The organism is Candidatus Gastranaerophilales bacterium (assembly GCA_028693235.1).
GTDB lineage: Bacteria > Cyanobacteriota > Vampirovibrionia > Gastranaerophilales > Gastranaerophilaceae > JAQUVW01.
Genome location: JAQUVW010000001.1, coordinates 115,343 through 230,685, shown reverse-complemented (window position 1 = coordinate 230,685; position 115,343 = coordinate 115,343). Strand labels below are relative to the sequence as shown.

The window sequence follows — 115,343 nt, the reverse complement described above, 5'->3', positions numbered from 1 at the left end:
AAGAAAATTTTGAAGCGAAAAGAATAACATTGTTAAGCGACAATACCTCTCTAGCCAATAACCACCCGAGATAATAAGAAATCACATAACTGGGGAGCATTGAAGCAACGAATTTAAAAAATTGAACAATATAATGTGTATCTTTATTTTTAAACGTAAAAATTTTATTCAAACTAAAAGAAACCATTATCCCCACAATATAAGCAACAGTAGTTGCAAGAAGATAGGAGGTCTTTACCACATTTAAACAAAAATAAGCACTTCCTATACCGGCAATAGTATTAACAACGCCAACCAAACAATATCTTATAAATTCTTTTGAAATAAACATACAAAAAGGATAGTAAAAACCAAGCAAAATGTAAATATTAGAGGTACAATAATATCTATGATTGAAAAATATATCAAGTACTTAGCTGAATTAGAGCCTCATATTAAAAAAAGCTTTGACTCGCAAAAAGCATACATTCATTGTAAAGCAGGATGTTCAATTTGTTGTGAGACCGGACATTACCCCATGTCAAAACTTGAATTTGATTATATGAAAATAGGACTCGCAAAACTTGATAAAGTAAAAAGGGATATAATAATTCAAAATATATCTGACGTAAAACACAAACTCGCACGACCTGACACCGAAAACCCAAAAGGCTATTATTGTTGCCCGTTTTTAATTAACAAGCAATGTGCGATTTACAATTATCGAGGAATTATTTGCAGAACCTACGGGCTCTTATGTTTCACTGATAACGGAGGATACACGGCACCATGTTGTGTTTCTGACAGGCTAAATTACAGCGAAGTTTATGACATTAAAAGACAAACCATTTCAAAAGAAATGTTCAAAAAATCAGGCATAAAAACAGAGCCGTTATCTTTCAATTTCAGCTTGAAATATCTTTTGGACAATGAATTAACAAAAGATATCGACTTCGGAGAATCAAAAAAGTTAATAGAATGGTTTTAAAAAAGAGAGTCTAAAGAAGACTCTCTTTTATTTTTTATTGACACCAAGAAGAATCATCAAAACAAGACTCAAAAGAAGGTCTACTTGTAACTTTTGCACCTGTCAAAACACTTGCGGTCATAGTTGATTGAATGACAGAGTGTCTATCTGCATATTTTTCATTGGGCCAATTACCGCTGGTTTTTTTACCAAAATTAACAGAATAACCATCTTTAGGATTTTTATAATCAGTTGTTACTTTATTTGGACCTCTTTCACCATTAGTATCAATATAAGCTGAACCATAAGAAAGGGTTATGGTTGAGCCGTCATTCATTCTCATAACCAAACCACCACTAGCGTCAGCACCATAAGCATTTGAAGTTGATGCAGATGACAACTCGGTTTTCGCAACATTCATATATTTTTTAAAAGCATTGTTATTATTGTACATATTTTCGCCACCGTTAGCACCGGAGCTTACAGTTATATCAACACCATCTAGGGCATATTGCATATCTATAGCTTGTTGCAACGTAGACAATGCTTTTTTTAATGACGCTTTGTTCTCTTCATTATTTGTATTATTCATCAACGTTGGAATTGTCATAGCAGCGACTAATCCTATGACTACAAGGGTCATCAATACTTCCGCTAAAGTAAATGCTTTTTTCATTTTTATATTCCTTAATTAATAACCTAAACTTAGATAAAAAAAACTAATCTTATTCCAAAAAACATAAAATCCAACTACTTTCTATATGCCCACAATCAATAGGTTTGTATCGTGATTTCAACACATAATTTACCGCAAATCGTGAAATCTGCCACCTGTAAACATCTTAAACTTACTACATTCTTAACAAAAAAAAATATATCCACTTAACATCTAGACATTTTTTCAAATTCATGTTTGAATAATAGATGTAAAAATTTAAGGATAAACTTTAATGAGAATAAGAACATACCAAAAACGCTGTTTCCGTACTAACTAACAGGCTTTGCATAAATTTGCAAAACACTTTTTGGTGTTCCGTATTTTTATTAAAGCCTTCTAAATATTTTTTGGAAGGTTTTTTGTTTCAAAAAATTACAATATAAAGAAAATCGAACAAATTTTGTCAAAAAAAAATGTTCACGAATGTTTTAAATACTATAACATAGGAGAATAAACATGTATCATATCCGACGACACACACAAATAAAGGCAAATACCCCAATTGTCGAACTAATGAACTTGGTTTGGGGCTTGTAATACCCAATTTGTGTAAAGAAGGAAAAAAATGTCAATATCAGCAATTTCATCTAAAGTAGTTTCTACTTTAGGTAACCCTAACTCCCTAGTACCTTTAATGGTAAAAGACGGCGTAGATAGTGCCAGTCTTACATATTATTCATACAAAGCAGGCGGAAAAGTCGAAGGCACAGACAGAGCTCTTGATGAGTTCGGAACTCAAGCCATTTGGATTGGTGGAATACCTTTCTTTAAAAAATTAATTGATAAAACCGCTTACAAAGCTGCAAAGCTTAATCCTGCTGTCGACCCGAGAATTATCGCAGACAAGGATTATTCCGCTTGGGCTGTAAAAAATGCAAAAGGACTTATGTCCAATGCTAAACAAACCGTAAAAGATGCTTTGCAAGATTCTTTGGTTAATGTTAAAAAAACTAAAGGATTATATATGGCAAAAGTAGCTGCTGCTACTGCTTTAACATTAATCTCTTATTTCACTTTGACAAAGGCTAAACAAAAAATAACAAAAAATAGAGTTGAAAAAGAAGTTATAGCCGAACAACCTGCTATCAACGTAAAAGCGACTCATTCAAAAGAAAACCAAAAGTTTTTAAATGAACATTACAAAAATAACGTTGCATTTAACGCTATTGAAAATTTCTCACCTAATCAACAAAAAACTGCTCAGCCAAAAACAAATCCTGCATTTAAAGGTCTTGGCAAAAGTGTTCTTGAAGGAATTATGTTCAACCCTGTTCACAATATGAAACTAATCGATGCAGGAATTACTACCGAAAGATTGGCTCAATCAAGAAATAAAACCGAATTCACTGAACATGCTATTAAAGAAGGTATTTTCTTGTTCTTTATGTATGGACTGGGCAATGTGCTACAAAAAGGCATCAATGCAGCCTCTAAAAAATTCTTGAAAAAGCCTATTGACCTTGATATACAAGTATTAATGTCTAAAGAACTTAAAAACTCACTACCTAACGGTAAATTGGCTCAAGATTTAGCCAAAGTTCCCGGTAAAGAATCTAAGATTACAGATGTTCTTGATTTTGTTGTGAAAAACCCAGACAATATAGTTGTCCAATCTGCAAAAAAAGCAGGTATTGTTTCTACTGTTGGAAAAACTCTTGATGTAGATACTTCTAAATATATCTCAAAAGACGCTATCCATGGTTTAACTGACAATTTGAAAAACATTGGCGACAGCTTTAAAAATTCAGGCGAAACAGTTGAAAAATTCTTAAAAAAGACAAAAGGACTTAAAGTAGCTTCTGTTATGACAAATCTGGTTGCTTGCTGTTTTGTTCTCGGTTATGTTGTACCAAATGTAGTTTATAAATACAGAAAAGATAAAACCGGCACCACTGATTTCCACGTAGCTAATGACATTAAAAAAGCTGAAGAAGAAAAACTTAAAAAAGCATAATTAAATATGTTAATTCACTAAAAGAGAGTCTTTTTAGACTCTCTTTTGATTTTGAAATAATATCAGAAAAAACTATATGATACCTTGAGATTTCATAGCTTTTGCGACTCGTCTAAATGCTGCAATATTTGCACCTGCGACATAATTAGTCCCTAAATCATATTCATCAGCTGCTTTTTTACAACTATCGAAAATATTAGTCATAATATCATCAAGTTTTTGATTAACTTCGTCAAACGACCAGAAATATCTCATGCTGTTTTGGCTCATTTCCAAGGCAGAAGTAGCTACGCCGCCAGCATTTGCCGCTTTCGCAGGAGCCAATAAGACACCTTTTTCTAATAAATAATCAATTGCGTCTTTATCAGTCGGCATATTTGCACCTTCCCCGATAGCCATTACACCATTGTTAACCAATATTTTCGCAAATTCTAAATCAATATCATTTTGAGTTGCACAAGGAAGTGCAATATCACATTTGACATTGTAAACGCCTGAACGTCCGTCTTTATTTTCAATGTATTCAGCATCAGAATGATAAGTCAAATACTCTTTAATTCTCAATCTTTTTTCTTCTTTGATTTCTTTAACTGCATTTAAATCAATACCGTTTTTATCAATAATATAGCCTGTAGAATCACTCATAGCAATAACTTTAGCACCAGCTTCTTGAGCTTTTTCGCAAGCATAAATAGCAACATTTCCAGAACCTGAAATAATTACTATCTTGTCTTTAAAGTCAGAATTGTTTGCTTTCAACATTTCACGCATATAATAAATCAAGCCATAGCCTGTTGCTTCTTTTCTAGCCAAAGAGCCACCGTAATCCAAACCTTTACCAGTCAAGACACCTGCTTCATAGTTGTTTCTAATTTTTCTGAATTGCCCGAACAAATAGCCAATTTCTCTACCACCTACACCGATATCACCTGCAGGGACATCACAATCTTGTCCAATATGTCTTTGTAATTCATTCATAAAGCTTTGGCAAAATCTCATTATTTCATTGTCAGATTTTTCTTTAGGGTCAAAGTCGCTTCCGCCCTTACCACCACCAATCGGTAAACCGGTTAAAGCATTTTTAAAAACTTGTTCAAATCCTAAAAACTTCATAATACTTTGATTTACAGTAGGATGGAAACGCAAGCCACCTTTATAAGGTCCGAGGACTCCGTTAAATTGGACTCTATATCCTCTGTTTACAACTACATCACCTGCATCATTAACCCAAGGAACTCTAAAAGATATAATTCTTTCCGGCTCAACCAATCTTTCCAATAATGCCATTTTTTGATATTCAGGATGCTTATCAATAACTGGTTCTAATGTATCGAGAACCTCTCTCATAGCTTGTAAAAACTCTTTTTCATTTGAATTTTTTTTTGCGGTATCACTGATTACCTTTGCCAAATATTCATTTTCCAATTCTCTTAGCTCCTTTTAATTAAATGTAATTTGAACACTTATTATATCATTTTTTTTATGTTCTGTCATTTATTTCACAATATTTTTAACACAATCGTGAATAATATGCAAAAACATTTTTAAGACTACAAAAAAGCTTAAAATAATGCTATTATGTAGATAACAATAAGTATTTATAAGGATTTGCAGAGTGGCATTTAAGACAGCACTAAAAAAATTCACAGAAGAAGCAATTTTTGAAGGTCATCCGAAATGGGAAATTTGTATTAAAAGACCTGCTAAACTTTCAAAAAAAGAATTTGATATCCGTTCTGAGTTTGAACGTGACAACAACAGAATAATGCACTCAACTGCATATAGAAGACTTAAAGATAAAACTCAAGTATTTTTTGCTACGAATAAAGACGTAATTTGCACAAGGATTGAGCATGTAAACCATGTTGCGTCAATTTCTCGTGCAATATGCAAAACAATGGGGCTCAACAGCGATTTAGCTGAAGCTGCTGCATTGGGGCATGATTTAGGTCATACACCTTTTGGGCACCAAGGTGAAAGAATAATTGAAGAATTAGTTTTAAAACATGGGCTCGCTAAAAGTTTTTGGCACGAAAAAAATTCTTTGCGATTTATTGATCTTATTGAAACTCTACCAAATTATATGGGAAAACAAGATAATTTAAATTTAACATACGCAGTTCGTGATGCAATAATTTCTCACTGCGGCGAAGTTGATGAAAACTATCTAAAGCCTCGTAGTGAAGTTATACAACTAGACTCTATGGAAAAAGGTATATATGCTCCTTTCACTTACGAAGGATGCGTAGTTAAAGTATCAGACAAAATCGCTTACTTGGGAAGGGACATAGAAGATGCTTTTACCTATGGGATTTTGGGTCCAAAACAAGCTCGAGAACTAAAACAAATTGCAGAAAATCTTTTAAAGAAAAAATTTCCGCTAGGAGAAGTGAATACAACTGTTTTAATGTATGAATTTATTCAAGATTTATGTTGGAACTCTACACCTCAAGATGGCTTAAGTTTCACAAAAGAACGCTTTGAGATGATGAATCAAATCAAAGAATTCAACTATATCCATATTTGCGAGCACAAACGCTTACAACCATTTAAAGCATATTCAAAATTAATTTTGAACACAATTTTTGACTTTTTACTCTCTTATTATAAAAGAGAAGAAACCATAAAAGCGATGCAAAAGGATTATCAATATTTTCCTGTCGTTATGAAAGAGTTTGAAGATTGGCTAATAAAATACTCCGACATTGATTTAAAGAAAAAGCAATATCGCAAATGTTGCAATGAAACTATTTATCAAATAATTAATGAAAAAGACTACAAACAGGCTATTATCGATTTTTTATCCAGCTTGACCGACCATTTTGCAATTGAAATATTTGAAGAAATTATTACTTTTTAAAATCTGTTTTTTTAATATAAAAAGATTAGCAAGTATAAGTAGTCCATCATACTAAGCATAATTTTTATACTTTTGTATAAAATCTGATGTATGAAAAAACTTATTATTTGTATGATAATTTTTTTTATAACAATAACTTCGCCTGCCTTTGCTTTTGGTTATAAAAAAGATTACAAAACACTCCTTTTAAAAAATGCAATAAATGCTGAAACAAGAAAAGATTTCAAATCAGCATTTTTCAACTATGAAAAAATTCTGTTTTATTATCCTCAAGATGAAACGGCTTTGACTAAATATGCACTATTTTGCGAAAGACACGATTTTTACGACAAAGCAATTGAAATTTATACAATTTTATACCAAAAAACTCATAACAAACAATATTTAGCCAAAATCAAAGATATTGCCCCAAAGACCGAAACAGAGAAAGCGAATAAAGCTAAACGTGAAAAAAACAAAATAGTCCACACGACGCAATCATCAGAAACTCATCAAAAACATTCCGAGGCACAAAATATCAAGCAACTAAAAAAATCTGTTGAACGAATTGGAAAGAAAAACAATTATCAAAAAGACAAACTAAAAGCCAAAGAAGATTTGATGTATAAAGCATTGAGGGAAAAGAATTTCCCACTTGCTGAAAGATATTTATCTGAATTGCTAGACAAATCACCGTCCAACAAAAAATACATAAACCTAATATCTGGAGTTGCACTAGCACAAGAAAATTATCCGCTGGCAATAAAATATCTCGAAAAGCAGGATAAAGCCATTGAAAACCAAAAGATATTAGCTTTTTCTTATTTTAAAAATTCTCAACTAAAAAAATCGTTAAATATAATCGATAGCCTAATCTTTAAAGACCCTACTAATCTTGAATTTGTTGACTCAGGAATTACATATTCAATGGGCGAAAAGGATTGGGAAAACGCTCTAAAATACTTAAATATCGGACTTGAGAAAAAGCCAAACTATGAAAAATATCTGCTGCAAAAAGCAGATATTTTGACTATTCAAAAGCAATATGAACCAGCTATTATAATATTTACAACTCTCACGACGATAAGTCCTAAAGAAGAATATAAACTCAAGCTTATTGATTTATATCTTGCAACCGGGCAATACGACAAAGCGGAATTGCTTATTATTCCTCTATATAAAGAACAAGCTAATAAAGAAATTGCTCAAAAATATTTACACATATTAAATACAAATGAAAAACACCAAGAAGCCTACAAACTAGCCCTGGATAACGATTTACTCGAAAGCGTTGACGGGCATTTGGCTTCTGCAAATATTGCAAGAGAAAATAATGATTTTTCAAAGGCAAAAGCATATTATTCAAAAATTTTAAATCAAGAACCCAACAACTTATCCGCACAACTCGGAAATGCCTATGCTTCCTTGGAGAAAAAAGAATTTGTCGAATCAAGAAATCTTTTTGAAAAAATGTTAGAAGTTAACCCCTCATTTGTACCGGCAAGACTTGGAATAATCGACAGTTATATGGCTAACACTGAAGATTTAAAGACTTTATCTGAATTGAATAAAATGCAACCTAACGAAAAAGTTCAAATTTTAAAAGCAAAGACGTACTACGAAATGAAAATGTACGAAAATGCAAAAAATTCAATAAAAGGCATCAATACCCCTGAAGGTATCAACCTAAACAACGACGTTCTGCGAGCTCAAGCTTATATTTTCAATCCCAATTATGACTTATTCACACAAAAATTAAGCGAAGAATTCAAATTAAATTACGACAAGATAGGATTTCGCAACTCCAAATATATAGACAATCTAAACTGTTATACCGACTACAACATAATCATTTACAGTTCTGGAGTTTACCCCTCAACAAACGAAAAATACAACAATGTAACCAATGAAATCAGAGGCGGTATCGAAGGAAGAATTGACCCCAACAAAGAAATCAAGCTAGATGTCGGAGCGAAAATATTTCAAGATGCAGGTGCAATGTTAAACACAGACAGTTGGATAAAATTTTACCCAAACGACAAATACAATCTCAAACTGGGGTTTTCCAGAGATAACGTACAACAATCTTATCTATCCGCAGTTGGTATGTATTTGAACGGCATTTACACGGGGCAAGTCGCAAACAACAAAGTTTACCTTGAATACGAAGCAAAAATGCCAAAAAGATATTACTCCTTCGGGCGTGGCGGATTTGGGTCTATGAATGGGCAAAACTTAAGAACCAATCCTTATTGGGAAGGAATGGTCGGATTTGGCAATTTATTATATTACACGCCTAAAAAAGAAAAAATAAAAAAAATATCAACAGATATAGTCACTTACAACGCAGGCTATAGATATAACTTGTTAGATATTTTTGATAATGAAGGCAATTTGTATGGCGGATATTGGAGCCCCACATGGTTCAGTGCCAACACGGTAAACATTACAGCCCTTGGGGAATACAAAAAATTCAACTACGGAGCAGCGGGATACGTCGGTTGGCAATACGCAATAAATCCCAAACAATCACTGTTTATCTGGGGTGCAAATGCCTTTATAAATTACAAAATTAACGACCACGTTGACGTTAATGTGGCATATAGATACTTTAATTACGCAGACGTCCAACGTAATCAATTTATTGCTAATGTAATAATAAGAGGATTTAGAAATGTTAAAATTCATTAATTGGTTATTTATAATAACAATTTGTTCTTTTGGTATTGCAATGGCTCAAAACGACTTACCTAACTTTAATGCAAGAAAAGCATATATTGCATACAAAGCTGCTTACATGAGCAAAGACGGCAGAATTATTGACAGTGAAATCAAAGCTTTAACAACAACAGAGGGGCAACTTTATCAGCCCTGTACACTTAACAAAAAAAGACAAGGAAACCATTGGAAAAATTGATGAATTTATTAAATTTGCCTATGAAAAAAAATCAATTAGATAAAAACGCATCAATATTTTCAAACGAATTTTCGACATTTTTTGAAGAATTATAATAATCAATAAACTTTTTCGGAACGAAATCTACCCCGTATTTTTCAGGATTCATCGTCCAAGGTGCAGCAGGCTCATATATTATGGGGATAATATAATATTTATCAATATATTTATATTTTTCTTTGAGTTTTTTTGCATAAGTTTCAGATTTTACATTTTCAACCTCATCAACACAAGGTAAAATAGCAAAATACAACTCGGATTTTATCTTTAATTCTTCCATATAAACAAGAATATTTTCTAATTCCTTGTTTGTATAAAAGAAAGATTTGTGAAATTTTCTTAAATCTTCACTCGCAAACTCAGGGCTGATTGCTAATATTGAATCGGGAGAAAAAGCTTTAGAATAAGCATCTAAAAACACCTTGTCTGGAAGCCCGTTTAAAGTAAATGAAGTTTTCAAAGTACCGGAGAACTCCTCTGCAATTCTATTTAACAATCTAATTAAAAATTCTCTTTTTTTAGGCTGTGGGTCAAAAGCAAAACGAAAAACCTCGATTCCACAATCTTTTTTGAGCATTTTTATCTCGTCTAAAATATTTTCTACATTTCTATAAGAAACGAAATCTCGACCGGTTACGCATTTCATAGCATCAGCACCACCGCCACACCATGTACAATTGCCCTCACAGCCTCTGCCGATACAAACGCCCTGACTTGACATAGGAAGTCGTTCAAGTGCATTTTCAAAGGCGTAATCCAAAAAGAAGGGCACTTTAGCATAGCTTTGATAATTTCTCATTTTTTTTATATCAAAAAACTCAAAAGAATCCAAATCCTCATTGCTTGCAACGAACTTTTTATCATTCAAAACCACACTACCATTTTTACGCCAAAACAGATTTGGGATATCTGAAAAATCCACCTCTTTCAAACAAACTTTTTTCGCCAGCATTTTAATTGGGGCTTCACCTTCTCCTTTGAGAACAGTATCCACAAATGGAAACAAATCAAGAATTTCTCTCCCGAAATAAGAAGCGGTAAATCCACCAATCATAACAAACACATTCGGATTTTGCTCTTTTAATATACGAATACTTTCAATGACATCAAAAGATTGCGGATGCCAATGCAAAGAAAAAGCAACGAATTTTATATCGTTATCACGCACATACTTGCTCAATTTAAACTTTTTATCCAAATATTTTTCAATACCCAGATGAATTATTTCAGCATTAAAGCCCTCTTTTTCCAGTTCATTTGCTAATGAATAAAGCCCCATCGCACAGTAATTAACATTTGAAGCGATATGTCCATCTTGAATATTTTTAACTAATTGTGGCGTATGAACCAAAATACATTTAAACTTTGACATAAAATCTCCCAGTCTCGTAAGCAAATGGATAAGAGCATTCCGACTGTAACGGCTGCGGACCAGTGAGTGATTTTCGCACTTCTTTCCTCTGTTTCCAATATTATTATATTATAAAATCTGTTGTATTTTTCTATTTGCTTAATAAAACTGTACATACTTGCCATTTTGTTAGGCTTGCCTTACAATAAATTTGAGGTAACCATGCAAGAAAAATATAAATTGACATCTAGTCTTGAAGATTATTTGGAAGCTATGTATCAAATAATTCTCGAAAAACAAGGCGTAAAAGCAATTGACGTATCAAAAAGATTGAATGTAAAGCGATCTTCTGTAACAGAAGCACTCAAAAACTTGTCCTCAAAAGGACTGGTGAATTATGGAAGATATGAGGTCATATCATTAACAGATGAAGGCAAAAAAGCAGCCCGAAGAATTATAAAAAAGCACAACACACTTTATGATTTTTTTAATCACGTGCTGGGTCTGTCACCCGAAGAATCTACAGATAATGCCTGCAAAATGGAACACTCAATCTCTGATAAAGCCTTATCAAGGTTAATCGACTTTATGGAATTTTGCAAGAATAAAGAAACCCAAAATCCAAACTTTTTATCCGATTTTCTTAAAAAAAGCAAATAAGACCAAGGAAAAATTTTTAGCCATACTGTTAGGCTAACTTAACATTGTAGCACATACAAAACAAAGGGATTAAAATGCACACTCTATCAACTCTCGGAAAATACCTAGATCAACCAAGACTCGTAGGTCAATTTACAAAAAAAGTCCCATATATTTTGATTGGGGGAGGAGTGGTTGAAACATTTTTACATACGAAAAAAGCTCCCGATAAAGAAAAAAAAGACGAATTCATAAGAACCGCAGCGGTAATGACAGGAAGCATAGGTTCAGCCCTGCTCGCAACGAGAGGAATTAAAAAATTAGGAATAAAAGGGCTATCCGCACAAATTGACCTTGAAAAACTTAAGGCAAACAATAATAAATTAACAAATAATTTTCTTGAAAAGAACAAAACATCACCAACGACAGAAGCAATTTTGAACAAAGCAAAAAATAAAATTATTAAATTTAAAGAAATAAATCACATTTATAATGAATTGCAACCGACAAAAAAGGGCAAAGATTTGTTGTCAAAACTCATTCCCGAACCGGCAAACGTAACCTCAAAAGAGATTTTTAAAGAAATAAAACGGCTTTCTTTAATGGGGTTAATCCCTGTTATAGGAGGTATCGCAGGAGGAATTGCCGGCGATAAAATAACAGACAAAAACTGGAAAGAAAAAGTCCCCAACAAAATAAAAGAAGGTGCATATCAATACCTCGCAAATATTTTCTTGTGCAATGTTGGTGCAGGAATAGCTTTGGAAATTATGGAAAAAGCAAAAATTACATCAAAAAAAGCTCGTGCCATCGGAATGATTATCGGAATCGGAACGGTCGGAGTATTAGGTGGAAGTGCAATTGCAAATTGCATAGGCAAAAATCTTATAAATCCTATTTTAAATAAAAATAAAAAAGAAAAAACGACTTCAAACTTAATAGATATAGCCATACAAAATAAGTCTAACGAAAAAGAAGAAGCTCAAAATTTGTATGCAGAAAGGAAACCCGAAGCACTGGATATCGGCTTACACCTTGATGACATTGCAACAGTTGCAGTCTTGTCAGGCTTAAAATGGATTGAGCCATCCCTCCCAATGCTTTATTCAATCTCCGGTTATAGAGCAGGTATCGGCTATAGAAACGGAAAAGAAACAAACAATAATAAATAATTTTTGTATCATTTACATGATAAGGAATTTGTTGACAATCATTCCAATGCAAACAAGCTAAATAAACATTAATAATGAAAAGAAAATAAGCTTAGATTTAAAGAATTAACCCCAGAAACGACAACAAAAAGAATTGGAAACCAAGGATTTTGAATTTCATTCATTTTAAATTTTGATTTTTTACAAGGTAAAAGCTCAACATAAACAAATAAGGAACAAGCAACATTCCTCTCATAAGTTTCACAATAATATCTATATCCACAGTTTCAAGAGATATAGCCCCTACAGCAGGAACGACTTGAGCTACTTCTCGAATAGCAGAACCTATTATGTATAATTATAGAATCGACTTAGATATAAATAACCAAATTGTAGAAATATCCCACGAAAACAAAAGTTATAAACATAAAAAGGATAAATCGAATAATGAGTTCTTTTTTCATAACCCTTGAAATTATTATCATTTCGGGTAAAGAAAGCCCTGTTGTAGCCATCATAAATACAAGAACAGTACCAATTGCAGCACCTTTTTGAATTAAGACTTGAGCAATCGGGATAATTGTTGTCGCATCAGCATAAAGAGGAATTCCGGCTAAAACAGCAATGGGAACTGCAAAAAGATTGTCTGCACCTAAATATTTAATGAAAAACTCGCTCGGAACGTACCCATGAAGCCCTGCACCTACGCCAACACCAAGTAAAACAAAAAGCCAAATCTTTGACATCAAATCTTTGGCGTATGTCATAGAAGCAAAAATTCTCTCTTTTAATGATAATTTTTCAGTATCTTCACCAGAACAAGTGCACCCACAAGGTTTTAGTTTAAACAAATAATCTTGAAGATATTTTTTAAAACCTAATTTTTCCATTAAATATCCACCGGCAATACCAACAGAAAGTCCGGTAATAAGATATAATGCAGTTAGTTTAATGCCTATAATACCTGCCAAAACTAAAATTGCAATTTCATTAATCATAGGAGACGTTATCAAAAAAGTCATTGCAACTCCAAAAGGAAGCCCTGCTTCAATAAAACCTATAAAAACAGGAATTGAAGAACACGAGCAAAATGGAGTTATTGCACCAAATACTGCAGCAAAAAAATGTGCTATAAATTTCGGTTGTTTTTCAATATAGTTTCTAAATTTAACATTATCAATTTGTCCACGCAAAAATGCTATAATCGTGATTATCGTAAATAATAAAAACAAAATCTTTAAAACATCATAAACGAAAAAATGCAAGGCTGAACCGAATTTTGTATTGGCATTAAAACCACAAACCCCATATACAAACCAATCAGCGAATTTTAAAAACATTAAACACCTCCATTTTTTGTTTTTTGTAAAATTAGTCTTTTATTAAAAAATCCACGACCATACCTTTAAGTCCTAAACTTGGCGGTAAAACATTTATAACTACCACACACAGACATCGATAAACATAGATAAACATATCCAAACTGTCAGATATCTACCTAAAAAACTCAACTTTTGTGATAATTTTTCTTTCATATATGCTCCATATTGACAACCATAAGCAAATATGCCATTATCGACATATAGACAACTGATAGTTTATTCCATTTTTGAAATATCGTCAAGAGGTAAGATGGATAATAATGTATATCTAAAAAAAGCAGAAATTTTTAAAGCACTTTCAAATCCTGTACGAATAGAAATTATTGATACGTTACTAGACGGAGAAAAATGCGTCTGCGAAATTGTCAAGAAATTAAAAAAATATGAACAACCACATATTTCAAAAAGTTTAGCAAAATTAAAATCCGTAGGCATAATTAAAATGAGAAAAGATGGACTAAATGTTTACTATTCTCTAAAATTAGGTTGCATAAGTGAATTTATTGGATGTTTGAATTCTTTATTTAATAAATAAAAGAGCATAATGCAGAAAGATAACAATATTTTTTGTTTAATTATCATTCAAAAGCCTCAGGAGGAATTTTTGGAGCTTCAGCTTCAGCAATAACCTCATAAATACTCTCAACTTCTTTTAACGACATACCTTTATCACAAACAGCAGAATAATACCCGGAAGAAGCAGCCATGTTCATGACATATATTTTATATTTATCGCCTCTAATTTTTATAAGGACGCCATTTTTTAGTGAAATTTCTTTATTAATCGGATAATTATTATAATCGCCCGATATATCTCCACCATTGTCATTTGAACTTTTTCTGACAGTTACATTTCTAAACGCATCTAATGGATATGTGATTTCAATCATATCTTTCATTGCTTTGACTTGATAATTAGACAAGCTCAATGGAAATTCAAAACCCGCAACTTTCGCTGCTTTTGCAAGATTTTCGTGACAGTCAAACCAAGGATTGGGGAGTAACACAACGCCCTTGTCCGTACAACCTGTAAAAAAAGTTGTAATAAAAAACAAACTGGAAATTAAAATAAAATATTTAACAAAATACCTCATTTACTAATCATATGCTAAAAATAACATTTTAAAACAAGCAAAAGATATTAAAGTGATAATTTATGAAAAAATGATATTTTGTTATTATAAATTACTTCATATTTAAATTTAAGTCCGGCTTTTTTTATATCGCTTGCTATTCCATCAGCATATTTCAATGACATAAAAACAACATCAAATTTTTCTTTTTCTAATAACTCAACAGGAATTGCACGCAAATTATTAACAGTAGTTTCTTCTTTAAATTTTTTATCACAAACTGCTACTATATCAAGATTGCTTAAATCATAACGTTCAACAAGGCATTGAAAGACAAGTCCGGCACCATAAATTAAAAGCTTTTTACCTTTATATTTTTTTGCCAATTTATCAATGTATTTTTGCTGCTTTACATACCTAAAAAAAGCACCCCACTTAGATTTTTCAGATAATTTTAATAAACGAGTATCCAAACCCCACAAACGCCCGATGGTTGCCATATAAGCATAAATAAATATTATTTTTTGTTTAAACGACAACATTCTGAAAATTTTATAGTAATTGTTAAAGTAATTATTATAAAATATTTTATTTACATATATTTTTGCTTTAAAGAAGTCGAACAAACTATTAGCACCATGACGCAAACCATCAATAATTTCAATTTGTTTTTTTCTGTTTTTTATCAAAGAAATAGCTGAAAAATAAGCCGGCGTCCAATAAAGATAAATCCTGTCAACAGGTATATATTTTTCATCTAACCCACGCAAATATCTTTTATAATTACTTGTGAAATCCTTACCTGCGGAAACGAGTTGAGCTTTTTGAGGAAGAAATATTTTGCCATCTTCATTAATTATTTTTGCAATAATAGGAGAATGAGAAAACAGAATGGAGCACGATTCATACATATTAAAAACCGTGGTATAAGTTAAATGAGAAGTTTTATATATACAAGCGGGAACAAAAGTTGAAGCATAAAAGACATCAGCAAGACTATTATGAAGTTGAACACCCAAATTTGATTTATGTTGAGTAAAAACAGCATCATACCCATCATAAATAGCATTTTCGATTTCGTCCCAATGATTCCAATTGAAATCATCATCATCACAAATCACCCAAACATAAGGCATTTTTGCTATTTCATAAGCATAAGCAATATTGGCACACCCCCCAATATTTCTTGGTTGAATTACATGATGAATATTATTATATTTAGCAGAAAAAGTATCAATTACCTTATCAGTACCATCTGTTGAACAATTGTTTAAGACAGTAATTTTAAGGGATTTTACAGGAGAAGATTCAGCTAAAAGTTGTTGTAAGGTAGAAAATATTTTTTCTTTTCGATTATATGTAACAATAATAATTTCTAACATGTCGTTTAGTTGCATGTACCACTCTCCTAATATATTTTTTATTATATCACACAAAAATAAAAACCCAATTTAGGGCTTTTAAGTGGTGCCGCGTCTCGGAATCGAACCAAGGACACAGGGATTTTCAGCTCATCCATAGTTAAATCCCTTTATTTATAATTATTTCCAGATTGTTACTCTTAGTTCTTCTTTGATATGTTGAGTATCTATAACTTTGTACATTTGATTCTCAATATATACTTTGTTTTCTAGATAAAGTGTCACGTAATTGACACAATGACCCTAATTTGGTAATTAAAATAATTTTTAAGAACGCCCCCGGGGGGGCCTTTTGAGTTGGAAATTTTACATAAGCGAACCCATTTACCCCACAGGGTCCCGAAACATAAATACAAAATTAGCTTATTTTGGTTATAATTATTAATTTTTTGTTTATTTTGAGGTGTTTTTTAAAATTACTATTATAATTTAAATAAGCACTAGAATTTAGTAACTAAAATTGCCCTCGACAATTGGTCGATGTGTCAATCTAGGCTCAGGGGGAATTAATAAACGAAGAGTATGGTAATGGGTAAAACAACAAAACAATACAGAGATGCTGACACCGGTCAATACGTAACTAAGTCTTATGCTGACAAAAATCCAAAGACTACTGTTTCTGAAACCTCTAAGCATTCTAAGCCAAACACAAAAAAGAATTAATAGATTAGCAATAAGTGCTCTAAACAGCTATGAAATAGGAGAGAGATTTTGTCTCTCTCCTATCGTATTAAATTATGCATTAATACTGAAACTAGTTCTGATTATTATTATCATCTCTACTTCTTATTATAGGTTGAGTTCCTTCTTTAGGCTCGCTTGCATTAATTCGTTCTTCAAAAAGTTTTCTTGATTCACTAAAATCAATCGTAGATGATTGTTCAATAGATGATGATTGCTTTTGATTTTTGTTCTTATCTTCTGTCACTTTAACCTCTATCTAAAATTACTTTTTATTTTTTCTCACAATACCTTTTGTTCCATCTTTAGGACCACTACTATTAGACGTTTTATCTTTTAATACACTTTCAGAAATTGTTGTTTTTGGATTTTTGTCAGCATAAGACTTGGTTACATATTGTCCTGTGGCTGCATCTCTATATCTTTTTCCAGAGTCTTTTGCCATAAAAAGTCTCACCCCAAAATTATAAATAGTAAACTTATTGTTATAATTATAACATATGTTATAAAGTTATCATGTTTACCTAACAGCTTTGAAGATTGCTCGTCTAACAATTTATTGTTTTCTTTTATAATTAGGTAATAATTATAAACCATTTGTACAAGAAACTCTTTTTCTCTTTTACCTTTAAATAGTTTATTTTCGTACGCCTGTAATACTGGAAATGTTGTATCTATCCTACGGTAGCCTGATTTGAATCGTTGCAGTATAAATATTTTACAGGTAAAGCTAAATAATAAAACTAAACCTACTTCCAAAGTAAAAACACTAAATATTTGTAAATAAGATAGATTAGTAAAATATTTCTGTTCTGATAAAAAAACAATAATGGTTATAAAATACCCAAGAAAAATTGCAGACATATTAAAAAGGCTAGATAACTTCTGATTATTATTGTTAAAATCGGCAATAAAATTACTACTTTCACATTCATAAAATTGTTTGATGTTTTGTAGAATTGAAATGTCTTTTATGTTATCAATTTCTTTGAAGAAATCTTTATTACTTATACTTTGTTCTTCCATTACTTATTCTCTTTTAATAATTCGTTAACCCAACGTATTATTTCATTATCTGAAAAAATATGCATTTGAAATCTAACAAACAATTCTCTACAAAATTCTACGATAATATCTTTGTATGATGCCCTTAACTCAACCTCATTAAATTGTTTTTTTATCTCAATAACATTAATTTTTGAAATATAATCTCCACGAACCAGAACGTAAGGAGAAAAACTCGTTAGTAATCGATCTTTCGTTTTGTGTAATTTTAGAATAATTGATATATTTTCATTAGGACAAATAACTTCATATAAGCGTTTTAAGAATAATATATATTCAGTTATTGTGTATATTACGTCAATGTAGTCAATAGTGTGAGTTCCTTGCATCGCCTGTTCATCTTTTTCATATGTTCTAATGACTTCTTGTGAAAGCATTAATCCATTTTGAGCAAAATAATACCTAGTATAATAACCATAACTATCTGAATTAAAGTAACTACAACCACCATTGTTTGTTATGTAAAAATTAGCTAATGTTGGAAATGTACGACCTCGAAGATGAACAAGAGAATTGTTAATTATTTTTTCTAATTCATTTATCTTAAATCTTTCTCTTTTATTTTCCAACGGGTATGAAATCAACTCATAATATCCCAAGGAGTCAAATTTATCTTGGTAATGATTTTTTAGATAGTCATTTGCATCTTCTCTATCTTTATCATAACTTTCTATCTCCTTATCAATAGGTTTCCCTTTGATTAACGTATGTATGCTTGATAGTAGGTTGTCACCTTTTTTAGTAATCGCTCTGCCGATTAATTCCCTCATTTCATGATTTGAGGGAACCATTTCACTTGAAGCTGCATCTGTTCTTATGTAAATCCTACCTCTTTGAATGCAAGAAGAATCCTTTTTTGTGATAATGATATCTTCTGTAAATTCGGGAACTTCAATAACAATTAGTTCTTTATCTTCTATTTGTACTTGTTTTATAGTGCAAGAATGTTTAGGATCAGTATACTCATGTAATAAATTATTTATTTGTGTTACATCATAAGATTTTAACTGTTCTTTAGATAACCCCTTAATAATCCAAGTTCTATCCTCAATACCTATTACAATCTGTCCACCATCCTTAGTATTAGCCATTGCAATAATATCTTTTATTATCTCGCATTGATGGTTTCTGTCTAAATCAGTCCATGAAAAACTATCTTTAAAATCACAATTTTTTGTTTCTTGTTTGTTTGAAATTAATTCAATTATTTCTTCCATAATAACTATTCTAATAATTTAACGAGTCAAAACATACTAATTTTACATCGTTTATGCAAATAAGGCAAAAATTTTTTCTGTAATAAGTTTATGTGATTTCTGAATCTTGAACAGTCGTCAATTTTTCAAGAGAATTTTTGAGTATGGGCTATGTCAAAAACATATAATCATAGCAATCTTATTTTTATTCTTTATTACGAGATTAATATTGTTTAATTTTGATAAAAGAATCAAAAAAGAGACTAATAATTAATTTTTAATGTCATTTTTAATGAAATAACCTGTTTTTTACTATGTGTGATTTAAGTTTTTTATTCAAAAAATTTTTTCTTATTAACTTACTAATCTCAATGAGAAAATTTTCAGTAATTTGACCTCAAAAATTTGTCATATTGTCATGTTGTCATGTGTTAGTGAAAACTTTTGATCTAGAAAAAATACATAAATATATGTGTATATTCCTTTATTAAAAAGGTTTTAGAGTGTCTTGACAATATGACAAATTCATAATAATTGAGTTGAGATTAGTCTTACAGTTTTTATAATTAGTATATGGATAAAGATATTTTAAAATTATCATTAGAACATATTTGGGAAGATTCTTCTTATGAAGAAGCAATGGGGTATGATCCTTCAATTTATGATTTATTCGTAAATGTTGAAGAAGGTATTTGTATCTACAAAGAAAAACAAATCAATCTTCGAAAATCTCACTTGGAGTATTTAAAGCTTGTTATAAAAAATAGTCGCAATAATAAATATACTTTTTCAGAAAAAATCAAGGATGAACTCAATATTGAAACAAAATCCGTAGACAAAATGAAAGAACTTATTAATAAAACTTTTAAGGAAAAATTTGACATAGAACTCATTGTTAATTTTAAAGGGTATGGTAATAAAATTAATTCAGAAATACTTCAAATATACGCAATATAATTTTTAAACACATAATTTAAAAAAAGAGCCTATCTTGCAGGCTCTTTTTTGTGCGTAAAATAAAAGTCGATTTCAAGTCGTTTTAGGGTCGAAAAACAAGCGGTATACCAATACTAGTGGGTGATATATAAGTATTATTGAGAAAAGATTTTCACCTAATATTACATAACAAAAGGAGAACTCAAAATGATCAAAGAGTTATTTATTTACCCAGACGGAAGAATGGATACGGAAAATGCAGCACGGTATCTAGGATTATCAAAGAAAACTTTAGCACAACACCGCAGTGATGGAGGAAAAGGTCCTCCATATATCAAAAGAGGTCGGGTGTTTTATTTCAAAGATGATTTAGATGCGTGGCTATTAGAACAAGGTAAATTCACAAGTACATCTCAAGCAAATTACATAAAAAGAAAGGGAATCTAAAATGACACAAGAAAAAACAGAAAGAGGTACAGAAATGTCAGAAGAAATTAAAGGAGAACAAAAAATGACAAGGATTATCAAGGCTAGCATCAACAGAAAGTACGTAAATAAAGAGGAAGTTACATTACACAAGAACAGGTCTTTTACTAAATTTGAAGGCACAATAAAAGAATTAGCGGATGTAATTAATCAAGGCCATACATTTTGCACAAGATTAAAAGATGGAAGCAGATGCGAAAAGAACTTTGAATCGGCAGACTTTATAGTATTGGACTTTGATGGAGGAATTTCTCTTGAAGAAATAAGAAATAATGAATTCATTAAAGAACATGCAGGAATGATTTATACAACACCAAACCACAAAAAAGATGGTAAAGATAGATTTAGATTAATTTTGCCTCTTGAAGGAACCATCAAAGATATAAAAGAATACAAAAAACTAATAAAAATTATTCTTAATATGTTTACAGCAGCAGATCAGACATGTAGCGATGGTACTCGTTTCTATTTTGGTTCTAAAAATTCTAACCCCGAAATCTTGAATGGATATTTAAGCAAAGAAGTTGTAAAAGAATTAATCGATAGCTATATTGAGCCAGTTCCAATCGCAACAATCTTAAATGATGACTATAAATTTTCAAAAGAAGATATTAGAGAAATGCTAACCTATATCCATAAAGAAGCAGGATATCAAATATGGCGTAATATATCTTGGGCGGTTCAAGAGGTCTTGGGCGAAGATGCTAAAGAAGGAATAGAGGAATGGAGTCCTGATTTCAAGCATGAAGGAAAACATCTAAAAGACCTACTTAGAAAAGGGTTGTCAGGTAATGATGACAAAAGAATAACTGTTAGAACCCTACTATGGTATGCCTCTAAGAATGGATACAAAATGACAAAGAATGAGTTCAGCCCAACTAATGCAGGCCATGTAGTATTAAAGCATTTATTTAATGACGGTGTCGGTTATATTACAATTGCGGGTGAATTATATGAATATGTAGAAGATTAGATACAGAACTGTTAAAATTGGCAAAAACTCATAAATGTAATTATACTGGATACGCTGATGATATTACTTTTTCTACAACATTAAATGTTTTTCCAAAAGAACTAGCTATCATTGACCACCTTTCTAATGATTACAAAATAGAAATAGGCAACTTGTTAAAAAATATTTTGTTAGAGAATGGATTTGAATTAAATGAAAAAAAGGTTCGTTTGCAAACTAAGCAACAACGGCAGGAAGTAACAGGTTTAATCGTAAATAAAAAAAGAAATGTAAAAAGGAGTCTAATCAAACAAATAAGGGCAATGTTACATGCTTGGGGAAAATATGGTTTGCAAAATGCGGAAAAAGAGTATTTTTTAAAGTATGATAAAAAACAGAGAAATCCTGACTTTGAGCCGCCTATGTTTAATAATGTTGTTGTTGGCAAAATACATTTTATAAAAATGATAAGAGGAGATAGAGATCCAATATATCGGAAGTTATTAAATAAATACAATACATTAATAATGAGAGATGGTATTACAAAAAAAAGGTATAATCTTTTACCTATTGATTCTATTGAAGAAATACAAGAAAAAATATGGATAATAGAAAGTGAAGACGAATATGGCACAAAAATAATTCAAGGCACAGCCTTTTCATTGGTTGGATATGGCTTAATTACTTGTGACCATTGCATTATAGATGAAAACGAAACTGTAATATACAAGTGGTATGAAGTTAATAAAAGACATAAAATTAAAGTATTAAAAAGGAATAAAGATATTGATATTGCTATATTTACTTTATTAGAGGAATCAATATATGAAATTCCATCATTTACTCAAAAAGACAATCCGTCGTATAGTCATGGCACCAAACTTACAATAGCCGACTTCACTCAATATGGAGGAAATGATACACCTAACATTCGCGATGCTAGAATTAGTGGTCATAAAGAAACCTCAGTAACAATCTGTATGGGAGATAATTTAGAAGATATTACAGTAAAAAGGTGCAAGCTTGATACTCCTATAATTGCTGGGGATAGTTGTGGTCCTATTCTTGATAAAAACAATGAAGTTGTAGGAGTTGCCGTAACAGGAGCTGACTGTTGGGAAAACACGAAAGAAACAGAAAATTATGGGGTTATACCTATTCAAACAATTAATTATTTAATTAACAATGGTTTAAAAACTCAAAATAATTAAATTTAACTTTCATGCACTGTTTATAAAGTGAAATTAAAATTTATTTTTAATTTTATTTTCAATATTTATAATATCATTACATTCTGTACTTAATGTATTTTGGTCTAGATTTAAAAGTTCTTCAATTTCATTTTTGGACAAACAGACATTATATTTTTGAGAAAAAGTTCTTACAAAACTTTCTCCATCCCATTTTTTACCTTCTAAGATCTTTTTTGTTGCACTTTTGAGGACGGTAGGATTTGAAGGCAGTAAATCATTGTCATATGGTTCTCCATTTCGCCATCCTCTATAAGAATATTTTCGTACCATATTTTGATATTGAGAGGGAGTTATTATTTCTAAATCTTTAGCTCTCATCATCATTGCAGCTATTGATGTGTGCCATTTGAGTTTCAGTTTTATATAAGTATTCAGGGATAAAGGTGATTTGGATATGTCCTTAATAAAAGCCTCTTTTGGAAGTAAAAAAGCCGCAGCAAATTTATTAGCTTGATTTTCGATGTTTGAAAATTCGGATTTTGGCATAGATTCCAGATCCTCATTCCAGTTATGTAAAATAATATGGGCCAATTCATGTGCACAACTAAACTGTCTTCTAGCTTTTGTTTCTTTATTTGTTGTAAGAACAATTAAATATTTTTCTCCAGTACTTGTTTTTAATTTTTGACTATAAGCATCAATACTTTTACTTGTTGACGTTAAACTAGTTATAATAATACCAGACTTTTCAAGTTCATAAACCAAATCTTGTATAGGGTCTTGACTTAACCCCCAATGCATTCTTATCTCAAGTGTCAAAGCATCATAATCTATTGACTCATTGGTTTCTTTGATTTCCAAGTTTGGAATATTGAATTTGGGAAACTTGATACTTTCTGCTAGAAAATCATACAAGATTGCAATATATTCACCTTTTTTAATTTGCGCTATACGATCTTTTTTATTTGTACCTAATAATGACCTAAAATAAGTTGCTTTAGTTTCTGTTATCATTTTGTCTTCTTGTAAAAAATAATCTTTAGGGAAGCCTAAAACAGTCATTATTTTAAAAATTTTGCTAGGTTCTGGTATTATTTCACAATTTTCATATTGTGATATTGCTTGTTTGGATACGTCAATCTGCTTAGACAATTCATCAAGAGTCATGGCACGATATAATCTAGCGGCTTTTAGTCTATTGCCGTTAAATTTTTCTTTTAACATGTTTATTTCCTATTTAATCTTATATACTCTTTTGTTCTTCATCTTCCTCGTCATTAATATTATCATCGATAAACTCTGTTAATTCATCTTTGGAAGTTTCAAGTTCTATTGCCTTATTATTAATTTGATCAATTAATTCTCTGCTCGAATCATTATTTAATGGATCAAATGAACTTGTGTCTATATACTCACTCCAATCTTCTACATATATTTGGTGTAATTTATTGTCATAGAATCCCGCTGAGAGTTTTGATATATCATCACCTTGTGAATTAAAAGTCACAATGACAATCCTTAAATCTTTAGGTACCTCATGTTCCTGAATTCCAGGACATACTTCTTGTAAAACTTGAAATGGCGTTCTAATTTCTCCCAAACATAAAAATAGTTGTTTTGATATCCATTTGTTTATATCACATAAACGTTGGGCGTAATGAGGTGGTCTCACTTTTGGTACTGAGGTAACATTAATTTTTTTTGAATTATTAATTTCTTTTCTTTTACGTGTTAGATTATTTTCTTTCATAAAAATAAAAGCAATATTGCTTTTATGATCAATTAAAAGAGGTATATTCCAAATGCCGCTGAGTAACTTATAAGCATTAACATTTTCAATAATATCACTAATTTTGTGTAGTTTTTCATATCTCAACATCCACTCAAACATTGATGCACCATTGTTATAATGCTCAATATCATATTCTCCTTTTATGTTTCTAATAAAACCTTTGACATTGATACATTTTCCGATTTCTTTTTTTAAATTTTCTGATACTAACCCCAATTCTAAAGACGTACTCATTAAATCCTGCTTTCACTTTATTTCGTAAACATTTCGGCTTTTACTGTACATATATTCGCATATTTACGAAAATTTGTCAAGGGCGTAATTATTCCTGACACGCAAATGACACATAGTTGAAAAATTTATATTAAAAAACGGACCTTTAAAAGTGTCCGTAATTCAATTATATTCTGTTTTTAGAATGGTGCCGCGTCTCGGAATCGAACCAAAGACACAGGGGGTTTCAGAATACCTTATGAATTTACCTTACACTACGTTTTGCGCCTATCTTGTTCTCTGTAGTTCTATTTAGATTGTTTTTTAAAACTTTAAATTTTCTATAAAAATCTATGAAATTCGCCACTTTTCTCTGCAAATTTTCACAACTTTTACACACGACCACCTTATAAGCAAAAAACTTGTGTAATTTCAAAGCACCACATAGGGCCAATTTTTGCGATAATTTTTACAGGTGCAAAGCCATATTCCCCAGAGAGAAACGAGGGATTAGGGCTTTGAAACATTAATTGTCATTTGAATGAGGTCTTTCTGTTGGCGTGTTATCGGGTTCAGGATTTGAGCCACCTCTTTCTGTTATCCACTGACTATCATGAATTCTAGTTTGTCGCTGCCCCTCGTTACCATTTTCGACTATTTGTCTATCGTTATTTCGTGGATGATTACTGTTGTTTCTTTCTTCGTTTGCCATTTTTTCTCCTTTAATATTTTTGTATCTATCATAATGTTTTGTTTTGGTCAATTTGAAAAATTCAATTGTAATATTATCTATTTTTCTCGTCATGTACAGCCCCGGAGTTCTATAAAGTTCCTTATCATTCAAATCGTAAACAATAACATCTAGTATAAACAATTCATTCTCTTTGACATTATCCGAGAATTTGCTTACCCAGCCTTCATATCTTTGTTTTATTTCAAAATCAGTAATTAAAACCCAATGATAGTCAGAATCGGGCATATCAAAAATTTCATTCCATACGTCAATTCGGCTAAATTTTTTTGTTATAATTAACCTTTTATATAGATTTAGAAAAGTTGGAAATATTTTTTCTATAAAATTGCTATTTTGTATTTTTAAATTTAGATTATATGCAATTTTATGATTGACAAAATAAGAATATAGAACGACTGTAATAATCGCAACTAACGAAACCATAAATATTTCTTTGTAGTGAAATATTTTACTGGTATTAAATAAGTCATTAAAAAAGTATATATCTGATGATTTTGTAAACATATATTTTAGAAACGCATATATTGAATAGACCATAATTGAAAAAATAAAGGAATAAACAATAAAAAAACTAAATTCCTTTTTTGGTCTAAAAGTAAATTTATGTAATAAAATGTAATATAAAATTCCTGGAAAAAATAAAAATAATAATTTTATGGTTAATTCTGTTATGTTGCCTATATATTTATTTCAACCTCTCAATAATCCTCAAATATTCTTTTTGAGATTCAAGAACCATTTCTGAAATGAAATTTATAAAAGGTTTAACGTTTTGAGTTGTATGTGCTTCTTCGAGATTACCAATATAGTCGTTTTTCACAATCGGAGGAATAACAACTATATTATACCCTGCTTGAAGCAAAGCCAAATTCATCAAAAGCCTTGCACATCTGCCATTTCCATCCATAAAAGGATGAATTGCAACAAATTTTTCATGAATTCTTGCTGCAAATTCAACAGGGTGATATTGCTTTTTTGCTTTAGGAATATTTTCGCAAAACTCTTGCATTAAGCTTTTAACTTTGTCGTGTTTTGGAAGCTCGAATTCGCTACCGGTAATCATTACATTGCAATCCCTGTACACTCCGGCTTTTTGCTCATCAATATTTTTATAAAAAAGTTTGTGCAATTGCAAAATGTCATCTTCTGTAATTATATTTTCCGTACTCAACTTAAATAAAAGGTCGTACGCTTGAGCGTGCCCGATAACTTCTAAATGTTCTTTTACAGATTTCCCCCCTATTGTTAAACCGTCTTCAATAATTATTTTTGTTTCAACAAGGGTTAAAGTGTTGCCTTCTATGGCATTTGAAGAATAAGTTAAACCAATTTTATAGTATGCCTTTAATTGCGATAAAACTTGTTCGGATAAAGGTCTGAAACTATCTATTTTTGCTTTATATTCGTCATTATCTTTAAATCTGTTTTGATACATTGGAACACCTCTTGCTTATTGTACCATAAAAGTTATCGAATTTTAAATATAATCCGAGTGTCTTGAACCTAGCCCTAGCCTCAAAATTGCAATGTGTAATTTTGATTTTTTGTAAATTTTTTCAAAGTTTAAAATCATTGAAACAAAAAATATTAATAAAAATAAGAGTTTTATGAGACATATGGACATGCAGACAGGCATTAGTTAAAAAATTTAAAAATAAAATAAAAAATATATATTTTTTTTTAAAATTAAAATTTATTTTTTATTTATATATGTCTGTATGTCCGCATGTTATAATGTTTGAATGGAAAATAATTCTAAAAATAAAATAAATTTTATAAGCACAATCCCTCAAGATTATGAAGAGTTTATGGGGTGGGAACCTGATATTTATGATTTTTATCTTAATGAAGAAAATGAAACTTGTAGATATAAAGAAACAATAATTAATTTTACAAAACACGAAATTAATTATTTAAAAATTGTTATTAAAAATTCGAAAAAAAATAAATATACAAAAAGTTCTGATATTGCAGAAGTTGTAGGCATAGCCGCTAAAAGTGTTGATAAAATTAAAGAACGGATAAATAAAAAGTTTAGGCAATTTGCTGATTTTGATTTAATTGTAAATAAAAGTGGCTATGGAAATAAGATAAATAATGATATAGGCCTTTTTTCATAAAATATGGAAAATTCACATTCAATTTAAAGCGACTAATAAAATTAGTCGCTTTTTTGCCGAAAATATGTCGAAAAACTTACGGTATGTGGATTTTAGGTTTTGTTGTCAAATAATATTTGGAGGTAACAAGACATGCAAAACTTACAAATTTATCCTGACAACAGATTAGATGTAAAAAATACGGCATTGTATTTAGGAGTTAAGGAAAAAGCTCTTGCTCAATGGCGATATTTTGGAAAAGGTCCGCCTTATATCAAAAGAGGGCGCATATTCTATTTTAAGGAGGATTTAGACTCTTGGCTCTTGGAATATGGCAAGCAGACTTCAACGAGTCAGAATGTAATACAAAAAATGAAAAAAATTGAATATTCAATTAACAAAAAAATGATTAACAAGACACCCATTACCGGAAACAATAACAAATGTTTTGTTAATCAAAATGGCACCGCTCAAAAGTTGGCAAATGCAATTAATGAAGGTTTTGCTTTTTGGGCAAAATGCCAACAAAACAAAACAAGAAATAAGAAAATTTTTATTTCGTCTGAGGTACTCGTTCTGGATTTTGACAATGGCTATTCATTAAAAGAGGCATACGAAAATAATTTTATTAAAAAATATGCAACAATAATTTATAAAACGCCCAGCCACACAGAAGAAAATAACCGTTTTAGAGTTATTTTTGAAATTGAACTGCCAATAAAAAATCAAGAAGCCTACGAAAACGCAATAAGAGGATTATTGAAAATATTTCCTCAAGCTGATTCTGCTTGTTCTGATTGCAGTCGTCTTTTTTATGACTCAAAGGGTTCAAACCCGGAAGTTTTTGAAAAATTTATTCCTAAAGAAATTATCTCAGAACTTATAGAAAGCGGAAGACAAAGTTATATTAACAAAGATAGCAAAAATGATAGCGACAAAGAAAATGATTTTGACAAAAACATTTATACGAAAGAAAAAATAGAAGAAATGTTATCCTATATCGAACAAGACCCGGGCTATGAATATTGGCGAAATATCGTTTGGGCTATTGCTTCTGTAATTAAAGATGATGAAGAAGTTTACAATATCATTGATAAATGGTCGCCCGATATAAAAAATAAAGGTAAACATTTAAGGGCATTAATAAAAAACGCAAGAAAACAAAATTCTACAATACGACTCATCACTTTTAAAACTTTACTTTGGGAAGCAAGCAAAAGAGGTTATAAAATCAAGATAAAAAAATCTGAAAAAATTGCAGGACATATTGCCTTAAAAGAATTTTTAAATAGCGGTCTTGGTTATATAACGGTCGGAAATACATTGTACAAATATAATGGAAATTATTATAAAGAACTTGAAGAAAATTATGTAATAACGCAATTAACGCATTTTTTTGATAAATGGCAAGATAATAAGGGTGAATTTAAATTTGCAAAACCAAATTATGTAAATGAAGCACATTCCTATATTTTAAGAAAAACTCGAATAAGCGAAGAGCTTATAAATCCGCCTGGCATAAATACTAAAAACGGGTATTTGAAAATTTCCTATAATGAAAATAAAGAGGCTGTATTTGAATTAATGCCCCATAGTCCTGAATTGTATTTTACATATTACTCTAATTTTGAATACAATCCGCAGGTTTCAAGTAAATATTTTGATGAAGTTATGAACAAAATGTTGAGCAAAGAAAAACAAGCGATTTTGTTCAGGGTTCTCGCTTCATCATTTGATTTAAGTGAAGTCCGCAAAAGATTTTCAAGGATGGTAAGAATTCTTTTACTCTTGGGTGATGGTAGTAACGGAAAAGACACCGTCAATGAATGGATTAGGCAATTATATGCAGGTAACGGAATAACATCAATCCCTTTGCAAGCATTTAAAAGTGCAGATAAAAGCAGAGAGTTTACACTTGCTGGGCTTGCTGTAAGTAAAGTTAATTGGGCTTCGGAAAGTTCTGTTATTGCATTAGATGAATGTAAAAATTTAATTAATTTTGCAACAGGCGATTCAATGAAAGTTGAAGAAAAATATCAAAAACCTTTTTATATAAAGCCTAAGGCAATAGGCATTTTCAACTTAAATACAATACCCTACCTCTCATCTAATATTGAAGCTGTTTTAAGCAGATTTGCACTCATTAAGTTCGAAACGATATTTTCATCAAATCCAAAACCAGGTCAAGAAAAAGCAGATCCGAGATTAAAAGAAGATGAAGAATTTATATGCAAGGAAATTTTGCCTTCATTTTTAAATCGCTTAATAAAAGAATTCAATAATTTACTAAAAGAAGGCATTAATTATTCGCCTGTTGAAGACGGTTTATCTGCTATGCAATACGCAAGCTCGCACATTCAAAGATATATTGAAGATAGTGAAATTGAAGAATGCGAACTTGAAGAAGGTATAACCGAAACAGAACTTATGCTTGATTATTGTGCTTTTTCTAAAAATCAAGACATTATGGAACTTGGTGTTGACGACACTTGTGCAAGGGTTATTAGCCAAAATAAATTCGATAAACCGATAACGGATAAAACTGCAATTACAGAAAGATTCAAAAAGTTTTTCCCTAATTTAAAATATGGAAAACTAAAAAACGGTCAAAGAAAAATCGGGCTTAAAATCGGCATAAAAAACATTGTAGAACCTAATTATTAAAAATCATATTAAATGGGGTGGTTTACTCTGCCCCTTTTAAAAAAATAGTGTACAAAATCCCCCTTGTACTTTATTATAGGCGAGTTTAAGGGTAAAAAGGAAGAAGGCAAAAATGAGCATAAAATATGAAAAACTTACAAAAGCAAATTGTTCAAAACTTGAATACGGCAAAATGATTGTTGAAAACGGAATTGTTTATGAAAAAACAAAAAATAATGACGGCAAATTTTCAGTTAATATTTGTGTAAACGGAAAAAGAATTCACAGAGTCGCGGGCTTTTAATCAGACGGAACAACAAAAAGCAAGGTTGAAGAAATAATTTCTCAACTTAAAAATGATGCAAAATGCGACAGGTTAAATCTTCCGCACGCAAGAAAAGTGCCGTTAAAGTTTAAAGAGGCAAGCGAAAAATACATTAAAGGCTTAAAAGAAACAGGCGGTAAATCAATTACAAAGAAAGAACAACAATTAAGAATGTACCTTGTGCCGTTTTTCAAAAATTATATTGTGAGCAAAATCTCAACTTTTGACATTGAAAAATACAAAAGCGAAAGGTCAAAAACAGATATTTCAAAATCAACAATAAACAGAGAAATTCAAACGCTTTCACATATGTTAAATTCGCTTGAGGACTGGGGCTTGATTCCTCATAAAAATTGTAAAATTAAAAAATTCAGAGAAGATAACGCAAGAAATTTTGCCCTCTCGCCGGAAGAATGCAATAGAATTTTGGATATAGCTTCCAGATATTCCAATCAATATATTTACCCATTTATTTTAATTGCACTTGGAACATCAATGCGAAGAAGCGAAATTTTATCAAGCGAGCTTAAAAACATTAATATTGCAGAAAGAGTGATATACATTCCACACGCAAAAGCAGGAGCAAGAACGCAAATGATGACAAAAGAGGTTGCAAATTTTTTAAGAGATTATATTCCTATGGTTGACAGTTCGCAGCCGTATTTATTCCCATCAAAAAATGCAAAATCAGGGCATTTAAAATGGATTGATAAAGCCTTTAGAGCAGTTGTTGAAGAAGCAGGGCTTGACTCAAAAGTTGTTGTAAGACATACTTTAAGGCATACCGCAATAACAAGGCTTGCAGAAGCGGGAGTTGATTTAAGAACTATACAGAGAATTTCAGGACATAAAACAATTCAAATGGTTATAAGATACTCTCATCAAAGCGGAGCCCATGTAAAACAAGCTATGGATGTGCTTGAAAATTCTTATAAAACAGGTTGCGAGAGTAATTTAAAGGCCATATAAACTATTGCATTTTAAAATTAAATAATTTTATCCGAGAGTGTAAATTTAATAAATTCTAAAAAAGTATGCGCAAATTATCAAAATTAAAACGAAAATCATACCTATTAAAACTGTTAATAATTTTTCAACCCTACTTAAAGAACAATAATACATTTTTAATTTTAAAAATAATTTTTCAAAAAAATGTTGTATTTTATCTCTATGATTATAAACAAAAATACATAGCACGATTAACAATATAAAGCATATTACCGTTATAAAACTTTCAATTTTTTCTTGTCGTGATTGTTCTTCTAAAAGTTGTGGCAACTTTTGTATTAAAATTAAATTGTCAGGATTTTTATCTCCAAAATAATAGGGTGTGAAGCCTTTTGTCATTCTTAATATCTCCTGTAATTTTGCTTCATATTCATATTTTTAATGACTTCTAAATTATGATTTACATTGTTCAAATTGTTGTTTAAGTTATAAAGTTGCATTTGGCTTGCACTTGATGCATTTGGCGGTTGATATGTTGAGTAATTTGCAGTTGGGGTGTAATTAGATTGAGGATATGGCACAGGATAATATGGAGCTGGAAGTATAACAGATGGCGCCACAGCCTTTCTTCCTGTATCTAAACAAGTTTCGCAATTATATGCAAAGGTCGTTTGCCCTTGCATTAAAAGTAATACTATCAAACATTTTAGGAACTTTTGCACAATCTTACTTGTCATATTTTATATCTCCTATTTAATTCGATACAAAAATACTTTTAAGATATTTTGACTAATCTCACTTGGTAGAAAAATTATAACTTAAAAAAGAAAATATGTACAATGAGCAAACGAGATTTAAAAAAGTTAGGTTTGAATATTAAATTTTTGAGAAAGTCAAAAGGGCTTTCGCAAGAAAAGTTTGCTGAAAAAATAGGGAAATGCAGAAATTATGTTGGCATGATTGAAAGAGCAGAGGTAAACACCCCTGCCGGTACATTGTTTGATATTGCCAAAGCTCTTGAAATAGATATAAAAGAACTTTTTAATTAATCTTTGATGTCATCTTCCGTATAAAGATTCAGCTTGACTTTAATTTTGTGAATTCCTTTAAAATGTCATCAATCGAATCTTTCAAATCTTCACAAGTCGCTTCAATAAATTCATTCATAGTTTTTCCCTTTCAACTGTAACGATTTAATCGTATAGCGAAGGGGATGGGATATAAGTATTTTTTTAGATTATAATTAAAATTGTTAAATTATGTTGGAGAGTTTAAATGCAAAAATATTTTAAACAAGCTTTAGACAATATCGCAAGATATGGAGATACGGACATTTTTCCATACACAATCGAAAAAAATATTTTTTTCGATTTAAAAGAGGAATCATTGAAATTATTGGAAGAAATACATACTAATTTCGATTCTAAACTAGCTGAAATTCCACCTATTAACGAAAATACATTAGCACCATCAAGCTATACCGGTTTTAGAATTGCAACGCAGATCGATCCAATATGGAATGCTTATTTATTGGGATTAGTATTATCATTGAGTAAAGATATTGAAAAAGCCAGATTAGATAAAAAATTAAATAAGGTTTTTTCGTATAGAATCAAATACAATAAAAATACTAATAAAATTTTTGATGAAAAATATGGATATAATTCATTTTTAAAAGAAGCTATTAAAAAAGCTAAAAAATATAAATTCGTTTTGAGCACAGATATTGCTGATTTTTATTCTAGAGTATATCATCACAAATTGGAAAATGCGCTAGACTACGCAACAGAACATAAGGATATAAAAAATAATATAATAAAACTATTAAGCGTGTTCTCAAATAGTAAATCGTACGGATTGCCAATAGGTGGACAAGCTTCAAGAATACTTGCAGAAATTTGTTTAAATAATACAGATCAAATTTTAAATGATAACGACATTGATTTTTGTCGTTTTGTAGATGATTATTATTTATTTGGTAATTCTGAAGAGGAAATATATGAAAAATTAATATTGTTGTCAGATTGTTTAATAACAAATGAAGGGTTACCTTTGCAAAAATCAAAAACAAAAATTATTTCTGCTGCTGACTTTATTTCTTCTTATCAACATTTTTATATAACAGATGACGAAGAAGAATCAAAACGGATTAAAGATCAGAAAAAAGTATTATTAACAGCAAATCTCAGATATGATCCATATTCTCAAACGGCAGAAGAGGATTATGAAAAATTAAAAAAAGAAATATCTAAAATTGATATTATGGGTATTTTGTTAAATGAGTTAAGTAAAACTCGCATACATTCGGCACTTATGAAAAAAACATTAAGATCCATAAAAGTACTTAGTCCTTCAATAAAAAATGATGCAATTCTTACATTAATAAATCCTATAAATTTCAAAGTTTTATATCCGGTAATGCCTCATGTATTAATATTAATGTCTGATTTATATAATGAATTAACTGATGATACAAAAGAAAAAGTTATTAATGCGTTAAAAAATAATATAAAACATAGTTACATATTTAAAATCCCATTAAATATGTGTTTTTCACTTAAAATAATCGCTCAAAATAAAACTTCTGCAAATCAACAATTTCTAACGGAGTTATATAAAAAAGTGGAATCAATGATTGTAAAAAAAGAAATTATATTAATTATGGCTAAATGGGAAGCTCGGCATTGGCTCATTAATATAAAGAATAACTATGCATACTTAACGGTATGGGAAAAAAGGACTTTTATAATTGCAAGTTTTTTTATAGGTGATGAGGGAAAACACTGGCGAGAACATAATAAAAATAATTTTAATTCCATAGAGACATTGTGGAAAAAATGGGGAGCTAAGAAAAAAAGTGATAACAAAAATTGGGAAATAAATTTATGATAAATGAAAAACAATTTGCAAAATATCATACTTCTTTATGGAAAGCAATTTTACCTTTATCAAATAATGCAGTTAAAAACATAAATTGCATTTATAGCAAGACATTTACGCCCATTGTCATCAGCGAATATGCACCAGAAAGAAGATCACTGATAAATCATTGTGCTTTTAATATTTCAAAATGTGCTCAAAAAAACAAAATATCTATAAAGGATTTAAAGAAAAATATATCAACGTACACTAAAGCAATAGATTTAACACAAAATCAACTCAAATTATTTGTTAAAAGAGATAGAACAAGTATCGAAACTCCATCTAATATTGAACTTGAAGAAATATTTTCACTAAGCGAAAATATTGAAAAAATGCTAATAATAAAGCATAGAAACGACACAAAGATATTTAATCCAAAATTTAAAGGTTGTGGTATATTGGATGATTGTTATGGTGATATTTTAATTAAAAATGTTTTATACGAAATTAAATCAACAATTTCTTCAACACAAAAATGTCCGAATAAAAATTTAAGAGCTATTGATTTAAGGCAACTATTAATATATTGTGCATTAAATTACAAGTCAAAACAATATACAATAAAACAAGTTGCTTATTATAATCCCAAAATAGGCCAATATTTTTTAATGGATGTACAAGATTTATGTTTGCTTGTTAGTGGTAAAAATGATATTGAATTATTTGAAGAAATAATTAATTATGTTTCCGATTACGATAAATCAAAATAATTAACATAATTACACCAAATTTACACACGCTTAAAAAGCAAGCAAATTCTTTGCACACAAAATTGCCCCTAGCACGTCAAACGTAAATCGTTAAGAATCAACAATTCCAACAAAAAAGACTCCATCAAGGAGTCTTTTTAAATGGTGCCGCGTCTCGGAATCGAACCAAGGACACAGGGATTTTCAGTCCCTTGCTCTACCAACTGAGCTAACGCGGCTTGCGTATTTGAGTGTATAAATATCATATCTTATAAAAACTTTTAGTCAATATTTTTTTATTCTATTTGCATCTTTTATCCATAAACTCACTAATAGTAACTACTTTCCAGTTTTTTTCAGAAAACAAATTTGCTTGAGATAGTCCCAAAACACATGCCGGACAAGAGGTCACAACTATGTCTGCATTAGAATTATCAATATCTATGGCTTTTGTTTTGGCTATTTCTCTAGATATAGACATATGTTTAAGCCCAAAATCACCTGCAAAACCGCAACACATATCTTCAATTGGGACAAATTTTGAGCCAAGTATTTGTTTTAATAAACTTTTTGTATCGCTTAAGCTGTGACAAGGTTTGTGATAGGTAACTTTTTCAGAAGTTAAAAAGTTTATACTTTGTCCAATATTTTCCATACGGATAAAGTCTGTTATAGATATAATTTTTTTTGAAAAACCATTAATTTCGTCAATATTATTTTCATAATCTTTTAGAGCCGCTATACAACTGTCGCAATCACTCACAATAAAATCTATATTTTCGGGAATTGAATTAACAATTTTAATCGCATTTTTTTTATATTCATCATAATTTCCTGCATAAAAAAGCGAAATTGAACAACATTCAGATTTTATAACCGAAACCTCATAGCCCGCTTTTTGTAAAATATTTATCGTCGAATTTTCTGTAGATTTATTTATATATTTTGCAAAACAGCCCTCGAAATATGCTATTTTTTTTGAGTCGCTTTGAAATGATTTGTTTTTTTGACATTTATTTGAAAAAATACAATTTGCAATAGAAAAATATTTATTAAAAGGAAATTTAATACTTTTTGATAATAACAAATCAACCAATTTATCAAAACGCAAAAGCCTGTATATATTAGCTAAAAAGCTGAAGAACATCATTTTAAGCTTAAAATAAAAATAGGAGGTTAAAAATTTTTCTTTGTAGAAATCAGTTTTTGCAGCAACAAATATTTTCCTTGCATCAATATCACTTGGGCAGTATTTTTGACAAGCATCGCAATTCAAACACAAATCTAAATCTTTTGCAGTTTGTTCATTAAAATTGAGTTTACAATCCGCAATCCCATTTAGTATTGTAAACTTACCTCGAGTCAAAAGATTTTCTTTTTTTGTTTGCTGATATATAGGACATACAGCCTGACAAAGTCCGCATTTCGAACATTTTATAAGGTCGTCTTTATAATCAATTAATTTTTTCATAATATAATTATCCATCAAAAATAGTAATAATTTATCAAAAGCAAATTTTATGATAAAATTCTTATAAGAGTGAGAACTTATGAAAAAAAGAAATATCGGCTACATCATAACATTTTTGGTAATTTTTATTGCGTGCCTTTGGGCATTTATTTCAGCAGGAATTATCACAAAAAATTTCAAAGCTAAAATGCTCAAAGACGATTTTGCTCAAAAAGAAGTCAATATTGATAATTTATTGGTAACTGAAACAAAAGACGGGCAAAAATTATGGGAACTATATGCCGATACAGGTCATTATGACAATAAAAACAATGTTGCATACCTAAACAATATTATTGGAAATTTTTACAAAGAGAATAAAGTTGTAGCAAGTTTCAAGTCTTCACAAGGAACCTACAACGCAACAAACAAACACATAGTTCTTTATAGCGATACATTAATTGTGTATAAAGACGGTTCAAATGTAAAAGCGAACCAGATTGTTTGGGAAGGTAAAGATTCAGACATTAAAGCCACCGGAAAAATCAGGCTCGAAAAGCCTTCTCAAGCTGTGCTTTATGGAAACGAAGCCGTATTATCAAATGATTTATCAAATTTTAAAATATTAGGTAAAACAAGAACTGAAATATATTCTAAAGGAAAATTAGAACTATGAAAAAAATAATAATATTACTATGCATTTTATTTTCAACAATAGGATTTGCATTTGCTACAGATTTGACGATTGAATCTGAAAAACAAAACTTTAGCGAACAAGCCCACAAAATATTTTTAGAAGGTGGCGTAAAAGTAAAATTTGGCGATATTCATTTGTTCAGCCCTAGAGCAGAAGTTGATATTGACTCAGAAACCAAAAAAGCAAAAACTGTCAACTTTTTAGACAACGCTTACTCTTATCAGGTAAAGGGCAAAAAGAAACAAGAAGTTAAAGCTCAAATTATTGAAATGTCATTATTAAATAAAACTATAACAGCAAAAGGCAACGCTCAATCAACTATTACAGAAAATCAAAAGCCAACAATTATCGTTACAGCTGATATACAAGAATATAATGATAAAACTAATTCTGTAAAAGCAACCGGCGGCGTAATAGTTTACTATAAAGACACACAAGCTTTTGGCGAAACAGGAATTGTCGACGTTACAAAAAACAACGACATTAAACGAATACAATTAATAGGAAATGCTTCTGTAAAACAAAAAGATAACAAGATTACAGCTCATAGAATTAACTATGATGCCGTAAGAGAAGAAGCTACCGCAACAGGTAATGTATTCACGGACATAAATAACGATGAAAAGTCAAAAATAAAAGTTTGGTCAAATTTTCAAATGTATAACAAAAAATCAAATATCATGGTTGCAAGCGGTCATACAATAATAAAATATAAAGAATACACTGCAACTGGCCCAAAAGCTTCTGTATTCCCTGATAAAAAGACAAATAAACTTAACGAAGTAGTCTTTGTCGGACGTTCAAAAATAGAGCAAGAAGGAAGAACAATTGAAGCAGACAGAATTCAATTGACTATGGAGCCTAAAAACTTTTCAGCAGAAGGGAATGTAAGAACCTACATTCCAAATGTTCAAAGTGCTGAAGAATAGCATCTGAATAAAACCTTTTTATTTAACTTTTTCTATAATTTCTATCTCATTGCCATCAGGATCTTTTAAAAAGGCGATTTGAGATTTAATCACACCCAACATAAAAGGTTTGCAGGTATATTTTAAGCCATATTTTTGAAGCCTTTTAGAAAATTCGTCCATAGACTCTGTTTCAAAAGCAAAATGTCCAAAGGCATTTCCGTTTTGATATCCTTTTTCGGGAATAGTATCGTTATGAGTAAGCTCTAACTGAACTTGCCCTTCTTCATTTTGCAAATAATATAACGTGCAATCATCTAGCCTCAACTCGCTAACAGGCTTTAATCCTAAAACTTTCATATAAAAATCAAGTGATTTTTTAATATCATTAACTCTAATCATGGCGTGTAAAAATTTCATAATAACCTCATTTCAATATTTTTTTTATTATAACAAAAAAGGAGACTCAGTATAGAATCTCCCTTAAGTTAATAAATTTATATTACTCAATATCAGTTAATTTTGTCTGTTGTGAATTGTCCTCAAGCACTACATCTTCTTCAGCAGTTGCAACAGAAGGGTCTTCCTCCGGCATAACTATTTTATTAACAGCCATAACAGTATCGCCATCCATTAGATTTTGAATTTTTACGCCTGTAGCAGGTCTGCCTTGGAGGGAAATATCGCCAGCCTTGATACGAGAAACAATGCCATTTGAAGAAACAACCATAATTTCGTGAGCTTCATCAACGATTGTAAGAGCCACAAGTCTTGAAGCCGTTGTTTTAAACTTAGTAGCAATTAACCCGATACCGCCTCTGTTTTGAGCTCTAAATTCAGAAAGTTTAGAACGTTTACCGAAGCCATCAGAAGTAATAACCAGCAAGTCAGCGTCGTAATCTTTAGGAACAATATCAGCACCGATTATAGTATCGCCGCTTCTAAGTTTCATAGAGTTTACGCCTCTTGCACTACGTCCTAAAGGTCGCAAATCATTGACAGGGAACCTGATAGCCATACCGCAGCTTGTACCGATAATAACCTCATCATCATTGCTGGCTTGTTTTACCCAACCCAAAGTGTCACCGTCTTCTAATCCGATAGCAATAATTCCGTTTCTTCTTATATTTTCGAAATTTTCTCTGGCGATACGTTTTATATAGCCTTTTCTAGTCAACATAATCAAGTGAGAATCTTTAGAAGCAGAATTGACAGGAATAACAGCCGTAATTTGCTCATCTTGTTCAAGTGGCAAAACATTTATAATAGGCAATCCTTTAGCCTGACGAGACCCTTCAGGGAAGTCGTAAACATTCAAGCTGTAGACTGTACCTTTGCTTGAGAAGAATAGAACTTTATCATGCATCATTGCAGTAAAGAAGTGTCCGACATCATCGTCTTCTTTTGTTTTAATTCCGCCTTTTCCTCTTGTAGCACGGTTTTGACGTTCAAATGTATCAAGAGCAATACGTTTAATATAACCTTGGCTGGTAATAAATACAGCCATCGGAACATTTGGAGTCAAATCCTCAATAGTCATTTCGTCCATTTCAGGAAGAATTTGAGTTTTTCTTTCATCACCGTATTTTTCTTTATCTTCAAGCAATTCAGTTTTAATAATATTAAGAACTTTTTGTCTATCAGCCAAAATAGATTCATATTCAGCAATTTTCTTTTTCAACTCATCATATTCAGCCTTGATTTTATCTTGTTCTAAACCAGTTAACCGTCTTAATTGCATTTCAAGAATTGCATTAGCTTGATCAGTATCAAGTCCAAATCTTTGCATCAAACCGTTACGAGCGATTTCAGTCGTCTTAGATTTTTTAATCAAATCGATAACTTCATCTAAAGAACCTAAAGCGATTAATAAACCTGCCAAAATATGGGCACGCATTTTAGCTTTTTTAAGGAAGAAAACAGTTCTTCTTGTAATGATTTCAACTCTGTGTTCAACAAATTCGCTCAATACTTCGACCAAATTCATCAATCGAGGTTGTTGCCCGACAAGAGCAAGCATATTAACACCAAATGTTGTAACGAGCTGAGTATGTTTAAACAAATTATTTTTAACGACTTCAGGTTTTGCATCACGTTTCAATTCGATAACGATACGCATACCGTCACGGTCAGATTCATCACGAATATCAGAAATGCCCTCAATACGTTTATCTCTAACCAATTCAGCGACTTTCTCGATTAAGACCGCTTTATTTACTTGGTAAGGGATTTCCGTAATGACAATAGCCGTTCTTGCTTGTCTACCGTTACCTCCCGGGATTTCTTCAAATTGAGAAACCGCAGACATTTTAATTGACCCACGACCTGTAGAATAAGCTTGTCTGATTCCGGAAAGCCCAATTATACTTGCAGCTGTCGGAAAATCAGGACCTTTGACATAATGAATCATTTCATCAACCGTCATATCAGGTTTGTCGATTAAAGCAATAGTACCGTCAACGATTTCGCATAAATTATGAGGAGGAATATTAGTCGCCATACCAACCGCAATACCAGAAACTCCGTTTAATAATAACATAGGAAGTCTAACCGGCAAAACAAGTGGTTCTTCCAAAGAGCCATCAAAGTTAGGACCGAAATTGACAGTTTCGCAATCAATATCAGCAAGCATAGATTGAGTAATTTTATGCATTCTGGCTTCAGTGTACCTCATGGCAGCTGCTGAATCGCCATCAACAGACCCGAAATTACCATGCCCGTCAACTACTAAGTATCGAGTATTAAAATCTTGGGCCAATCTAACCAAAGCTTCGTAAACAGAGGAGTCACCATGAGGATGATATTTACCCAAAACTTCACCGACGATTCTGGCACATTTTCTGAAAGGCTTATCAGGCGTCATGCCAAGTTCATTCATAGCGAAAAGAATCCTTCTATGAACAGGTTTCAAGCCATCTCTCACATCAGGAAGAGCACGTCCAACGATAACAGACATAGCATAATCGATGTAAGAGCGTTTCATTTCTTCTCTTATATTTATAGGAACGATTTTACCGTCCCCGAATTCTAAACCTTGTTGAGTCAAAATCCTACCCCTTTTAAATAATCTCTTTACTAATAATTGTACCATAACAAGGAGTGAGGGCAAGTAAAGTATTGTTATTATTAAATAAATGGGTATAACAAAAGTTAATATTAACAAATGTAACAGATTAAGACATGATTGAAATTAGATACTTTGTATATACTTTATATATATGTAAGCAGAATGTAAGGACGGTACAGATGGCAGCACAAGCAGTTAGCGATTTAGATAAAAAACTTGCCGAACTTTACTCTGAAAAAGTCACCGTAAACCTAGACAATGTCGGTGAATCCAAATCTTCATTATCACCGGAAGATTTTTGGAAATCAATGCAACTTGTAGCGGTAACAAATAAAGCTTTTATAAACATCGTACGCAGATAACGCGGAAGATGACGGAGTCACAGGAGTATTAATTTTAGATTTCCCCAAAACTATCCCCCTATTTAGTCTAAAGTGCCCGAGCAAAAAACTTGGGTTTTTTCTTGCGTAAAAAAAGCTCCTCGGCTTATCGAGGAGCAAAGAGTTGTTTTGAAAGTTGCTGAGAGCACCTCAGCTATGTTTTACGAACTACTTTAGCAAAACACCTGATTGCTGTTTCGTTCAGAGTCTATCAATTGCGTTCAAGCTTGAGTAGACGCTTGTTAAAATTATTCATTTGGATTTTAGATTCTTTATCATTTTTTGCAAGAATTGCATTTTCTTTTTTGAGTTCAAGTATTTGTTTTTGCATATCTTGATTTTTTTGAAGCAAAAGTTTATTTTCTTTTTCAAGAGCCTCTATCCTAGAGGCAGCGTTGCAAATTTTGACGTGTAATTGTTGAACTGCTTTGACTAGAGTAAATAATATTTCATTAGATTCCACATATAGCAAATCTTTGTATTTATTATTTCCAGGTCCGATTATAACTGCATTTGGCATAACTTTTTTAAGCTCTTGAGCGATAACGCCTGTGTGAAGCCTACGATTTTTGCCTGTTTCATTTTTTAAATAAAATTCTTTGATATTTAGCTTTAATATTTGTTCTAACCCGATTTTTTTATCGCCTTTGATATCTTTGAGCCTACTGTCAGAGGAAGAACTTACGCCACCTGTTGGCGTATATAAGGTACCATTGATTTTTACCATTCTGTTATTTTTTGCAAAATCGCCATAGATGAGGGCACCTTTACCCGTATAATCACTTTCGCCATATCCGGCACCACAATATTGACCATAATTTGCTTCTATATATAATTTCAAATCAGTATCAGCTAAAGATGAATCATTTCCTGCGTTATAACCAATAGCAATATTTCTTGAGCCTGTTTTATTTGCACCTAAAGCCAATTGCCCAATAGCGACATTTCCTCCACCTGTCGTATTATCTGATAAAGCAGCTGTTCCAAATGCAGAATTATAGTAACCGGTTGTATTATCAAACATTGCTTTTTCGCCAACGGCAACATTATCACAAGCAGGATTACTAAAACCTGAAGTATTATCATTGTTATATAAAGCCCCAGGACCTATTGCTACATTACCGGTACCAGATATATTTTTATACAAAGAATAATCGCCTATAGAAATATTTGCAACACTTGGATTTGAATTTCCGATAATTAATTTTGTATTATATTGAGAGGCATACCCTATAGCTATACTATAATTGCCGGTTTCATTTGAATATAATGCTTTATCACCTAACGCCACATTATATGAACCTTTTGTGTTATTGAAACAAGATTGATAACCTGACGCAACATTATTTTTACCCTCAGTATTTTTATACAAGGATTGATAACCTGATGCAACATTATAACCACCCGTAGTATTGCCATACAGAGATTGATAACCTAATGCCGTGTTACCGTTACCATTGCTATTTACGCCATCTATACATTGTCCAAATAAAGATTTATATCCCAATGCAACGTTATATAAACCTGTTTGATAATAAGCAGCAGAATCACCGATTGCCACATTATAATCATTAGAGGTATTAGTAAACAATGCTAAATAGCCAAGGGCAGTATTATGATAGCCATTGTTATTGTTATACATTGTTCCATAGCCGACAGCAGTATTATGAGTGCTTGTATTTTTATACAAAGAATAGGCACCAACGGCGATATTACCGTAACCTGTTTTATTACTATACAAAGTATAAGTCCCTAAAGATGTGTTGGATACATTAATTGAATTTGTATCATCAATAGCAAAAGTTGAATTACTTGTTCTTGCATAATTAGATTGGGAATATGCACCTATAGCAGTATTGTCACCACACACTGTGTTTGATTTTAAAGCAACGTAGCCCAAAGATGTATTATAACCGCCATTTGTATTAGCACCTAAAGAAGCAAAACCAATACCAGTGTTTCCATGTGATTTATTAGAGTATAAAGTATAAGCTCCTACGCCAACATTTCCAAGGCCTATATAGTTGTTTAATAATGAATTTGTACCTATAGCAGTATTAGAAATAGGTATTTCAGCACTTGTAATAAATGGAACTGCGAGTGTTAAGACATTGTCATCAGTTGTATAGTAACTAGTCCCTTGATTTAACATAGCTTTATAGCCAATTGCTGTATTTTCACTAAACAACTTATTCCTTGGCATTACTGTAAAGCCAATAGCAGTATTCTTGTTTGAAAGATTACAAGATAAACTCATTGTACCAATAGCAACATTTCCTATTCCGGAAACATTATTTGCCAGAGCTTCAGTACCTATAGCCAAATTCCCTTCATTACGAGGAAATGAGCCATTCCAAGGATACCCTGGAGCTGTAGTAATAGTATCAAGTTTGAAATTTCTTAACGCATATGTACCGATAGCGATATTATCAGAAATAAGTTGATTTTGAGCTAATGAACCAGCCCCAATTGCAATATTTCTTTCACCGGTTGTATTTCCCAATCCGGCACAAACACCCACTGCGGTATTATCACTACCACCGTCAATACCAGTCGAACCATCTTTTTTTACACCTGTTGTGTTTCTTAAAGCATATTCACCAATAGCAGTATTAGCATACCCATTTTTATTTGCATATAAGGCATAACTTCCAATAGCTGTATTTCCACTATAATAGCCACCTGCCCCCCCTGTTGATTCTGAATATCCGTAGCCCAAAGACCAATCAAAATTATATAGAGCATTATAACCGATAGCAGTGTTATAGCTGTACGAATTTCCACTACCTCCAGTCCCGTGTGTATATAACGCACGATAGCCAATGGCAGTAGAGTGCGGTGCACCTTTATACATAGATTGATATCCAACAGCTGTAGATCCTTGAGGAGAATCACCTCCTCCATATAAAGATTGAGAACCTATAGCAACATTGTATTGTCCGTCAACATTAGAGTATAATGATTGGTAGCCAATTGCTGTATTTTCAAGTCCATTTTGATTGGAATATAATGAACAACTCCCCATTGCAGTGTTTTTTTGAGCATAAGTTGTTGAGCCTGATGTTCTATTATTTGAATACAAAGAATTATAGCCGACTGCCGTATTATCAGATTGACTTGAACTGGTACTATACAAGGCTCCACTACCAATTGCTGTATTTCTATAACCATACAAAGGCTGTTTTAACGAGTTTTTACCAACTGCAGTGTTATCATTTTTATCAAAGGAAATTTTACCGATATTAACGAGGGAATTTGATGTGGTTTTTTCATAAAAATCAACCAAATTTCTATGAATTGTATAGTTAGAAGTAGTTGAAACAGGCGTAACGATAACAAGTCTTGAACCGGTAGCTTTATTTGAAGTAGTTGAAGTTGTTTCTCCCGTATCAGGGTCTGTTGTTGTAGTTGTTATAGATTCTTGAGGAACTTTATTATATCCAATTACAGCAGATTGCGAATCACTATTACCATAATATATATCAGAGTTATTTTCTGTATATTTCCATATCTCTTTATCCGTTGTTGTGTGTTTTTTCGTTACAACAGGAACTATTGCAGACAACATCAAGCTCACTATCATTAAGGTGACCAATGCTTCTGCAATAGAAAATGCTTTTTTATAAATTTTTTCCGAATTCTTCTTTTCTATCAAACAATTTTTTTTGAAAAGAAAAAAGAATAAGAGTACATATATACTTATAAAGTATAACATATTAATTCTCGCAAACTTTCAAACTAAATAACAGTTGTGTAAAAGATAAAAACTACCTTTTAGGTATTATAAAGCATTCTATACGTAAAGTCAATACGTAAAGCCAATATAAAACTAAAGGATTATTAACTAATACTTACTAATGGTAGATAACTAAAAGTTTGAAAAAATAATAATTTTTACAACCATAATATTTTGATATAGGATTAAAGAAGGTATTTAGAATAACTAAAATATAGATAATAGAGGGATAAATGAAAAGATTACCGGATTTTTTAAGACGAGGAATAATAAACACAGATGCGACAAAAAATGTCCGAATGATTTTAAAAAACAAATGCCTCAATACGGTTTGCGAATCGGCGAGATGCCCTAATAAAAACGAATGTTATACGAAAAACACAGCTACTTTTTTGATAATGGGAACGATTTGCACTCGTAATTGCAGATTTTGTAACATTCAAGGAGGTGTCCCGACGGCACTTGACATATCCGAACCACATCATATAGCAGAAGCTGTAAAAGAATTAAATCTAAAATATGTAGTAATCACCTCCGTCACAAGAGATGACCTAAAAGACCAAGGGGCTGAACACTTTGCAAATGTCATCAATGAAACAAGAAAACTTTCTCCAAATGTAAAAATAGAAGTTTTGACACCTGATTTTCAAGGCTACACCGACTCCATTGATACAGTCTTAAAAGCAAATCCTGATGTGTTTAATCACAATATTGAAACGGTTCCTGAATTGTACAAAAAAGCCAGACCTATGGCAGATTATAAACGCTCCTTAGATTTTTTGAAATACATAAAAGAAAAATCCACTACAACATTAACCAAAACAGGCTTAATGGTTGGTTTAGGTGAAAATATTGAGCAGATTGAATCAGTTTTTACAGACTTAAAAGATATACACTGCGACATTGTTACAATCGGGCAATATATCCAACCTTCAAAAAACCATCTTGAAGTCGAAAAATATTATACGATTGAAGAATACGAAATGTTAACAAAAATCGCAAAAAAAATCGGCATAAAACACACCTCATTTAGTCCGCTCACACGCAGTTCCTACAATGCTTTAGAAATATATAATTCTAATACAATAAAATAACTTGTTAACCACTTCTTATTTTGAGATAAATCGAGTATAATCTTCACTATGAGAAAATTTTTGCTCACAATTTTTGCGATATATACTGCAATTTTTATTGCGGGCAACTCTGCTGTACATGCCCAAAGCATTTACGACAACATAAACACAAACGGCACTATAACAAATTCTGACTCACATTTAAAAATAGATGTTACCTATTTAAAAACTGATGTAAACAAAATAAGCCGACTAACCTCGCAATTAGGCAATTCCGACGAACAAGAATTTGCTCCTCCACTATTAGGCGAATATGATATATCAGAGATTGACACCTATGGCAACGAATTAAAAAATGCTGTAACTCAAACAAGAAATAGCTTAAAATACAAAATCGCCCCACGGGCTCCTTAATTTTGCACGAAAATACTTTGAGTAAACACACGTAAGTGTGCTGATTTTACATTGCAAAATAAAAGGAGAAAAAAATGCAAGAAATTAATAAAAATAATGAAGAGAACAAAGTACTACATACACATCACGACCACTCAGATGTTATATCAGCAATTAGTTTTACCGTTATATTATTTGTAGGAATGTACCTGCTATCAAAATTTGTAGCATAAACCATAACAAATATACAAAAACAGGGAGGAGAAATCCTCCTATTTTTTATATTTCTTTTTCTCTTCTGTAGTTTTTAAAATACAATTTTAAACGATTATGAAAAACTGCACCGAAAATACCGACACAAATCAATAGTAATGAATTCAAAATCACAAACTGAACCATTTTGTCCGTAGCTATTATATTAATAAAATTCAATTGAGAAGTTTCATATACGACTACGGCCACGGGTAACAACAAGATTACCGCAAATACCGTTGCACACATTCTCATGCAAAACCTGCCTTTTCTTTTATAACTATAAATCAAACACCGAGTAATCTGACCGAAAAAAGTCAGACAAAGAAACACTCACTTCAGGTGTCAGATGAAAAAGAATTTATGCAAGCTAATAATATTTTTATCATAGGCATATTATAGCAGAATTATGATAAAATTGGAATAGGTAAAACAGAAAGTGAGTAATATATGAAACAATTGTTAAAAATACTAACATTAGGAGTAATTTTAGCCAGTATTCAACTAAATTCTCTGGCGAACACGAAGCCAAATATCTCTGCTGAAGAGGCAATGCAAAAATTAATAAATGGAAACGATAGATTTGTTGGACAGAAGTTTAAACATCCCGACCAAACAAAAGAACGCCGTCAAGAACTTTTAAAAGGGCAAATGCCTTTTGTGGCTATACTTTCTTGTTCTGATTCAAGAGTCCCACCTGAAATTATATTTGACCAAGGATTGGGAGATATTTTCGAAATAAGAAACGCAGGAAATGTCAAAGATGACCAAGTTATCGGAAGCATTGAATATGCAGTTGTGCACTGTGGCGTAAGACTCATCGTCATAATGGGTCACCAAGATTGCGGTGCAGTAAAGGCGACATTGTCCCACAATAAAGAATCAAAATATATAGAAAGCCTTACGAAAGATATTGAACCTGCAATTGATATGGCAAAATGTCAAAAAGGTGACTTCACAGCAAATGTCGAAAAAGACCATGCAATTCTAACTGTTAAAAGAATTTTAGCCGAAGACAAAACTTTAAAAGAATACATAAAAGATGAGGGGCTAAAAATAGTTCCAGCGTATTACCATCTTGATTCGGGGAAAGTTGAATTTTTAAAATAGACATAAAAAGAGAGAAGCAAAACTTCTCTCTTTTATTTTTGATTATAGACTACTTAGAAACTTCAGCAGATTCTTCTTTTTTAGAAGCTTGACTTTCAAAAATAATCTTTTTATCTTTAAGCTTCAATGTAATAGTTTGACCCGAAACATATTGACCCGACAAAATTTCTTCCGCCAAACCATCTTCGACTTTCTTTTGGATAAGACGTCTTAAAGGTCTTGCACCATAAGCTTCTGAGTAACCATCTTCTGCAAGATAATCTTTAACTTCATCGTTGACTTCAATTTTCAAATCTTGAGATTCTAATCTCTTGAACAAATCTTTGAACATCAAATCAACGATTTGTCTAATTTCAGGCTTAGATAGATGAGCAAATACGATAATATCATCAATTCTGTTCAAGAACTCAGGACGGAAAGATTTTTTCATTTCATCCATAACTGTTTCTTTTAATTTTTCATATTTATCTTTTTGGTCATCATCGCCAGTAGCGAAGCCCAATTTTGAAGTAGAAGTAATCATACTTGCACCGACGTTACTTGTCATAATAATGATAGTATTTTTGAAATTAATATGACGACCTTTAGAATCTGTCAAACGACCATCATCTAAAATTTGCAACATGATGTTAAATACATCAGGGTGGGCTTTTTCAATTTCATCAAAAAGGATAACGGAATAAGGTTTTTTTCTGATAATTTCAGTCAAATGACCTCCGTCATCATAGCCGACATATCCCGGAGGAGAACCAATCAATTTTGAAGTTGAATGTTTTTCCATAAATTCTGACATATCAACACGAATCATACTATCTTCAGAGCCAAACACAGCTTCAGCTAAAGCTTTAGCAAGTTCAGTTTTACCTACACCGGTAGGACCGGAGAAAATAAAACTTCCGATAGGTCTGTTTGGACTTTTCAAACCGACTCTTGCACGTCTGATAGCTTTTGAAATTGCAACTACAGCTAAATCTTGACCGATAACTCTTGAGTGAAGGGTTTCTTCAAGCTTTAACAATCTTGTACTTTCGCCTTCTGTAATTTTTGTAGTAGGAATTCCGGTCATAGTGCTCACGACTTGAGCTACTTGTTCAGCAGTAACCACGGGCTTATTAGCATCATTTTCATCACGCCATTTTTGAGACATTTCTCTAATTTTTTCTTTCAAATCTGCCTCATCATCACGCAAATTTGAAGCCAATTCAAATTCTTGATTTCTGATAGCGTCTTCTTTTTGTTTGATGATGGTTTTCAAGTCTTTTTCAAGCTCTTTCCCTTCTGGAGGCAAAGCACTCGTTTGAATTCTGACTTTAGAACTTGCTTCATCAACAATATCAATAGCTTTGTCAGGCAAGAAACGGTCTGTAATATATTTGTAAGACAATTCCGTAGCCGCAACGATTGCATCATCAGAAATTTTCAACTTGTGGTGGTCTTCATATTTTGGTCTTAAACCTTTGATGATTTCTATAGTATCTTCAATAGAAGGTTCTTCGATGATAATAGGTTGAAATCTTCTTTCCAAAGCAGAATCTTTTTCGACATATTTTCTATATTCTTCAAGGGTTGTAGCACCGATAACCTGAATTTCGCCTCTTGATAAAGCGGGTTTCAAAATATTAGCGGCATCAATAGCACCTTCAGCAGCTCCGGCACCGATTAAAGTGTGCATTTCATCAATAATAAGAATTATGTTACCGGCTTGACGAATTTCGTCCATAATTTTTTTCAAACGTTCTTCAAATTCACCACGATACTTGGTACCGGCAACCAGCAAGCCCATATCAAGTTGAACGACTTTTTTGCCTTCAAGCAAATCAGGAACTTCAGAATTAACAATTCTAATGGCTAATCCTTCTGCTACAGCAGTTTTACCAACACCCGGTTCCCCGATAAGAACAGGATTATTTTTAGTTCTTCTTGCCAAAATTTGAATAACACGTTCAATTTCTTTTTCTCTGCCTACGACAGGGTCAAGGCGTTGTTCTTGAGCAGCAAGTGTCAAATCAGTACCGAACTCATCTAAACTCGGAGTTTTTGTTTTGCCACCAGAGGCAGTTGAGGCAGTAGCAGTAGCTTGAGCAGGCTTTGTTTCACCCAACATCTTGATAACATTGCTACGGACTTTATTCAAATCCACGCCGAGATTTTCAAGAACTCTAGCAGCAACCCCTTCGCCCTCGCGAATAAGACCGAGAAGAAGGTGTTCTGTACCGATGTAATTATGACCGAGTTGTCTTGCTTCATCCCAAGACAATTCTAAAACTCTTTTAGCTCTAGGGGTAAAAGGTATTTCGACGGCAACAAAACCGGAGCCACGTCCGATAATTTTTTCGACTTCAGCCCTGGCATCTTTAAGCGTAACCCCCATAGATTTAAGGGTTTTTGCAGCGACGCCGGTACCTTCACCAATCAAGCCCAAAAGGACTTGCTCTGTGCCGACGAAGTTATGCCCGAGTCTACGAGCTTCTTCCTGAGCCAACATTATTACCTTAATTGCTTTTTCTGTAAAACGTTCGAACATTATCGAATTACTCCTAATATACTTTTCATATAAATATTCTACAACATAATTGCTGATTATACCAATATTATTTTATTTTTTCCAGTAAATTTTTAGCGGGAAAATAATCCTGATTAACTTCGACAGCACGATTTAGAGCGACTCTAGCCCCAATCGTGTCACCTTTTGCAAGATTAATTTTACCTATTAGAAAGTGAGTTTCAGGGTCTTTATAATATATATCTTTGCTTCTATTCAAGAAATTTTTAGCAATATCAAGGTAATTATGATTATACAAAACTCTCGCCATGTACTTGTAAGATTCAGAATTTGCCTGAACTAAAATATCAACTGAGTTGATTAGATTTTCAGCATAACTAATCAAATTTGCACGTAAAAGGGCATCTAAATCCTGTTCTAAGAAATTTCTGACTTGAAAATATGTTGGAGGCTGAGTTTGTTTTTTTTCAATCAATTTCAAAAGTATTTTGCCCCATTCTACAATTGGAGCCTCATCATCGAGAGAATTCCACAGACGTTTTGCGTTGTATAAATCACCCTGCATAAGCAGGCAATATCCCGATTCATAAAACATTTTTTGTAAATAATAAATTCTTGCAGCGGACTTGTAATCTTCTTCAAAGAAGAAAACTTTTGCGAGGATATTTTTATACCAACTTTCCTCGTGCCTGTTGCAAATTCGTTTCAAACGGGGGTAGTCTTTAGTTAAATATAATAGTTTTAGGATTTCATTCTTTTTCATTATTGTGTTTTTTAATGGTAAACTGAATTTTTGCACTTCCGTCCTTAACTTTTGGGAGCTCTATTTCAAGAGCTTTTAATGCGTCAAGTTGAGTATTGGTACTGTTTTTGTTAGTAGATTGAATTTCTTTATACAATTCTTCTCTATAAACAGAAACATCTTTTGGAGCGTTAATACCAATTTTTGCAATATTATTATCCGCTTCAATGACAACGATTTCGATATTATCATTAATGATTAGCTTTTGCCCTTTTTTTCGAGAAAGGATTAGCATAAATTAACCTTCTTTCATGGGCTCTTTAGGAGCAATTTTTTTAAATATAGGATATTTAAATTGTAAAGACTCGTCAGGCAAAATTAATTGCATAGCTTTGAAATTGGCTAAATTGATAATAACCGGAGCTCTCAAGTTAATGGTTGTATTTTTAGGATTATTAGAAGGAATAGCGGCAATATTCAACACAAGCAAATCCTCAACTTTTTCAAGCCCGATTTTTGAAGCTGAATCTTCTTGAATTTCAAAATTATATTCAATATCAAAAAAGGTAGTGCTAGTAACAGGAAACGCCAAATCAGGCTCATCAAGTGATTGAAGCCATTTAAAGCAAGAATTTTTGTCATGTTCCATCAATAAATATTTTTGATATTGGTCATAGCCGATAATTGGATTAACAAAACAGAATATATGATTTTCGTCAACCTCAACCTCTCCAAATCTAGTGGTGTTAATTTTCATAAGTCTATTCCTATTTTAGTAATTATTAGAATTTTGCGAATAATTAAAATCAGGCAACATTTGAGACATCATCATAGTTTGCATCATTTCTGCCGTAACTTTTTTATCAGCACCTTGAGAGCCTTGTTGTTGCATCAAAAAGGGTAGCATATTCATAAAATTATTACCGTTATTTTGTCCGTTACCGAACATTGACGCCAAATTGGCATACTCATTATTATATTGATTTGCTTGGTATGGATTCATTTGTTGTTGCAAAGGATTGTAGCCTGCTTTTGCAAGAGTTCTGACTGCATCAGCTATTTCTTTATCAGAGGGTGCTTCAGAGCGATTTGGCATAGAATTTATATCTTGCATTTCACGTTTCAATTTAGCATCATTGATAACCTTGCTTGCCTCAGGGTGAATATTATTTTTATATTGACCGTTGATTAATTTATTAATTTCAACATTTTCCTGATTTGTTTCAGCAGCTACGGGAGCTTTTGGCGTATGCAAAGCCTTCAAAAACTCTGTCGGATTTCTTTTCATCTCATTTATTTGAGCAACTGTTAATTTTTTATAAGCACAACTGCCGCCATCCATACAATACTTAGCTTGTATAGAATAAGAAACTAAAGCAGGTGATGAGTTTATTGAAATAACCTTATCAAAGGCGACTCTGGCTTTTGCGGCATCACCAATTTTCATATAAGAGCTACCCAAATAATAATAAGCAACTGAATTTGAAGGGTCTTTTACGGTTACATATTTCATATCTTGAATACACCCGACGTAATTTTTGGTTTCAAATTTAGAAATAGCTCTTCTTACAACACCGTTATACGCACTGGAAGCTTCAGCTGCCAATGCTGAAAAGATTATAAATCCTGTTAAAAATACTGATAAAATAGTTTTTTTCATATTAATCTACCCACTTATCCGCCTACATTAATTATTTATAACTCTGATATTAAAAAAATCAATATCATCTCTAGTTTATTATAACCCCGAATATTTAAAATTACTCTATACCAAATATATTATTTTCATAAAAAAGGAGTAATGTTTTTGATTTATTCTTACAAAAAATAGTCCACCAAAAGAATGAAAAATTTATGCAAATAGTATATTAATTTATATTACACATGTATAATAGTATATGTAAATGTAGAGTAATTTACACCAAAACGAGGAATAAAGAGATTATGAAGGTTAAAATCAAAGAAATTGCGAAAAAAAACCGTGGGTGGAGTACATACAAACTTGCCCAAGAATTGCAATTGCCTCAACAAACAGTTTACTCTTGGGCAAAAGGCAGAACTCAACCCTCATACGAAAACATGGATATGCTCTGTGAAGTTTTAAACTGCACGATGGGTGAACTTTTTGAATCAGAACCGGTTCAAAAAAAATTAAACTTGTTAGTTAATCAATAGAAAAGCATTAAGGAAATAGAAATGAAAATCAAACAAGGTTTCACTTTAGCAGAAGTGCTGATAACGTTGGTTATCATTGGAGTTATTGCAGCGTTAACAATACCTGCACTGTTAAATAACACAAATAAAGAAGAATACAAAATCGCACTGAAAAAAGCTGCGGCAATCCTGCAGCAGGCATCGGATTTACAATATGCACAAACCCATGAAAATGCATTATCTTATGACTCTGCTGATGATTGGTATAACAAATTTTTCAGTAAAAGACTAAACATTGTCAGCTCAATGCCATCTTCCTCAAGTCCGGCAGTTCATGCAAATAAATGGGAAAGTGGAGCTATAACTTTTTATACAGCAGATGGAATGGCATACTCTATACCTAGTGAAGGTTCAAGATATTATGCAATTATAATTGATGTAAACGGCGACAAAAAGCCTAATGAACTAACTCTTGATATAAATAATCCTAAAGATGGCTATGTTATTTACCTTCAAAATTATAATGACGCCACTGATTCAGATACAACCGGGGCAGCTGTTATAAGCCCTGATGGACCTGCGGCATGCCTTATGGGTGGAGAATTTGCCACTTATTGCGATAGTTATAGCAGTGGCAGTGGCAGTGGTAGTGGTAGTGGCGAGGACAGCTACGACGGCTTATAGACAGAAAAGGTTGGGATTATTCCCAACTCTTTCAATATTTTAGGTTATTAAAGCTCTTGCAACACTGATTACTATTCTAAGACAAAAGAAAACTTCTTTACGACTATCATAGCCTATACAGTCTATTGCAACACTGCAAATCAAAGAGAAATTTTTACTGCTAGCCAAGCTATATTCGGAGCTGCTTTCGTATATTCAGCTCCACTATAACACTGTAAAAACTATTTCAAATCGTAGCTGTCTTCTTCTCTCAAATCTCTGTTCATTAGTTTTTCCAAAACTTCCCTCGGGGTAATATCAGTATAAACAGCCTCATAAATCGCAGAAGCAACAGGAACTTCCAGACCGAGCTTTTTAGCAAGTTCACAAACTGCTTTTGAAGTCTTAACCCCTTCTGCAACAGAGCCCAAGGCAGACAAAATATCATCGATTTTTTTGCCATGACCTAGCATTGAACCGACCGTGTAGTTTCTACTCATAGGACTTGAACAAGTAGCAATCAAATCGCCCATGCCTGATAAACCGTATAAAGTAGAGGGATTAGCCCCCATTTTGATACTTATTCTTACAATTTCCGCCATTCCACGTGTTAAGAGTGCACCTCTACAATTGTCACCGAGTTTCATAGCGTCAGCAAAACCTGACGCAATAGCGATTACGTTTTTCAAACTTCCGCCAAGTTCAACACCGACAACGTCAGGATTAGTATAGAGCCTGAATTTAGCAGGAACAGTTAATTGTTTTTGTGCAAATTTTGCAGCTTCCATATCATCAGAAGCAACACAAGCTGCCGTTGGCAAGCCGTTTAAGACTTCTCGAGCCAAAGTGGGACCGGATAAAATAACCAATTTTTGAGTCGGCAATTCTTCTTTTATAACCTCACTCATTCTCATCAATGATGGCAATTCTAATCCTTTAGATGTGTTGACCAAAACTTGAGAATCTTTTATGCCTGCTTCCTTTAATTTTTTGCAAACATCTCTTATACCCGAAGTTGCAACAACCATAAGTATTATATCGGATTTATCAATCGCCTTTTTCAAGTCAGAAGTAATTTCAACGTGCTCTTGAAGTTGTACAGGAACAGGTTTTGAAGCTCTTTTCTGATTTTTAAGTTCGTCAGACAAATCAACAGCTCGTCCCCAAACTGAAACCTCATCAAAATTATCCGTAAGCATCCAAGCGAGAGTCAACCCCCAGCAACCAGCACCTAAAACCGTTAATTTCATATAAAAACTCCTTTATTTCCCGAAAACTTTTCTGGCTTCTTCTCTATCGTCGAAATGAATTGTTTTGTCATTCAATATTTGATAATCTTCATGACCTTTGCCTGCTAAAACGACAACATCAGAGGATTTTGAGATATTTTTTAAATACTTTATAGCCTCACGTCTGTCTGATTCTACAAATATTCTGCTTGTATTTACAGACTTTATTCCAGCCATAATATCAGATATTATAAGTTGAGGGTCTTCTGAACGTGGATTGTCAGAAGTTACAACTATTTTATCAGCAAGTTCATCAGCGATTTTACCCATTTTAGGTCTTTTGGTTGCATCTCTATCACCGCCACAGCCAAACAAGCAAATCAAATTGCTGTCTTTTGGAGTCAATTCTCTTGCTGCTTTAAGAACATTTTGCAATCCGTCAGGAGTATGTGCATAGTCAACAATAACAAGAGGTTCTTTGTTTACTATTTCAAATCTTCCTGCAACGCTTTTTGTATGTTCAAGTGCTTTTTTGCAAATTTCCGGCTTAATTCCCATCGCAACGCAAGCGGCAAAAGCAGCCAAAGCATTGTAAATACTAAACATACCGTTCAAATGCAAATCCAAATGTATCGATTTATTTTCAAAAACGAAATCACATTTTGCACCATGGATTGAAAAATCAATATTTTTCGCAACGACATCAGCATCAGACTTAACAGCATAAGTCAAAATTCTAACGCCATCGGGAACTATTGAAATAAATTGTTCGCCGTATTCGTCGTCTTTATTGATAACAGCAAAGGCACCTTTTTTTAAACCTTTAAAAAGAATGGCTTTTGCATCAAAATAATTCCCCATTGTAATGTGGTAATCAAGATGGTCTTGGGTTAAATTAGTCAAAACCGCTCCGTTAAACTCACAGCCACCCACTCTGTTTTGCTCTAAGGAGTGAGAACTTACCTCCATAGCAACATTTTTTATTCCGTCATTTTTCATTGTATGCAAAGTTCTTTGGAGTTCAGGGGCCTGCGGAGTTGTGTGTTTAGCCTCTTTGTATTCATCATCTGATGATAATTTAAACCCTAAAGTCCCAATTAATGCACATTTTTCATCATTTTCTTCAACTATTCTTTGAATTAGATGAGTAACTGTTGTTTTTCCGTTAGTTCCTGTAATACCGATTAAATTCAAGTCTTTAGAAGGAACTTCGTAAAAAGCAGTTGCGACCTCGGCAATCTGTTGTCTGGTGGAGGTTACGACGATTTGTGGCAGATTGAACGGAAGTTCTTTTTCGCACATTAGTGCTGTAGCCCCATTGTTTACAGCCATTTCAGCATAATCATGACCGTCAGAATGTTCACCATTTAAGCAGACAAAAATATCGCCGGACTTTGTCGTCTTTGAGTTATAGGAGATTCCTGTAATATCTGCTTGACTCTCATTTATAAGCTTATAGCCTTTAATCCCTTTTAATATCTCACTTAGTAGCATTGTGCAATCCTTCTATTATTTCTTTTTTGTAGTTCTTTTATCAGGCGGAATATTTAAAATTCTCGCTGTTTGCAAAGCGACCTCTCTGAATACAGGAGCAGCAACCGTGCTTCCCCATACATCATACCCTGACGCTGAATCCACAACAACATATATTATAACTTGCGGATTATTAGCCGGTAAAAAGCCTACAACGGACGTATATAACTTGTTTGTATAGCCTCTGCCGTTTTCCATCGGCTTACGAGAGGTACCTGTTTTGGCTGCAACAGTATAGTTATCAAGCTTTACCGGAGAATGTCCGCCTTCAATACTTGAATACATTATCTGCGTTAATTGACGGGCATGTTCAGGTGTCATAACCTGTGTTCTTTTGATTTTTGTTTCAGCTTCTTCTTCTGTATATTGCAATACATGAGGCGTAACTCTAACTCCACCGTTTCCAATTGCGGAAACCGCTGAAATCATTTGAATTGCCGTAACTGAAGCCCCGTAGCCATAACCCATTGAAGCTAATCTTGATTTATCCCAATCTTTATAATCAGGAAGCAATCCGCTTGACTCCCCCGGAAGGTCAATTCCTGTTTGCTGACCGATTCCGAATCTTTTCAACGTAGTATAAAATTGCATCGGGGTCATTGTCATTGCTGCTTTTACGCTACCAACATTACTTGAGTGCTCCAGCAAATAAACCAAATCAATCCAGCCCGGATTTGGTCTTTTTCCATAGTCATAATTTGAAATAGTCCAACCTGAAAGCTCAATTCTTCCCGTATCTAATATTTTTGAATTTGCATTTAAAGTACCGTTCTCAAAAGCAGAAGCCAATGTCAAAACTTTAAAAGTAGACCCCGGAGGATAAACATCAGTCAAAGACCAATTTTTCAATTGTAACTGAGAAGCCCTTTTATAATTATTCGGGTCATAAGTAGGGTACACCGCATAAGCCAATATTTCACCGTTTTTTGGATTCATAACAATTGCGGTACCTCGAAGTGCCTTTTTCTCTCTTATTATTTTGAACAACTCGGATTCGCAGGCATGTTGAATAGCTGAATCCAAAGTCAATTTAACAGTTTTCCCTTTTAAAGGAGATGTTGTCATCGCCGGGTCAGTCATTACGTCATAAATAATGTCGCCACTGGGTGTTTTTTCAAAATTTATATCTTTCTCAACTTTTTCGAGCTTATTTTTTGCCATCAACTCTACGCCTACTGCGACATCAGCGTCAGGATTGTAATACCCTAAAACATGTGCCGCAAGAAATCCCTGGGGGTAGATACGCTCATTTTTCTTGTCTAAACTTATTTCCCTGAGTTCCAAGCCTTGAATTTTTTCGGCTGTAATTCTATCTACATCTTTTTTTAAAAGTATTATGCTTTGACTTTTAGAAATTTCTTTTTCCAGCTTACTCTCAGGCATTCCTAAATAAGGAGCCAAAAGTTTTGCCAACTCTTTCGGACTATGGTCAAAATACTCTTTGTGGGCATATATATTATAAGAAGTTTGGTCAGACGCAAGCTTTATGCCGTTTCTATCCAAGATTGCACCTCGCATAATAAAGCCTTTTGCACTTCTTTGGCGTTTTGCCTTTACTCTGTAATGTTTCAAGTCGATTATCTGAACAGATAAGAGCCAAATTATCAGCCCGATAACAAAAAGTAAAAGCAGAGAAGTCCACCCTCTCAACCTTCTATCAAATAATCTGAACCGTGCTTTTTCTTCATCATTTATCATAATCTGAATAAGCTTCCCCAAAGCTAAAATTACGTTTGAACCTCATTGCACAAACTTTGCAAAAACAGTCTACCACAAGAAAAAAACGAAATAAATTATGTTAAAATAATTAATAACCTATAGACCATTTATAGGCATTTTCGTCGACCGGAACTTTTGCAACAGCAGCAGCGGCGGCTCCGTTATTTGCTGCAGGAACTTCGATAACTTGTTTAGCTGTATTCAACATATTTTTGCTTCTTACAAGTTGGTCAACGTGGTTAAAAGAATATAAATTATCGAGTTTATTTTGCAACTCAACATTTTCATTGTTCAATTTAGTGGTTTCTCTACCTAATTTATTAAGATAGACCTCACTTGAGGTAACTGAATAGTAGCTTATTAAAGAAAACAGAATAAATATGCCCAAAACCCAACATAATCTTTGGTTTATACGAGCAATAGCCATTTCTTTATATGTTTTTCGAGGGAAATAACCATAGACAATCGGATTTGTTTGTCTTGATTTTCTTACACTTTTTCGGATTGCATTTCTATCTGTAGTGGTGATACCCAATGATGATCTCCTTGATGATGACTCTAAATCCTCTTTGCTACACGCAATTTTGCAGACCTTGACGGAGGATTTACGGCGACTTCTTGTTCTGTCGCAATAAGTGGTTTCTTGTTTATAATCTCTAATTTTGGTAGTGGGCAATTACATATCGCCTGATTCGGCTCACAATTACACTTGTTAGAATGGTATTTAAAGAAACGTTTTACGATTCGGTCTTCTAGAGAGTGAAACGTAACTACAGATATTATAGCACCAACAGAACAGAAAGTAAGCACTTCATTTAAAGTATTTTTTATATTTCTTAACTCATTGTTTACTTCTATGCGAACCGCTTGAAACACACGAGTTGCAGGGTGTATATTGCTCTTAACTCTTGGGGTAGCGGCTATTATGAGGTCTGCCAATTCTTTGGTGGTTGATATTGGATTTGTTTTTCTGACTTCGATTATTCTTCTTGCAATCCTTTTGGAAAAGCGTTCTTCGCCATATTCACTGAATATTTTTACGAGCTCATCTTCTTTATATCCATTCACGACATCATAAGCCGTAAAATCAGCAGATTGATTAAATCTCATATCGAGTTTTGCATCTTTTGAAAAGCTGAACCCCCTTGTGTCAGAAGTCAATTGAGGATACGAAGCCCCCAAATCGAAAACAATTCCTCCATCTATTTTTTCAATGCCGTTTTGTAACAAATATTTCTTAATATTGCAATAAGAATCATTAACTATTGTTAAATTTTTATATTCTGAAAGTTTTTCAGAAGCAGCCTCAATCGCCGCAATATCAACGTCAAAAGAGAATAATCGCCCGTTTGGTTGTATTCTTTTCAATATCAATTCGCTGTATGAGCCGCCACCTAAAGTAGCATCAACATATATTTTACCGTTTTCACACTGTAATGCGTCGACCGCCTCATTTAGCATTACGGGATAGTGCTTAAATTCACTCATAGCAACAACCTATGAATTTATTTCTGCTAATTTTTCAAGTTTCAACTTTTGGTCATGTGCTATCAATAAATCCAAAAGATCGTCTAAATCTCCGTCAATCACTGTCCATACATTCAAATTTTGCCCGATTCTATGGTCAGTTAATCTTCCTTGAGGGAAATTATAAGTTCTTATTCTTTCGGAGCGGTCACCGGTACCTACTTGAGAACGACGTAAATCAGTAATCTCTTGCATTTGTTTTTGGACTTCCAAATCATAAAGTTTTGTCTTCAAGATTTGCATAGCTCTTTCTTTGTTTTGCAATTGAGAACGTTCTTCTGTACAGAAAATCATAATCCCTGTCGGTTTATGGAACAATCTTGCCGCAGTTTCAACCTTATTTACATTTTGACCGCCGGCACCGCCTGAACGGGCTGTAGACATTTCAATATCATCAGGTCTGATTTCGACTTCAACATCATCAACCTCTGGCATAACGGCAACCGTAGCTGTAGAAGTGTGAACTCTGCCTTGAGACTCTGTTGCAGGAACTCTTTGAACTCTGTGAACACCTGATTCGTACTTCAATTTTGAATAAACAGCGTCACCTTTCATTGAAACAACAACTTCCGAATATCCTCCCGCTTCACATTCTGTTTTACTCAAAATTTGAGCGTTCCAGCCTTGTTTATCGGCGTATTTCATATACATTCTAAGCAAATCACCTGCAAAAATATTTGCCTCATCACCACCGGCTCCGCCACGGATTTCAATCATAATATCCTTGTCATCCATAGGGTCACGAGGAAGTAAAAGAACCTTCATTTTTTCTTCAAGTTCTTCACATTTTTGCACGTTGGTATCAATCTCTGAATGCAAAAAATCCTTCATGGATTGTTCACTTTCACCTTTCAAAAGTTCTTTTGCGTCAGCAGCCGCTTCATCAGCCTCTTTCCAAGAATGATAGACATCTACAGTTTCTTCCATTGATTTTCTTTGTTTTGAAAGGTCTCTGAATTTGTTATAATCCTGAATAATAGCAGGGTCGCTCAATATTTCACCTAATTCAATATATTTTTTTTCAATTTGAATAATTTTTTCTAACATGTCTTTCATAATATAAAATCCTTAAACAGTTAATGCAGCCGGTTTTTGAGGAACACGCCCACAAGTTTTATCTTCATCACAATAGCCGAGTCTTTCGCATTTCGGAACCAAATATTCCTTTAGCCACGGCTCTTCTTTTGTTAATTCATCACACATTTTTTTGACGAGAATTCTGATTTCGGCTTGAGCTCTTGAACATAATCTGATATTTGCAAGGTGAATAAGTTCTCTCAAATTAAGGCTCGCAACCATTGACGTAACAGTTGAATTTGGAAGCACAAAACGAGCGTCTTCTGCTGGAATTCCTGCCTCTGTCATCTCTAAATAACATTGTGATATTTGTTTCATCAAAGCATTGTATTTAGCAGTCATTTCCTCGTTTTTTTCAATAGTAGGGGGGATAATATAGTCAAATTGTCCTTTTTCTTTGACATATCTTTGAGATTTCTGAGAAAATGACATATGACGATGTCTTACAAGTTGATGAGTACAAACTCTTGAAATATTATTCAACGCAAAACTTACCTGAACATGCTCTATCGTACTGAAATGACCTGAAGAAATAACTCTTTTTATTAATTTAAGTATTTTTTCTTCATCATGGGCATTATCGCACTCATAGATATTTATAGGAGAATCCGCACTATAACAAGTTCTACATGCGGTATAAACCGTTCTCAACATATCTTGCGGTTTGGATATAAGTTTTACTTCAATATCTTTATGCGTTGGCATAATAAAATCCTCTGGTAAATTAACACAAAACCCGCCATTTGTTCATTAAGCGGGTTATTCTAAAAGGCGTTATGCAAATGCATAACGCCGTAAAGTTACTTTTTGTCTTGTTGTTGATAACGTTTGTTGAATCTTTCGATACGTCCTTCTGTATCCATAATCTTTTGTGTTCCTGTATAGAAAGGATGGCACTTGTTGCAAATTTCAACTGTGATGTTATCCACTACAGAACCTGTTTCTATTTCGTTACCGCAAACACATTTGATTGTGGTTTTTTTATAATCCGGATGAATGTCTTTCTTCATTGATATAACCTCTATTTCTTTTGACTATGAAATATTATAGTCAGCTAAAATTTTTATATCAAGTAATTTTTTCATGAGGTTAATATTTTTTAAGCTTTTCAAGTGTTAGAGGAGTTTATTTTCGGAAAGCAATTAAAATATTACTATTCTGAAACAACCAATCTACAGATAAATAGCGTCCAAGAATTTTTGATTTACTCTGTGTTGGAACCACCTTGCGGTTTCAGATGTATCAAAAACGTTGTGGATATGACTTTCTGCTGATCCGTCGGAACTTTTTGTTCGACTTTCGAGCATTTCATTATGAGTACTTGTATAAGGCGTCAACGGGAAAATATCTGTCATTTGCATAAATGTAGGAAGTTTAGTATCCATTGAATCGTGCCCGAACAAGCAGTTTGTCAATCTATTCAATCTTTCGTCAAATGTATAATAATTATCATCATTGTCATTTGAGACCTCTGGACCTGCTGCATAGTTCATATTGTTTTGTTGTGCTCTGCTTTCGTGAAGCACGCTGCTTCTTTCATCAGAAACGCCTCTATCAGTCCCTGCAGTATAGCCCATTTCTTCATATCTGGGGTTCAAGTCGCATTTTTCACCGACAATCGAAATATCATTTCTTCCTGTTCTGTTTCTTATTTCGTATGAAATTTTTTGCATTTGGTCATAATGAGGAAGTCTACCTACTCCGAAATAATGTTCTTGGTCATAACCGTCAATGTGTTTTGCACTATCAAAATATATTGCGTCAAACCCCATATTAATACCATTTACGCAGGTATTAATAAAAGCTTCTTGATGCTTAGGATTATCCCAGTTAAAACCTTCGCCACCAACCCACATTTGACCTTCTGACAAAAGCATTCTAAAACCTGTTTTTAGCCCACGCATATGAGCCAAGTCGTTAAATGCCTTAACTTGCTCCTCATTGGAAACCTTAACGCCATCACGTTCAAGATTTTCTGAGGCGATATTTTGGCTTATTCCTGCGTTCAAATTCATAGTATAAAGACTAGTCCCATCTCCTGTATAGCTTTCACCCCATATTGACGGGAACAATTGCGACAAAACAACACAATTTGCAAATTTGTTGCCTGATGGAGGTATTGCAGGCAAAAGTTTGATTGTATTCAACAATCCATCATGAACTCTGTCATAATTGTGATTGCCGACCGTTCTCGGATTAAGCTCAATATAATTTGCTTTTCTTCCCCAATTATCGCCGTAATTCGGAGTTTTTATATTATCGGGAATCGTTGGATATGAATTGTCTGGCTTCACGATTGTACATAACGATTGAATTGCTTGTTCAGGTGTCCTATCTAACAATTCATAAGCAGGTGCATCTACCCATTTTCTCCAGCCTGTATTGCCGTTTTTATAATAATGTTCTTTTGTATAATTGTCTTCGTATATTGAATTTCTGCCTGTCAAAACCCAAAACAACTTTTTAGCAGCACTTCCTTCAAAATTTCTTTTAGCGGCAATTTCTGCCTTATTTACACCTGCAACATAAGCTGCATATTGGTTCTGTGACCTTGAGGAAGAAACATTCTTAGGTAATTTATCTTGCTTCTCAATAGGATTTGTGTTCTTTGCAGGCTTCGTTTTATCTGCTTTATTTATCCCATAAAATGAAATTGGATTTACTAGCATTTGGCTTCCTCATTGACTACACAATTTTTCAAGAACCCTGAATTATTAATATTGCTATTTGGTTTAAATTTGTTTCTAAAATGATACAAACGGAGTAGAAAAAGCTATTGTTACATATAATTAATGTGATATACTGATACCAAAATATGTTAAAAGGATATATATGAAAAAAGGGTTTACATTAGCTGAAGTTCTAATCACATTAACTATCATTGGCGTAGTTTTTTCCCTTTTAATTCCTTCTCTCAACAATGTAAAGCCTGATAAAGAAAAGCTAATGTATAAAAAAGCTATTTTCACTCTGCAAAGTGCACTTGTTCTGGGGTCTGACGAGATAATTTCAAAAGCCGCAAATTCATCTGCTTATTGGGCTGACACTGAAGTTGGAACTGACGAATTTTGCACAATTATTGCAGCTAATTTGAATACGACAGGCGAAATAAATTGCTCTATAACTGGAGATGCCGACACACCTAATTTTATTACAATTAACGGCACTAAATGGTGGGGACTCGGTGCCTTTAAATTCACAACCATCGGTGAAACTCACGATATCTACGTCGATGTTAACGGCGATAAAGGCAAAAATACAATCGGGCAAGACCGTCTCAGAATGAGAGTTCGCTCTGATGGCAAAGTTACTACGGATTCTTCGTGGACAACAGAAAATAAATTTATTAAAGATATGGCTAAAGTTACTGAATAAATATCTTCTCTTTGGCTTTGTACTTGTCTTTACCAATATAAATGTGCTATTATTGACATCTGATTATACATAATAACGGTGATAAAATTATGACAGAAAAAGAACAAGCATCTATTGGTATTATTGGCGGTACTGGCTTTTACAGCTTCTTCGAAGGCTCTGAAGTGAAGAAAGTCGAAATTGATACCCCCTATGGAAAACCAAGCGACACAATTACTATCGGTACTGTCAGAGGCAAGAAAGTTGCTTTCCTTCCTCGTCACGGCAACGACCATAGATTTTTGCCACACACTATAAACTACAGAGCTAATGTTTGGGCACTTCATTCCTTAGGCGTAAAAAGAGTAATCTCTCCTTGTGCCGCAGGAAGTTTACAAAAAAATGTAAAACCCGGCGAATTCGTGGTTTGTGACCAATATGTTGATTGGACTGACGCAAGAAAATCAACCTTCTTTGAAGGTCCTGTTTGCGTGCACCCCAGTGCTGCTGACCCTTATTGCCCCGAACTCAGAAAAATCGCAATCGAAGCAGCTAAAAAAGATGGGATTTCTGTTCACGAAACCGGTACCGTAGTTATTATAAACGGTCCTAGATTTACTACAAAATCAGAATCTAAATTCTTTACAAATCAAGGCTGGGAAGTTATCAACATGAGCCAATTCCCTGAAGTTCACTTGGTTAAAGAACTCGATATGTGTCCTGTTACTATTGCCTTGATTACAGACTATGATGCAGGACTCGTCGGCGATGTACCTCCTGTAACTCATCAAGAAGTTACAAAGGTGTTCAAAGACAATATAGAAAACTTGAAGAAAATGCTTCTTACTATGATTGAAGCTATTCCTGATGATAGAAATACGTGTGATTGCCAAAATACTTCACACACTTCATAATTAATAATGCTTATATTAAAGAGTGGGGTTAAGAAAAATCTCACTCTTTATAAAAATTTTCGCTTTTGGAGGAGAAATGAGTTTAGCACAAATAGTAAACAACCTATTTAACATTTATTGGTGGCTGTTAATTGTTAGAATATTTTTAACCTGGGTTCCCAGCATAAACTGGGAAAATCAACCTTTCAAATTTTTAAGAATAGTTGTTGACCCCGTTTTAGCACCTTTTAGAGCCATTATTCCACCTCTTGGTGGTTTGGATTTTTCACCGATAATTGCAATTCTATTCTTGCAATTTGCACAAGTTGCCATAGTTAGATTATTGGTTTACGTAGGGGTATAATTAACCCATAATTATCCATAAGAATTTTTTTGTTATTCTAGCTAAAATTATCGCTATAAAACAGAATATCAAATCATATATAAACTTGAATAAGCTTTGTATTGCAATCCATTCTAATATAAATTGGTATGGCTCTCTTTTTATAAGAGCCATAATTATTGTATAAAATATGCCTATTATATGAATTGTCAAAACACCCCAAAAACTGGCTTTAAAAGCATCTTTATAAGAAAAATGCTTTCTTAAACATCTTGCCATAATAACAACTGCGGGAATATAAGCCAAAATATAGCCAAAGCTGTATTGTAGCACGTATTTTATCCCTCCCCCTAAAGCAAAGACAGGAAAAAACGAAAGTCCCAAAATCAAATACAAGACGACGGAAATCAGTCCGTAGATTGGACCCAACAAAGCCGCAATATAAGCTATTACCGGCAATTGCGGGATATACTCATAGTATTTTAACTGAACCAATGGTCCACCTGAATCAGAGAATCTAATCGGATGGAAAAACGCTTCCAGCGGAATACAATAGTGATTAAAAGAAAATTGTGTAAAAGTAGAAATTATAATCAAAAAAGTACACAAAGCAACAAGGGTCAATGTGCCAAGCGTAAATCTGACTTTCTCGTTCGAATGCCGAATTTCTTTAAATTGAGATTTAATTCTTTTTGTCATTCGTATATCAAACTTTCATTATTGTTTTTTTAAGTTCTTCATATAGATTTTTGAATTTTTCGTGCCAAATGTTTTCCGTAAACATAATGATAGCATTTTCGCCATTATCTTGGTAGTAGTTTTTTCTTTGACCTATAGATTTAAAACCGAATTTTTCATATAAAGATATGGCTGCAATATTGCTCTCTCTAACTTCTAGGGTTATATATTTAATCATTTGTTTATAACAATCATCTATTAATGTTTTTAACAATATTTGTGCAAGTTGCTGTTTTCTAAAATCAGGATGCACCGCCAAGGTTGTGATATGTGCCTCTTCTAAAATTTGCCAATATCCGACATAAGCTAGCACTCTATCGGCATTTTTGTCCTTTACGCAATAATAATGAGCAAGCTTATTAGACAATTCGTTGAAAAAAGAATCTTTTGACCAATGGTGATTCGGATACGATATCGTCTCAATCTCCATAACTTCATCAAGATTTTCTTTCTTCATTTTTTCTATCTTTACGGATAATTTTTTATTTTTCATTCCTAAATATTATCAAAGACAGTCTAAAGATTCAAACCTAAATTTCTCTCATACAAAAAAATGATTTATTTTTTTAAAATAAACTAATCGATGTATTTTTCAAAAAAAATACAAAAAATAGAGGATATAAAACACCTCCTACATATATTATTCTGTATGCGTGAGGAGAGGCACAAATATGTGCCGATTTACAGACTTTATACTCTTGAGGTAGGTTTGAAAAAATTTGAATTTAAACTGCAAACAGTCTTGAAGCTGCGACAAAAGGCTCTTGATGACGCTATGCTTGAATTGGCTAGAATCAGCAAAGTCTTGCAAGATACACAAAATGAAAAACAACTTATATTAGACACAAAAAGTAATTTGAGCCTTAAACTTACTACGGTCGTCGAAGGCGAAATACTAGATATCGAACAAATTCAAACCGGTAAAAACTACATTATGCAACTAGATACCAAAATCAAACAAAAAAACCAACTCATTGAACAAATAAAAATCGCTGTAAACTCTCAACAAAAAAAAGTTCAAGAAGCTCTAAAAGAAAGAGATATCCTCACTAAACTCGAAGAAAAACAAAAACAAAATTTCTATAAAGAATTCCTTCATAAAGAAATGACAGAACTTGATGACATTTCAATCAGCAGATACAAAGTAGGTTAATCGGAGATAAAATGACAAACTATTTAACAGATATTTTGACCAACAAACTAAATCAAAAATCAAATGTTTCTAATACCAGAAACTCATCTTATCAATCTAAAAACACCAACAATGACTTTGAAAATGTTTTGAACAAGATAAACTCTAATTCTGAAAAAATTGAAAAATCTAAACAAAACAATCCCACAAATGATGTCTTGATGAATAAAGCACAAAAAAGCAACAAAGATATTCATTCAACAGAAAAAAACAAAACCTCCGATTCAAACACAAAAACAAAAGACCTAAACGAAAAAAATAAAAATTTAGACAATAAAACAGATGGACAAAACCAAGTCAACAACAAAGATAAAGACGACATTAAAAAGAGCAATATGACAACTGATGAAGCTCAAAGCACATGCAAAAAAGATAATGATACAAACCACAAAATCACAGAAAACAACAACTCAAATAAAGATTTAGCAGACGACAGAAGTGATAAAAATTCAGACTCAGATTCTGATAACGAAGCTAAAAATGAGACTACCACAAGTAGCTCAAATGAAGCCACAAAAGACAATTCCTTATCTTTAATTGACGCTTTAAACAAAATATTTGCAGACACAACACAAGATACTACGTTGACAAATTCAGAAACTAATACAGCAACTGATACTACTGCGATAGGTAATTCTGAAACTACTCAAAATTCAGACATTACCACGATTGAAAACAACGACAATTCATATCAAAATATCGACACCAATATAAAAATTAACGCTGTCACCACTTCTAACACCTCAAGTAGTACATCAACAACAACTGTTTCAACAAATACAGCAAGTGAAAAAGACGAAGCTATCAACATAAATACATCAAGTAGCAACAAACAAGTTGATACAAATCTACAAAGTCAATCTGAAAGTAACTCGATTTCAGAATTTGAAGCTACTACTCAAAATAAAGCCGGCGTTGAAGACAACAAAATAGCCACAACCCTTGAAAGTCTTAACAATATTGAAGAAAGTGACATAGATTCTGTAAAAATTAAAGTTACAACAGAAACAGAAATAAAACCGCAAGACAAATCTGCACCAAAACAAGCCAACACTCTTAACCAAATTATGATTGATGACATGAAAGCCGAGCTTTCAACATCTAACAATTCGGCTTCAACAGGAAGCAACTTCTCTAGCCAACAAGATGCAACAGAACAAGCTGTAAAATTAACAATAGAAAATGTTGACTCAACCGAAGATGGTGCAACCTCAAAAACTGATTTCTCTAATTTGCTGAACAAAGAAACATCTCAACTACAAACACAAACCAAAACAAATGTTTCAGCAATAGCTGAACCCAAAGAATTAAGCAAAAGCGATATTCTTAACCAAATAAACGATAAATTAACAAACATAAAAACTACTACAACTGAAAAAGTTGAAATAATACTAAAACCTGAAAACTTAGGAAAAGTAAATGTCGAAATCCTAAGCACAAAAGGTGAAATTACGGCAACCCTTATAGCCGAAAACAAACAAGTCAAAGAAATATTAGAAAAAAGTCTTGATAGTTTAAAAAATAGTTTGAATAATCAAGGGTTAAACGTCAACAATGTAAACGTTAAAATTGAAGAAACCAACAAGTCAGCATTTGCGGATTTGAACTTCCAACAAGAACAGTTCAATGCAAATACTGAAAGCAACAACAAAAACCCAAATCAAGCAAATGAAACTTATCAAAAAGATGCTGATATTACTCAATCAGCAAAGGGATTATCTGAGGAAGGAATGTTGGAAACAGACAATGGATTGATAGATAAAAATTCATTGCACGCAGGCTTGGTAGACTATAAGGTTTAAAAGGAGGAAAAATGACCAGTATCGGAGATCAAATAACGGCTATGCAAAATGCCACAACTCAAGCTCAAGCTGATGAAATTAAAAGAAACGGCTATTCAGGTTCATCTGACCTTGATGGTGACGCATTCTTAAAGCTAATGCTAGAACAATTAAAACAACAAGACCCGCTTGCCCCTATCGATAACAAGGAATTCTTGGCTCAACAAGCTCAATTTACTCAAGTAACTGCCTTGCAAGAGCTAAACAGCAACATAAGCGTCAACAACCAAGTAACTCAGGCATGTATGCTAATCGGAAAAGAAGTTACACTGGTCGACCCTGAAGATAATACAAAAAGAATAACAGGTGTCGTTGACTCAGCCAGCTTCTCCGGTTCAAGTGCAACTGTCAATGTTGGGGGCAAAGACTACTCTCTTGGCTATGTCGTTGGAGTAAAAACACCTACTACAACAGCTGGTGGGGAGTCCTCCGGTGATACATCAACCGGAACAGATTCTGACAAAACTGAAAAATCATAATTAAAAATAAAAAGTAATACTTATAAATACGGGAGGAAAAATGGGACAAGCTTTTTACACATCCATAAGCGGAATTAAAGCCGGTCAAAACAGCATCAATGTTGTAGCTGACAATTTGGCAAACATGAATACTATCGGCTTTAAACAATCATCTGTTACTTTTTCAGATGTTTACTACAATACACTATCGGCAGGCTCTGGTGCAACCACCAATCTTGGCGGTACTAACCCTAAACAAATCGGCGTAGGTACTCAAACTGGTGCTATTGCAAGAAACTTTACAACAGGTTCCAGTTTATCAACAGGCGTATCAACCGATATGATGCTACAAGGTAATGGCTTCTTTACGGTTATGAACCAAGACAATCAGATACTTTACACAAAAGCTGGCAACTTTACACTTGACGAAGAAGGTCACTTAACCCTTCCAAGCGGATATAAATTAATGGGTGCATCAAGCTCTTTCAGCACTCAAAGTGGTAACACTCCCGTTAAAATCCCTACTATGATTGAAACAAAAACCATTCCAAACACTGCGGACATAGGCACAAAAGATTTATCAAAATTGAATAATGTATCTATTTCAACCGGTACTTTTAAAATAAATGTTGTTGATGGTGGTGGAACAACTACACCTGTAGAAATTACAATTGCAGATGGTGACAATTTAGCAACTATCGCAAATAAAATCCAAACAGGCTTAAACGGCGTTGCTGCAGGTCATACCGTAAGCTTGAGCGGTGGTAAATTGCAAATTACTCCACCGGCTGGTGAAACATTAAAATTCGAATCAGGTACTTCAAATTTTGTTTCAGCTACTCAATTAAATGACTCCAATCCAACTGCAGGGCAACCTTATTCATCTAAGGTCCTCGACTACAAACAAGAAATAAAAGTCGCTGACAACAAAGAAACTGCTCAAAAATATGCCGGAATGACCGTCTATCAAGATGGTAGCCTTGAAGTTAAATACTCGAACGGTGACAAACTTAAAGTCGTTCAAGATGATAATAACAACTCCGTATTCCAATACACTACCGCTGAGGGAGTTGTAATCACAGGCAATGACGTCACGGTTCCACCTCAAGTTGCAACTCCTGCTAATTTACAATTGCAAGTTGCAAGCTTTATCAACCAAAATGGTTTAGTAGGCGTTGGAAATAACTGTTTTTCACAAGGTGCAAACTGCGGAGATGCTTTCTATGGAACACCTAACGGAAACGGTTTTGGAGCACTTGCTTCCGGAACTTTAGAAGGTTCAAACGTTGATATGACGGCTCAATTTGCTGATATGATTGTGGCTCAAAGAGGGATTGAAGCTAACAGCCGTGTATTTGATACACAAAACCAAATAATGAAATCATTAGCTTATCTCGGTCAATAATAATTAATATGTGTTAATAACGATATAGCGGATTAGTTTTTCTAATCCGTTTTTTTTGTATAATAAATCTATGATAAAAAATGCCTACATACATATTCCTTTTTGCAGAAGAAAATGCAATTATTGCACTTTTGTGTCTTATGACACACTTACGTTAAAAAATGTATATATTGATTCGCTGCTAGAAGAAATAAAAACAAATTACAAAGGCGAAAAGCTTAACACTATATATTTTGGAGGGGGAACTCCCTCTATTCTTTCAACCAGTGACTTCGGATTAATTCTCTCCGAGCTCAATTTTGATAAAAATACAGAAATTACAGTAGAGATAAATCCTGAAACAGTAGATAGAGAATATTTAGATAATTTAAAAGCTCAAAATATCAACAGGTTAAGCATCGGAACTCAGGTGTTCGATAACAATATCTTACAACTTATCGGAAGAAACCACACCAAAGAAACGGCGATAAAAACAGTACAAAATGCCCAAAATGCAGGATTCTCCAACATAAGTATTGACCTCATCTACGGGCTCCCGACCCAAAATACAGAAAACTTTTTAACTTCGCTAAAAATCGCAACCGACCTTAATATTCAACATATCTCGCTTTATGGTTTAAAAATTGAAGAAGGCTGTGCGTTTTTCAACCACAAGCCCCATTTTTTACCCGAAAATGATGACCAAGCGGAAATGTATATTGAAGCAATTGACTACCTTGAAAAAAGTGGATTTTTTCAATACGAAATCAGCAATTTTTCAAAACCGAATTTTGAATCAAAGCACAATTTAAACTACTGGAACAATGGACTCTATTATGGTTTTGGGGTTGCAGCTAGCGGTTACGAAGACGACATAAGATACACAAATGTATCGACTATTGAAGAATACATAAAACTTCCCAACAAAAAAATCTATATCGAAAAAGTTACGCCTCAACATGAGCTCGAAGAAGAAATTTTCTTAGGACTTAGGGAAACAAAAGGTCTAAACATTCCAAATATAAATAAAAAATTCGGAATAGATTTTGACAAAAAATATTCTGAAATAATTAAGAAATATTCAGAAACAAACCACATCAAAAAAACTCAATACGGTTACGCTCTAACTCGACAAGGCATATTATTGAGCAACAACATCCTATCTGAATTTATTGAAATCTAAATCTATTTCTTTTCAGGTAAGCCCTTTGTACCTGTTTCCATGCCTGCAATCAAGAAAGTAGCAGGTAAAACTTTAGAAATTACGGATTGTATTTTAGGGTTTTTAAACATAAAAGTTGAAGCGAAACACAAGTCATCAGCGTGTTGGCTATAGTCAGTGGCTTTAGTTTCTTTACCAGCTTTTTCTTTGAACAATTTATCATTTACCTTGCTCATGATTTTATTACCGACAGCCATTCCGCCAACCAAGCCTGTTACAGTAATTGCAGCCCTAGGCAAGCCTTTTAGTGCAAGATTTATTTTGTCAGCAAATTTAACAGTTTCTTTCAACTGAGGCATTTTTAAGCCTGATTTCTCTAATAATGTGGTGCCTAACGCAACGCAGCCGACAGGAGCCAACAAATTGGCTGTGAACTGTCTTATTCCTTCTCTTAGTTTGTGCTTAGCGTTGTTTTTATCAGCAATTGAACCAGCAATCATGCCGCCTGCGATAGAAGCTCCGCCAAGTGCTAAAACTTCTTTTTCTCCATATCTCAAATCTGCAAATTTAGTAGGGTTTCCACCTTTTTTCAATGCCATTAATATGCCACCGATAGCAGCACTGATAGCAACAGCACTACCTGCCAATGATGCGATTTTTACATTTGTAGGATTAACAGCCTTCTGAGGAGCTTTCTTTTTGGCTTCTACCGGCTTATTTACAGGGTTTTTAGAATAATTATAGCTGTTTGTAACTTTCATCAAAGTGCCCTCATTCATTTGCACATATTTATAATAGATGAACAAAAATTTAATTGCTAATAATAGTTTAGTATTTTACAAAAAGAAACAATTAAAAACCTCATTTCTCTTTTTTTTCAGCTACTCTTGTAATACACTTAATAATAACTAAAAGGTGAAAAAATGATTGACACACACGCACACATTGATATGGACTGCTATAAAGAAGATTTTGAAAAAGTTTTGGCTCGTGCTAAGGCAAATGGGATTGAAAAAATAATAATTCCGGCTGCTGCTGAAAAAGACTTCGACAAAATCATCAATTTAGCTGAAAAATATGACAACATATATGCTGCAATCGGTGTTCACCCGGAAGATGCCAAACTTTACACCGAAAAATCTCACGATAAAATAATTCAACTTGCAAAACACAAAAAAGTTATCGCAATTGGTGAAATAGGGCTCGACTATTATTGGGACAAGACAACAATCGATATTCAACAAAAAATCTTTAAAGACCAGATTGAAATAGCAAAAGCCGTCAATAAACCAATCCTTGTACATGACAGAGATGCCCATGAAGATAGTTTCAACATAATCAAAAACACAAACGCTGGTGCAATTGATGTTGTTATGCACTGCTTTTCCGGAAGCGTTGAATTCGCCAAACAATGTATCAATGAAGGCTGGTATATAGCACTCGGTGGGGTCACAACTTTTAAAAATGCCAAAAAAGCAAAAGAAGTCGCAAAAATAGTTCCTCTCGATAAACTTTTGCTTGAAACAGATTCCCCCTATATGACACCAACTCCTCATAGGGGAGAACAGAATGAACCTGCATTTGTTAAATTTGTCGCTATTGAAATAGCAAATCTTCGAAATGTAACATTGGAAGAAATTGACAACACAACCACGGATAATGCGTGCAGAATTTTTGATTTCGGAGGCTATAATGAATAAAAAAGACAGGCTCGACAAAATTCTATTTGAAAAAGGATACTTCGATACAAAATCTAAAGCCCAAGCTGCAATTATGGCAGGTGATGTAAAAATTAACGATGAAACAATTACCAAAGCTGGCTTTCAAATTGAAATTAAAGACAACACAAAAATCGAAATAAAAACTATGCCCTTCGTCTCAAGAGGCGGTTTCAAGTTGGACAAAGCAATTAAAACATTTAATATCAACTTAAAAGATAAAACATGCCTCGACGCAGGTGCCTCAACTGGTGGATTTACTGACTGCATGCTCCAAAACGGAGCAAACAAAGTCTACGCAGTTGACGTCGGATACGGGCAAATTGCTTGGAAACTAAGAAACGACCAGAGGGTCAAAGTTGTCGAAAGAGTAAATGTGAAAAATTGCGTTTCATCTGACATATATAGCGAAAATGACATTCTACCAACTTTTTGTGCTATGGATTTGTCTTTTATTTCAATAACCAAAGTGCTTGAAAATATCTTAAAACTCATGAGCCCCTATGAAAATCAAATCATGGCATTAATAAAACCTCAATTTGAAGCAGGCAAAGACCAAGTAGGCAAAAATGGCGTAGTCAGAGAAGAAAGCACGCACATTGAAGTCATTAAAAATGTGCTTGATTTCGCTGAAAAAATCGGGCTAAAAGCTATTAATCTCGATTTTTCACCTATAAAAGGACCCGCAGGTAACATAGAATATATTGTATTATTCACGACAAAAATAAGTTTGACCAATGATATTGACATTGCAAGTATAGTCAAAAGCTCACACTTGCTGGCTGAATAACGAGCATAATTTGAAAAATATCATAGTGCTGTATATAATGAAAACACAACCGAGTCTTTTGGAGCAAATATGAGATTTTTTATAATTATTCTTACCTTTTTAACTTTTGGATTTTCAGCTGTAGCTTTTGCTGAAAGCAACCAGCCAATAGTTCCACAACTTCAGATGGGAAAAAAACCCTATCAACTTCATACCTTTAAAAACACAGACAAAATATCTGTAATGAAAGCTATGATTGATATTTTGCAATCTGACGGATATATGATTAATACAGCAAATCCTCAACTCGGCTTTATTGCAGGTGCCCTTGACTTTGATTCAGAAGACACAACAGTGGATATCGCAGAAGAATTTGGAGCAAGCAAAGCCGGGCTTTTCTGGAAAGGGATAAGGACGGCAAGTATTGAAATATCTGCAAACATAACGGATTTCGGTCCCGATACAAAAGTCAGAATGATTTACAAAAGAAAATTGCTAAACACATACGGAAACCCTCAATATATCAATGAGGTGACAATCCAAAGAAGATATGAATATTTCTACGATAGAGTTGAGCAAGAAATCAAAACACAAAAAAATACTCAAAAAACAATTATCGAGGCTCAAAAAAAAGCTAAAGAACTAGCACTTCAAGAAGAAGCTAAAAAACAATCTATGGAAAAAGAAGCTCAAGCTCAAGCACAAACACAAATTACAAATGAAAAAAAAGAAGAAAATGTCAACGAGAAAAACAAAAAGTCTGAAACAAAATGAAAAAATCAATATCAATATTTCTAATTTTCATACTCGGGAGTCCTGCTTTTTGCCGCCAAACACAAAAAGCTCAAATTAAATACAACGAAATAAGAACCTACACAATTCCTTTCACCAACCAAGAAAAAATAGAAAAAGCTGTCATCTACACCTTTCAAAACAGCGGTTTTACAATAACAAATTATGAACCGGAACTCGGTTTTATCTCCGCCCGAAAAACATTCGACACCAAATCTACCGACAAATTGAGAGTAAGCAGGCACCTTATAGAAATGGGCATATTCGGTACAGCCACAATCTTCTCTTGGGGTATAATGAGCCCATCTTTAATCGAACCATCTTGCCGTTTAAAAAAAGAACTCGAAAAAAAGCCTGTCGTCATCGACTCTTTTGTATCACTAACTAAACTAGGTGATAAATCCATCATAAAGCTATCTTTAATCGAAAAAATATACGAAAACAAAGACGGATATTGCTACAGAAAAGATTCACCCCGAAAAATAATAAAAATTAAAAACCCGAAAATTTACGAAGAATTTTTCACTCAAGTAGATTCCAACATATACTAAAAAGCGGCTCTGAACTTCAGAAACCGCTTTTATTATTAGTTTTTATATCTGCTATGAAGCAGTACCTGTTGACCAGCTATTCAAATATTGTTCCTGTTCAGCTGTCAAGGTATCAATTTCAATACCCATTGCTTTTAGTTTCAAATTAGCAATTTCAATATCTGTTTGATGAGGCAATGTATATAATTTATTTTCAAGATTTTGTCTGTTCTTGATGATAAATTCTGCACCCAAAGCTTGATTTGCAAAGCTCATATCCATAACTGAAGCAGGATGTCCTTCTGCTGCTACAAGATTAACAAGTCTACCTTCAGCTAAAACATAAACTGATTTGCCGTTATTTAATTTATATTCATCCAAGAACGGTCTGATACGTTTAATTTCAGTTGTATATTCTTTCAATCCGTTCACATTGACTTCAACATCAAAGTGACCTGCGTTACATACCATTGCACCATCTTTCATGTTCATAAGATGAGGAATGTCTACAACATTTTTATCACCGGTAATAGATAAGAATATGTCACCAATTTTTGCAGCTTCTGCAATAGGCATAACTCTATAGCCTTCCATTGCTGCTTCTAAAGCTTTCAACGGGTCAACTTCTGTTACAATAACATTAGCACCGTGTCCTTTTGCTCTCATTGCAGCACCTTTTCCGCACCAGCCATAGCCACACATTACAAAAGTTTTACCTGCCAGCAAAATATTACTGGCTCTAATGATACCGTCTATAGCACTTTGTCCCGTACCATATCTGTTATCATAAAGATATTTCGTCATACTGCTATTAACAGCCAATGCAGGCCATTGCAAGCTTCCATCTTTTTCCATAGCTTTTAATCTGATAATACCAGTTGTTGTTTCTTCACAAGAGCCAACAATATCAGCTATCAATTCAGGTCTTTTTGAGTGAATAGTAGCAACTATATCGCAACCGTCATCAATTATAAAATTAGGTTTATGGTCTAGTAATATATCAACATGCTTTGCATAAGTTACTTTATCTTCACCTGCGTATCCATAAACAGGAACACCCCAATATTTAACCAAAGCTGCAGCAACATCATCTTGGGTTGAAAGTGGATTTGATGCTGTCAAAATACCATCAGCTCCCCCTTCTTTTAGTGCGATTACCAAATTAGCTGTTTCCTTCGTAATATGAACGCAACTTGAAAATCTCATTCCCTTAAAAGGTTGCTCTCTTTTAAATCTTTCTTTGATTTGAGCCAAAACAGGCATATCTTTCATTGCCCATTCAATATTATTTTTTCCTTGTTCTGCAAGGGCGATATCTTTAATATCACATTTTACTAATGTAGAATCCATGGTTTCTCCTTAAGTTTTACAACAAAATTCTAACATGAATACACAAAACTATGTATAATTATTCTATGGACATTTACGAAAAATTAAACAAGAGAAATTTATTCAAACTTATACTCGGACTCGGAAACAAAAACGAAGACGAGATAAAAGCAATTTCGCAAATATACTCAAAAGCCGGAGTCGATATATTTGATATTACACCGGACGTTGAAATTTTTAAGCTCGTAAAAGACACCATTGAAAGACAAGGATTCTCTCTAAAAGAATTGCCCATCTGCGTAAGCTACCCGATTGGCGATGACAAACACGGGAAAAAAGCTTTTGTCGACAAAACAAAATGCCTCAGGTGCAGACATTGCATAAAAAAATGCTCATATGGTGCAATCTCCTTTGAACAAGAAGTCATTATTGACACAAAAAAATGTATCGGTTGCGAAGCTTGTAAGTGCTCGGCTATCACTTATAAAAAAGAAGAAATTGCTCTCTTTGAATCAATTGAAACTTTTCAAAATTATGGCGTAAAATTTATTGAGCTTCATATCTCAACTCCTGATATCAAAGTAATTAAAGACACTTTTATAAAATTAATCACGAAATTTCCTGATTTAAATTTTGGAGTATGCGTTTCTCGTGAAAAATTTGCGGATATTCAACTTATAAATCTATTAAAAGATTTAATCACTCTTTATGACAAAAAATTAATTATCCAAGCAGACGGTTTGTCAATGAACGGCGGCAAAGACACAACAGCTTCAACGCTTCAGGCTGTAGCTATTGCTCAATTACTACAAGAACTTGACGCTTACATAATAATCTCCGGCGGAACCAACGACAAATCAAAACACCTGCTCGACTTATGCAACGTTAAAGCCAACGGCATTGCAATTGGGTCGTTTGGACGACTTTTAATAAAAGATGAAGTATCAAACAATGAATTTTGGTATAATAATAATACATTCAATTCGACTTTAGCAAAAGCAGTAAACTTAGTGAAATCGGTGAAAGACAATGAAAGAAACAATTAACGGCATTTTGAGAAAATATGTGGAACTAACTCCTGATACGACTTTCATAGTCGGATTTTCTGGGGGCTGGGACTCTATGTGCATGCTCCACATTTTAAGACAACTTTCTATCGAACACGGATTTAAAGTCATTGCAGCCCACCTTAACCACAACTGGCGTGGTGATGAGGCCGATAAAGAAGAACTTATTTGCAAAAAGTTTTGCGAACAATATGAAATTCCTTTCGTCGCAAAAAAATTGCCCGATGGCTTAAAAGCCTCAGAACTCATCGCTAGAGAGATGAGGTATGCCTTTTTTAAAGATTGTGCTGCAAAATTCGCCGCTGATGCCATATTGACCGCCCACACAAGAAGTGACAACGCTGAAACTATTCTATACAGAATAATCAAAGGAACCGGACTCAACGGCTTAGAAGGCATTAAAGAATGCCGTGACGTCGACTCTTTTAAAGTCATAAGACCAATTTTGAATTTTTCAAGAAAATCAATCGAAGCATATTGCATTAAAAATGAACTATTCCCAAACAGCGATTCAAGTAATTTGAATACAAAATATGCACGTAACAACATCAGACACAACATCATGCCTGCATTGAAAAATATCAATCAAAATATTGAAGGTGCATTAATAAATCTTTCAGAAATGGCTATCGGGAACAATAAAATTATCCAAGAATTAATCCAAAACATCGAAAAACAGATTACCGTCGGAGAAAAATGGCTAACTAAAAATTTTATGCTACTAAATCCTACAATGAAGCAACATTTCATATATAATTTATTAATCAGAAATGATATTGAGCCGAGTTTTTCAAAAGTACAAGAAATTTTAAATTTTATAATCGAAAATCAATCTTCTAAATCAGGCAAAACCCTCTCTCTTACAGAAGATATCTGGCTTTTCACATCCTCTGTTTACACCTACACAGTCGACAAAGCCGATGATGTAAAATGTAATGAAGAAATACAAATCAAAGATGATGGACTTTACACCTTTGGCTCGGTTTGCGAATTTTCTATACATAAATTCAACGAAACTGTCCACAATTACCCCAAAGCTGATGAGCCCGTGGCTTTTGTTGACCTGTCTGATTTCAAAGAACCTTTAACCCTTAGAACAAGACGTAACGGCGATATTATCCAACCTTTCGGCATGGATGGAAAAATGAAACTTAAAAAATATTTCATTAATAAAAATATACCAAGCCATGACCGTGATAAAATAATTCTATTATGTTGCGGAAAAGAAGTTCTTTGGGCTATAGGAGTAGGATTAAGCGAAAAATTGAGAACAAAAAACAACCCGTCACATAAATTAGAATTGGTAGGTGAATAATGAACGCATTGCTGGATAAACCCATTACGGATTTAAAAGTTTTAATATCTGAAGAAACACTTCAAACTCGATTAAAAGAACTCGGAAAATACGTCGATAACGAATTTAAAGACGCTCAAGAATTAATTGTAATCTGCGTTTTAAAAGGTGCCGTTATGTTTTGTTGCGATTTTGCAAAACATATCTCTATTCCTTTACAAATGGAATTTATCAGAATTTCAAGCTACGGCAATGACTCTCACTCAAGTAACCACTTGAAAGCAATTGACTTGACATTGCCAATGATGAAAGATAAAAACGTATTGATAGTCGAAGACATTGTAGATACAGGGCTCACTGCTAAATTTTTAATTGATTTAATACAAATGGAACACGCACCGAAAAAACTCCGCTTCGTTTCACTATTAAACAAAACTTGTGCAAGGAAAATAGACATAAATCCAGATATAGCCGGCTTTGAAATAGACAACAAATTTGTCGTAGGTTATGGACTCGACTACAAAGGCTACTACAGGAATTTGCCATATATAGGCTACTTTCCTCAATAAGATAAAAAAGGAACTTTCACTAGTTCCTTTTTATTTTTATATTCCTGAGCCTTTTATTTCAACTTTTTTGAGTTTTTTCTCAATTTTTTTATACCAAGGCAACTTTTGCTTAAACAAATACTCATATCCATCCACGCTTCCGTGAGTAATTTCTGCAAGTTGGCTATCGCAAAGCGAGGTAAAACTTTCCTCTAATGCTTTTGTAAAAGCGTGTCTATCTATTTTTTCGTTTGTTTTTTCTAGCAAAACAGGTTCACCGATTTCGACCATTACTTCTGGTCTGTCTTCTCTCAAAAAGACATAATTAACAGCAACCGGAACCAAATTTATTCCACCAAGCCGTTTTGCAACCTTTTCTGCAACAAAAGTCATGCCTGTTTGAAAATTGATAGGTCTGTAATTCGGAGGTTTAATTATACCTTGAGGAAAAATCCAAAGCCCCATGCCTGCTTCCAAATCTTCGGATATATATTTCAAAGATTTCATTGCATCTTGAGGAGATTTTTTATTAACAGGAAAAGCACCTGCCTTTGCAAACAAAGGAAATCTGTTCATTTCTTCAATCATCATTCGTAATTTTACGTTAAAAAATCTACGAACCATATTATACCCTACGATTCCGTCCCACCAGTTCATATGCGGAGCATAAAAAATCATTGGATACTTTTTATTTGTCTTATCATAGTTGCTACCGTTTTTTATTTTCAAGGAATAGAAACGATGTTGTATCATATTATAAAAGAATCTATCAGCAACCCAAGTCCAAAAAGGGTCATTTGAAGCTTTTCTAAATTTTTCTTCCCGATTTCGAAGTTTAGTAGGTGGAACGTCTGAATACAAAACTTCATTACTAGCCATTATAAGTCTCCCTAATAAAACTCGTGAAAGAGCCTCCCATAAACAAAAACTCTAATATATCAAGGATATTATACCACCATAATTCGTTTTATGGAAGCCCCCCAACCTTGGTAATATATATATTTTCAAGGAATACCGGAGGAATATCTATACTTTTTTTCGCTGAAACAGACAACATAATATCTTTTGTCATAACTTTTGTTTCATGCTTTTTACAAATTGCATTTATATGTAAGTTTTTTGATGTTTCTCCCGGTTTTATAGGTTCAGCTTGTGTTGCAATTCTTTGAACAATCGTCTCACACAAATGATTATTATCATAAACCTTTATTATTAGATAAAGTTTATGAATAGTTTTTTCTGTATTGTTTTGAACAGAGATATCTGCATTCACTGAAGACGCTATTCCGAATGGTAATGCCTTATAGGCACCACTTTCTACTTTAACTGTTAAATCATTAGCATCTAAAATATTATATAAAATAAATCTATTTAATTTTTTATATTTTTCGAGATACATATTTGTATAAACTAAATCTCCAGCCGCACGAGAAGATGATACCAGTGCCAACAATGTTTTTTTATAGACCGAATAATTTATTATATATGGATTTTTTTTGGCAGTTTTTTCAAACCAAATCAACGCCTCTTCCGGATTATCACTAGAATACAATTTTGCTAAATGATACATCAAAACCGGAGAATCAGTAATGCTTATACCTGATAACAAAGTGTTTATCGCTCTGTTTTTTTTATTTGCCTTTAACTGGACGGTTACAATATTCATGTAAACCTGTGGCAATTCATCTTTTACGTTAAAATTAACAGTATCTGTTTTATTTTGATAATACAATGCATTTAAAAAATAAGCTTTGGCTAATTCATAATTTTCTCTTTCGCAATAAGCCCGAGCTGCTTTTGCATAAAAAATCGCTTTTGACCTTATCAAAGAATCATTTGCATATTCTTTAACTTTTGCAATCATGTCAATAGCTTTTTCCAATTTGCCTTGTTTTAGATACAGAGTAGCCAATTGAAAAGTAGGTTCAAAAACGCTATACGGTGCCTTATTAATAGCAACGAGATATTGAGATTCGGCTAATTTATACTCCCCAATGGTTTCATAGGCTAAACCTAGCTTCAAGTTGACTTCATAATTTCCGGGGTTTTGGCTTTCTTGAAACTTGTAACTGTCTATGAGCATCGATATTTGTGTTGTTTTAAACTCTGTAATTTGTTTTTTCGTTGGTGGTTTTTTTGCCGAAAAATTTGCACTGATAATCAACAGACCAACGATTATTGACAAGATTAAACACGTTATTGCAAAAGTCTTTATGTAAGATAAAATTTCATTTTTATTCATAGATTTCCTGAACCGAAATTGAGTCGATATGTTTTACATCTTCTAGTTTTTCATGGATACATTGAATAGGATTTTTACAGCACATTGATATTTTAGCGACAAGCAATCGCTTTTCATCAGCATGTTCTACCTTCTTTTTGGTGAATTCCATAATCTCGTCAAAAGTACCATAAATATCATTTTCCACCAATTTAGAATTTTCTATATCACAAATTATAGACAATTTTACTTGTTTCATATTTTTCAAATTTTTGGGCATAACTTCTGTCTCAAAAATTCTTATGAGCACCAAAATCGCAACAGAAATAACAGCCACATATAATGCCAAATTTATCTTCCCGCAACCACAAGCCATACCAATGCTGGCAACCATCCACAAAGAAGCTGCTGTCGTTAGTCCATAGACGTTTGAGCCATGTCTTAGCACCGTACCGCCACCGATAAAACCGATACCTGTTAATATTTGGGCTGCAACTCTACCGGGATCACCCATTGGATAAATGCTTATAGCTGTTGAAAAACCATATATTGACAAAATAGTAAATAAGCATGAACCCAAACAGACCAAAATATGAGTCCTCAATCCCGCCCATTTGTTTGTCAATTCACGTTCTAAGCCTATCCCAAAGCCTAAAATTATTGAAAGAACTATTCGCATTAAAATATTAATATCAGGAACTTGAAAATTATTAACAAGATTTTCCATTAATTATCTCACTTTGCTTTTAGGGTCCAACACATCTCTTATTGTATCACCAATTAAATTAAATGATAAGACCGCTAAAAAAATCAAAAAACCGGGCATTAAAAGCCAAGGTCTTGAGATAATATTTGTAAATTCTTGTGCTTCTTTGAGCATATTTCCCCAGCTTGCGTCAGGTTGCTGTATCCCAAGCCCCAAAAAGCTTAATCCTGATTCTGCCAATATATATGACGGGACAGACAACGTCATAGCAACTATAACGTAACTTATCGTTTGAGGTAGAATATGCCTTATTATTATTCGCAATCTCGATGCACCTAAAGATTCTGTTGCTTGAACAAATTCCTGTTTTTTTATGGAAAGAACCATTCCTCGCACAACTCTTGAAAAACCCGCCCAACCTATTAGTGCCAATATTAATATTATCAATGTAAATCGTTGCACGCTGGTCATATTTGCAGGCAAAATGGAAGCTAAAATTATCAACAAGTAAAAACTCGGAATTGACATTATGGCCTCTGCTACACGCATCATAATAAAATCAGTTTTTCCGCCAAAGTAACCGGATATTCCACCATACAACATGCCTAAAGGAAACGACACAAACAAAGCCAAAAAGCCTATTGTTAATGATATTCGCCCACCATACAATAGTCTTGAAAAATTATCTCTGCCGTTTATATCTGTGCCCAAAAGGTAGATATTACCTCCCTTTTCAACATTATAAAAATGTCTGTCAAAGGGTATAAATCCAAACAATTTATATGGCTCACCTTTTGCAAAATATTTTACATAATATTTTTTTGAACGGTCAGGTTTAAAATTCACCTTGAAATTTTGAGCATCAAACTCTCGCTTATAATTGTAGGTATAAGGTAATGACAAATGTCCGTTTTCATCAATAATATATATCTTTGAGGGGGGAGAATATGCCATGTGACGATTGGAATAATCTTTTGAATATGGGGAAATAAAATCAGCTAAAAATATTCCCAAATACAAAATTGCCAATATTACAAACGCAACTCTTGCGAATTTGTCTTTTAAAACAGATTTAACAAGGCTGTCTTGCACGTTTTTATCGAATTTAACAGTAAGAGTATCAGTCACTATGAAACCTCCACTCTCGGGTCAACAAATTTAAGCAATATATCCGCTAATAAATTGCCGACAACAAGCATAATCGTACCAATCATCAAAGACGCCATTACAAGATTTATATCAGATTTCAAAACGGCTTCCAAAATCAAACGACCTAACCCGGGGTATTGAAACACATACTCAGTTAATGCCGCCCCACTCAACAATGACGCAAACTCAAAGCCCAAAAGCGTAATCATGGGATTTATAGCATTTCTCAACGCATGTTTATAAACAACTTTTGTCTCAGACAAACCTTTCGCACGTGCAAATTTTACATAATCAGAGCCCAAAACATCTAACAAGTTACCTCGCATTTGCCTTTGCAGACCGGATAATGAAATCGTAAACAAAACAACAACGGGCAAAACCAAATGATGAATTATATCGAAAAATTTGCCAAACGGAGTCATCGAAGAATGATTAAAACTCGTCAACCCACCCGTAGGAAACCAGCCTGTTTTCACGGCAAATATCAACAATAATAACGCAAAAAAGAACGATGGTATTGCCATTCCAATACTTGTTAAAATAGTTAAAACCCTATCTATAGGCTTTTTCCAATGCAAAGCAGCAACAATCCCCAGAGGAAGCCCGACTGTCCATGTAAAGAAAATAACAAATCCGGTCAACAAAAGAGTATTAGGTATTCTCTCTTTGAGTTTGTCTGAAACCTTTTCTCCTGTGGTGCAAACGCCCAAATCACCTTTTAGAAAGCTCTTTAACCACAATCCATATTGAACAATTATCGGTTTATCAAGTCCCAGCCTTTGAACTTCTGCATTCAAGGTTTCTTGGGTTATCGCAGGGTTAAGTTTCAACTCTGCTAATGGGTCAACTGGTGATAACCTTATCAAAAAGAAACTTATCAACGATACCAACAACAATAAAGGTATCGTTTGCAATAATCGTTTAATTATATATGTTAAAATATTCATAAGACAAGTTTAGTCTATTTCTTGAATTTTGCCAATTATACATTTTATCAATTGTTATCTATTTTTTATTAAAGATGTAAACTTCAACTCGTTTAGCTCTGTTTGAGTAAATACTAAACCATCTTTTCTAGCTTTTTTATAAAATTCTTTTTGGGGAATATATACAAATTTGTTCACTTTACACCCTGAGTATTCTGATATTTTTTTAAAAAAGCCTATGTCTGTATAGTCATAAAGTATAAAGTTATTTTCAGGAATATAAGTTGTACCCGTTTTAGAATTTGCGTAAAAAAGAGCACTTTTTTCTATTACATACATTATTCTTCTGTCCAGATAATAAAAATCATGAGTTGAAAAGAACAACGGCGTATAATTTATAATTACGAAATTTGATAATAAGAAAATCAAAGTAAGCGGAATCGGTTTGATAAATTTTTCGGATATCGTAGAAATAAAAATGACATCAGCTATAGATAGAAATAACGATACCAGCAAATGAATTTCAGGACTCGTAAGCCAAAATGACTTTGAATCATAATACGTTCTACCACAAGAATATAAGGACAACAAAAAAATTATAATACCTAAATATATACCCAACCCGAGTTGAAGCGTTTTTATAATTTTTTCATCCTTGTTTTTAATGGTTATAAAGCCAACTATCAAGAATATTAACAGCCCGATGATTATGAGAAACAGATTAACCCGATTACAAAATAAAACCTTTAATACCTCTAACAAAAACAGACAAGCCTCACTGAAAGCATCTTGAAAGCCATTGTAATGAGCCAATCTATCAGCACCAATAGCCAGAAATGAGGGGTTGAAAAACGCAACAAAACAACTTATTAAAAAAGCATACAATGGGAATAATATACCTTTTTCTACCTTTTGATTTAATATTTCTTTTTTGAATTTGTTTTTACAGAAGAAAGCAACAAAGACTACACTTAAAATTCCTATAGAAAGAATAATATTAAAATGAGCCGACAAGCCCATTAAAAACGCCAATAATGTACAAGAGATTATTTCCCGACCTTTTGGGATTTTGTCATTAATATAATAATTCGCAAAAAACAATAATATAATCATAAAAATAATTACATTAAAAACATAAGCGAAATGCTGATTATAGATATAAAATACGCTATAATCAACATTGAAAACCATTGATATCACAAAAACAAAAGATAATAAAAATATAACAGGATTTACAGGAGTTTTTTCATTTTTTATATAAAATATTTTTGCAAGCAAAAAGCTCAACAACGCAAAATCAAATCCTCTGAATACCGCCCCAAACCAGTTGTCTTGAGGGTGGATATGGAATAAAAAGCTAACCCCGTCAACAACTGTTTTCATAACAATCCAACTGATGTATTTTCCTTGGTCAGATTCCAATATAATGTCTTTCAATGATTTATCAAAGAAAAAACATTGCACAAAGTCATCCCAATTATATATATCCCACCATAATACATAAGTTATAACAAGAGTAAAAATTAGAAAAACAATAATATTTATAATTTTAAAATATTTTTGATATTGATTTAACATTCCTAAATTTTACTATTATTCTTTTTTATAATCAATATTATCCGTTTTTTGCCAAACTGAAGGTAAATAAACTCCATTTTTTATGGTATTGCCCATTGAATCTCTGATTTGCTCATAAAAAACGGGCTTAAAGCCATTATCCTTTAATGTTTGGTGAAAATTAGACTCATCAAAAACAGGTATTTTCTTACCTTCTTGAATTATAAACCTCGGGGCTTGATTATTATACCTATGATCACGCTGTAATGCACCTATAACCATCAATCCGCCTTTTGGAAGTTCTTTGTTTATATTTTTGCATACGTTACAGACTTGGCTCATATCTTTCAAATCATCATATCCGCTGTAATCTTTCATCAGGTGATAAAACGCATTTTTAAAAAACAAAATATTAGTATTTTTAGGTAAATGAAAACTTGTACCTACGTCACTGATATCCTTTTCTTCAAATGAGATTACATCCTTAAATTCATCTTTTTTAGGTACGTAATAGTCATTCCACTTATATTGAGGAGGAACATTAAGGTATGACAAATGATATTTTATTGCTCGTTGCTCATCTTCTGAATCAGTTTTTGACAATTTTTTCAACAATTTTGACACAAATGCAGGACTTGCGTTTTCAAGTTGCCAATTTTTTGGAATTTTCTCAAAACTATCATGAAAGATATCCCTAAAACTTTTTTCTTCAGGACTTTTCATTCTACTATCTGACACCAAAAAAGATTCCATATCATTTGAAGTAATTTCATACAAATGTGAATCCATATTTTTTACTACTTTAGGAGATATGTCATAACCAAATATTTTGTATTTTTTATCCTTGTTTTTATCTTTTAACAACATCGCAAGAGTATAAGCCTCCTCGCCTGTAGAAGAAGCAAATTCTGCAATATTTGTGCCGTTTGGATAATTTTTTTTAATAAAATCTGATACAAAATTCATAGTTTCGATGTTACGAAAAAAATAAGTCTCATGAATACAAAAAGAATCATAATTATGCCCCCTGTCAGAAACCGTAGATGTATCGGTATAACCTTTAAAGGTAAGGCTTCTTGATTTATTTATATTATTATATAAAGATACGGGAGCAAGTGATATATTCATATCTATCTGAACAACAAACAAAAAAATTATTGCTAGATTTTTAAAGTTAAAGAAGATAAGAAATTTTTAATTTTATTAAAACACCAACCATTCGACTGATGCGAACCATCTTCACATAAAAAGAATTCGATATTCGGGTTTGTTTTACTTAATTTTATCGCTGTTTTATAAGGAACTTTCAAATCATTTTTTGAATGTAAAAGCAAAATCGGGCATTTTATTTTTTGGAGCTTTCGATAATTATCGAATTTTTGAATAAAATCCAACCGTTTCATTAAATCCGTCAGCACAAACTCTGTAAGACGTAAATGCTTTCTTTGCAAATAAAATCGACACATTTCTAAAGAAGCAGACGGCATATCAAGTATTGCACTTTCTAAAATAACAGCCCCCAGATTGTACCTTACAGCCATCTCACAAGCGACCGCCGAGCCCAATGAACGTCCCCAAAAAATGATTTCATGCTCTTTTACACCCTTGGATTTCAAAAACTCTACTGCAGCATCAGCATCACTATAAAGCCCCGCCTCAGAAGGAAGCCCCGCACTTTTATAATGCCCTCTATATGAAAGCATCAAAACACCGTAGCCCATTTCTTCAAGGAACAACAAAACATTTTGCCACTTTGTAATACTTTCAGACTTACCATGACAAAAAACAACAACAGGATAGTCATCACTAGGCGAAACAAACCATATATGCAACTTCACGCAATCATTCGTTATAAGCCTTTTTATCTCAATCTTTTTCTTTAATGTAGGCAAAACAGGATATCTTCTCCCGCCTCTGGGCGAAAATATTAATCGATTTTCAATTTTTAACTTGAGTTTTTTCCAAAAAAATCCGTTTTTAGGCATAAAAACATGCAAAATTATGTAAATTACCTTTGTAAAAATGAAAAAAACATACAAAATAGCGTCCATAGTTAAGATTATAACAAAATTTGCAAATAATGGCATTATTTGTGATAAAATAGCCGTGAGGTTTAAGTAAAGGAGAATACATATGACCGAAGCAACAAAAAATCTAAAAATTTACACAGACAAAGAAATCGACCAAGACAAAATTTTATCAAAGAAAGTGGCAGTAATCGGATACGGTTCACAAGGTTACGGTCAATCTAATAACCTGAGAGATTCAGGCTGTGAAGTTGTTATCGGACTAAGACCCGGTAGCAAATCAGCTAAAAAAGCTGAAGGCGAAGGACTTAAAGTTATGCCTATTGCAGAAGCTGTAAAATGGGCTGATGTTATCCAAGTTCTTATCCCTGATGAAACTCAAGCTGAGGTTTATGAAAAAGAAATCAAACCTAATTTGACAGCCGGCAAATATTTGATGTTTGCTCACGGTTTCAATATCCACTATAAAAAAATCGTTCCATCTGCTGATGTCAACGTTATCATGGTTGCACCAAAAGGCCCGGGACACACTGTTAGACACGAATACCAAGTCGGCAGAGGCGTTCCTTGTTTAATCGCTGTTGAACAAAACCCTTCAGGCGATGCTAAAGAAGTCGCTCTTGCTTATGCTTCTTGTATCGGTGGCGGACGTTCAGGTATTATCGAAACTACTTTCAGAGAAGAAACTGAAACTGACCTGTTCGGCGAACAAGCTGTTCTTTGTGGCGGCGTTTCTGCTCTTATTAAAGCAGGTTTTGAAACTTTAGTTGAAGCCGGTTACTCACCATATATGGCTTACTTTGAATGCCAACACGAAATGAAATTGATTGTTGATTTAATTTTCCAAGGCGGCATCTCTGATATGAGATATTCCATCTCTAACACTGCTGAATACGGCGACTTCACTAGAGGACCTAGAGTTATCACAAAAGAATCTAAAGCTGAAATGAAAAAAATCTTGGGTGAAATTCAAGACGGTACTTTCGCTGACGAATTTGTCAATGAATGCAAAGCCGGCTACCCTAACTTCAACAAAATGAGAAAAGAAGGCGAAGAACATCAACTTGAAAAAGTCGGTCAAGAACTTCGTTCTATGTTCTCTTGGGGTGGTAAAGACCAAATTATTGATAGAAATAAAAACTAATAACTTTATATTTCTAATAAAAAAGGGAAGTCAAAAGCTTCCCTTTTTATTTTAGTTTTACTATATAAAAAATATGCCCTCCCGGAACTTCTGCTATATATGTGGATTTTGTAAAATCTATATTAACCCCGTAAAAGTTCAGACACTTTTCGTATAAAGACCTGTCAACAAGAGTATTAGAAGCCCGATATATAAAATAAACATGAGGAGCAAATTTTGCATACTCTCTTATCCTTTTTTCATAATAATCAGAATAGACATAAAAAACAGGTTCCCAACATGTTTTTTCTAATTTTATATCTTTTGGAATTATCATATTGACATATCTAGCCTTAGGATTTTGAAAAGGAATAATAAAAGACGTAGATTCACTTCCCAATAATACCAATGAATTTGATTCAATATGGGCATCATTCACAAATAAAAATTTTGTTGAAGCTCTGTCCCTCTCTGGATAAAGAGGAAAACTCAACGTAACTGTTAACAAAACAAACAAAACAATTATGAATGGCTTGAAATAATTTTCTTTATGATATTTTTGAAAGATTGCACTACAAGATTTCAAAACAATTATTCCTGACAAACCTAATAAAGGAATAAAAAATCTATAATAAGAAAAACTAACAACGCACAATATATATGAAATCAACCAAAATGCCACTAAAAACTTAGAACGAAATCCTTTTTTAAAAAATATAAAAAGAACAGAACAAATACATGCGGTTAAAAATTTAAAATCTGTTAAATTATAGAACATCCAATTATTCCATAAACCACTTTTCGAAAATTTTATCGGAAACTTTAAAAAGTTCAAAATAGCAGATTTATCTTTATATTCATCGTAAATCTGGCTATAAACAGTATTAGTCGAATAATATTCTGAGTTAAATACTCCGTTAAAACAAGGAAAAAATGGATTATGGAACTTAATCCATATATATGCCATCCAGCTTCCACCTAATAAAAGAAACGGGATTGAAAAAGATATCAAAAAAGTAATTATATTTTTAAACCCAATCTTCTTTCGCAAGATAAAAAGAATAAATAAAACAGCTAAAATATAAGGAAAAAAAGCTAACTTGAGCCCTAATGCAATTCCCATAGAAAGCCCCGAAAATATAAAGTTTTTTTCTTGATGAATATTTTTAACTAAAAAATAAAACCCTAAAAGAATTAAAGCCGACAATTGAATATCTATAAAACTGCAACCTGTCATTGCCAACAACAACATGCTTGAGCCTGCAAAAAATACACTCAAGCAACATAAAAATTTCGACCGAAAATACAATTTTGAAAGTAAATATACAACAAAACAGAAGAAACCATAATAAAGACCTTGTATAAATGCTATGAAATAAGGATAATTATTAAAATATTTAACCAAATAATAAAAAGGAATATCAGCTATTGGATTAAAATAAGACCTGACTCCTGCGGGAAAAATATCATAGCCAATTCGATTTGTCAGCAGAGCAAACGGGCTATAGAAATGATAATTAAGCATATCATATTCAGAGTTTCCAAGACCAAGTGACACGCTGACAATTCCGCCAAATATTAAAAAAGCTATAAATATATAAATATTTTTCTTATTCACGTCACAATTTTAACATAAATAAAAGCCGCTCTAGGCGGCTTGAAAAAATAACAAACAATAATATGGAGTCGGAGGAGTATTAATCTTTTTACGTTTCGATGAAAATTCTATGCGTTTTGCATATTGTTACGGTTGAACATTTCAACTGCCAAATTCATTTTGACATCATCAGAAACCCCTGCTTGAGGAAATTCTTTATTAAAGTTCAACAATCCTTTTTCAACTTCAGCTTCAAAACCTTGAACAAAACCCGCAATTCTATCTGCTTGGTCTTTAGAAACATATTTTGAAACATCAAGGGTACGTTGAACTTTGGCAGGCTGAATATCAATATTTTGAGCCGCCATATAATTTAGCACATCACTAGCTGCAACATCTTTTTTATCTACTTGCGGTTGTGCTTTCTTTTCGGAATCTTTTACTGCTCCATCTTTTTTCTCATATTGTGAGATTTGTGAATAATTAACAGCATTTGTGTTAATGTTAATCGGGTTGATATTGTTTGCCATCTAATACTCCTAATCTATTTTCGTGTTTGCTCACATATTACTTATCGGTATTGTTTTTAACTACCTTTAGGAAAATGTCCAATATTGTATAGTTTTTGTTACATTTATTAACAAATATAGCACTTTTATTTTTGTCCGATTTTAATATTAAACGTAACGTGTTTATTATTAGTTAAAATTTAGATAAGATTGGAAAGAATGACTATGAGAATTTCAGCTGTACAAAACATTAATGACAATGTAAAAGCAATTAAAAACGAGCAAACACAAGCTCCTCAACCCCAAACTCCTCAAGCTCCACAAAAAGAAGTGAACTTGAACCAAATGCCTGGTGCAAATTCATATTTGATGAATTTTAAAGGTGCTGATATTTCAAAATATATCGGAGATAAAGAAATAAGAATTGACGACATTACAAAGTTAGATAACAATTTGCACATCGGATTGACTGACATGCCTGAAGGTAAAAAACACTTAAATGCAAACGGGCTAAATGTAAGAAAAAGAGTTGGCAAAGAAACAACTCAATATACAATCACAAACGACACAAAACAAAACTTGTTTATCGCAACAGTTAAAAACGAAGCAGAAATTCCTCAATTAACTTATAAACAAGGTAAATTCATGCCTGAAGTTACTGTTAAACATCCGTCTTTAGGCGACACAAAATTAAAGATGCTTGCAGGCAGTGAAATTCAAACAGACGATTTTAGCCTTGTAATGCCGGGAAAAATATATTCACCTGATGGAAAAACAGAACAAATCGTCCGCAACAACGGAATTGCATTTAAGGGAAATGTTGCAATTTCAACATTAAATAAAGAACCAAGAACTCAAAATGCAGTAGATTTATATTTGGGTTCTGATATCCCTGACAAAATGACTAAAGGAGCCTACGTTGATGATGTAGTAGCAAATGAACCTACTTTAGCAATCCCTGCCGGTGGCTTCGGTGAAAGATTATACAACCTTACAAGAGATAAAGAAAACAAACCCTCATACATCCTTCCAACAGCTAACGAATGCAGAATTATCGGAACATCATTGAACATGGCAGCTTCTGCAGGAATAATCGAAGGTCACGGCAAAGATAATATAACTTACTTGAGCCAAAACGGTGAAATCGACGGCGACAACGTTAAACACGTCGGAAAATATAAATCTGATGGCGGTGCTTTGGCTGAAGGAATTGAAAAAGATGTAATTTCTCCTGATAAAGATTTAATCGTACTAAACGCTGATATCTTCACAAACGCAGATATTACAAGAGCTTACCACGCATTAAAAGAATATCCGGAAGCAGCTCTAATTATTCCATATTACCCTGTTGACGCTAATAGAGCTAAATCTTTCGGCTTACTCGGTGTTGAAACAGATGATGAAGGCAGAGCTCAAATCAAAGCATTCGTTGAAAAACCTAAATATACTGACAAATCACCTGAACCTGCTTCTTTCAACTCTGATGAAGAATATGAAGCAGCAATGGAAGAATTCGTTCAAGCTCAAACAGCAAAAGACCCTAACGGCGACAAATTCTTAGCTAACCCGGGCATGTACCTTATGAGCAAAGAAGCTGTTCAAGTTTTACGTGACAGCAAAGAAAAAGCTGGTTTGGGTGCTAACGTAATGCCTAAAATCGTTAATCTTTGTAACGAAGGTAAATTGTTGACAGAAGACGGCAAACCGATGAAAGTTTATACAGTTCCACTTCAAAGAGCTGACGGACAACTTGCATTCTGGGATGATATCGGAACTGCTGAAGCATATTTGAAAGTTATCAAAGATGTTGCCCACGAAACAAAAACAAAAGGCACAGGAACTGAAAATAAATTCTATGGCGTACCTGAATTTATCTTGAAAGACTTTGATAAAAACGTTGACTCTAAAAACAGCATCGTATTCCAATCAGATAAAGCTAGAGGCGATTTTGAAAACTTCAAAAACGAACTTGGCGTAACAATTGCTAAAGGTAACATTTTCGTAGCTGAATAGATGATACCTTAATAAACTTAAGAGAGAGCTCCTTAGAAATAAGGGGCTCTCTTTTCAATGGTTTTATGCTAATCTATACAACCTACTTGGTTTCTACCATTTTCTTTAGCAGAATATAAACCTTTATCTGCAAATTCTATAAGCTCTGTTGGGGTAATACCGTTCTCCGGATAAGTCGAAACGCCTAAACTAATCGTAACATGTCTTTCTAAATTAGGTCCAAGCTTAAACATTCTGTTAGCAACAGCATCGCATACTTTCTGAGCGGTAATTTTTGCTTCTTCTTTATCCGTATCACGCAGAATTATTGACATTTCCTCACCGCCGTAACGGCAAACTATATCAGAGCTTCTAACTGTTTTTTTCAAAGTTTGGGCAACTTGTTTTAAAACAGCATCACCGGCTTGATGCCCATAAGTATCATTAAACTTTTTAAAGAAATCGATATCAATCAAAATCAAAGAAAACTTTTGTCCTGAACGTTTTGAATAATCAATATTCATAATCATTTGTTCTTGGAAAAATCTATGATTGTAAAGCTCTGTCAAACCATCAGTGGTTGCAAGCTTGTATGTATATTCAAAATCTCTTGATTTAACTATATACTTGACGATATAAGCAAGTATAAATGCCAATATAGAACCTCCGATAGGAGATGCAACCCATAGCCAAATGTTAAAATAATACATTCCGTAAGTTGCGATTACTAAATATGTAAGGATTATCGCCATTGCTGCGAGCAATGAGGTAAATATTGAAGCTGTAAAATAGACAACAAGCCCGACCAAAACAGACACAACCATTGTGATTGCAATATTAAAAGTGGGTGAAAATGCTTTGATTATAGAATTGTCTATTATATTATTCAACAATGTAGCATGGAGCTCAACACCGGGAAGATACTTTTCTGTTGGGACAACTTTGATATCAGACAAAGAAACAACGCTTGTGCCGAAATAAACGACTTTTCCTTTGAAATAATCCTTAGGCAAAGAATTGTGAGTATTGCCGTTCATTGTTTCTAACACTTTCCAAAAAGGAACATATGTAAAAGTTTTATTTGCCTTAAGCCCGCTTTCACCATACCAATTCAAAACGACTTGAGAATCAGGAAACATTGGTATTTTACGATTGCCCATCAAGAGATTATTATCTTTATCAACAACCAATTTATCAGTATCAATGCCTTCTTTGTCTTTTAAATATCTTTGAGCAACTTTCAAAGTCATATAGGGATATAAATCTGTTTTAATTGGTTTCATTTCACCTGATTTTAAAGCAGCCCTGTCATACTCAGGATAACCGACAATCAATGGAGCCAATCTATTTACGCCGTCATCTGATTTTACAGTATTAATCTGACCGATATTGGAAGTAACGGACATTATGTCGTTCATGATTGAGCGGCAATTTTGGAAAACATAAGGCCGGAAAATTGGCGATTCTATTTTCACATTTGATTTTAATTTAGCAGGAAGTTCTACAGGCGTTCTTATTTCAATAGGTTGGTCATCAAAATTCATCGCCGTGTATAAATTGTCATATTTTTTGAACACTTTTACTAACTGGCGGTCACTTTCTATTGAGCTTCTGAAAGATTTCAAAAACAACAAATCAAATGCCACAACAGTAGGTTTTTGAGCCTCGACATAATTTACGAAATCAGCATAAACGCCTCTTGGGACTGGCCATTCTCCATAATGATTTAGCAAATACTCATAACTTGCATCGTCAACTGTCACGATAACTATATCTTTGTTGGTTTTTTTATGTTCTGCGATAATCATTTGCCTTAAATCAAATGATTTTAATTCCATAGACAAAAAGAAATTTTTTGTGCTTGTTTTATTGAAAACAACCATAACAATTAAAAGCATAAAAGCAAACAAAAACCATTGAAAAATAATGGCTTTATTCTTTTTCAAAAAAGATATTATTTTTTTCATAACCAATCCAAAACTCATACTACTTATACTAATTAGGTAGAAGGGGCAACATTATTTACAATTGAATTTTTAATAAAATTAATGTTCTCTTCTAAAATTGCCGTCAAATTTGCAAGCTCATCAGGATTTTGCAGATAGTCTAATAAACATTTCTCATTTAAATTCATTGAGGTAAAACTCTCTTAAATAATTTCTCTCGAACGAGTTTATTGTCGCAAAATTTAGTGATTAAAACATCAACCTAAAGGTGAATTTTAGAGGACTAAACCATCCAATAAAAGTATGAGAAATGCTTATTCTATACACTTTTTAGACTAATTTAAAATCACCATTTTTTTTGATATGTTCAATCAAACCGCCATCTTGGAGTAGTTTTATCATAACATCAGGAAGCGGAGTAAAAGATAATTCAATATTTTTGGTTAAATCTTTGATTACGCCTGATTTTATGTCCACTTGGAGCTCATCGCCTGCATCAATTTTGTCAGTATCAGCTTCAAGAAGCAACAACCCGATATTTATGGCATTTCTGTAGAAAATGCGGGCAAAAGATTTGGCAATAACTGCACTTACACCTGCAATTTTAATAATTTGAGGAGCGTGTTCTCTTGATGAACCGAGCCCAAAATTATTGCCGGCAACAACGAAATCGCCTTTGCTCATTTTTGAAGCAAATTCAGCATCTGCATCTTCCAAAACGTGTTTTGCCAGTTCCGGAAGATTAGAACGCAAGTGGAACAAGCGTCCAGGTGCAATATGGTCAGTTGATATATTGTCAGGAAATTTCCATGCTTTTCCTTCTAAAGTCATTTTTATTTTCTCCTTTGTAATCTATGCTAATTCTAGTTGAGGGTCTGCAATATAACCTTTTAAAGCTGTACAAGCAGCAGTTGCAGGCGATGCAAGATAGATAAATCCGTTTGTATTACCCATTCTTCCTTGGAAATTTCTGTTTTGAGTAGCCAAACAAACTTCACCGTCACCCAAAATCCCTCCATGTACGCCAACACAAGGTCCGCAACCCGGGGCACAAACAGAAGCACCTGAATCTACAAAAACATCAATTAAGCCTTCTTTTAACGCCTGTTTCAAAACATCTCTTGAGGCTGGAGTTACGATTAGCCTTAAATCATCAGCAATTTTTTTACCCTTTAAGATATCAGCAGCGACCCTCAAATCTTCAATTCTGCCGTTTGTGCAAGTTCCGATATAAACTTGTTGAACTTTAACGTCACCTAATTCAGCTGCTAATTTTGTATTATCAACTGTATGTGGGCATGAAACTGTGGGTTTAATTTTTGAAGCATCAATTTCTATAACTTTTTCATAAACTGCGTCTGCATCAGGCTTCAACTCAACAAATTTGTCTTCTCTACCACGTTCTTTTAAATAAGCTTTCGTCTTTTCATCAGTAGCGAATAGTCCACATTTTGCACCTGCTTCAACAGCCATATTTGCAAGAGTAAATCTATCTGCCATTGTCATGTTTTCAATAGTTGAACCTGAGAACTCTAAAGCCTTATAGGTAGCACCATCAGCACCAATCGTACCGATAAGATGCAAAATCAAGTCTTTTGCATACACATTTTTTTGAAAATTACCCTCTACTTTAATTTTGAATGTTGCAGGCACTTTTAACCAAGTTTTTCCAAGCCCCATAGCAACTGCAATATCAGTAGACCCCATGCCTGTAGAAAAAGCACCCAATGCACCTGAAGTACAAGTGTGAGAGTCTGCTCCGACTAATATTTCAGCAGGATTTACATAATCTTCAACTAAGCGTTGGTGGCAAACACCGGTTCCGCCCTCAGACAAAACCGCACCATATTCTTTAGCAAATTCTCTCAAAACCATATGCGAATTTGAAAGTTCTTTCCTGGGGCTCGGGCAAGCATGGTCAATAAACAAAATTGAACGGCTTGGATTAGCAAGCTCTTTTTTACCCAATTTTTTAAATTCTTGAACCATCAAAGGGCCTGTTCCGTCTTGAACCGCAGCAACATCAATCTTTGCTATACATAGCTCACCAGGCTTAACATCGTGACCTGCATGGCGAGATATAATCTTCTCAACTAAAGTTTGTCCCATTTTACTATATCCTCATAACTAACTATTATTAACAATAAGGCACAATAAATGTGCCCGAAAATTTTATCTTTTAGACAATGGAGTCTGCTCCAACAGCACCGCCATCCATACGTTTTTTAAGTTCACCTGTCGGAACATAATAAGGAGTCACGGTCATTATTTTAGCCGCAACATCAGGATAATAATAGATGAACTTGAGCTCACTGTGAGTCAAAGGTAATTGCGTATGCACGTTAGCATAACGAGCCAATTCCAAGATATTTCTGGCTTCATCTTCATCATGAAATTCAAGTTCTAAACCTTGATAAACATTTCTAAATCCTTTAATTCCGCCATATTCACCAACGGTAATCATTCTACCTGTTTCAATAAGTTCAGGTTCACCACGACCCAATTCTTCAAAATCATAAAGTTCGTAATTACGTCTGTCTTTTAAAGCACCGTCTGCATGAATTCCTGATTCATGTGCAAAGGCATTATCACCTACGGCAGGCTGATTGATAGGAATTGGAACTCCAAACGCAAAAGAAGCGTATTTAGCAAGTTTCCACGCTTTAGACAAGTTAATTTTTTCATCAAGCTGATATTTACCCCCGAAACCGCTTGATTTCACAACAGCCAAAATACAAGAAACCAAATCTGCGTTTCCGGCTCTTTCGCCCATTCCGTTTACAGCAGTATTAATATAAGCATTAACACCTGCGTCAACAGCAGCTTTCGCACCCATAACAGAACAAGCAACGCCCATTCCTAAATCATTGTGAAAATGGAGTTCAATATCCATTTGGGCTTCTTTTGCTATTCTATAGACTCGGTCATAAGCAGTTTTAGGGTCATCATACCCAAGTGTGTCGCAATATCTAAACCTATGAGCACCGTGTTTTTTACATTCTTTTGCATATTTAATCAAGAATTCAATATCACTACGAGAAGCATCTTCCGCATTAACGCCGATAATTTTAGCCCCGCAAGTGACCGCCGCATCAACAGCTTCAAGAGTCATCGCCAAAATATCTTCTTTAGTTTTTTTGCCTTGATATTTACCCTGAATCATTTGTTCAGAAGTTGATTGGGACAAATTAGCATACTGCAATCTCGGAACATTCTGAAAAGAAACCAAGACATCAGAAGGCATAGCCCTCATCCAACCTGACAATTTTGTAGTCCTAATGACTCCTCTGTCAACCAATTGCAAATTACCGTTAAGATAATTCAATTCATGTTTTGTAGTCGGAAATCCAAACTCTGATTGAGTAATTCCCATATCTTCCAACATTAAATTTATTATTGTTTTTTGTAATTTAGACAAACCTAATCTTGAGGTTTGTACGCCATCTCGGTTAGTGACATCAACGATGTAAATTTTTCCCATAATTTTCTACCATTTCAATACTATGTAGTCTATCTCGATATTATACAACATTTTCGCACAAATAAATCATTTTTAAAGATATATAAACTTTTTGAATAGCCCGTGAGGATAAGCATTTTTGGTAATGATTAAAAGATGCTTTAACCCTCATAATTCATACATACAAACTTGTAAATGTTAATAGGGAAAAATAAGAAGATGCCCGCCTGTAACATCTTCTTATACAAGGAGGAAAAATATGACTATCAACAAATTTACGCTTGCCGTAGCATTGTCCATTGGACTTTTGGCAAGCACAAGTTATGCAGGTTTTACGGAAGATTTAACAACGGATGCATCTTCAAGCACTCTGGCAGCTTGCCCTTTGTCCGGTTGCCCTACTCCTGTGACACCACAAACGGCAACTTGCCCAAGCTGTTTGCAAGATACCAACAGTTGTTCTTGCCCGAAACCTTCATGCGACTCATGTGACCCTTGCGAGAAAGCCGCAGCACCATGCGATTGCGATCCATGCGAATGCGACCCTTGTGAAAAGGCACAAACACCTTGCGACGACAATATGACAGGAGCGGCTTGTCCTTGCCCGCCCGCTGATCCTTGTCCGCAAATGCAACAATGTCCGCAACCTTCACCGCCTGCTTGTGCAGTTTGCCCGCAGCCTGATAACGGACAAAAATTTAAACAACAAGTTTACGCTTATCCAAACGCTATCTATGGCGACAATCAAGTTATCGGCGAACGAAACAACGGATTGTTTCTAGGTGACGACGCTCAAGCTACAGCTTGCTCACCTAGCGGTATTCCTGTCGCAAACAGTGAATGCGGTTGTCAATCAGGTGCAACAACAGGTGCAGCATCACCTATCCCTTGTATGAACAACGCACCTTGTGCTAACGGCATTTCTGTAGATAGAAATCCAATGAACATTGATGGCTCCTGCTGTCCTGTTCAAATCCACACAAATTCCAGCGTTGAAGTATTACAAAAATCATTAGTTCCTTTTGAAGTTTCAACTCCAACAGGAGCTGCAGTACCTCTTGTAAGCTCATTTGACGACGTTCCAAGCGGTTTCTGGGCTGGTTGCGATATCAACAAACTTGCAGAAAACAGCATTATCGCCGGCTACCCTGACAGAACGTTCAAACCAAACCTTCCTGTATCAAGAGCTGAAATGGCTACCATGATTGTAAAAGGCTTAAACTTGAACGACAAAATGACTTGCCCTGAAAAAGTATTCAAAGATGTACCTGAAAACTTCTGGGCTAACAAAACCATCAACAAAGCTGTTTCAAACGGCATGATGTGCGGTTATCCGAATGATTTATTCAAGCCGAATGAACCTTTAAACAGAGCCGAAGCTTTCACAATTCTTTCTAAAGGTATCAACTGCCCGATGGACGATTGCAAAGCTGGTCAAATCCTAAGCCAATATTGTGACGGCGATTCCGTTCCAAGCTGGGCTAAAATACCTATCGCTAAAGCTCTTGAAGTTGGTGCAATGGCCGATTCACCTCAACCAAACATGATTTCGCCAAACAAAGACGCAAGTCGTGCAGAAATTGCGAACATGCTTGAAAACGTAAGAGTAGCCCTCGGCTACAGCAAAGATGATGTTGCTTCTACAGGTGATTGTGGTTGCACCGGAGCTGCTGCTTATATGGAAAAAGAATCAATTACAAAAGTTCCGACCCTTCAACTTTGCTTCAGCGATGAAATCAACTCAAAATCTGCTCACGTTGGCGACCAATTTGCCGCAAAAACAATAGATGAAGTAACTATTGACGGCGTATGCTACCCTGCAGGTTCTATGGTTAGAGGTAAAGTTCTTGAAGTCGTCAGACCTACTAAAAACTGTCAAGGTGCTTTAAGACTTTCATTCAACACTATCCAAAACGGCGATTGCAAAGCAGACTTGCCTAACCAAATTCTTACAGCTCAAGTAAACCAAATCAAAAAACCAAACGGCTTTATGCGTGCCATTGAATTCCCATTCACTTGGACAGGTGGTTTATTGGGTGACGTAGGAAGAACAGTAGGTGGAGCAATAATCAGTGCCAGCAACGCTGTTGACAATACTATTAACGGAGTCGGCGTAGCTACTGGCGAATTATTCACTGGTCAATTCCGTGCTGCCGGCAGAAGCTACCAAGATGTCGGAAAACAAATCGTTACCGCTCCTGTTGACGTTACGAGAACTGCTTTATCAGGAACTATGGGATTGTTCCAATATACAGGTGACGAGCTCACCTACTTGGTCGACCCTAAAGGTATGAAAGTATCTTCTATCAATCCGAAAGAAAAAGTTACAATCGCATTCGGTTGTCACACTCAAAAATAACAGACAATCTTCTTTCTTTCAAAAAGGGGGCTGCAGAAATGCGACCCCTTTTTATTTATTCCGTTAATATAAAAGATTTATATAATCCAACAACTTTTTAGCTTCGTTATCTTCAGGATCTAAATCTACTGCAATTAATATGTTATGTTTTGCATTATCTCGCTTAAGCTGAACCAAATCGGTCAGAGCACTCAATTTATAACATTTTGCATTCTCAGGTTCAACAGCTAATGCTTTATCAAGCAATATCAATGTTTTTTTAACATTGCCCAATTTTGCAAAGGAATAAGCAACCGTTACGAAAAAATCTTTTGGCAAACCTTTTTCATCCATAATTTTTTCATACATTTCAGTTATTTCTTGTTGAAGATTTTGGTCATTATTCACGTTTAAAAATTCTTGGCATCTTGCAATATAATACAAAACAATAGGCTTGTCGGGGTCGAATTTGTCTACTCTTAAAAAGTGTTGTAAAGCTTCATTATAAGATTTTTGATTATACTCAATAATTCCCATATTATATATGGCATCTGTGTCGTCAGCTTGAACCTCAATGGTTTTTTCGTATAATTTTTTTGCTATATCAAGCTCACCTTTCATCTGCGAAGAAAGAGCGGTATTATACAAATCAATATGACACCCGTTTCTATTTTTTGCAGCTTGAGCAAAATACAATTCAGCAGCCTCATAATCACCTAAATAAAATGAAATAATCCCCAATCGATGCAATGATTCTTGACACACAGGATGCTTTTTTGCTATTTCCAAAAAGATATCTCTGGCTTTAGCATAATTTTTGGCTTCAAGTTCTTTCATACCTTCACCATAAAGGTTTTCAAATCTATGAATTTTTTTATATAAAAGCAAACCGGCGAAAATGACTATTATTGTGGCAATTCCGACTAAAATAATGATTCCGATGTTCATCAATACAAACCGTTTCTTTCTAAGCGTAATATTATCTTATTTTGCATATTTCGTCAAGTTGTTTTTTTAATTATTATTTGTTTATAATCCCTCAGATAAATGATTACTAAACACGGATGGATTTGTAAAATGATATCAGGAGAAAATAATATGCAAAATACTATTAACAGAATATATAAAAATAATTTGAATATAAAAACCTCAGACCTTATGTCTTCCACAATCAGCAGAAGCCCTGTTTCTATGTGTTTTGCTGACAGCAACTCAAAAGAATTGCTTCCAAAAAGTTTGTTATGCGAACTAATAACAAACCAACACCCCGTAATGTTGTGTTGGTTAGCTATAAGTTTTATTTTGTTTTGTTCAATGTTTATTTATTCGACTATAACTTTTCAATTATAATTAGATTTTATCGGCAATTTTTTCAGCCAATTCATCATCGATTTCAAAGTTTGAATAAACATTTTGAACATCATCATGTTCTTCAAGTTTGTCCATAAGTCGAAGAATATTTATTGCAGTTTTTTCATCTGTAACATCAATTGAATTTTCAGGAAGTCTTGTCAATTCAGCAGACTGTGATTTAAAACCTGACGCTTCAAGAGTTTCAACGCAAGATTGAAAATCAGGAACAGCGGTAATAACTTTGTATTCGTCATCTTCTTCGATAACGTCTTGGGCATCAGCTTCGATAGCAGCTTCAAACAAAGCATCAAAATCGACTTCTTTTTCAAACGTAATAAGTCCTACTTGTTTGAACATCCAACCAACGCAACCGTTTTCACCCAAGTTTCCGTTGAATTTTGTAAAATAGCTTCTCAAATCTCCAGCTGTTCTGTTACGATTATCCGTCATCGCTTCGACGATTATAGCTGTACCACCTGCACCATAGCCTTCGTAGGTTAATTCTTCGTAGTTATCAGCACCGGCACTGCCCGCACCTTTTTCTATAGCACGTTTAATATTATCATTTGGAAGACCTGCTTGCTTCGCTCTATCTATTGCAGTCCGCAAACGAAAATTAGAAGCAGGGTCTCCACCACCTAATTTTGCCGCAACTATTAATTCTCTTGAAAATTTTTGAAAAGCAACCCCTCTTTGGGCATCAATTTTTGCTTTTTTGTGTTTTATTGTTGACCACTTTGAGTGTCCTGACATATAGTTATTTCCTCTATTGATATTGTGCACATTTATTGTAATATAAATATATGAAAAATGAAATGACTCAAAATGTAAAAAATGCTTTAGATAATTTCAAAAAGCAAGACTTTAAAGCTGCTATTGTTGACTTTGAAGCAGCATTGGCTGAAGACGAAAACAACCCTTATATTCTTAATAATATCGGTTTATGTTATGCAAAATTAGCTGAAGACGAAAAGGCTATCGAATACTATGAAAAAGCCTTGCAGCTTGATAATTCGATGGTTCAAACCTATATAAACCTCGCTGATATCTTTTACAAGCAAAAACGTCTTGTCGACATCATGAATATGCTTGAAAATGCAGTCACGCTTATGCCCGAAAACATTGTGTTAAAGCATTATCTTGCAAGAATTTATCAAGAAGATTCCAGATACGACTTGGCTATTGACCAGCTCAATGAGATTTTGGATTTATCTCCGGAAAATACTGACGCATTTTGGGACTTGGGATACATTGAATTTACCCTCGGAAATTATGACAGTGCAATTTCTCATTATGAACAAATTTTAGATAAAATCGATAATAATGAATTGATATACTACCAAGCAGCATTGGCTTATGAAGCGAATGATAATATTGACAAAGCTATTTCAAACCACTTAAAAGCGATTTCTGTAAATAGCGATTTTCACCCTTCTTATAAAAAACTCGGCATTTTATTTTTAGCCCGAGGGGAAAAAGAAGACGCAAAAGAATATCTTAATGACTATGTAAATTTTGATTTGCCGGACGAAGAAAAAAACGAAATCACATCTCTTTTATCCCGTATCAAATAATATTTCACCTTTACATAAAAAGGATTTAAAGCACAATTACCACGGAACATTGTGCTTTTGTCTAATTAAAAAATTCTTTAAATCATTAATAATTATAATATCTATTTAACAAAGGGGTTGTTATGAAAAAAGTAAAAATTTATACCGTGGACTATTGTCCCTATTGTTCAAAAGCAAAGGAGTTACTAACTTCTTTAGATATCCCTTTTACTGATGTTGATATAACCGATAATGAAATTGAAGAAAGGAAAATGATTGGTGAAACCTATAGCATTGAAGGTAGGGTCACGGTTCCTCAAATATTTATCGGGAAAAAACGTATAGGAGGGTATGATAATTTAAAAAAATTAGTAGAAGATAAAAAACTTTTTGAATTATTGAAAGATTAAAATACAAAAGATACAAAGGTAAAAATAATGAGCAAATTTTTTAATTATAGAAATCCTAATTGTGATCAGGGAGGGGCGTCAAATGTCTTCTCTTATGACCCTTCTATTATATCTTTAAAAGAAGTTTTGATGTCAGAACTTAAACAAATAGCATATTACACTCACCAACTCGACGAGGCAGGCATAAACGTTTCTATAATCAGGAAAAAGCTTATCGATTTCATCAATTTAACTCTCATTAACCTCGATTTCAAAAGAGATTCCTTTAACTTATTGATTAAAGACCTTAGAAAAAACCGAATGAACATACAAAAAAGGTACCAAAAATACTGCAAAGACCACAAAATAAAATGCAGAATTTTGGGTGCTCCGAATTTTTTAGGCAAAAACCTAAATATAATCTCTGCAATAAACGAAGGTGAACGCAAAGCACTCTTAAAGAACACCGAACTTTCAATAGAACAAAAAAGCCTTTACGAAATAATGATGACCCTAGTGACTAATGCCTGCTACTATTTAACAGAGATTAAGCTCTACCATCAAAGATATGTTGAGGGCGAAAAAGCTGTCATAAAACTATTGAGCAACTCAAATTTTTTAGACAAATCTATCGAAAAGCTAAAAGCCGATATAGAAGAATTCAACACCGCAAATGACAAAATACTAAAATATTTTAGAGATTACATCATTGAAACATACGGTCCCATTTCGGAAGTAAAAGTTCATCTCGATAAAATAGAAGGCAAGTGCATTCTGGTTTCCGGTCATTTTTTTAAAGACTTAGAACTTGTACTTGAAGCAACAAAAGGCAAAGATATCAACGTATTTACCCACGGAGATATGATTCTAGCACATTCTCTTGATAAATTTCAAAAATATCCACACCTTGTCGGACACTACCAACGCTCTTTAAACAACTTACTTTTGGATTATTCTTCATTTCCCGGTTCTATTCTTGTGACAAGAAACTCACAACCCCACATAGACCTCATCAGGGGCAGAATTTTTACAATTGAAGAAAACCCGGCTTTCGGCATCGCAAATATATCAGAAGACAATTTATCTCCACTAATAAAATCTGCACTTAACGCAAAAGGCTTTAAAGAAAACAAAAAATTAAACACTATCAGTGTCGGATATGACGAGAATAAAGTCAAAAAAAGATTGAATGAAATAATAGCCAAAATCAAAAATAAAGAAATCGAAAATTTAATCATAATTGATATGCTGAACTACTTTGAGAAAACTGACGACTACATGAACGAACTACTATCGAACTTAAACGAAAAAGATTTTGTTATTTCGATGTCTTATGATAAAGATAAAGAAAACATCTGGCATCTTAGTGCCTATTCTGAAATGTTTGCTTTCTATCAAATAATTAATGAACTTAAAGTCAAACACAATATCCAAAATCTACCGCTGACAGTATTCTTAACAAAATGCGACAGATTAGTTGTTTTCCACATTTTACATCTTTTAGATTTAGGAGTAAACAACATTTACCTAGGCGAATGTTGCCCAACAACAGTAAGTCCGTCCCTGATAAAAGGGTTAAAAGATATATATAATATTCACTCCATCACTTACGAACCGAAAAAAGACATGTTAAAATTTACCGGTCGTGAGTAGCTCTATATTCTGAGAGCAAAGATGCACCGATAACACCTGAAAAATCGCCCAATTCTGCCTTTTTAAATTCGATAGCTTCTGCAGGAGTGGGCAAAGATTTGCCTTTAGCAATCTTTATTGCTTTATGGTAGAAGAAATCAATCGCATCAACAAGTCCTCCACCTAGAATTATTAAAGCAGGATTATAAAAATTTATAACGCTTGCCAACCCGCAAGCTAAATATTCTGCCCCCTCTTCAAGACTTTGAATTACGAGCTCATCACCATTATCAAGAGCTTTCTTCATCATACTGGTTTTGATGCCCTTACCTTCTACTAAATAATTTGAAATATCAGATTTTCGCCCTTTTCTCAAAGCACCCGAAATTCTTTTTTCAACTGCAAGCCTCGACCCATAAGCTTCTAAACACCCATTGCCACCGCATGCACAGGGCCTACCTCCAACATCAACTATCAAATGTCCAATTTCACCGGCAGTACCGGTAGCACCATGTCTAATTTTGCCTTCTTGAACTATTCCAGAGCCTACGCCTGTTCCGACAAAAACGCATACAAAATCTTTATGACCTTGCCCTGCACCAAAATACATCTCGCCTATAGTTGCTATTTCAACATCATTGCCGAGAATTACAGGGACATTAAATTCCGCTTCAATCATTGATTTTACGGGCAAATCAAAACAATCTAAATTTGGAGCCGCTATTAATACACCTTTTTCACGGTCAACTTGACCGGCTGCACCAATACCTATTGACGAAATGTCAGAAATTGAAATACTTTTTTCCTCGAGAATCTCATTTATAGATTTGATAATCTTTTTTATGATTTTTTCTGGACCTTTATCCTTTTTTGTTTTTTTCTTAACAGAATATAAAACTTCACCGGTTTTTGTATCAACAAGTCCGGTTAAAACTTTAGTCCCGCCTAAATCTATACCTATTGCAAGGTTTTGCATAAAAATCTCCAAATATCTACTGTTTTATTATAGCATTTTCATCACATTTGTTGACAAAAAAACACTATAAAACTGCAAATAATTTTACAATTATAAAAAAGAGGTTTAAAAACTTTCGAAAATGGTTTATAATCAATAAGTTACAGTTTTTATGGAGGCAAATTATATGCGTATTACTGTCAAAGGGCGTAATATAGAGATTACAGATGCTATCAGAGCATATGCTGAAGAAAAAATCGGAAAAGTTATGAACCACTACGACCAAATCCAATCAATTGATGTAGTGCTTAATGTCGTAAAAAACCCTTCAGTCGCTCAAAATCACACTGCTGAAGTTCTCTGCAAATTCGTTTCAGGCTCGGTTAAGACAGAAGAAACTGCCGAATCTATGTATGCCAGTATTGATTTGGTAGCTGATAAATTAAGCAGACAAGTTCAAAAATTCAAAGAAAAGAACATCGGAAAAGCTAAATCAGGCTCTATCAGAACCGATGCTGCTATTGAAGAAGAAGCAGAAGAAATTGAAGAAGAACAAGTTTAGCTCATCTAACTTTCAGAAGAAGAAACCATCACTTTGATGGTTTCTTTTTGTAAAGAAAAATTTATCACATGACAGTTTTATAAATATAGCTTATAATTGAAGCAAAGGACATAATATAGGACAAAATGCTTTGTTACCGATAATAACAGAAGAAACTTCATCATTACTATTTGCAGAAATTTTTCAAGATGTGCATTCTTGGAGAAAAAAGATGATTCATTATATTAAAGATGAAAATCCGGAAATTAATTCAGCTATTATTGAAGCAGCAAACCAAACAGAACTGGACCCCAAAGCGGTTGCATTAGGTGCTTATATGACCTATAAACTTCTTGAACTTGCATCAAGTGAAGAACAAGCTGACGAAATAGTTTTTGAATAACATTAACCAATTTTTATTTTAAAATTCTGTATTGGCTCTTTACGAATTAATTTCTTTTGATTTTCAAGAGTGTTTTTTATTGCAAAAATCCAACCGGTTTTTGAATTTACAAAAAGGAAAAAAGCAGCCTCACTTCCAATCAATCTGGCTGTATCATCTATAAGCAACTCACCTTTATCAGAAAGCTCAAAAACGGTAAAAGATAATGGTTCCGTAATAGAACTCTCAACCATTGCGTCGAATTTCACATTTCTCAGCTTGGTCATATCTTTGACTATTTCTTTGTTTTTAAAAGTCGTAACCCAATGATATAAGGCGGTTATAATACTTTCTTTACTCAAGATTTTCGTTTCTCACTACGTAAATAAATTCTTCAACAAGCTTGTCATTCCATTGTTTGCCACTACCGCAACGGATAATTTCCATAGCTTTTTCCACAGGATAAGCATTTCTATATGGGCGGTCTTGGGTCAAGGCAAAAAACGCATCTACGAGCAAAATAATTTGTGACGTAATCGGAATTTCATTACCTGATATTTTTTGAGGATAACCGGACCCGTCCCAATTTTCATGGTGATGTTCTATTATAGGAATGATATCTTGAATATTACTTATCGGCTTTAATATCTCTCTTGCTGCAATGACGGGATGCGTTTGAATTTGATGTTTTTCATCATCAGTCAAGGGTTCTGCTTTTGTAAAAATATTTTCAGGAATCATAATATTGCCGATATCATACAACAACATAGCGATTTTCAATTTATCAATTTCAGCTTTCGTCAAATCCAATCTTTTTGCAAGCATAACTGCTAATAGCAATTTAGACTTTGTTTCACCGGTTTGATGATTAGAACAATATGTTTGCGAAATCATATCGACAACAGAATATAAAACTTCTTTAGAATTTTTTCCGTCTAATGAAACATTATCAAGCTTTGAAGATAAATCTTGCGCGATATTATCAGGTACAGGTATTCTCTTTTTTGACAAAATATCAACGAACGCATTAACCGCAACTTTTTGCCAATTTGAATCTTTTTGGAGCTTAGTCATTTGAACCTGATTACGCCCGTTTATTTTTGCTTTATACATAGCCTGATCAGCCATTTCGACAAGCTCATCAATCCTGTCAGAATGTTCAAGGAAAGTAGCCACACCAACGCTGGCGGTAATATGTCCGACTTTCTCAACATCAGCAGCCTCGATTGCAGCTCTGACACGTTCTGCAGCAATTAGAGCACCATAAGAATCAATGCCCGGAAGCATTATGTTAAATTCTTCCCCACCAATTCTTGCAGCGACGTCGATTGAACGGGCTCTATTTTTCAAAACATCTGCAATTGTTTTAATGGCTATATCACCATATTGGTGACCATATGTATCATTTATTTTTTTCAAAAAGTCCAAATCGAGCGAAATCAACGAAAACGGTTGTTTTAAACGCAAAGAACGTTCTGCTTCTTTAATAATATTTTCTTCAAAGAAACGTCTGTTAAATAGCCCTGTCAAAGGATCGGTAACGGCTTGTTTTTTAACTTCTTCAAACAATGCCGCAATAGTAATAGCGAGTTCAATCTGGTTAGCAAACAAATTCAAGAAATTGAGCTCTGTATCAGTTGGGGATTCCCTGTCGGAAAACACAATCAAACAGCCGAAAGGCTCTTGATTTCTGATTAGGGGCACGACTATTATACATTTTGTGCTCATTGAAGAAATAATGTCTTCTCGTTGTTCAAGTGTAAGTTTTGAAGAAGCCAAATGCGAATCAATAACTGTTGCAAAATCTTTTGTATAATGAATTTTTCTATCTTCAATTGCTTTTACGAATATAGAATCTTCGTAATAAGGAATTTCAAATTTTTCTAAAGGAAGTTGAATAGTTTCCTCAACTTTTTGAATAATATCACATTTTGAGTAAGACTTAGGAGCAAAATATTTACCTTTTGCATTGGTTGATATTTGCAAAATGGTACTGTTCAAGTAGCCAAGTTCACCGTGCAAAGAGCTGACAATTTTTGCAAGTACATTTGTCAAAGGTTGTGATGAGTTCATCATATCCCAAATATTACGCAATGTAAGCATCGTTTGATTAGCTTGATTCAGTTCATTTGTTCGAACTTCAATTTCTTGTTCCAGTGCTATATTACGTTCATAGACTTCCAAAAATCCGGTGGTGCTTATAACAATATTGTTTTCCACCTGCCTGATTTTATTCAAATAAGATTGTATTTTCGAAAATATGCTCATAAATAATATAAATTATAATTCACTCTTTGTGATTATACACCTTTTTTTCAGATTATGTAAAGCTTTTTTAAAGCACTTACGACCTCAAGGACCGTGACAGAAGCTGTGCAGAGAATGCCGTTATTTTGTTTACAGCGTTTTTTCATGCACGGGGCACAATCTACAGTTGCCCCGAGTGAAATATATTTTTCACCGAAAGGTGCTGTTCTATCAGGTGATGTAGCACAAAATATTGAAACAACAGATGGCTTTTGAGTAGCCCAAGCAATATGAGCTGACCCGGAGTCAGGGCTCACTACTGCATCTGCCCTTTTGATAACCTCTGTCAATTCTTCAAGCGTAGTTAGTCCTGTCAAATTGAGAACTTTAAAATTTATATTTTTTTCAATAAAAGAAGATAATTCTGTATCTTGAGAAGAACCGGTCAAAATAATATTTACAGAACCAGAGAGCTCATTTGCAAGTTGAAGCCAATTTTCCCGTTTCCAATGTTTATTTTTCCAAGTAGTTGCAGGAGCAAGAACCACATTTTTTTTATTTTTGTCTAATACAGACAAAAGTCCATCGATTTTTTCTTTCGTTTTTTCCGATATTTCAGGGAGCACAAAAGCGACTTCTTCTTCTGAAGCACCCAAGTATTTTGCAAACTCAAGGTTTCTTTTAACGACGTGATAATTTTTGTCGAATTGTCGCCTATCATTTTTCAAAAACTCATTCGCAAAAATCCAAGAAAACTCACGTCCGTCAGTATTTGTCAATTTTCGTTTAATATTCAAAAACGGCATAATAGATGAGCTTTTAAATAATTGTTGAGCATCAATCACAATATCATAATTCTCAGAATTAATCCGCCTTACGACAGCTAAAAACTCACGAACAGAACGCCATTTGAGCCCACGTTTTTTCCATTTTTTTCTCGGAAGCACAAAGCACTTATCAACAACAGGATTGTTCAAAATAAAATGTTTTGCCTTATCATCAACAACCCAACCGATTTCGCAATCAGGATATTTTTTTTTCAATGCAACAGCCAAGGGAATTGTATGTATCGTATCACCTAAAGCACTCAATCTGATAATAAGAATTTTCAAATGTTCATCCACCTGTTGTTCATAGTTTTGTTCACTAACTGTTTAGAGTATATTACCACACCTCAAAAGATGGTGCAACTCCTTGTATAACAAGAGATTAAGCTTTTTTAATATACTTGAATGATATAGCCATTTTTAAGCCGTTTAGTGGAGTGAATTTATTAGAATTTTTATTATTATGTATGTGTTGCGAATTTAAATTGAAGTTGCAACTTAGAATATGAGTATCGTTATTAAAGACATCCGGAAGGAATACATCCCAATGAAACAAAATGAGATAGACAATATCAGACATGGTATGTTGGTGTGCCAAATGAGATTAAAAAATCTGCAACCTCATATTGAACACTCCTCAAATCTTAGTGAAATTTACAATAAAGTCCTCATCGAAAAAGCTATTTTGAGAAAAGAGCTTACGAAAGAACATAAAGGATTTATTCAAAAATTCATTGATAAATTTGCAAAAAAACCGACAAAAAGAATTTGCGATTATTTTTAAACTTATTTTAAAGCATTACTTACTTTTTCTATAGCTTCTTGCTCTTTTTTTATATTTTTGACGACACATTCTTTGCTTAATGCTTCCTGAATTCGATCTAAGTTGCGTTGGATAGTTGCTATATTTGCATCTGTATCAGGCATCCAAAACAAAAACATCTTTATTGCCATTATCATAATGGCAAATAAAACTGATTTATATAATAAGTCTTTATAATTTATTTCGTCACGCATACCAATCTCGGGTTAAAATATTTGAGAAAAACTCAAAAAATAATCATTAATAACATTGTATAAAATAGGCATAATCCATATCAATATCGCCGCACCGAAAACAGGCTTGAACAAGAAGCTTAATTGAAAGACATTAATTTGAGGAGCTGTTTTTGATATTATCCCAAGGATAAGATCTTGACCCAATGTTGCCAACAAAACAGGAGCTGCAATTTGCAAACCTATGTATAAAACATTTGACGTTATAGTTATTAAATATTGAATATTCACTATTTTATCAAGAGGAATCGCTGTCGCATACACAGGAAATATTTCAAAACTTCTCATAAAAGCATTTATTAACCAGTAGAAGCCACCAACATTGATAAAAACAATAAGTCCCAATAACCCAATATATTTGCCCAAAATAGAAGTTTGTGTTTGCGTAGTCGGGTCCAAAACCATCGCAGAAGAAAGCCCCATCTGCATATTAATCATATCCCCGCCAGCTTCTATAGCTGCTACAATACAATTTGCAACATAACCAATTATTGCACCAAACGTAAAATTGACCAGCATTCCATATATCATTGACGTACCGGTTGGTGGAGCTGCAGGCTTTAATACAGCAACAAAAATAACAGTGAAAAGCAACGCAAAGCTTATTTTAGCAATTACAGGAACTTCTTTTCGGTTAAAACCGGGAGCAAATCTTACCATTCCTAAAAATCTTATAAAAATGAAAATCCCAGCGTTTAAAGCAACGCTTATTTGAGGAAAATAAAATGAAAAATTTTGAACTATATAATCAATCATTTGGCATCGCCCTCAGTTTCATTGTATTCAAAAGCTCTATCAATTCTAATCAAATCCGAATAAGTTTTGTTAGTTTTTTCAACCACATTAAAATTATAATTTAACACCTCACTGGGAAATCTTAAACAGACAGCTGTCGAACCCACTTGAACCGTATCAAAAATAATTTGTTGATTATCATTATACAAAGTCGTAATAGGTTCAACATCAATAATACCTTGATTTGAAGTCGAATAGCTTTTCAAGGATTCATCATTAATCAAAAGATATGTTGAGCCTAATTCAAGCTCATATTGCCCCTGCGATATGGCAATACCATTCGACAAACCGAAAAATAATATTAAACTTATAAAAAGTTTTTTCATCTATTATCTTCCCATTATTTTTTTACGTTCAATAAAGTTTGGATAAGGAACCTCGACTTTTCCTGCGGCATTGTATTTTAATTTGTCAGAGTTATCGATGAATGGTGGCTTTCCGGCGTTTTTCATGACTTGGTCAACAGAAGGCACATTCTTAAAATTACCGTCTTTCATCTCATCTGCAAAAGGTTTTGTATAGCGATAATAATCAGCAGGCAATACATAATTATCACTTTTAGGGATAATATTAAAAGCTAGTTGCGTTGAATCCTTAATTAAATTGGTAAGCAAACGCACATACCCAACACCAAAAACCATAATTACCAAAAATACAGCAAGAATTTTCGGTGCTGCAGCAATAGTTTGTTCCTGAACCTGAGTAACAGCTTGCAATACCCCTACGACAAGCCCCACAGCAGCAGCAGTTAATACGCAAGGGAGCGATATCATCAACATGGTCAAAAGACCTTTACCCATAAATTCTAGCATCAATTCCATAAAAATATCCTTTAATTAAAGCTTCCTACAAGTCCTTGAACAATCAAGCTCCAACCGTCAACTGCGATAAATATCAACAACTTAAACGGCAATGAAATAATTGTAGGTGATAACATGAACATACCTAACGCCAAAAGGACGTTAGCAACAACCAAATCCAATACAATGAACGGAACAAATATAATGAACCCAATTTCAAATGAAGTTTTAAGCTCACTTATTATATAAGCAGGTGCAACTTCCCAAATAGTAATTTGGTCAGGATTTTCGGGAGGCTTTTTTTGCGACAATT

At 33.4% G+C, this 115,343-nt stretch carries 119 protein-coding genes, 1 tRNA gene and 1 riboswitch (2 of these 121 running past the window's edge); of the genes, 54 read left to right on the top strand and 66 right to left on the bottom strand.

The features are described from left to right. On the bottom strand, positions 1-331 hold the 5' portion of the coding sequence (locus PHV37_01175) for a GtrA family protein (protein MDD3236693.1). Its footprint begins 122 nt before the window's first position; only the first 331 of its 453 coding nucleotides appear in the window; its start codon is at positions 329-331; its stop codon lies beyond the left edge, outside the window. A gap of 57 nt (positions 332-388) precedes the next feature. Here PHV37_01175 and PHV37_01170 point away from each other — a divergent pair, with 57 nt between their 5' ends. Further along, entirely contained in the window at positions 389-967 is a 579-nt protein-coding gene (locus tag PHV37_01170) for a hypothetical protein (GenBank protein ID MDD3236692.1), read from the top strand. A gap of 34 nt (positions 968-1,001) precedes the next feature. Here PHV37_01170 and PHV37_01165 read toward each other — a convergent pair whose 3' ends face one another. Next, on the bottom strand, positions 1,002-1,622 hold the full coding sequence (locus PHV37_01165) for a prepilin-type N-terminal cleavage/methylation domain-containing protein (GenBank protein ID MDD3236691.1): 621 nt from the start codon (positions 1,620-1,622) through the stop codon (positions 1,002-1,004). 607 nt (positions 1,623-2,229) lie between these two features. Between PHV37_01165 and PHV37_01160 the strand changes: the two genes are divergently transcribed. Next, complete coding sequence (locus tag PHV37_01160; protein MDD3236690.1) at positions 2,230-3,618, top strand: hypothetical protein; 1,389 nt, start codon at positions 2,230-2,232, stop codon at positions 3,616-3,618. Between the two features lie 72 nt (positions 3,619-3,690). Here PHV37_01160 and gdhA read toward each other — a convergent pair whose 3' ends face one another. After that, complete coding sequence (gdhA, locus tag PHV37_01155) at positions 3,691-5,043, bottom strand: NADP-specific glutamate dehydrogenase (GenBank protein MDD3236689.1); 1,353 nt, start codon at positions 5,041-5,043, stop codon at positions 3,691-3,693. Between the two features lie 190 nt (positions 5,044-5,233). Here gdhA and PHV37_01150 point away from each other — a divergent pair, with 190 nt between their 5' ends. From PHV37_01150 to PHV37_01140, 3 genes are all read left to right on the top strand, one after another. Continuing rightward, complete coding sequence (locus tag PHV37_01150; protein MDD3236688.1) at positions 5,234-6,478, top strand: HD domain-containing protein; 1,245 nt, start codon at positions 5,234-5,236, stop codon at positions 6,476-6,478. 90 nt (positions 6,479-6,568) lie between these two features. Next, positions 6,569-9,148, top strand: a complete 2,580-nt coding sequence (locus PHV37_01145; protein MDD3236687.1) for a cellulose synthase subunit BcsC-related outer membrane protein — start codon at positions 6,569-6,571, stop codon at positions 9,146-9,148. Further along, the gene (locus PHV37_01140) at positions 9,132-9,374 is read left to right on the top strand and encodes a hypothetical protein (protein ID MDD3236686.1); all 243 of its coding nucleotides are present in this window, start codon (positions 9,132-9,134) and stop codon (positions 9,372-9,374) included. Before PHV37_01145 ends, PHV37_01140 begins: the two co-directional genes overlap by 17 nt. Before the next feature lie 31 nt (positions 9,375-9,405). On the opposite strand, the gene PHV37_01135 is transcribed toward PHV37_01140, so the two are convergent. After that, a complete protein-coding gene (locus PHV37_01135; protein ID MDD3236685.1) occupies positions 9,406-10,785 on the bottom strand; it encodes a cobalamin-dependent protein in 1,380 nt (459 codons plus the stop codon). Further along, positions 10,771-10,884, bottom strand: a riboswitch (adenosylcobalamin-variant (AdoCbl-variant) riboswitch). It overlaps the preceding gene by 15 nt. Positions 10,885-10,986: 102 nt before the next feature. On the opposite strand from PHV37_01135, the gene PHV37_01130 reads away from it, so the two are divergent. Together PHV37_01130 and PHV37_01125 are read left to right on the top strand one after the other, a co-directional pair. Then, on the top strand, positions 10,987-11,424 hold the full coding sequence (locus PHV37_01130) for a metal-dependent transcriptional regulator (GenBank protein ID MDD3236684.1): 438 nt from the start codon (positions 10,987-10,989) through the stop codon (positions 11,422-11,424). Between the two features lie 74 nt (positions 11,425-11,498). Continuing rightward, positions 11,499-12,575: a hypothetical protein gene (locus tag PHV37_01125; protein MDD3236683.1), complete on the top strand. Its 1,077-nt coding sequence runs from the start codon at positions 11,499-11,501 to the stop codon at positions 12,573-12,575. Positions 12,576-12,925: 350 nt separating this feature from the next. Here PHV37_01125 and PHV37_01120 read toward each other — a convergent pair whose 3' ends face one another. Continuing rightward, positions 12,926-13,894, bottom strand: coding sequence for a permease (locus tag PHV37_01120; protein MDD3236682.1), 969 nt, complete (start codon positions 13,892-13,894; stop codon positions 12,926-12,928). Between the two features lie 292 nt (positions 13,895-14,186). On the opposite strand from PHV37_01120, the gene PHV37_01115 reads away from it, so the two are divergent. After that, complete coding sequence (locus PHV37_01115; protein MDD3236681.1) at positions 14,187-14,471, top strand: metalloregulator ArsR/SmtB family transcription factor; 285 nt, start codon at positions 14,187-14,189, stop codon at positions 14,469-14,471. A 43-nt stretch (positions 14,472-14,514) separates the two neighbouring features. Here PHV37_01115 and PHV37_01110 read toward each other — a convergent pair whose 3' ends face one another. Continuing rightward, complete coding sequence (locus tag PHV37_01110; protein MDD3236680.1) at positions 14,515-15,030, bottom strand: hypothetical protein; 516 nt, start codon at positions 15,028-15,030, stop codon at positions 14,515-14,517. Between the two features lie 47 nt (positions 15,031-15,077). Further along, positions 15,078-16,406, bottom strand: coding sequence for a glycosyltransferase family 2 protein (locus tag PHV37_01105; GenBank protein MDD3236679.1), 1,329 nt, complete (start codon positions 16,404-16,406; stop codon positions 15,078-15,080). 552 nt (positions 16,407-16,958) lie between these two features. On the opposite strand from PHV37_01105, the gene PHV37_01100 reads away from it, so the two are divergent. Further along, positions 16,959-17,093 carry a hypothetical protein gene (locus PHV37_01100; GenBank protein MDD3236678.1) on the top strand — a complete coding sequence of 45 codons (135 nt, stop codon included), beginning with the start codon at positions 16,959-16,961 and terminating at the stop codon, positions 17,091-17,093. A gap of 91 nt (positions 17,094-17,184) precedes the next feature. Here the strand turns inward: PHV37_01100 and PHV37_01095 are convergent, their stop codons facing one another. The 4 genes from PHV37_01095 to PHV37_01080 are packed head-to-tail and all read right to left on the bottom strand — an operon-like array spanning position 17,185 to position 19,393. Next, positions 17,185-17,358, bottom strand: a complete 174-nt coding sequence (locus PHV37_01095) for a hypothetical protein (protein MDD3236677.1) — start codon at positions 17,356-17,358, stop codon at positions 17,185-17,187. A gap of 18 nt (positions 17,359-17,376) precedes the next feature. Then, positions 17,377-17,556 (bottom strand): hypothetical protein, encoded by a 180-nt coding sequence (locus tag PHV37_01090; protein MDD3236676.1) that lies wholly within the window; start codon positions 17,554-17,556, stop codon positions 17,377-17,379. Between the two features lie 8 nt (positions 17,557-17,564). Then, positions 17,565-18,137, bottom strand: coding sequence for a hypothetical protein (locus tag PHV37_01085; GenBank protein ID MDD3236675.1), 573 nt, complete (start codon positions 18,135-18,137; stop codon positions 17,565-17,567). Continuing rightward, positions 18,137-19,393, bottom strand: a complete 1,257-nt coding sequence (locus tag PHV37_01080) for an ATP-binding protein (GenBank protein ID MDD3236674.1) — start codon at positions 19,391-19,393, stop codon at positions 18,137-18,139. The genes PHV37_01085 and PHV37_01080 overlap by 1 nt, the downstream gene beginning before the upstream one ends. Before the next feature lie 552 nt (positions 19,394-19,945). On the opposite strand from PHV37_01080, the gene PHV37_01075 reads away from it, so the two are divergent. The 4 genes from PHV37_01075 (at position 19,946) to PHV37_01060 (ending at position 22,957) form a co-directional block, all read left to right on the top strand. Continuing rightward, entirely contained in the window at positions 19,946-20,329 is a 384-nt protein-coding gene (locus tag PHV37_01075) for a hypothetical protein (GenBank protein MDD3236673.1), read from the top strand. A 186-nt stretch (positions 20,330-20,515) separates the two neighbouring features. Continuing rightward, positions 20,516-20,755: a helix-turn-helix domain-containing protein gene (locus PHV37_01070; protein MDD3236672.1), complete on the top strand. Its 240-nt coding sequence runs from the start codon at positions 20,516-20,518 to the stop codon at positions 20,753-20,755. Position 20,756: 1 nt separating this feature from the next. Next, positions 20,757-21,767, top strand: coding sequence for a hypothetical protein (locus tag PHV37_01065; GenBank protein MDD3236671.1), 1,011 nt, complete (start codon positions 20,757-20,759; stop codon positions 21,765-21,767). A 17-nt stretch (positions 21,768-21,784) separates the two neighbouring features. Next, on the top strand, positions 21,785-22,957 hold the full coding sequence (locus PHV37_01060) for a trypsin-like peptidase domain-containing protein (protein MDD3236670.1): 1,173 nt from the start codon (positions 21,785-21,787) through the stop codon (positions 22,955-22,957). A 33-nt stretch (positions 22,958-22,990) separates the two neighbouring features. Here PHV37_01060 and PHV37_01055 read toward each other — a convergent pair whose 3' ends face one another. The 4 genes from PHV37_01055 to PHV37_01040 form a co-directional block, all read right to left on the bottom strand. Continuing rightward, positions 22,991-24,163, bottom strand: a complete 1,173-nt coding sequence (locus PHV37_01055) for an ImmA/IrrE family metallo-endopeptidase (GenBank protein MDD3236669.1) — start codon at positions 24,161-24,163, stop codon at positions 22,991-22,993. A gap of 19 nt (positions 24,164-24,182) precedes the next feature. Next, positions 24,183-24,965, bottom strand: coding sequence for a DUF5986 family protein (locus PHV37_01050; GenBank protein MDD3236668.1), 783 nt, complete (start codon positions 24,963-24,965; stop codon positions 24,183-24,185). 505 nt (positions 24,966-25,470) lie between these two features. Next, positions 25,471-26,121: a hypothetical protein gene (locus PHV37_01045; protein MDD3236667.1), complete on the bottom strand. Its 651-nt coding sequence runs from the start codon at positions 26,119-26,121 to the stop codon at positions 25,471-25,473. 262 nt (positions 26,122-26,383) lie between these two features. After that, positions 26,384-27,133 (bottom strand): Fic family protein, encoded by a 750-nt coding sequence (locus PHV37_01040; protein ID MDD3236666.1) that lies wholly within the window; start codon positions 27,131-27,133, stop codon positions 26,384-26,386. A 307-nt stretch (positions 27,134-27,440) separates the two neighbouring features. Here PHV37_01040 and PHV37_01035 point away from each other — a divergent pair, with 307 nt between their 5' ends. The 4 genes from PHV37_01035 to PHV37_01020 all read left to right on the top strand — a co-directional run bounded on the left by PHV37_01035 (position 27,441) and on the right by PHV37_01020 (position 31,734). Then, positions 27,441-27,818: a hypothetical protein gene (locus tag PHV37_01035; GenBank protein ID MDD3236665.1), complete on the top strand. Its 378-nt coding sequence runs from the start codon at positions 27,441-27,443 to the stop codon at positions 27,816-27,818. Positions 27,819-27,950: 132 nt separating this feature from the next. Beyond that, on the top strand, positions 27,951-30,461 hold the full coding sequence (locus PHV37_01030) for a hypothetical protein (GenBank protein ID MDD3236664.1): 2,511 nt from the start codon (positions 27,951-27,953) through the stop codon (positions 30,459-30,461). A gap of 112 nt (positions 30,462-30,573) precedes the next feature. Then, positions 30,574-30,744, top strand: coding sequence for a hypothetical protein (locus tag PHV37_01025; GenBank protein ID MDD3236663.1), 171 nt, complete (start codon positions 30,574-30,576; stop codon positions 30,742-30,744). Between the two features lie 96 nt (positions 30,745-30,840). After that, on the top strand, positions 30,841-31,734 hold the full coding sequence (locus tag PHV37_01020; protein MDD3236662.1) for a tyrosine-type recombinase/integrase: 894 nt from the start codon (positions 30,841-30,843) through the stop codon (positions 31,732-31,734). A 380-nt stretch (positions 31,735-32,114) separates the two neighbouring features. Here the strand turns inward: PHV37_01020 and PHV37_01015 are convergent, their stop codons facing one another. Then, positions 32,115-32,450 (bottom strand): hypothetical protein, encoded by a 336-nt coding sequence (locus tag PHV37_01015; GenBank protein MDD3236661.1) that lies wholly within the window; start codon positions 32,448-32,450, stop codon positions 32,115-32,117. A 102-nt stretch (positions 32,451-32,552) separates the two neighbouring features. Here PHV37_01015 and PHV37_01010 point away from each other — a divergent pair, with 102 nt between their 5' ends. From PHV37_01010 to PHV37_01000, 3 genes are all read left to right on the top strand, one after another. Continuing rightward, positions 32,553-32,762 carry a helix-turn-helix transcriptional regulator gene (locus PHV37_01010; GenBank protein ID MDD3236660.1) on the top strand — a complete coding sequence of 70 codons (210 nt, stop codon included), beginning with the start codon at positions 32,553-32,555 and terminating at the stop codon, positions 32,760-32,762. A 226-nt stretch (positions 32,763-32,988) separates the two neighbouring features. Continuing rightward, on the top strand, positions 32,989-34,602 hold the full coding sequence (locus PHV37_01005; GenBank protein MDD3236659.1) for an RNA-directed DNA polymerase: 1,614 nt from the start codon (positions 32,989-32,991) through the stop codon (positions 34,600-34,602). After that, on the top strand, positions 34,599-35,345 hold the full coding sequence (locus tag PHV37_01000; protein ID MDD3236658.1) for a hypothetical protein: 747 nt from the start codon (positions 34,599-34,601) through the stop codon (positions 35,343-35,345). The genes PHV37_01005 and PHV37_01000 overlap by 4 nt, the downstream gene beginning before the upstream one ends. A 142-nt stretch (positions 35,346-35,487) precedes the next feature. Here the strand turns inward: PHV37_01000 and PHV37_00995 are convergent. After that, a tRNA-Phe gene (locus PHV37_00995) sits at positions 35,488-35,563 on the bottom strand. Between the two features lie 62 nt (positions 35,564-35,625). Continuing rightward, positions 35,626-36,795 (bottom strand): (Fe-S)-binding protein, encoded by a 1,170-nt coding sequence (locus PHV37_00990; protein MDD3236657.1) that lies wholly within the window; start codon positions 36,793-36,795, stop codon positions 35,626-35,628. Between the two features lie 79 nt (positions 36,796-36,874). Between PHV37_00990 and lptC the strand changes: the two genes are divergently transcribed. Together lptC and PHV37_00980 are read left to right on the top strand one after the other, a co-directional pair. Then, positions 36,875-37,450 (top strand): LPS export ABC transporter periplasmic protein LptC, encoded by a 576-nt coding sequence (lptC, locus tag PHV37_00985; GenBank protein ID MDD3236656.1) that lies wholly within the window; start codon positions 36,875-36,877, stop codon positions 37,448-37,450. Then, a complete protein-coding gene (locus PHV37_00980; GenBank protein MDD3236655.1) occupies positions 37,447-38,400 on the top strand; it encodes an LptA/OstA family protein in 954 nt (317 codons plus the stop codon). Before lptC ends, PHV37_00980 begins: the two co-directional genes overlap by 4 nt. Positions 38,401-38,418: 18 nt before the next feature. Here the strand turns inward: PHV37_00980 and PHV37_00975 are convergent, their stop codons facing one another. Both PHV37_00975 and gyrA read right to left on the bottom strand, forming a co-directional pair. Further along, on the bottom strand, positions 38,419-38,799 hold the full coding sequence (locus tag PHV37_00975) for a VOC family protein (GenBank protein ID MDD3236654.1): 381 nt from the start codon (positions 38,797-38,799) through the stop codon (positions 38,419-38,421). An 82-nt stretch (positions 38,800-38,881) separates the two neighbouring features. Next, positions 38,882-41,425, bottom strand: coding sequence for a DNA gyrase subunit A (gene gyrA, locus PHV37_00970; GenBank protein MDD3236653.1), 2,544 nt, complete (start codon positions 41,423-41,425; stop codon positions 38,882-38,884). 200 nt (positions 41,426-41,625) lie between these two features. Here gyrA and PHV37_00965 point away from each other — a divergent pair, with 200 nt between their 5' ends. After that, positions 41,626-41,808 carry a hypothetical protein gene (locus PHV37_00965; GenBank protein ID MDD3236652.1) on the top strand — a complete coding sequence of 61 codons (183 nt, stop codon included), beginning with the start codon at positions 41,626-41,628 and terminating at the stop codon, positions 41,806-41,808. A 229-nt stretch (positions 41,809-42,037) separates the two neighbouring features. Here the strand turns inward: PHV37_00965 and PHV37_00960 are convergent, their stop codons facing one another. Then, positions 42,038-45,481: a tail fiber domain-containing protein gene (locus tag PHV37_00960; protein ID MDD3236651.1), complete on the bottom strand. Its 3,444-nt coding sequence runs from the start codon at positions 45,479-45,481 to the stop codon at positions 42,038-42,040. 314 nt (positions 45,482-45,795) lie between these two features. Here PHV37_00960 and lipA point away from each other — a divergent pair, with 314 nt between their 5' ends. From lipA to PHV37_00945, 3 genes are all read left to right on the top strand, one after another. Then, on the top strand, positions 45,796-46,656 hold the full coding sequence (gene lipA / locus PHV37_00955) for a lipoyl synthase (protein MDD3236650.1): 861 nt from the start codon (positions 45,796-45,798) through the stop codon (positions 46,654-46,656). A 48-nt stretch (positions 46,657-46,704) separates the two neighbouring features. Next, positions 46,705-47,049 carry a hypothetical protein gene (locus tag PHV37_00950; GenBank protein MDD3236649.1) on the top strand — a complete coding sequence of 115 codons (345 nt, stop codon included), beginning with the start codon at positions 46,705-46,707 and terminating at the stop codon, positions 47,047-47,049. 74 nt (positions 47,050-47,123) lie between these two features. After that, positions 47,124-47,261, top strand: a complete 138-nt coding sequence (locus PHV37_00945; protein ID MDD3236648.1) for a hypothetical protein — start codon at positions 47,124-47,126, stop codon at positions 47,259-47,261. A gap of 46 nt (positions 47,262-47,307) precedes the next feature. Here the strand turns inward: PHV37_00945 and PHV37_00940 are convergent, their stop codons facing one another. After that, positions 47,308-47,535 (bottom strand): hypothetical protein, encoded by a 228-nt coding sequence (locus PHV37_00940; GenBank protein ID MDD3236647.1) that lies wholly within the window; start codon positions 47,533-47,535, stop codon positions 47,308-47,310. 195 nt (positions 47,536-47,730) lie between these two features. On the opposite strand from PHV37_00940, the gene PHV37_00935 reads away from it, so the two are divergent. Further along, a complete protein-coding gene (locus PHV37_00935; GenBank protein ID MDD3236646.1) occupies positions 47,731-48,390 on the top strand; it encodes a carbonic anhydrase in 660 nt (219 codons plus the stop codon). Positions 48,391-48,439: 49 nt separating this feature from the next. On the opposite strand, the gene PHV37_00930 is transcribed toward PHV37_00935, so the two are convergent. The 5 genes from PHV37_00930 to PHV37_00910 all read right to left on the bottom strand — a co-directional run bounded on the left by PHV37_00930 (position 48,440) and on the right by PHV37_00910 (position 53,295). Then, complete coding sequence (locus PHV37_00930) at positions 48,440-50,914, bottom strand: ATP-dependent Clp protease ATP-binding subunit (protein MDD3236645.1); 2,475 nt, start codon at positions 50,912-50,914, stop codon at positions 48,440-48,442. A gap of 67 nt (positions 50,915-50,981) precedes the next feature. Next, a complete protein-coding gene (locus PHV37_00925) occupies positions 50,982-51,656 on the bottom strand; it encodes a hypothetical protein (GenBank protein MDD3236644.1) in 675 nt (224 codons plus the stop codon). Then, positions 51,643-51,930: a carbon storage regulator CsrA gene (gene csrA / locus PHV37_00920; GenBank protein MDD3236643.1), complete on the bottom strand. Its 288-nt coding sequence runs from the start codon at positions 51,928-51,930 to the stop codon at positions 51,643-51,645. The genes PHV37_00925 and csrA overlap by 14 nt, the downstream gene beginning before the upstream one ends. Before the next feature lie 3 nt (positions 51,931-51,933). After that, entirely contained in the window at positions 51,934-52,392 is a 459-nt protein-coding gene (gene fliW, locus PHV37_00915) for a flagellar assembly protein FliW (GenBank protein MDD3236642.1), read from the bottom strand. Positions 52,393-52,407: 15 nt separating this feature from the next. Further along, positions 52,408-53,295 (bottom strand): hypothetical protein, encoded by an 888-nt coding sequence (locus tag PHV37_00910; GenBank protein MDD3236641.1) that lies wholly within the window; start codon positions 53,293-53,295, stop codon positions 52,408-52,410. A gap of 284 nt (positions 53,296-53,579) precedes the next feature. Here PHV37_00910 and PHV37_00905 point away from each other — a divergent pair, with 284 nt between their 5' ends. Then, entirely contained in the window at positions 53,580-53,810 is a 231-nt protein-coding gene (locus PHV37_00905; GenBank protein ID MDD3236640.1) for a helix-turn-helix transcriptional regulator, read from the top strand. A gap of 21 nt (positions 53,811-53,831) precedes the next feature. Then, complete coding sequence (locus PHV37_00900) at positions 53,832-54,473, top strand: type II secretion system protein (GenBank protein ID MDD3236639.1); 642 nt, start codon at positions 53,832-53,834, stop codon at positions 54,471-54,473. A 221-nt stretch (positions 54,474-54,694) separates the two neighbouring features. Here the strand turns inward: PHV37_00900 and PHV37_00895 are convergent, their stop codons facing one another. From PHV37_00895 to PHV37_00855, 9 genes are all read right to left on the bottom strand, one after another. Continuing rightward, complete coding sequence (locus tag PHV37_00895) at positions 54,695-55,702, bottom strand: NAD(P)-dependent glycerol-3-phosphate dehydrogenase (protein MDD3236638.1); 1,008 nt, start codon at positions 55,700-55,702, stop codon at positions 54,695-54,697. 12 nt (positions 55,703-55,714) lie between these two features. Beyond that, entirely contained in the window at positions 55,715-57,175 is a 1,461-nt protein-coding gene (locus PHV37_00890) for a UDP-N-acetylmuramoyl-L-alanyl-D-glutamate--2,6-diaminopimelate ligase (protein ID MDD3236637.1), read from the bottom strand. Between the two features lie 15 nt (positions 57,176-57,190). Next, a complete protein-coding gene (locus tag PHV37_00885) occupies positions 57,191-58,912 on the bottom strand; it encodes a penicillin-binding protein 2 (GenBank protein MDD3236636.1) in 1,722 nt (573 codons plus the stop codon). A 109-nt stretch (positions 58,913-59,021) separates the two neighbouring features. Next, positions 59,022-59,468, bottom strand: a complete 447-nt coding sequence (locus tag PHV37_00880) for a hypothetical protein (GenBank protein ID MDD3236635.1) — start codon at positions 59,466-59,468, stop codon at positions 59,022-59,024. Positions 59,469-59,491: 23 nt separating this feature from the next. After that, entirely contained in the window at positions 59,492-60,421 is a 930-nt protein-coding gene (gene rsmH / locus PHV37_00875; protein MDD3236634.1) for a 16S rRNA (cytosine(1402)-N(4))-methyltransferase RsmH, read from the bottom strand. A 9-nt stretch (positions 60,422-60,430) separates the two neighbouring features. After that, positions 60,431-61,516 carry a peptide chain release factor 1 gene (gene prfA, locus PHV37_00870; GenBank protein ID MDD3236633.1) on the bottom strand — a complete coding sequence of 362 codons (1,086 nt, stop codon included), beginning with the start codon at positions 61,514-61,516 and terminating at the stop codon, positions 60,431-60,433. Between the two features lie 12 nt (positions 61,517-61,528). Beyond that, on the bottom strand, positions 61,529-62,242 hold the full coding sequence (gene thyX / locus PHV37_00865; protein ID MDD3236632.1) for an FAD-dependent thymidylate synthase: 714 nt from the start codon (positions 62,240-62,242) through the stop codon (positions 61,529-61,531). A 95-nt stretch (positions 62,243-62,337) separates the two neighbouring features. Beyond that, complete coding sequence (gene rpmE / locus PHV37_00860) at positions 62,338-62,547, bottom strand: 50S ribosomal protein L31 (GenBank protein MDD3236631.1); 210 nt, start codon at positions 62,545-62,547, stop codon at positions 62,338-62,340. A 162-nt stretch (positions 62,548-62,709) separates the two neighbouring features. Continuing rightward, positions 62,710-64,206 (bottom strand): hypothetical protein, encoded by a 1,497-nt coding sequence (locus tag PHV37_00855; protein MDD3236630.1) that lies wholly within the window; start codon positions 64,204-64,206, stop codon positions 62,710-62,712. Positions 64,207-64,369: 163 nt separating this feature from the next. Here PHV37_00855 and PHV37_00850 point away from each other — a divergent pair, with 163 nt between their 5' ends. From PHV37_00850 to PHV37_00840, 3 genes are all read left to right on the top strand, one after another. Continuing rightward, a complete protein-coding gene (locus PHV37_00850; GenBank protein MDD3236629.1) occupies positions 64,370-64,912 on the top strand; it encodes a type II secretion system protein in 543 nt (180 codons plus the stop codon). Between the two features lie 89 nt (positions 64,913-65,001). Further along, positions 65,002-65,805 carry an S-methyl-5'-thioadenosine phosphorylase gene (locus PHV37_00845; GenBank protein MDD3236628.1) on the top strand — a complete coding sequence of 268 codons (804 nt, stop codon included), beginning with the start codon at positions 65,002-65,004 and terminating at the stop codon, positions 65,803-65,805. A gap of 76 nt (positions 65,806-65,881) precedes the next feature. Further along, on the top strand, positions 65,882-66,148 hold the full coding sequence (locus tag PHV37_00840; protein ID MDD3236627.1) for a YggT family protein: 267 nt from the start codon (positions 65,882-65,884) through the stop codon (positions 66,146-66,148). Here PHV37_00840 and PHV37_00835 read toward each other — a convergent pair whose 3' ends face one another. After that, positions 66,149-66,826 carry a biotin transporter BioY gene (locus PHV37_00835; GenBank protein ID MDD3236626.1) on the bottom strand — a complete coding sequence of 226 codons (678 nt, stop codon included), beginning with the start codon at positions 66,824-66,826 and terminating at the stop codon, positions 66,149-66,151. A 7-nt stretch (positions 66,827-66,833) separates the two neighbouring features. After that, positions 66,834-67,358 carry a ribosomal protein S18-alanine N-acetyltransferase gene (gene rimI, locus PHV37_00830; GenBank protein MDD3236625.1) on the bottom strand — a complete coding sequence of 175 codons (525 nt, stop codon included), beginning with the start codon at positions 67,356-67,358 and terminating at the stop codon, positions 66,834-66,836. Between the two features lie 180 nt (positions 67,359-67,538). Between rimI and fliJ the strand changes: the two genes are divergently transcribed. The 5 genes from fliJ (at position 67,539) to hemW (ending at position 72,923) form a co-directional block, all read left to right on the top strand. Then, complete coding sequence (gene fliJ / locus PHV37_00825) at positions 67,539-68,018, top strand: flagellar export protein FliJ (GenBank protein ID MDD3236624.1); 480 nt, start codon at positions 67,539-67,541, stop codon at positions 68,016-68,018. A gap of 11 nt (positions 68,019-68,029) precedes the next feature. Beyond that, complete coding sequence (locus PHV37_00820) at positions 68,030-69,859, top strand: flagellar hook-length control protein FliK (protein MDD3236623.1); 1,830 nt, start codon at positions 68,030-68,032, stop codon at positions 69,857-69,859. Positions 69,860-69,870: 11 nt separating this feature from the next. Next, the gene (locus PHV37_00815) at positions 69,871-70,377 is read left to right on the top strand and encodes a flagellar hook capping FlgD N-terminal domain-containing protein (GenBank protein MDD3236622.1); all 507 of its coding nucleotides are present in this window, start codon (positions 69,871-69,873) and stop codon (positions 70,375-70,377) included. A 40-nt stretch (positions 70,378-70,417) separates the two neighbouring features. Further along, on the top strand, positions 70,418-71,761 hold the full coding sequence (locus PHV37_00810; GenBank protein MDD3236621.1) for a flagellar hook-basal body complex protein: 1,344 nt from the start codon (positions 70,418-70,420) through the stop codon (positions 71,759-71,761). 70 nt (positions 71,762-71,831) lie between these two features. Beyond that, a complete protein-coding gene (gene hemW, locus PHV37_00805; protein ID MDD3236620.1) occupies positions 71,832-72,923 on the top strand; it encodes a radical SAM family heme chaperone HemW in 1,092 nt (363 codons plus the stop codon). Positions 72,924-72,925: 2 nt separating this feature from the next. Here hemW and PHV37_00800 read toward each other — a convergent pair whose 3' ends face one another. Then, entirely contained in the window at positions 72,926-73,687 is a 762-nt protein-coding gene (locus tag PHV37_00800; GenBank protein MDD3236619.1) for a hypothetical protein, read from the bottom strand. A gap of 138 nt (positions 73,688-73,825) precedes the next feature. On the opposite strand from PHV37_00800, the gene PHV37_00795 reads away from it, so the two are divergent. From PHV37_00795 to PHV37_00780, 4 genes are all read left to right on the top strand, one after another. After that, positions 73,826-74,602 carry a TatD family hydrolase gene (locus PHV37_00795; protein MDD3236618.1) on the top strand — a complete coding sequence of 259 codons (777 nt, stop codon included), beginning with the start codon at positions 73,826-73,828 and terminating at the stop codon, positions 74,600-74,602. Further along, positions 74,595-75,410: a TlyA family RNA methyltransferase gene (locus PHV37_00790; GenBank protein ID MDD3236617.1), complete on the top strand. Its 816-nt coding sequence runs from the start codon at positions 74,595-74,597 to the stop codon at positions 75,408-75,410. The genes PHV37_00795 and PHV37_00790 overlap by 8 nt, the downstream gene beginning before the upstream one ends. A gap of 69 nt (positions 75,411-75,479) precedes the next feature. Then, positions 75,480-76,163, top strand: a complete 684-nt coding sequence (locus PHV37_00785) for a hypothetical protein (protein ID MDD3236616.1) — start codon at positions 75,480-75,482, stop codon at positions 76,161-76,163. After that, positions 76,160-76,732: a hypothetical protein gene (locus PHV37_00780; GenBank protein ID MDD3236615.1), complete on the top strand. Its 573-nt coding sequence runs from the start codon at positions 76,160-76,162 to the stop codon at positions 76,730-76,732. The genes PHV37_00785 and PHV37_00780 overlap by 4 nt, the downstream gene beginning before the upstream one ends. Before the next feature lie 51 nt (positions 76,733-76,783). On the opposite strand, the gene ahcY is transcribed toward PHV37_00780, so the two are convergent. Further along, complete coding sequence (gene ahcY, locus PHV37_00775) at positions 76,784-78,061, bottom strand: adenosylhomocysteinase (GenBank protein ID MDD3236614.1); 1,278 nt, start codon at positions 78,059-78,061, stop codon at positions 76,784-76,786. Positions 78,062-78,126: 65 nt separating this feature from the next. On the opposite strand from ahcY, the gene PHV37_00770 reads away from it, so the two are divergent. The 3 genes from PHV37_00770 to hpt are packed head-to-tail and all read left to right on the top strand — an operon-like array spanning position 78,127 to position 80,970. After that, the gene (locus PHV37_00770) at positions 78,127-79,086 is read left to right on the top strand and encodes a DUF561 domain-containing protein (GenBank protein MDD3236613.1); all 960 of its coding nucleotides are present in this window, start codon (positions 78,127-78,129) and stop codon (positions 79,084-79,086) included. Next, positions 79,070-80,422, top strand: a complete 1,353-nt coding sequence (gene tilS, locus PHV37_00765; protein MDD3236612.1) for a tRNA lysidine(34) synthetase TilS — start codon at positions 79,070-79,072, stop codon at positions 80,420-80,422. The genes PHV37_00770 and tilS overlap by 17 nt, the downstream gene beginning before the upstream one ends. Then, positions 80,422-80,970, top strand: coding sequence for a hypoxanthine phosphoribosyltransferase (gene hpt / locus PHV37_00760; GenBank protein MDD3236611.1), 549 nt, complete (start codon positions 80,422-80,424; stop codon positions 80,968-80,970). The genes tilS and hpt overlap by 1 nt, the downstream gene beginning before the upstream one ends. Before the next feature lie 36 nt (positions 80,971-81,006). Here the strand turns inward: hpt and PHV37_00755 are convergent, their stop codons facing one another. The 8 genes from PHV37_00755 to PHV37_00720 form a co-directional block, all read right to left on the bottom strand. Then, positions 81,007-81,828, bottom strand: a complete 822-nt coding sequence (locus tag PHV37_00755) for a lysophospholipid acyltransferase family protein (GenBank protein MDD3236610.1) — start codon at positions 81,826-81,828, stop codon at positions 81,007-81,009. An 88-nt stretch (positions 81,829-81,916) separates the two neighbouring features. Continuing rightward, the gene (locus PHV37_00750) at positions 81,917-83,191 is read right to left on the bottom strand and encodes a hypothetical protein (GenBank protein ID MDD3236609.1); all 1,275 of its coding nucleotides are present in this window, start codon (positions 83,189-83,191) and stop codon (positions 81,917-81,919) included. After that, positions 83,184-83,897: an MgtC/SapB family protein gene (locus tag PHV37_00745; protein MDD3236608.1), complete on the bottom strand. Its 714-nt coding sequence runs from the start codon at positions 83,895-83,897 to the stop codon at positions 83,184-83,186. The genes PHV37_00750 and PHV37_00745 overlap by 8 nt, the downstream gene beginning before the upstream one ends. Before the next feature lie 3 nt (positions 83,898-83,900). Continuing rightward, complete coding sequence (locus PHV37_00740; protein ID MDD3236607.1) at positions 83,901-85,004, bottom strand: ABC transporter permease; 1,104 nt, start codon at positions 85,002-85,004, stop codon at positions 83,901-83,903. Beyond that, on the bottom strand, positions 85,004-85,972 hold the full coding sequence (locus tag PHV37_00735) for an ABC transporter permease (protein ID MDD3236606.1): 969 nt from the start codon (positions 85,970-85,972) through the stop codon (positions 85,004-85,006). Before PHV37_00735 ends, PHV37_00740 begins: the two co-directional genes overlap by 1 nt. 54 nt (positions 85,973-86,026) lie before the next feature. Next, on the bottom strand, positions 86,027-87,529 hold the full coding sequence (locus tag PHV37_00730) for a hypothetical protein (GenBank protein ID MDD3236605.1): 1,503 nt from the start codon (positions 87,527-87,529) through the stop codon (positions 86,027-86,029). 15 nt (positions 87,530-87,544) lie between these two features. Then, entirely contained in the window at positions 87,545-88,636 is a 1,092-nt protein-coding gene (locus PHV37_00725) for a hypothetical protein (protein MDD3236604.1), read from the bottom strand. 32 nt (positions 88,637-88,668) lie between these two features. Then, complete coding sequence (locus PHV37_00720) at positions 88,669-89,493, bottom strand: alpha/beta fold hydrolase (GenBank protein MDD3236603.1); 825 nt, start codon at positions 89,491-89,493, stop codon at positions 88,669-88,671. A gap of 148 nt (positions 89,494-89,641) precedes the next feature. On the opposite strand from PHV37_00720, the gene ilvC reads away from it, so the two are divergent. Next, on the top strand, positions 89,642-90,679 hold the full coding sequence (gene ilvC, locus PHV37_00715; protein ID MDD3236602.1) for a ketol-acid reductoisomerase: 1,038 nt from the start codon (positions 89,642-89,644) through the stop codon (positions 90,677-90,679). A gap of 46 nt (positions 90,680-90,725) precedes the next feature. Here ilvC and PHV37_00710 read toward each other — a convergent pair whose 3' ends face one another. Together PHV37_00710 and PHV37_00705 are read right to left on the bottom strand one after the other, a co-directional pair. After that, the gene (locus tag PHV37_00710) at positions 90,726-92,276 is read right to left on the bottom strand and encodes a hypothetical protein (protein ID MDD3236601.1); all 1,551 of its coding nucleotides are present in this window, start codon (positions 92,274-92,276) and stop codon (positions 90,726-90,728) included. 107 nt (positions 92,277-92,383) lie between these two features. Next, positions 92,384-92,785, bottom strand: coding sequence for a hypothetical protein (locus PHV37_00705; protein ID MDD3236600.1), 402 nt, complete (start codon positions 92,783-92,785; stop codon positions 92,384-92,386). A 198-nt stretch (positions 92,786-92,983) separates the two neighbouring features. Here PHV37_00705 and PHV37_00700 point away from each other — a divergent pair, with 198 nt between their 5' ends. Beyond that, a complete protein-coding gene (locus PHV37_00700; GenBank protein ID MDD3236599.1) occupies positions 92,984-94,777 on the top strand; it encodes a sugar phosphate nucleotidyltransferase in 1,794 nt (597 codons plus the stop codon). A 68-nt stretch (positions 94,778-94,845) separates the two neighbouring features. Here the strand turns inward: PHV37_00700 and PHV37_00695 are convergent, their stop codons facing one another. From PHV37_00695 to PHV37_00675, 5 genes are all read right to left on the bottom strand, one after another. Next, positions 94,846-96,723: a diguanylate cyclase gene (locus tag PHV37_00695; GenBank protein ID MDD3236598.1), complete on the bottom strand. Its 1,878-nt coding sequence runs from the start codon at positions 96,721-96,723 to the stop codon at positions 94,846-94,848. Positions 96,724-96,755: 32 nt separating this feature from the next. Beyond that, complete coding sequence (locus tag PHV37_00690; GenBank protein ID MDD3236597.1) at positions 96,756-96,890, bottom strand: hypothetical protein; 135 nt, start codon at positions 96,888-96,890, stop codon at positions 96,756-96,758. Positions 96,891-97,032: 142 nt separating this feature from the next. After that, on the bottom strand, positions 97,033-97,533 hold the full coding sequence (locus PHV37_00685) for a 3-isopropylmalate dehydratase small subunit (protein ID MDD3236596.1): 501 nt from the start codon (positions 97,531-97,533) through the stop codon (positions 97,033-97,035). Between the two features lie 21 nt (positions 97,534-97,554). Continuing rightward, entirely contained in the window at positions 97,555-98,811 is a 1,257-nt protein-coding gene (locus tag PHV37_00680; protein MDD3236595.1) for a 3-isopropylmalate dehydratase large subunit, read from the bottom strand. Positions 98,812-98,881: 70 nt separating this feature from the next. Next, the gene (locus PHV37_00675) at positions 98,882-100,183 is read right to left on the bottom strand and encodes a hypothetical protein (protein MDD3236594.1); all 1,302 of its coding nucleotides are present in this window, start codon (positions 100,181-100,183) and stop codon (positions 98,882-98,884) included. Between the two features lie 238 nt (positions 100,184-100,421). On the opposite strand from PHV37_00675, the gene PHV37_00670 reads away from it, so the two are divergent. Then, positions 100,422-102,521 (top strand): S-layer homology domain-containing protein, encoded by a 2,100-nt coding sequence (locus PHV37_00670; protein MDD3236593.1) that lies wholly within the window; start codon positions 100,422-100,424, stop codon positions 102,519-102,521. 63 nt (positions 102,522-102,584) lie between these two features. On the opposite strand, the gene PHV37_00665 is transcribed toward PHV37_00670, so the two are convergent. Further along, positions 102,585-103,448, bottom strand: a complete 864-nt coding sequence (locus PHV37_00665; protein MDD3236592.1) for a tetratricopeptide repeat protein — start codon at positions 103,446-103,448, stop codon at positions 102,585-102,587. Positions 103,449-103,547: 99 nt separating this feature from the next. On the opposite strand from PHV37_00665, the gene PHV37_00660 reads away from it, so the two are divergent. After that, a complete protein-coding gene (locus PHV37_00660) occupies positions 103,548-103,850 on the top strand; it encodes a hypothetical protein (protein ID MDD3236591.1) in 303 nt (100 codons plus the stop codon). Here the strand turns inward: PHV37_00660 and PHV37_00655 are convergent, their stop codons facing one another. Then, positions 103,851-104,606 carry a YebC/PmpR family DNA-binding transcriptional regulator gene (locus PHV37_00655; GenBank protein MDD3236590.1) on the bottom strand — a complete coding sequence of 252 codons (756 nt, stop codon included), beginning with the start codon at positions 104,604-104,606 and terminating at the stop codon, positions 103,851-103,853. Positions 104,607-104,656: 50 nt separating this feature from the next. Between PHV37_00655 and PHV37_00650 the strand changes: the two genes are divergently transcribed. The 3 genes from PHV37_00650 to PHV37_00640 all read left to right on the top strand — a co-directional run bounded on the left by PHV37_00650 (position 104,657) and on the right by PHV37_00640 (position 107,448). Further along, entirely contained in the window at positions 104,657-105,427 is a 771-nt protein-coding gene (locus tag PHV37_00650; protein ID MDD3236589.1) for a tetratricopeptide repeat protein, read from the top strand. Between the two features lie 122 nt (positions 105,428-105,549). After that, entirely contained in the window at positions 105,550-105,816 is a 267-nt protein-coding gene (locus PHV37_00645; GenBank protein ID MDD3236588.1) for a glutaredoxin domain-containing protein, read from the top strand. Positions 105,817-105,843: 27 nt separating this feature from the next. Then, the gene (locus PHV37_00640; GenBank protein MDD3236587.1) at positions 105,844-107,448 is read left to right on the top strand and encodes a hypothetical protein; all 1,605 of its coding nucleotides are present in this window, start codon (positions 105,844-105,846) and stop codon (positions 107,446-107,448) included. On the opposite strand, the gene PHV37_00635 is transcribed toward PHV37_00640, so the two are convergent. Beyond that, complete coding sequence (locus PHV37_00635; GenBank protein ID MDD3236586.1) at positions 107,432-108,403, bottom strand: ROK family protein; 972 nt, start codon at positions 108,401-108,403, stop codon at positions 107,432-107,434. The genes PHV37_00640 and PHV37_00635 overlap by 17 nt on opposite strands. 166 nt (positions 108,404-108,569) lie before the next feature. Here PHV37_00635 and raiA point away from each other — a divergent pair, with 166 nt between their 5' ends. Both raiA and PHV37_00625 read left to right on the top strand, forming a co-directional pair. After that, a complete protein-coding gene (raiA, locus tag PHV37_00630) occupies positions 108,570-108,944 on the top strand; it encodes a ribosome-associated translation inhibitor RaiA (protein ID MDD3236585.1) in 375 nt (124 codons plus the stop codon). 130 nt (positions 108,945-109,074) lie between these two features. After that, the gene (locus PHV37_00625) at positions 109,075-109,326 is read left to right on the top strand and encodes a hypothetical protein (protein ID MDD3236584.1); all 252 of its coding nucleotides are present in this window, start codon (positions 109,075-109,077) and stop codon (positions 109,324-109,326) included. Between the two features lie 2 nt (positions 109,327-109,328). Here PHV37_00625 and PHV37_00620 read toward each other — a convergent pair whose 3' ends face one another. The 3 genes from PHV37_00620 to PHV37_00610 are packed head-to-tail and all read right to left on the bottom strand — an operon-like array spanning position 109,329 to position 112,664. Continuing rightward, a complete protein-coding gene (locus PHV37_00620; protein MDD3236583.1) occupies positions 109,329-109,667 on the bottom strand; it encodes a hypothetical protein in 339 nt (112 codons plus the stop codon). Next, positions 109,660-111,573 (bottom strand): diguanylate cyclase, encoded by a 1,914-nt coding sequence (locus PHV37_00615; GenBank protein ID MDD3236582.1) that lies wholly within the window; start codon positions 111,571-111,573, stop codon positions 109,660-109,662. The genes PHV37_00620 and PHV37_00615 overlap by 8 nt, the downstream gene beginning before the upstream one ends. Positions 111,574-111,620: 47 nt before the next feature. Then, the gene (locus PHV37_00610; protein MDD3236581.1) at positions 111,621-112,664 is read right to left on the bottom strand and encodes a glycosyltransferase family 9 protein; all 1,044 of its coding nucleotides are present in this window, start codon (positions 112,662-112,664) and stop codon (positions 111,621-111,623) included. A 262-nt stretch (positions 112,665-112,926) separates the two neighbouring features. Here PHV37_00610 and PHV37_00605 point away from each other — a divergent pair, with 262 nt between their 5' ends. Further along, positions 112,927-113,163 carry a hypothetical protein gene (locus PHV37_00605; GenBank protein MDD3236580.1) on the top strand — a complete coding sequence of 79 codons (237 nt, stop codon included), beginning with the start codon at positions 112,927-112,929 and terminating at the stop codon, positions 113,161-113,163. 2 nt (positions 113,164-113,165) lie between these two features. On the opposite strand, the gene PHV37_00600 is transcribed toward PHV37_00605, so the two are convergent. The 5 genes in view from PHV37_00600 to fliP are tightly spaced (at most 12 nt apart) and all read right to left on the bottom strand, a layout consistent with a single transcriptional unit that may run on beyond the window. Further along, complete coding sequence (locus tag PHV37_00600; GenBank protein ID MDD3236579.1) at positions 113,166-113,396, bottom strand: hypothetical protein; 231 nt, start codon at positions 113,394-113,396, stop codon at positions 113,166-113,168. A 12-nt stretch (positions 113,397-113,408) separates the two neighbouring features. Then, the gene (locus tag PHV37_00595; GenBank protein MDD3236578.1) at positions 113,409-114,191 is read right to left on the bottom strand and encodes a flagellar biosynthetic protein FliR; all 783 of its coding nucleotides are present in this window, start codon (positions 114,189-114,191) and stop codon (positions 113,409-113,411) included. Then, positions 114,188-114,556 carry a hypothetical protein gene (locus tag PHV37_00590; GenBank protein MDD3236577.1) on the bottom strand — a complete coding sequence of 123 codons (369 nt, stop codon included), beginning with the start codon at positions 114,554-114,556 and terminating at the stop codon, positions 114,188-114,190. Before PHV37_00590 ends, PHV37_00595 begins: the two co-directional genes overlap by 4 nt. Before the next feature lie 3 nt (positions 114,557-114,559). Further along, entirely contained in the window at positions 114,560-115,051 is a 492-nt protein-coding gene (locus PHV37_00585; GenBank protein ID MDD3236576.1) for a flagellar biosynthetic protein FliQ, read from the bottom strand. Between the two features lie 11 nt (positions 115,052-115,062). After that, on the bottom strand, positions 115,063-115,343 hold the 3' end of the coding sequence (fliP, locus tag PHV37_00580) for a flagellar type III secretion system pore protein FliP (GenBank protein MDD3236575.1). Its footprint extends 361 nt past the window's final position; only the last 281 of its 642 coding nucleotides appear in the window; its start codon lies off the right edge, out of view; the stop codon is at positions 115,063-115,065.

Excerpts from the sequence above, each read along its gene's own strand:
- PHV37_01170 (MDD3236692.1), top strand. The coding sequence starts at position 389 with ATGATTGAAAAATATATCAAGTACTTAGCTGAATTAGAGCCTCATATT.
- PHV37_01165 (MDD3236691.1), bottom strand. The coding sequence starts at position 1,622 with ATGAAAAAAGCATTTACTTTAGCGGAAGTATTGATGACCCTTGTAGTC.
- PHV37_01160 (MDD3236690.1), top strand. The coding sequence starts at position 2,230 with ATGTCAATATCAGCAATTTCATCTAAAGTAGTTTCTACTTTAGGTAAC.
- PHV37_01145 (MDD3236687.1), top strand. The coding sequence starts at position 6,569 with ATGAAAAAACTTATTATTTGTATGATAATTTTTTTTATAACAATAACT.
- PHV37_01140 (MDD3236686.1), top strand. The coding sequence starts at position 9,132 with ATGTTAAAATTCATTAATTGGTTATTTATAATAACAATTTGTTCTTTT.
- PHV37_01135 (MDD3236685.1), bottom strand. The coding sequence starts at position 10,785 with ATGTCAAAGTTTAAATGTATTTTGGTTCATACGCCACAATTAGTTAAA.
- PHV37_01130 (MDD3236684.1), top strand. The coding sequence starts at position 10,987 with ATGCAAGAAAAATATAAATTGACATCTAGTCTTGAAGATTATTTGGAA.
- PHV37_01125 (MDD3236683.1), top strand. The coding sequence starts at position 11,499 with ATGCACACTCTATCAACTCTCGGAAAATACCTAGATCAACCAAGACTC.
- PHV37_01120 (MDD3236682.1), bottom strand. The coding sequence starts at position 13,894 with ATGTTTTTAAAATTCGCTGATTGGTTTGTATATGGGGTTTGTGGTTTT.
- PHV37_01115 (MDD3236681.1), top strand. The coding sequence starts at position 14,187 with ATGGATAATAATGTATATCTAAAAAAAGCAGAAATTTTTAAAGCACTT.
- PHV37_01110 (MDD3236680.1), bottom strand. The coding sequence starts at position 15,030 with ATGAGGTATTTTGTTAAATATTTTATTTTAATTTCCAGTTTGTTTTTT.
- PHV37_01105 (MDD3236679.1), bottom strand. The coding sequence starts at position 16,406 with ATGCAACTAAACGACATGTTAGAAATTATTATTGTTACATATAATCGA.
- PHV37_01100 (MDD3236678.1), top strand. The coding sequence starts at position 16,959 with ATGGGTAAAACAACAAAACAATACAGAGATGCTGACACCGGTCAATAC.
- PHV37_01090 (MDD3236676.1), bottom strand. The coding sequence starts at position 17,556 with ATGGCAAAAGACTCTGGAAAAAGATATAGAGATGCAGCCACAGGACAA.
- PHV37_01085 (MDD3236675.1), bottom strand. The coding sequence starts at position 18,137 with ATGGAAGAACAAAGTATAAGTAATAAAGATTTCTTCAAAGAAATTGAT.
- PHV37_01080 (MDD3236674.1), bottom strand. The coding sequence starts at position 19,393 with ATGGAAGAAATAATTGAATTAATTTCAAACAAACAAGAAACAAAAAAT.
- PHV37_01075 (MDD3236673.1), top strand. The coding sequence starts at position 19,946 with ATGGATAAAGATATTTTAAAATTATCATTAGAACATATTTGGGAAGAT.
- PHV37_01070 (MDD3236672.1), top strand. The coding sequence starts at position 20,516 with ATGATCAAAGAGTTATTTATTTACCCAGACGGAAGAATGGATACGGAA.
- PHV37_01065 (MDD3236671.1), top strand. The coding sequence starts at position 20,757 with ATGACACAAGAAAAAACAGAAAGAGGTACAGAAATGTCAGAAGAAATT.
- PHV37_01055 (MDD3236669.1), bottom strand. The coding sequence starts at position 24,163 with ATGTTAAAAGAAAAATTTAACGGCAATAGACTAAAAGCCGCTAGATTA.
- PHV37_01050 (MDD3236668.1), bottom strand. The coding sequence starts at position 24,965 with ATGAGTACGTCTTTAGAATTGGGGTTAGTATCAGAAAATTTAAAAAAA.
- PHV37_01045 (MDD3236667.1), bottom strand. The coding sequence starts at position 26,121 with ATGGTTTCGTTAGTTGCGATTATTACAGTCGTTCTATATTCTTATTTT.
- PHV37_01040 (MDD3236666.1), bottom strand. The coding sequence starts at position 27,133 with ATGTATCAAAACAGATTTAAAGATAATGACGAATATAAAGCAAAAATA.
- PHV37_01035 (MDD3236665.1), top strand. The coding sequence starts at position 27,441 with ATGGAAAATAATTCTAAAAATAAAATAAATTTTATAAGCACAATCCCT.
- PHV37_01030 (MDD3236664.1), top strand. The coding sequence starts at position 27,951 with ATGCAAAACTTACAAATTTATCCTGACAACAGATTAGATGTAAAAAAT.
- PHV37_01025 (MDD3236663.1), top strand. The coding sequence starts at position 30,574 with ATGAGCATAAAATATGAAAAACTTACAAAAGCAAATTGTTCAAAACTT.
- PHV37_01015 (MDD3236661.1), bottom strand. The coding sequence starts at position 32,450 with ATGACAAGTAAGATTGTGCAAAAGTTCCTAAAATGTTTGATAGTATTA.
- PHV37_01010 (MDD3236660.1), top strand. The coding sequence starts at position 32,553 with ATGAGCAAACGAGATTTAAAAAAGTTAGGTTTGAATATTAAATTTTTG.
- PHV37_01005 (MDD3236659.1), top strand. The coding sequence starts at position 32,989 with ATGCAAAAATATTTTAAACAAGCTTTAGACAATATCGCAAGATATGGA.
- PHV37_01000 (MDD3236658.1), top strand. The coding sequence starts at position 34,599 with ATGATAAATGAAAAACAATTTGCAAAATATCATACTTCTTTATGGAAA.
- PHV37_00990 (MDD3236657.1), bottom strand. The coding sequence starts at position 36,795 with ATGAAAAAATTAATTGATTATAAAGACGACCTTATAAAATGTTCGAAA.
- lptC (MDD3236656.1), top strand. The coding sequence starts at position 36,875 with ATGAAAAAAAGAAATATCGGCTACATCATAACATTTTTGGTAATTTTT.
- PHV37_00980 (MDD3236655.1), top strand. The coding sequence starts at position 37,447 with ATGAAAAAAATAATAATATTACTATGCATTTTATTTTCAACAATAGGA.
- PHV37_00975 (MDD3236654.1), bottom strand. The coding sequence starts at position 38,799 with ATGAAATTTTTACACGCCATGATTAGAGTTAATGATATTAAAAAATCA.
- PHV37_00965 (MDD3236652.1), top strand. The coding sequence starts at position 41,626 with ATGGCAGCACAAGCAGTTAGCGATTTAGATAAAAAACTTGCCGAACTT.
- lipA (MDD3236650.1), top strand. The coding sequence starts at position 45,796 with ATGAAAAGATTACCGGATTTTTTAAGACGAGGAATAATAAACACAGAT.
- PHV37_00950 (MDD3236649.1), top strand. The coding sequence starts at position 46,705 with ATGAGAAAATTTTTGCTCACAATTTTTGCGATATATACTGCAATTTTT.
- PHV37_00945 (MDD3236648.1), top strand. The coding sequence starts at position 47,124 with ATGCAAGAAATTAATAAAAATAATGAAGAGAACAAAGTACTACATACA.
- PHV37_00940 (MDD3236647.1), bottom strand. The coding sequence starts at position 47,535 with ATGAGAATGTGTGCAACGGTATTTGCGGTAATCTTGTTGTTACCCGTG.
- PHV37_00935 (MDD3236646.1), top strand. The coding sequence starts at position 47,731 with ATGAAACAATTGTTAAAAATACTAACATTAGGAGTAATTTTAGCCAGT.
- PHV37_00930 (MDD3236645.1), bottom strand. The coding sequence starts at position 50,914 with ATGTTCGAACGTTTTACAGAAAAAGCAATTAAGGTAATAATGTTGGCT.
- PHV37_00925 (MDD3236644.1), bottom strand. The coding sequence starts at position 51,656 with ATGAAAAAGAATGAAATCCTAAAACTATTATATTTAACTAAAGACTAC.
- csrA (MDD3236643.1), bottom strand. The coding sequence starts at position 51,930 with ATGCTAATCCTTTCTCGAAAAAAAGGGCAAAAGCTAATCATTAATGAT.
- fliW (MDD3236642.1), bottom strand. The coding sequence starts at position 52,392 with ATGAAAATTAACACCACTAGATTTGGAGAGGTTGAGGTTGACGAAAAT.
- PHV37_00910 (MDD3236641.1), bottom strand. The coding sequence starts at position 53,295 with ATGAAAAAAACTATTTTATCAGTATTTTTAACAGGATTTATAATCTTT.
- PHV37_00905 (MDD3236640.1), top strand. The coding sequence starts at position 53,580 with ATGAAGGTTAAAATCAAAGAAATTGCGAAAAAAAACCGTGGGTGGAGT.
- PHV37_00900 (MDD3236639.1), top strand. The coding sequence starts at position 53,832 with ATGAAAATCAAACAAGGTTTCACTTTAGCAGAAGTGCTGATAACGTTG.
- PHV37_00895 (MDD3236638.1), bottom strand. The coding sequence starts at position 55,702 with ATGAAATTAACGGTTTTAGGTGCTGGTTGCTGGGGGTTGACTCTCGCT.
- PHV37_00890 (MDD3236637.1), bottom strand. The coding sequence starts at position 57,175 with ATGCTACTAAGTGAGATATTAAAAGGGATTAAAGGCTATAAGCTTATA.
- PHV37_00885 (MDD3236636.1), bottom strand. The coding sequence starts at position 58,912 with ATGATAAATGATGAAGAAAAAGCACGGTTCAGATTATTTGATAGAAGG.
- rsmH (MDD3236634.1), bottom strand. The coding sequence starts at position 60,421 with ATGAGTGAATTTAAGCACTATCCCGTAATGCTAAATGAGGCGGTCGAC.
- prfA (MDD3236633.1), bottom strand. The coding sequence starts at position 61,516 with ATGAAAGACATGTTAGAAAAAATTATTCAAATTGAAAAAAAATATATT.
- thyX (MDD3236632.1), bottom strand. The coding sequence starts at position 62,242 with ATGCCAACGCATAAAGATATTGAAGTAAAACTTATATCCAAACCGCAA.
- rpmE (MDD3236631.1), bottom strand. The coding sequence starts at position 62,547 with ATGAAGAAAGACATTCATCCGGATTATAAAAAAACCACAATCAAATGT.
- PHV37_00855 (MDD3236630.1), bottom strand. The coding sequence starts at position 64,206 with ATGCTAGTAAATCCAATTTCATTTTATGGGATAAATAAAGCAGATAAA.
- PHV37_00850 (MDD3236629.1), top strand. The coding sequence starts at position 64,370 with ATGAAAAAAGGGTTTACATTAGCTGAAGTTCTAATCACATTAACTATC.
- PHV37_00845 (MDD3236628.1), top strand. The coding sequence starts at position 65,002 with ATGACAGAAAAAGAACAAGCATCTATTGGTATTATTGGCGGTACTGGC.
- PHV37_00840 (MDD3236627.1), top strand. The coding sequence starts at position 65,882 with ATGAGTTTAGCACAAATAGTAAACAACCTATTTAACATTTATTGGTGG.
- PHV37_00835 (MDD3236626.1), bottom strand. The coding sequence starts at position 66,826 with ATGACAAAAAGAATTAAATCTCAATTTAAAGAAATTCGGCATTCGAAC.
- rimI (MDD3236625.1), bottom strand. The coding sequence starts at position 67,358 with ATGAAAAATAAAAAATTATCCGTAAAGATAGAAAAAATGAAGAAAGAA.
- PHV37_00820 (MDD3236623.1), top strand. The coding sequence starts at position 68,030 with ATGACAAACTATTTAACAGATATTTTGACCAACAAACTAAATCAAAAA.
- PHV37_00815 (MDD3236622.1), top strand. The coding sequence starts at position 69,871 with ATGACCAGTATCGGAGATCAAATAACGGCTATGCAAAATGCCACAACT.
- PHV37_00810 (MDD3236621.1), top strand. The coding sequence starts at position 70,418 with ATGGGACAAGCTTTTTACACATCCATAAGCGGAATTAAAGCCGGTCAA.
- hemW (MDD3236620.1), top strand. The coding sequence starts at position 71,832 with ATGATAAAAAATGCCTACATACATATTCCTTTTTGCAGAAGAAAATGC.
- PHV37_00795 (MDD3236618.1), top strand. The coding sequence starts at position 73,826 with ATGATTGACACACACGCACACATTGATATGGACTGCTATAAAGAAGAT.
- PHV37_00790 (MDD3236617.1), top strand. The coding sequence starts at position 74,595 with ATGAATAAAAAAGACAGGCTCGACAAAATTCTATTTGAAAAAGGATAC.
- PHV37_00785 (MDD3236616.1), top strand. The coding sequence starts at position 75,480 with ATGAGATTTTTTATAATTATTCTTACCTTTTTAACTTTTGGATTTTCA.
- PHV37_00780 (MDD3236615.1), top strand. The coding sequence starts at position 76,160 with ATGAAAAAATCAATATCAATATTTCTAATTTTCATACTCGGGAGTCCT.
- ahcY (MDD3236614.1), bottom strand. The coding sequence starts at position 78,061 with ATGGATTCTACATTAGTAAAATGTGATATTAAAGATATCGCCCTTGCA.
- PHV37_00770 (MDD3236613.1), top strand. The coding sequence starts at position 78,127 with ATGGACATTTACGAAAAATTAAACAAGAGAAATTTATTCAAACTTATA.
- tilS (MDD3236612.1), top strand. The coding sequence starts at position 79,070 with ATGAAAGAAACAATTAACGGCATTTTGAGAAAATATGTGGAACTAACT.
- hpt (MDD3236611.1), top strand. The coding sequence starts at position 80,422 with ATGAACGCATTGCTGGATAAACCCATTACGGATTTAAAAGTTTTAATA.
- PHV37_00755 (MDD3236610.1), bottom strand. The coding sequence starts at position 81,828 with ATGGCTAGTAATGAAGTTTTGTATTCAGACGTTCCACCTACTAAACTT.
- PHV37_00750 (MDD3236609.1), bottom strand. The coding sequence starts at position 83,191 with ATGAATAAAAATGAAATTTTATCTTACATAAAGACTTTTGCAATAACG.
- PHV37_00745 (MDD3236608.1), bottom strand. The coding sequence starts at position 83,897 with ATGGAAAATCTTGTTAATAATTTTCAAGTTCCTGATATTAATATTTTA.
- PHV37_00735 (MDD3236606.1), bottom strand. The coding sequence starts at position 85,972 with ATGAATATTTTAACATATATAATTAAACGATTATTGCAAACGATACCT.
- PHV37_00730 (MDD3236605.1), bottom strand. The coding sequence starts at position 87,529 with ATGTTAAATCAATATCAAAAATATTTTAAAATTATAAATATTATTGTT.
- PHV37_00725 (MDD3236604.1), bottom strand. The coding sequence starts at position 88,636 with ATGAATATATCACTTGCTCCCGTATCTTTATATAATAATATAAATAAA.
- PHV37_00720 (MDD3236603.1), bottom strand. The coding sequence starts at position 89,493 with ATGCCTAAAAACGGATTTTTTTGGAAAAAACTCAAGTTAAAAATTGAA.
- ilvC (MDD3236602.1), top strand. The coding sequence starts at position 89,642 with ATGACCGAAGCAACAAAAAATCTAAAAATTTACACAGACAAAGAAATC.
- PHV37_00705 (MDD3236600.1), bottom strand. The coding sequence starts at position 92,785 with ATGGCAAACAATATCAACCCGATTAACATTAACACAAATGCTGTTAAT.
- PHV37_00700 (MDD3236599.1), top strand. The coding sequence starts at position 92,984 with ATGACTATGAGAATTTCAGCTGTACAAAACATTAATGACAATGTAAAA.
- PHV37_00695 (MDD3236598.1), bottom strand. The coding sequence starts at position 96,723 with ATGAAAAAAATAATATCTTTTTTGAAAAAGAATAAAGCCATTATTTTT.
- PHV37_00690 (MDD3236597.1), bottom strand. The coding sequence starts at position 96,890 with ATGAATTTAAATGAGAAATGTTTATTAGACTATCTGCAAAATCCTGAT.
- PHV37_00685 (MDD3236596.1), bottom strand. The coding sequence starts at position 97,533 with ATGACTTTAGAAGGAAAAGCATGGAAATTTCCTGACAATATATCAACT.
- PHV37_00680 (MDD3236595.1), bottom strand. The coding sequence starts at position 98,811 with ATGGGACAAACTTTAGTTGAGAAGATTATATCTCGCCATGCAGGTCAC.
- PHV37_00675 (MDD3236594.1), bottom strand. The coding sequence starts at position 100,183 with ATGGGAAAAATTTACATCGTTGATGTCACTAACCGAGATGGCGTACAA.
- PHV37_00670 (MDD3236593.1), top strand. The coding sequence starts at position 100,422 with ATGACTATCAACAAATTTACGCTTGCCGTAGCATTGTCCATTGGACTT.
- PHV37_00665 (MDD3236592.1), bottom strand. The coding sequence starts at position 103,448 with ATGAACATCGGAATCATTATTTTAGTCGGAATTGCCACAATAATAGTC.
- PHV37_00660 (MDD3236591.1), top strand. The coding sequence starts at position 103,548 with ATGATTACTAAACACGGATGGATTTGTAAAATGATATCAGGAGAAAAT.
- PHV37_00655 (MDD3236590.1), bottom strand. The coding sequence starts at position 104,606 with ATGTCAGGACACTCAAAGTGGTCAACAATAAAACACAAAAAAGCAAAA.
- PHV37_00650 (MDD3236589.1), top strand. The coding sequence starts at position 104,657 with ATGAAAAATGAAATGACTCAAAATGTAAAAAATGCTTTAGATAATTTC.
- PHV37_00645 (MDD3236588.1), top strand. The coding sequence starts at position 105,550 with ATGAAAAAAGTAAAAATTTATACCGTGGACTATTGTCCCTATTGTTCA.
- PHV37_00640 (MDD3236587.1), top strand. The coding sequence starts at position 105,844 with ATGAGCAAATTTTTTAATTATAGAAATCCTAATTGTGATCAGGGAGGG.
- PHV37_00635 (MDD3236586.1), bottom strand. The coding sequence starts at position 108,403 with ATGCAAAACCTTGCAATAGGTATAGATTTAGGCGGGACTAAAGTTTTA.
- raiA (MDD3236585.1), top strand. The coding sequence starts at position 108,570 with ATGCGTATTACTGTCAAAGGGCGTAATATAGAGATTACAGATGCTATC.
- PHV37_00615 (MDD3236582.1), bottom strand. The coding sequence starts at position 111,573 with ATGAGCATATTTTCGAAAATACAATCTTATTTGAATAAAATCAGGCAG.
- PHV37_00605 (MDD3236580.1), top strand. The coding sequence starts at position 112,927 with ATGAAACAAAATGAGATAGACAATATCAGACATGGTATGTTGGTGTGC.
- PHV37_00600 (MDD3236579.1), bottom strand. The coding sequence starts at position 113,396 with ATGCGTGACGAAATAAATTATAAAGACTTATTATATAAATCAGTTTTA.
- PHV37_00595 (MDD3236578.1), bottom strand. The coding sequence starts at position 114,191 with ATGATTGATTATATAGTTCAAAATTTTTCATTTTATTTTCCTCAAATA.
- PHV37_00590 (MDD3236577.1), bottom strand. The coding sequence starts at position 114,556 with ATGAAAAAACTTTTTATAAGTTTAATATTATTTTTCGGTTTGTCGAAT.
- PHV37_00585 (MDD3236576.1), bottom strand. The coding sequence starts at position 115,051 with ATGGAATTGATGCTAGAATTTATGGGTAAAGGTCTTTTGACCATGTTG.